106 protein-coding genes (1 of these 106 running past the window's edge) are annotated in these 115,343 nt (G+C 55.5%); 42 read left to right on the forward strand and 64 right to left on the reverse strand.

Annotated elements, in window-relative coordinates:
* Window position 1 precedes the first annotated feature (1 nt).
* Both PGR79_RS09970 and PGR79_RS09975 read right to left on the reverse strand, forming a co-directional pair.
* Entirely contained in the window at window positions 2-1,246 is a 1,245-nt protein-coding gene (locus PGR79_RS09970; protein ID WP_015367814.1) for a mechanosensitive ion channel family protein, read from the reverse strand.
* A 77-nt stretch (window positions 1,247-1,323) separates the two neighbouring features.
* A complete protein-coding gene (locus PGR79_RS09975) occupies window positions 1,324-2,751 on the reverse strand; it encodes an MFS transporter (protein ID WP_087860292.1) in 1,428 nt (475 codons plus the stop codon).
* Window positions 2,752-2,860: 109 nt separating this feature from the next.
* On the opposite strand from PGR79_RS09975, the gene PGR79_RS09980 reads away from it, so the two are divergent.
* Both PGR79_RS09980 and PGR79_RS09985 read left to right on the forward strand, forming a co-directional pair.
* Window positions 2,861-3,730: a helix-turn-helix transcriptional regulator gene (locus PGR79_RS09980; protein WP_162750177.1), complete on the forward strand. Its 870-nt coding sequence runs from the start codon at window positions 2,861-2,863 to the stop codon at window positions 3,728-3,730.
* A 24-nt stretch (window positions 3,731-3,754) separates the two neighbouring features.
* Window positions 3,755-4,792 (forward strand): DUF2157 domain-containing protein, encoded by a 1,038-nt coding sequence (locus PGR79_RS09985; protein WP_113373808.1) that lies wholly within the window; start codon window positions 3,755-3,757, stop codon window positions 4,790-4,792.
* 105 nt (window positions 4,793-4,897) lie between these two features.
* On the opposite strand, the gene nfsB is transcribed toward PGR79_RS09985, so the two are convergent.
* The 3 genes from nfsB to PGR79_RS10000 all read right to left on the reverse strand — a co-directional run bounded on the left by nfsB (window position 4,898) and on the right by PGR79_RS10000 (window position 6,621).
* Entirely contained in the window at window positions 4,898-5,551 is a 654-nt protein-coding gene (nfsB, locus tag PGR79_RS09990; protein ID WP_015367810.1) for an oxygen-insensitive NAD(P)H nitroreductase, read from the reverse strand.
* Between the two features lie 120 nt (window positions 5,552-5,671).
* The gene (locus tag PGR79_RS09995) at window positions 5,672-6,040 is read right to left on the reverse strand and encodes an MmcQ/YjbR family DNA-binding protein (RefSeq protein ID WP_113373809.1); all 369 of its coding nucleotides are present in this window, start codon (window positions 6,038-6,040) and stop codon (window positions 5,672-5,674) included.
* A complete protein-coding gene (locus tag PGR79_RS10000) occupies window positions 6,040-6,621 on the reverse strand; it encodes a TetR/AcrR family transcriptional regulator (protein ID WP_087860289.1) in 582 nt (193 codons plus the stop codon). Before PGR79_RS10000 ends, PGR79_RS09995 begins: the two co-directional genes overlap by 1 nt.
* 173 nt (window positions 6,622-6,794) lie before the next feature.
* Here PGR79_RS10000 and PGR79_RS10005 point away from each other — a divergent pair, with 173 nt between their 5' ends.
* Together PGR79_RS10005 and PGR79_RS10010 are read left to right on the forward strand one after the other, a co-directional pair.
* Window positions 6,795-7,910, forward strand: coding sequence for an MBL fold metallo-hydrolase (locus tag PGR79_RS10005; RefSeq protein WP_162750178.1), 1,116 nt, complete (start codon window positions 6,795-6,797; stop codon window positions 7,908-7,910).
* A 32-nt stretch (window positions 7,911-7,942) separates the two neighbouring features.
* A complete protein-coding gene (locus PGR79_RS10010) occupies window positions 7,943-8,284 on the forward strand; it encodes a RamA family antibiotic efflux transcriptional regulator (protein ID WP_015367806.1) in 342 nt (113 codons plus the stop codon).
* A gap of 57 nt (window positions 8,285-8,341) precedes the next feature.
* On the opposite strand, the gene PGR79_RS10015 is transcribed toward PGR79_RS10010, so the two are convergent.
* Window positions 8,342-8,590 carry a DUF1158 domain-containing protein gene (locus tag PGR79_RS10015; protein WP_015367805.1) on the reverse strand — a complete coding sequence of 83 codons (249 nt, stop codon included), beginning with the start codon at window positions 8,588-8,590 and terminating at the stop codon, window positions 8,342-8,344.
* Between the two features lie 499 nt (window positions 8,591-9,089).
* Between PGR79_RS10015 and PGR79_RS10020 the strand changes: the two genes are divergently transcribed.
* Window positions 9,090-11,813, forward strand: a complete 2,724-nt coding sequence (locus PGR79_RS10020; RefSeq protein ID WP_162750179.1) for a cation-transporting P-type ATPase — start codon at window positions 9,090-9,092, stop codon at window positions 11,811-11,813.
* A gap of 44 nt (window positions 11,814-11,857) precedes the next feature.
* Here PGR79_RS10020 and PGR79_RS10025 read toward each other — a convergent pair whose 3' ends face one another.
* The 5 genes from PGR79_RS10025 to betI all read right to left on the reverse strand — a co-directional run bounded on the left by PGR79_RS10025 (window position 11,858) and on the right by betI (window position 17,665).
* Window positions 11,858-12,586: a phosphodiester glycosidase family protein gene (locus tag PGR79_RS10025; protein WP_113373812.1), complete on the reverse strand. Its 729-nt coding sequence runs from the start codon at window positions 12,584-12,586 to the stop codon at window positions 11,858-11,860.
* Between the two features lie 48 nt (window positions 12,587-12,634).
* On the reverse strand, window positions 12,635-13,750 hold the full coding sequence (locus PGR79_RS10030; protein ID WP_271032048.1) for a YbdK family carboxylate-amine ligase: 1,116 nt from the start codon (window positions 13,748-13,750) through the stop codon (window positions 12,635-12,637).
* Window positions 13,751-13,908: 158 nt separating this feature from the next.
* On the reverse strand, window positions 13,909-15,573 hold the full coding sequence (gene betA, locus PGR79_RS10035; protein ID WP_032714033.1) for a choline dehydrogenase: 1,665 nt from the start codon (window positions 15,571-15,573) through the stop codon (window positions 13,909-13,911).
* A 14-nt stretch (window positions 15,574-15,587) separates the two neighbouring features.
* On the reverse strand, window positions 15,588-17,060 hold the full coding sequence (betB, locus tag PGR79_RS10040) for a betaine-aldehyde dehydrogenase (protein WP_087860284.1): 1,473 nt from the start codon (window positions 17,058-17,060) through the stop codon (window positions 15,588-15,590).
* An 11-nt stretch (window positions 17,061-17,071) separates the two neighbouring features.
* Window positions 17,072-17,665 carry a transcriptional regulator BetI gene (gene betI / locus PGR79_RS10045; RefSeq protein WP_045392822.1) on the reverse strand — a complete coding sequence of 198 codons (594 nt, stop codon included), beginning with the start codon at window positions 17,663-17,665 and terminating at the stop codon, window positions 17,072-17,074.
* 128 nt (window positions 17,666-17,793) lie between these two features.
* Here betI and betT point away from each other — a divergent pair, with 128 nt between their 5' ends.
* From betT to PGR79_RS10060, 3 genes are all read left to right on the forward strand, one after another.
* Complete coding sequence (gene betT / locus PGR79_RS10050; RefSeq protein ID WP_015704693.1) at window positions 17,794-19,827, forward strand: choline BCCT transporter BetT; 2,034 nt, start codon at window positions 17,794-17,796, stop codon at window positions 19,825-19,827.
* A gap of 212 nt (window positions 19,828-20,039) precedes the next feature.
* Window positions 20,040-22,331, forward strand: a complete 2,292-nt coding sequence (locus tag PGR79_RS10055; RefSeq protein WP_430921588.1) for a type VI secretion system Vgr family protein — start codon at window positions 20,040-20,042, stop codon at window positions 22,329-22,331.
* 8 nt (window positions 22,332-22,339) lie between these two features.
* On the forward strand, window positions 22,340-22,705 hold the full coding sequence (locus PGR79_RS10060; protein ID WP_087860283.1) for a hypothetical protein: 366 nt from the start codon (window positions 22,340-22,342) through the stop codon (window positions 22,703-22,705).
* A gap of 78 nt (window positions 22,706-22,783) precedes the next feature.
* Here PGR79_RS10060 and PGR79_RS10065 read toward each other — a convergent pair whose 3' ends face one another.
* The 10 genes from PGR79_RS10065 to PGR79_RS10110 all read right to left on the reverse strand — a co-directional run bounded on the left by PGR79_RS10065 (window position 22,784) and on the right by PGR79_RS10110 (window position 34,052).
* Entirely contained in the window at window positions 22,784-23,815 is a 1,032-nt protein-coding gene (locus PGR79_RS10065; RefSeq protein WP_087860282.1) for a methionine synthase, read from the reverse strand.
* A 26-nt stretch (window positions 23,816-23,841) separates the two neighbouring features.
* Window positions 23,842-24,822 (reverse strand): DUF1852 domain-containing protein, encoded by a 981-nt coding sequence (locus PGR79_RS10070; RefSeq protein WP_015367792.1) that lies wholly within the window; start codon window positions 24,820-24,822, stop codon window positions 23,842-23,844.
* A gap of 275 nt (window positions 24,823-25,097) precedes the next feature.
* A complete protein-coding gene (locus PGR79_RS10075; protein WP_015704697.1) occupies window positions 25,098-25,883 on the reverse strand; it encodes an SDR family oxidoreductase in 786 nt (261 codons plus the stop codon).
* Between the two features lie 88 nt (window positions 25,884-25,971).
* A complete protein-coding gene (locus PGR79_RS10080) occupies window positions 25,972-26,769 on the reverse strand; it encodes an SDR family oxidoreductase (protein ID WP_087860280.1) in 798 nt (265 codons plus the stop codon).
* A gap of 62 nt (window positions 26,770-26,831) precedes the next feature.
* Entirely contained in the window at window positions 26,832-27,899 is a 1,068-nt protein-coding gene (locus PGR79_RS10085; RefSeq protein ID WP_015367789.1) for an ABC transporter permease, read from the reverse strand.
* Window positions 27,900-27,916: 17 nt separating this feature from the next.
* Window positions 27,917-29,461, reverse strand: a complete 1,545-nt coding sequence (locus tag PGR79_RS10090; RefSeq protein WP_430921591.1) for a sugar ABC transporter ATP-binding protein — start codon at window positions 29,459-29,461, stop codon at window positions 27,917-27,919.
* A 1-nt stretch (window position 29,462) separates the two neighbouring features.
* Entirely contained in the window at window positions 29,463-30,083 is a 621-nt protein-coding gene (locus tag PGR79_RS10095) for a DUF2291 family protein (protein WP_430921593.1), read from the reverse strand.
* A 43-nt stretch (window positions 30,084-30,126) separates the two neighbouring features.
* Window positions 30,127-31,062 (reverse strand): D-ribose ABC transporter substrate-binding protein, encoded by a 936-nt coding sequence (locus PGR79_RS10100; RefSeq protein WP_430921595.1) that lies wholly within the window; start codon window positions 31,060-31,062, stop codon window positions 30,127-30,129.
* Window positions 31,063-31,231: 169 nt separating this feature from the next.
* Complete coding sequence (locus tag PGR79_RS10105) at window positions 31,232-32,752, reverse strand: FGGY family carbohydrate kinase (RefSeq protein ID WP_430921597.1); 1,521 nt, start codon at window positions 32,750-32,752, stop codon at window positions 31,232-31,234.
* A 349-nt stretch (window positions 32,753-33,101) separates the two neighbouring features.
* Entirely contained in the window at window positions 33,102-34,052 is a 951-nt protein-coding gene (locus PGR79_RS10110) for a sugar-binding transcriptional regulator (RefSeq protein WP_087860276.1), read from the reverse strand.
* 373 nt (window positions 34,053-34,425) lie between these two features.
* Here PGR79_RS10110 and PGR79_RS10115 point away from each other — a divergent pair, with 373 nt between their 5' ends.
* Complete coding sequence (locus PGR79_RS10115) at window positions 34,426-35,256, forward strand: transketolase (RefSeq protein WP_087860274.1); 831 nt, start codon at window positions 34,426-34,428, stop codon at window positions 35,254-35,256.
* On the forward strand, window positions 35,249-36,178 hold the full coding sequence (locus PGR79_RS10120; protein ID WP_430921599.1) for a transketolase family protein: 930 nt from the start codon (window positions 35,249-35,251) through the stop codon (window positions 36,176-36,178). The genes PGR79_RS10115 and PGR79_RS10120 overlap by 8 nt, the downstream gene beginning before the upstream one ends.
* 55 nt (window positions 36,179-36,233) lie before the next feature.
* Here PGR79_RS10120 and fepA read toward each other — a convergent pair whose 3' ends face one another.
* On the reverse strand, window positions 36,234-38,462 hold the full coding sequence (gene fepA / locus PGR79_RS10125) for a siderophore enterobactin receptor FepA (protein ID WP_411325843.1): 2,229 nt from the start codon (window positions 38,460-38,462) through the stop codon (window positions 36,234-36,236).
* A gap of 236 nt (window positions 38,463-38,698) precedes the next feature.
* Between fepA and fes the strand changes: the two genes are divergently transcribed.
* Genes fes through entF form a run of 3 tightly spaced genes read left to right on the forward strand, consistent with a single transcriptional unit; the run spans window position 38,699 to window position 44,066 of the window.
* A complete protein-coding gene (gene fes, locus PGR79_RS10130; protein ID WP_430921730.1) occupies window positions 38,699-39,967 on the forward strand; it encodes an enterochelin esterase in 1,269 nt (422 codons plus the stop codon).
* A gap of 3 nt (window positions 39,968-39,970) precedes the next feature.
* Complete coding sequence (locus PGR79_RS10135; RefSeq protein ID WP_087860270.1) at window positions 39,971-40,174, forward strand: MbtH family protein; 204 nt, start codon at window positions 39,971-39,973, stop codon at window positions 40,172-40,174.
* Between the two features lie 10 nt (window positions 40,175-40,184).
* Window positions 40,185-44,066, forward strand: coding sequence for an enterobactin non-ribosomal peptide synthetase EntF (entF, locus tag PGR79_RS10140; protein WP_430921602.1), 3,882 nt, complete (start codon window positions 40,185-40,187; stop codon window positions 44,064-44,066).
* A gap of 99 nt (window positions 44,067-44,165) precedes the next feature.
* Here entF and PGR79_RS10145 read toward each other — a convergent pair whose 3' ends face one another.
* Window positions 44,166-44,876 (reverse strand): response regulator, encoded by a 711-nt coding sequence (locus tag PGR79_RS10145; RefSeq protein ID WP_113373821.1) that lies wholly within the window; start codon window positions 44,874-44,876, stop codon window positions 44,166-44,168.
* On the reverse strand, window positions 44,857-46,494 hold the full coding sequence (locus PGR79_RS10150; protein ID WP_113373822.1) for a sensor histidine kinase: 1,638 nt from the start codon (window positions 46,492-46,494) through the stop codon (window positions 44,857-44,859). Before PGR79_RS10150 ends, PGR79_RS10145 begins: the two co-directional genes overlap by 20 nt.
* A gap of 305 nt (window positions 46,495-46,799) precedes the next feature.
* Between PGR79_RS10150 and PGR79_RS10155 the strand changes: the two genes are divergently transcribed.
* Genes PGR79_RS10155 through citG form a run of 8 tightly spaced genes read left to right on the forward strand, consistent with a single transcriptional unit; the run spans window position 46,800 to window position 53,869 of the window.
* Complete coding sequence (locus PGR79_RS10155; protein WP_113373823.1) at window positions 46,800-48,146, forward strand: 2-hydroxycarboxylate transporter family protein; 1,347 nt, start codon at window positions 46,800-46,802, stop codon at window positions 48,144-48,146.
* Window positions 48,147-48,167: 21 nt separating this feature from the next.
* On the forward strand, window positions 48,168-49,049 hold the full coding sequence (locus tag PGR79_RS10160; RefSeq protein ID WP_113373824.1) for a fumarylacetoacetate hydrolase family protein: 882 nt from the start codon (window positions 48,168-48,170) through the stop codon (window positions 49,047-49,049).
* 11 nt (window positions 49,050-49,060) lie between these two features.
* Window positions 49,061-50,101 carry a [citrate (pro-3S)-lyase] ligase gene (citC, locus tag PGR79_RS10165; RefSeq protein WP_113373825.1) on the forward strand — a complete coding sequence of 347 codons (1,041 nt, stop codon included), beginning with the start codon at window positions 49,061-49,063 and terminating at the stop codon, window positions 50,099-50,101.
* Window positions 50,102-50,129: 28 nt separating this feature from the next.
* Window positions 50,130-50,420 carry a citrate lyase acyl carrier protein gene (gene citD, locus PGR79_RS10170; protein WP_113373826.1) on the forward strand — a complete coding sequence of 97 codons (291 nt, stop codon included), beginning with the start codon at window positions 50,130-50,132 and terminating at the stop codon, window positions 50,418-50,420.
* The gene (citE, locus tag PGR79_RS10175) at window positions 50,420-51,292 is read left to right on the forward strand and encodes a citrate (pro-3S)-lyase subunit beta (protein ID WP_113373827.1); all 873 of its coding nucleotides are present in this window, start codon (window positions 50,420-50,422) and stop codon (window positions 51,290-51,292) included. The genes citD and citE overlap by 1 nt, the downstream gene beginning before the upstream one ends.
* 22 nt (window positions 51,293-51,314) lie before the next feature.
* Window positions 51,315-52,832 (forward strand): citrate lyase subunit alpha, encoded by a 1,518-nt coding sequence (gene citF, locus PGR79_RS10180; protein WP_430921604.1) that lies wholly within the window; start codon window positions 51,315-51,317, stop codon window positions 52,830-52,832.
* Between the two features lie 13 nt (window positions 52,833-52,845).
* The gene (locus PGR79_RS10185; protein ID WP_113373829.1) at window positions 52,846-53,040 is read left to right on the forward strand and encodes a hypothetical protein; all 195 of its coding nucleotides are present in this window, start codon (window positions 52,846-52,848) and stop codon (window positions 53,038-53,040) included.
* On the forward strand, window positions 53,018-53,869 hold the full coding sequence (gene citG, locus PGR79_RS10190) for a triphosphoribosyl-dephospho-CoA synthase CitG (RefSeq protein WP_430921732.1): 852 nt from the start codon (window positions 53,018-53,020) through the stop codon (window positions 53,867-53,869). The genes PGR79_RS10185 and citG overlap by 23 nt, the downstream gene beginning before the upstream one ends.
* On the opposite strand, the gene fepC is transcribed toward citG, so the two are convergent.
* The 3 genes from fepC to fepD are packed head-to-tail and all read right to left on the reverse strand — an operon-like array spanning window position 53,866 to window position 56,653.
* Entirely contained in the window at window positions 53,866-54,660 is a 795-nt protein-coding gene (gene fepC / locus PGR79_RS10195; protein ID WP_045381376.1) for an iron-enterobactin ABC transporter ATP-binding protein, read from the reverse strand. The two genes, citG and fepC, sit on opposite strands and share 4 nt — an antisense overlap.
* Window positions 54,657-55,646 (reverse strand): iron-enterobactin ABC transporter permease, encoded by a 990-nt coding sequence (gene fepG, locus PGR79_RS10200; RefSeq protein ID WP_015704707.1) that lies wholly within the window; start codon window positions 55,644-55,646, stop codon window positions 54,657-54,659. Before fepG ends, fepC begins: the two co-directional genes overlap by 4 nt.
* Complete coding sequence (gene fepD, locus PGR79_RS10205) at window positions 55,646-56,653, reverse strand: Fe(3+)-siderophore ABC transporter permease (protein WP_113373830.1); 1,008 nt, start codon at window positions 56,651-56,653, stop codon at window positions 55,646-55,648. The genes fepG and fepD overlap by 1 nt, the downstream gene beginning before the upstream one ends.
* 112 nt (window positions 56,654-56,765) lie before the next feature.
* Here fepD and entS point away from each other — a divergent pair, with 112 nt between their 5' ends.
* Window positions 56,766-58,007 carry an enterobactin transporter EntS gene (gene entS / locus PGR79_RS10210; RefSeq protein WP_113373831.1) on the forward strand — a complete coding sequence of 414 codons (1,242 nt, stop codon included), beginning with the start codon at window positions 56,766-56,768 and terminating at the stop codon, window positions 58,005-58,007.
* Between the two features lie 68 nt (window positions 58,008-58,075).
* Here the strand turns inward: entS and PGR79_RS10215 are convergent, their stop codons facing one another.
* Both PGR79_RS10215 and fepB read right to left on the reverse strand, forming a co-directional pair.
* The gene (locus PGR79_RS10215; RefSeq protein WP_337071943.1) at window positions 58,076-60,199 is read right to left on the reverse strand and encodes a glycosyl hydrolase family 18 protein; all 2,124 of its coding nucleotides are present in this window, start codon (window positions 60,197-60,199) and stop codon (window positions 58,076-58,078) included.
* 229 nt (window positions 60,200-60,428) lie between these two features.
* Window positions 60,429-61,388 (reverse strand): Fe2+-enterobactin ABC transporter substrate-binding protein, encoded by a 960-nt coding sequence (gene fepB, locus PGR79_RS10220; RefSeq protein WP_113373833.1) that lies wholly within the window; start codon window positions 61,386-61,388, stop codon window positions 60,429-60,431.
* Between the two features lie 187 nt (window positions 61,389-61,575).
* On the opposite strand from fepB, the gene entC reads away from it, so the two are divergent.
* The 7 genes from entC to PGR79_RS10255 all read left to right on the forward strand — a co-directional run bounded on the left by entC (window position 61,576) and on the right by PGR79_RS10255 (window position 69,082).
* On the forward strand, window positions 61,576-62,751 hold the full coding sequence (gene entC / locus PGR79_RS10225) for an isochorismate synthase EntC (protein WP_045361975.1): 1,176 nt from the start codon (window positions 61,576-61,578) through the stop codon (window positions 62,749-62,751).
* A gap of 9 nt (window positions 62,752-62,760) precedes the next feature.
* Window positions 62,761-64,368: a (2,3-dihydroxybenzoyl)adenylate synthase EntE gene (gene entE / locus PGR79_RS10230; protein ID WP_430921608.1), complete on the forward strand. Its 1,608-nt coding sequence runs from the start codon at window positions 62,761-62,763 to the stop codon at window positions 64,366-64,368.
* 13 nt (window positions 64,369-64,381) lie between these two features.
* Entirely contained in the window at window positions 64,382-65,233 is an 852-nt protein-coding gene (entB, locus tag PGR79_RS10235; protein WP_015367768.1) for an enterobactin biosynthesis bifunctional isochorismatase/aryl carrier protein EntB, read from the forward strand.
* On the forward strand, window positions 65,233-65,988 hold the full coding sequence (gene entA / locus PGR79_RS10240; RefSeq protein WP_087860262.1) for a 2,3-dihydro-2,3-dihydroxybenzoate dehydrogenase EntA: 756 nt from the start codon (window positions 65,233-65,235) through the stop codon (window positions 65,986-65,988). The genes entB and entA overlap by 1 nt, the downstream gene beginning before the upstream one ends.
* On the forward strand, window positions 65,989-66,402 hold the full coding sequence (entH, locus tag PGR79_RS10245; protein WP_087860261.1) for a proofreading thioesterase EntH: 414 nt from the start codon (window positions 65,989-65,991) through the stop codon (window positions 66,400-66,402). It begins immediately after the preceding gene.
* Window positions 66,403-66,699: 297 nt separating this feature from the next.
* The gene (cstA, locus tag PGR79_RS10250) at window positions 66,700-68,805 is read left to right on the forward strand and encodes a pyruvate/proton symporter CstA (protein ID WP_430921610.1); all 2,106 of its coding nucleotides are present in this window, start codon (window positions 66,700-66,702) and stop codon (window positions 68,803-68,805) included.
* Between the two features lie 79 nt (window positions 68,806-68,884).
* Complete coding sequence (locus PGR79_RS10255) at window positions 68,885-69,082, forward strand: YbdD/YjiX family protein (protein ID WP_002893903.1); 198 nt, start codon at window positions 68,885-68,887, stop codon at window positions 69,080-69,082.
* Here the strand turns inward: PGR79_RS10255 and PGR79_RS10260 are convergent.
* From PGR79_RS10260 to PGR79_RS10270, 3 genes are all read right to left on the reverse strand, one after another.
* Window positions 69,079-69,483 carry a helix-turn-helix domain-containing protein gene (locus tag PGR79_RS10260; protein WP_015704715.1) on the reverse strand — a complete coding sequence of 135 codons (405 nt, stop codon included), beginning with the start codon at window positions 69,481-69,483 and terminating at the stop codon, window positions 69,079-69,081. The genes PGR79_RS10255 and PGR79_RS10260 overlap by 4 nt on opposite strands.
* Window positions 69,458-69,760 carry a type II toxin-antitoxin system RelE family toxin gene (locus PGR79_RS10265; protein ID WP_015367763.1) on the reverse strand — a complete coding sequence of 101 codons (303 nt, stop codon included), beginning with the start codon at window positions 69,758-69,760 and terminating at the stop codon, window positions 69,458-69,460. The genes PGR79_RS10260 and PGR79_RS10265 overlap by 26 nt, the downstream gene beginning before the upstream one ends.
* A 183-nt stretch (window positions 69,761-69,943) precedes the next feature.
* Window positions 69,944-70,687 (reverse strand): SDR family NAD(P)-dependent oxidoreductase, encoded by a 744-nt coding sequence (locus tag PGR79_RS10270; protein WP_430921613.1) that lies wholly within the window; start codon window positions 70,685-70,687, stop codon window positions 69,944-69,946.
* Window positions 70,688-70,994: 307 nt separating this feature from the next.
* On the opposite strand from PGR79_RS10270, the gene PGR79_RS10275 reads away from it, so the two are divergent.
* The 3 genes from PGR79_RS10275 to PGR79_RS10285 are packed head-to-tail and all read left to right on the forward strand — an operon-like array spanning window position 70,995 to window position 74,577.
* Window positions 70,995-72,497, forward strand: a complete 1,503-nt coding sequence (locus tag PGR79_RS10275) for a sugar ABC transporter ATP-binding protein (protein WP_430921615.1) — start codon at window positions 70,995-70,997, stop codon at window positions 72,495-72,497.
* A complete protein-coding gene (locus PGR79_RS10280) occupies window positions 72,494-73,492 on the forward strand; it encodes an ABC transporter permease (RefSeq protein ID WP_271032753.1) in 999 nt (332 codons plus the stop codon). Before PGR79_RS10275 ends, PGR79_RS10280 begins: the two co-directional genes overlap by 4 nt.
* Window positions 73,493-73,512: 20 nt before the next feature.
* Window positions 73,513-74,577, forward strand: a complete 1,065-nt coding sequence (locus PGR79_RS10285) for a sugar ABC transporter substrate-binding protein (RefSeq protein WP_430921617.1) — start codon at window positions 73,513-73,515, stop codon at window positions 74,575-74,577.
* A gap of 8 nt (window positions 74,578-74,585) precedes the next feature.
* Here PGR79_RS10285 and mtnK read toward each other — a convergent pair whose 3' ends face one another.
* Window positions 74,586-75,785: an S-methyl-5-thioribose kinase gene (gene mtnK, locus PGR79_RS10290; RefSeq protein ID WP_213317381.1), complete on the reverse strand. Its 1,200-nt coding sequence runs from the start codon at window positions 75,783-75,785 to the stop codon at window positions 74,586-74,588.
* Window positions 75,786-75,889: 104 nt separating this feature from the next.
* On the opposite strand from mtnK, the gene mtnA reads away from it, so the two are divergent.
* A complete protein-coding gene (gene mtnA / locus PGR79_RS10295) occupies window positions 75,890-76,915 on the forward strand; it encodes an S-methyl-5-thioribose-1-phosphate isomerase (RefSeq protein WP_430921620.1) in 1,026 nt (341 codons plus the stop codon).
* A gap of 25 nt (window positions 76,916-76,940) precedes the next feature.
* Window positions 76,941-77,546 carry a methylthioribulose 1-phosphate dehydratase gene (locus PGR79_RS10300; protein ID WP_430921622.1) on the forward strand — a complete coding sequence of 202 codons (606 nt, stop codon included), beginning with the start codon at window positions 76,941-76,943 and terminating at the stop codon, window positions 77,544-77,546.
* 3 nt (window positions 77,547-77,549) lie between these two features.
* Here the strand turns inward: PGR79_RS10300 and PGR79_RS10305 are convergent, their stop codons facing one another.
* A complete protein-coding gene (locus PGR79_RS10305; RefSeq protein ID WP_015367755.1) occupies window positions 77,550-78,092 on the reverse strand; it encodes a 1,2-dihydroxy-3-keto-5-methylthiopentene dioxygenase in 543 nt (180 codons plus the stop codon).
* Entirely contained in the window at window positions 78,089-78,778 is a 690-nt protein-coding gene (mtnC, locus tag PGR79_RS10310; RefSeq protein WP_430921734.1) for an acireductone synthase, read from the reverse strand. Before mtnC ends, PGR79_RS10305 begins: the two co-directional genes overlap by 4 nt.
* Window positions 78,779-78,962: 184 nt before the next feature.
* On the opposite strand from mtnC, the gene PGR79_RS10315 reads away from it, so the two are divergent.
* Complete coding sequence (locus PGR79_RS10315) at window positions 78,963-80,108, forward strand: pyridoxal phosphate-dependent aminotransferase (protein ID WP_183269012.1); 1,146 nt, start codon at window positions 78,963-78,965, stop codon at window positions 80,106-80,108.
* On the opposite strand, the gene PGR79_RS10320 is transcribed toward PGR79_RS10315, so the two are convergent.
* The 4 genes from PGR79_RS10320 to dsbG form a co-directional block, all read right to left on the reverse strand.
* Window positions 80,109-80,735, reverse strand: coding sequence for an IbrB-like domain-containing protein (locus PGR79_RS10320; protein ID WP_087860251.1), 627 nt, complete (start codon window positions 80,733-80,735; stop codon window positions 80,109-80,111). It abuts the gene before it with no gap.
* The gene (locus PGR79_RS10325; RefSeq protein WP_411325850.1) at window positions 80,720-81,943 is read right to left on the reverse strand and encodes a phosphoadenosine phosphosulfate reductase; all 1,224 of its coding nucleotides are present in this window, start codon (window positions 81,941-81,943) and stop codon (window positions 80,720-80,722) included. Before PGR79_RS10325 ends, PGR79_RS10320 begins: the two co-directional genes overlap by 16 nt.
* A 149-nt stretch (window positions 81,944-82,092) precedes the next feature.
* Complete coding sequence (gene citR, locus PGR79_RS10330; protein ID WP_087860249.1) at window positions 82,093-82,995, reverse strand: DNA-binding transcriptional repressor CitR; 903 nt, start codon at window positions 82,993-82,995, stop codon at window positions 82,093-82,095.
* Window positions 82,996-83,188: 193 nt separating this feature from the next.
* On the reverse strand, window positions 83,189-83,941 hold the full coding sequence (dsbG, locus tag PGR79_RS10335; protein WP_087860248.1) for a thiol:disulfide interchange protein DsbG: 753 nt from the start codon (window positions 83,939-83,941) through the stop codon (window positions 83,189-83,191).
* A gap of 402 nt (window positions 83,942-84,343) precedes the next feature.
* Between dsbG and ahpC the strand changes: the two genes are divergently transcribed.
* Window positions 84,344-84,907: an alkyl hydroperoxide reductase subunit C gene (gene ahpC / locus PGR79_RS10340; protein WP_004859485.1), complete on the forward strand. Its 564-nt coding sequence runs from the start codon at window positions 84,344-84,346 to the stop codon at window positions 84,905-84,907.
* A 128-nt stretch (window positions 84,908-85,035) separates the two neighbouring features.
* Window positions 85,036-86,601, forward strand: coding sequence for an alkyl hydroperoxide reductase subunit F (ahpF, locus tag PGR79_RS10345; protein ID WP_015367747.1), 1,566 nt, complete (start codon window positions 85,036-85,038; stop codon window positions 86,599-86,601).
* A gap of 85 nt (window positions 86,602-86,686) precedes the next feature.
* Here ahpF and uspG read toward each other — a convergent pair whose 3' ends face one another.
* From uspG to dcuC, 4 genes are all read right to left on the reverse strand, one after another.
* Complete coding sequence (gene uspG, locus PGR79_RS10350) at window positions 86,687-87,115, reverse strand: universal stress protein UspG (RefSeq protein WP_015367746.1); 429 nt, start codon at window positions 87,113-87,115, stop codon at window positions 86,687-86,689.
* A 189-nt stretch (window positions 87,116-87,304) separates the two neighbouring features.
* Window positions 87,305-87,715, reverse strand: a complete 411-nt coding sequence (rnk, locus tag PGR79_RS10355) for a nucleoside diphosphate kinase regulator (RefSeq protein WP_015367745.1) — start codon at window positions 87,713-87,715, stop codon at window positions 87,305-87,307.
* A 172-nt stretch (window positions 87,716-87,887) separates the two neighbouring features.
* Window positions 87,888-88,685, reverse strand: coding sequence for a ribonuclease I (gene rna / locus PGR79_RS10360; RefSeq protein ID WP_087860247.1), 798 nt, complete (start codon window positions 88,683-88,685; stop codon window positions 87,888-87,890).
* Between the two features lie 93 nt (window positions 88,686-88,778).
* Window positions 88,779-90,152, reverse strand: a complete 1,374-nt coding sequence (gene dcuC, locus PGR79_RS10365; protein WP_087860246.1) for an anaerobic C4-dicarboxylate transporter DcuC — start codon at window positions 90,150-90,152, stop codon at window positions 88,779-88,781.
* 291 nt (window positions 90,153-90,443) lie between these two features.
* Here dcuC and pagP point away from each other — a divergent pair, with 291 nt between their 5' ends.
* A complete protein-coding gene (gene pagP, locus PGR79_RS10370; RefSeq protein WP_162750180.1) occupies window positions 90,444-91,019 on the forward strand; it encodes a lipid IV(A) palmitoyltransferase PagP in 576 nt (191 codons plus the stop codon).
* A 193-nt stretch (window positions 91,020-91,212) separates the two neighbouring features.
* Window positions 91,213-91,422 (forward strand): transcription antiterminator/RNA stability regulator CspE, encoded by a 210-nt coding sequence (gene cspE, locus PGR79_RS10375; RefSeq protein WP_012542460.1) that lies wholly within the window; start codon window positions 91,213-91,215, stop codon window positions 91,420-91,422.
* A 57-nt stretch (window positions 91,423-91,479) separates the two neighbouring features.
* Here the strand turns inward: cspE and crcB are convergent, their stop codons facing one another.
* On the reverse strand, window positions 91,480-91,863 hold the full coding sequence (gene crcB / locus PGR79_RS10380; RefSeq protein ID WP_087860424.1) for a fluoride efflux transporter CrcB: 384 nt from the start codon (window positions 91,861-91,863) through the stop codon (window positions 91,480-91,482).
* An 89-nt stretch (window positions 91,864-91,952) separates the two neighbouring features.
* Between crcB and PGR79_RS10385 the strand changes: the two genes are divergently transcribed.
* Window positions 91,953-92,741, forward strand: a complete 789-nt coding sequence (locus PGR79_RS10385; RefSeq protein WP_113373844.1) for a deaminated glutathione amidase — start codon at window positions 91,953-91,955, stop codon at window positions 92,739-92,741.
* A 138-nt stretch (window positions 92,742-92,879) separates the two neighbouring features.
* Window positions 92,880-93,086, forward strand: a complete 207-nt coding sequence (gene tatE, locus PGR79_RS10390; RefSeq protein ID WP_045381457.1) for a twin-arginine translocase subunit TatE — start codon at window positions 92,880-92,882, stop codon at window positions 93,084-93,086.
* A gap of 203 nt (window positions 93,087-93,289) precedes the next feature.
* On the opposite strand, the gene lipA is transcribed toward tatE, so the two are convergent.
* From lipA to leuS, 15 genes are all read right to left on the reverse strand, one after another.
* Window positions 93,290-94,255: a lipoyl synthase gene (lipA, locus tag PGR79_RS10395; protein ID WP_015367739.1), complete on the reverse strand. Its 966-nt coding sequence runs from the start codon at window positions 94,253-94,255 to the stop codon at window positions 93,290-93,292.
* Between the two features lie 181 nt (window positions 94,256-94,436).
* On the reverse strand, window positions 94,437-95,387 hold the full coding sequence (locus PGR79_RS10400; protein WP_087860244.1) for a YbeF family transcriptional regulator: 951 nt from the start codon (window positions 95,385-95,387) through the stop codon (window positions 94,437-94,439).
* Between the two features lie 143 nt (window positions 95,388-95,530).
* The gene (lipB, locus tag PGR79_RS10405; protein WP_113373845.1) at window positions 95,531-96,172 is read right to left on the reverse strand and encodes a lipoyl(octanoyl) transferase LipB; all 642 of its coding nucleotides are present in this window, start codon (window positions 96,170-96,172) and stop codon (window positions 95,531-95,533) included.
* A gap of 100 nt (window positions 96,173-96,272) precedes the next feature.
* A complete protein-coding gene (gene ybeD / locus PGR79_RS10410; protein WP_015367736.1) occupies window positions 96,273-96,536 on the reverse strand; it encodes a DUF493 family protein YbeD in 264 nt (87 codons plus the stop codon).
* A 113-nt stretch (window positions 96,537-96,649) separates the two neighbouring features.
* Window positions 96,650-97,849 carry a D-alanyl-D-alanine carboxypeptidase DacA gene (dacA, locus tag PGR79_RS10415; protein WP_015367735.1) on the reverse strand — a complete coding sequence of 400 codons (1,200 nt, stop codon included), beginning with the start codon at window positions 97,847-97,849 and terminating at the stop codon, window positions 96,650-96,652.
* A gap of 142 nt (window positions 97,850-97,991) precedes the next feature.
* Window positions 97,992-99,128 (reverse strand): endolytic peptidoglycan transglycosylase RlpA, encoded by a 1,137-nt coding sequence (gene rlpA, locus PGR79_RS10420; RefSeq protein WP_430921626.1) that lies wholly within the window; start codon window positions 99,126-99,128, stop codon window positions 97,992-97,994.
* A gap of 10 nt (window positions 99,129-99,138) precedes the next feature.
* The gene (gene mrdB / locus PGR79_RS10425; protein ID WP_008805635.1) at window positions 99,139-100,251 is read right to left on the reverse strand and encodes a peptidoglycan glycosyltransferase MrdB; all 1,113 of its coding nucleotides are present in this window, start codon (window positions 100,249-100,251) and stop codon (window positions 99,139-99,141) included.
* Window positions 100,251-102,152, reverse strand: a complete 1,902-nt coding sequence (mrdA, locus tag PGR79_RS10430) for a peptidoglycan DD-transpeptidase MrdA (RefSeq protein ID WP_015367733.1) — start codon at window positions 102,150-102,152, stop codon at window positions 100,251-100,253. The genes mrdB and mrdA overlap by 1 nt, the downstream gene beginning before the upstream one ends.
* Before the next feature lie 27 nt (window positions 102,153-102,179).
* Window positions 102,180-102,647: a 23S rRNA (pseudouridine(1915)-N(3))-methyltransferase RlmH gene (rlmH, locus tag PGR79_RS10435; RefSeq protein WP_015367732.1), complete on the reverse strand. Its 468-nt coding sequence runs from the start codon at window positions 102,645-102,647 to the stop codon at window positions 102,180-102,182.
* Between the two features lie 3 nt (window positions 102,648-102,650).
* Window positions 102,651-102,968, reverse strand: coding sequence for a ribosome silencing factor (rsfS, locus tag PGR79_RS10440; RefSeq protein WP_002894623.1), 318 nt, complete (start codon window positions 102,966-102,968; stop codon window positions 102,651-102,653).
* Between the two features lie 243 nt (window positions 102,969-103,211).
* Window positions 103,212-103,820, reverse strand: a complete 609-nt coding sequence (locus PGR79_RS10445) for an adenosylcobalamin/alpha-ribazole phosphatase (protein ID WP_113373847.1) — start codon at window positions 103,818-103,820, stop codon at window positions 103,212-103,214.
* 51 nt (window positions 103,821-103,871) lie between these two features.
* Window positions 103,872-104,522: a nicotinate-nucleotide adenylyltransferase gene (nadD, locus tag PGR79_RS10450; RefSeq protein WP_430921628.1), complete on the reverse strand. Its 651-nt coding sequence runs from the start codon at window positions 104,520-104,522 to the stop codon at window positions 103,872-103,874.
* Window positions 104,515-105,546: a DNA polymerase III subunit delta gene (holA, locus tag PGR79_RS10455; protein ID WP_113373848.1), complete on the reverse strand. Its 1,032-nt coding sequence runs from the start codon at window positions 105,544-105,546 to the stop codon at window positions 104,515-104,517. Before holA ends, nadD begins: the two co-directional genes overlap by 8 nt.
* Entirely contained in the window at window positions 105,546-106,136 is a 591-nt protein-coding gene (gene lptE, locus PGR79_RS10460) for an LPS assembly lipoprotein LptE (protein WP_087860239.1), read from the reverse strand. Before lptE ends, holA begins: the two co-directional genes overlap by 1 nt.
* Window positions 106,137-106,150: 14 nt before the next feature.
* Entirely contained in the window at window positions 106,151-108,733 is a 2,583-nt protein-coding gene (gene leuS / locus PGR79_RS10465) for a leucine--tRNA ligase (protein WP_113373849.1), read from the reverse strand.
* 226 nt (window positions 108,734-108,959) lie between these two features.
* Between leuS and PGR79_RS10470 the strand changes: the two genes are divergently transcribed.
* A complete protein-coding gene (locus PGR79_RS10470) occupies window positions 108,960-109,442 on the forward strand; it encodes a zinc ribbon-containing protein (RefSeq protein WP_087860422.1) in 483 nt (160 codons plus the stop codon).
* Window positions 109,443-109,486: 44 nt separating this feature from the next.
* Here the strand turns inward: PGR79_RS10470 and PGR79_RS10475 are convergent, their stop codons facing one another.
* From PGR79_RS10475 to PGR79_RS10495, 5 genes are all read right to left on the reverse strand, one after another.
* Window positions 109,487-111,280, reverse strand: coding sequence for a filamentous hemagglutinin N-terminal domain-containing protein (locus PGR79_RS10475; protein ID WP_113373850.1), 1,794 nt, complete (start codon window positions 111,278-111,280; stop codon window positions 109,487-109,489).
* A 39-nt stretch (window positions 111,281-111,319) separates the two neighbouring features.
* Window positions 111,320-112,993 (reverse strand): ShlB/FhaC/HecB family hemolysin secretion/activation protein, encoded by a 1,674-nt coding sequence (locus PGR79_RS10480; RefSeq protein WP_113373851.1) that lies wholly within the window; start codon window positions 112,991-112,993, stop codon window positions 111,320-111,322.
* Window positions 112,994-113,356: 363 nt separating this feature from the next.
* A complete protein-coding gene (locus PGR79_RS10485; protein WP_015367722.1) occupies window positions 113,357-114,082 on the reverse strand; it encodes an amino acid ABC transporter ATP-binding protein in 726 nt (241 codons plus the stop codon).
* Complete coding sequence (gltK, locus tag PGR79_RS10490; protein ID WP_045381494.1) at window positions 114,082-114,756, reverse strand: glutamate/aspartate ABC transporter permease GltK; 675 nt, start codon at window positions 114,754-114,756, stop codon at window positions 114,082-114,084. Before gltK ends, PGR79_RS10485 begins: the two co-directional genes overlap by 1 nt.
* Window positions 114,756-115,343, reverse strand: partial view of an amino acid ABC transporter permease gene (locus PGR79_RS10495; RefSeq protein WP_087860236.1) — the 3' portion only. The gene runs 153 nt beyond the window's last position; the window shows 588 of its 741 coding nt (coding positions 154-741); its start codon lies off the right edge, out of view; the stop codon is at window positions 114,756-114,758. The genes gltK and PGR79_RS10495 overlap by 1 nt, the downstream gene beginning before the upstream one ends.

Here is a 115,343-nt window from a genome sequence, read left to right on the forward strand (position 1 = left end):
ATCAGGACGACAGCGCGCCCGACAGTGAACGAATGTCGTTGCCGGTTGGCGTCTGGTGAATACGCAGGCCGAACTCGTCAACCACCGCAAAGATATGGTCGAAGATATCCGCCTGAATGCCTTCATACTCCGCCCACACCACGGTATTGGTGAAGCAGTAGATCTCAATCGGCAGGCCGTTAGCGTCCGGCGCTAGCTGGCGCACCATCATGGTCATATCCTTACGTAGCCGAGGGTGGTTGCGCAGATACTCCTGCAGATAGGCGCGGAAGGTGCCGATATTGGTCATTTTGCGCAGGTTAAGCACCGAGGGTTCATTAGCGTGCTGTTGGTTCCACTCGTTAATTTCCTGATGGCGCGAGTCCATATACGGCTTCAGCAATTTGGCCTGAATCAGCCGCTGCTGCTCCTGCTCGTCAAGAAAATGGATGCTGGTGGTATCGATGTTCAGGCTGCGCTTAATGCGACGACCGCCGGAGGCCGACATCCCGCTCCAGTTTTTAAACGAATCCGAGACCAGCGACCAGGTGGGGATTGTGGTGATAGTGTTATCCCAGTTGCGCACTTTTACCGTGGTCAGGCCGATATCAATAACCGCGCCATCGGCGCCATATTTCGGCATCTCCAGCCAGTCGCCGAGTTTGAGCATGTCGTTGGCGGAAAGCTGGATGCCGGCCACCAGGCCAAGAATCGGGTCTTTAAATACTAACATCAGTACGGCGGCCATCGCGCCAAGACCGCTAATGAGAATCGCCGGCGACTGGCCAATCAGCAGCGATATGATCAGAATGCCGATAATAATCGCCGTAACCAGTTTAATACCCTGGAAGATGCCTTTAAGCGGCAGCTGCGAGGCAGTTGGGAATTTTTGCGCCAGATTGAAAATCACGTCCAGCAGCGAGAAGAAGGAGAGCATGGCGTAAACCATGACCCACAGTTGCGCGCAGGTGGATAAAATTTCCGCCGCTTCGCTGCCTTTCTGCAGCCAGAGCACGGCCTGAACGTTGACGATAATCCCCTGTAGGGTGAACGCCAGGCGGTGGAAAAGTTTATTTTGCGTGATGATCTGCAGCCATAAATGGCTGCTGGCCTGCGCCCGCTTTTCGAAGGTGCGTAGTACCACTTTATGTAGAATGAGATGAACGACAATCGCCGTCAGAAAAATAATGCCAAAAGTAATGATGAGCGAGGTGGTTGGGGTGATTTTGATGCCTAATGCGGCGATTTGCGATATTAATTCCTGCATAACGTCTCCTGTACATCCAGCGGTTATGATGACCGCTGGATGACTATTATGCAAATCAGAGGTTACACAGTTGTGAATCAGGACGCTGTCGCCGCCGGCTGCAGATTCAGGTGATGGCGCAGCCAGAGGGCTATAGCGCCCAGCAGCAGCATCATCGCCACCTCGACCAGCAGGAAGACGATCAGCGCCTGCGCATAGTCACCACCGCCGCGCTGGGCCAGGGTTAAGAACAGCGAGCCGAGAATGGCCGGCCCCAGCCCCAGCGTCGCCTGCTGCAGGGTACTGAGAATGGCGCTACCGGCCCCGGCGTCGCAGGCGCGAATGTCCCGCATCCCGATACGATAGAAACTGTTGACGATTAACGCCTGGCCATAGCCGACCAGCGCGGTGGAGGGCACCAGCGCCAGCGTCGTGGTCCGCAGGCTAAATTGATAAAAGGTGACACTCAGCATCAGCAGGCCGCTAATCTGCACCGCCAGGCCAATCAGCAAAATCCGCCCCATACTATAGCGAGCGATAAGCTTCGGCGCGTACAGCGCGGAGATAAAATAGGCCACCCCGAGAGCGATAAAACTGTTGCCGGACTGCCACGGCGCCATCCCAAGCCCGGCCTGCATGGTCAGCGCCATACAAAACATAAAGCCGGACCAGGCGCTGAAGAACAGCAGCGCGATAGCCATACCAAAACGGATGCTGGTGAGCTTCAACAGCCGCGGCGGCAGCAGCGGTTGCTCGCCGCGCTGCTGCTTACGCAGCGCGCTCAGGCGCATCCAGCCGAGCAGGGGGAGTACGGCCAGCAAAAGCAGCTGTAGCTCCCATGGCCAGTGCAGTTCCGGCCCCAGCGCCATCGGGAACAGCAGGCAGCAGAGGATTAACGCCAGGCTGAACGTTCCCTGCCAATCGATGCTGGAATGGCTTTCGCGGCGGGTTTCCGGCACATAGCGGCGGCTAAAAGCTAACACCAGCAGGCAGATAGGGACGTTGATAAAGAAGGCGTTACGCCAGCCGAGCCCGGCGATATCGGCGGAGACCAGCCAACCGCCGCCCATCTGGCCGACGATAAACGCGATGCCGCCGATACCGCCGTAGAGGCTTATCGCCCGGGCGTGGGCGGTACCTTTCAGGGTGACGTGCAGGGTGGCGAGTATTTGCGGCACGATCAGCGCGGCGCCCGCGCCTTGCAGCGTTCTCGCGGCCAGCAGGGTAGTGATTGAGTTAGCCATCCCGCATAGCAGCGAGGCGATGCCGAATACCGCCACGCCCCACAGGAACAGGCGGCGGCGTCCATAGTTATCGCCCAGTTTGCTGCCCATCGCCAGGCAGACGGCAAAGGCCACGCCGTACAGCGCGACGATAAGCTCCAGTTGGGTGGCGCTGGCATCGAGGGAGTGGGTGATCGAGTCCAGCGCCACGTTGGTTATCGAGGTATCGATTAACGGCAGCATCTGGCCGGTCAGTAACAGCAGTAAACCGGCGCGGCCGGGTGAAACAGCAGACGAATTCATCGGATCTCTCCATTGCGTCATTCAGCGTATGGCCGTAGCATCACCGATTAATTAAACGGGTACCAGTTCCTGTCTATACTGGTATTGGTACTACCATGCTGGAGGAACGATGTCGCTAATACTGCAACGTGAGGCCCCGAACCTCGCGCCCGATGATAGCCGTAAACAGCTGGGGGCATTTCTGCGCGCCCGCCGCGAAAGTCTTGACCCGCAGCGCCTCGGCCTGCCGCGCGTCGGGCGGCGAAGGACGCCGGGCCTGCGCCGGGAAGAGGTGGCGATGTTGGCGGACGTCGGCGTGACCTGGTATACCTGGCTTGAGCAGGGGCGGGAAGTGAATCCGTCGGCGGCGGTATTAAGCGGCGTGGCCAGCGCGCTTCAGTGCAGCCCGCTGGAAACCCGTCATCTGTTCGTTCTGGCAGGCTTAACGCCGCCGGAGAACACGCAGGCCACGGTCTGCGAGGGGATCAGTCCCGGAACCCGACGCATGCTTGATAGCCTGATGCCGCAGCCCGCCAGCATTCAGAAACCAAACTTTGATATCGTCGCTTGGAACGACAGCTTTTGCCGCCTGATGGGCGTTGATTTCGCGACGATTGCCGAAGAAGACCGCAATTGCATTTATCTCTATCTCACCTGCGAAACCTGGCGTAGCCGCATTGAAAATCGCGATGTGTTGCCCACTTTTGTTTCCTATTTTCGCGCGGCGATGGCTGAGCATCGCGGCTCGCCAGAGTGGGAAGATAAGCTGGCGCGTTTTTTCGCCGCCTCGGCGGAGTTTGAAGCGCTATGGCACCAGCGCTACGAGGTACGCGGCGTCGAAAACCAGGTGAAAAATTTTAACCATCCGCAGCTCGGGCGCTTTAGTCTGCAGCAAATGTACTGGTATTCCGCGCCGCGCAACGGTTCGCGTCTGCTGGTCTATTTACCGCTGGATGAAACCGGAGAACAGGCGCTGGCCTGGCTGGATCAACAGGGCTAAGCCCGCAATGGACAAGGAACGCTTATGAACGTCACCCGCAAGCAGCAGCGGATTATTCAACGTGCTATCGAGCAATGGCAGCAGGAGGGGATCCTGAACAGCAGCGACGGCCAACGGCTGTCAGCGTCGCTATCTGTTCGCGCTTTCGACTGGCAGCGCCTGAGCCGCTATGCCTTCTGGACCGCGATGGCCTGCGTACTGATTGCGCTGGGGAGTCTGTTCGCCGACGCCGAATTGATTACGGCGATTATCAATCTGTTCAGCGACTCCGCTGTCGCGCGCATTATCCTGCCGACGCTGCTGGCCATCGCATTTTATTATTGGGGGTTCCGCCGTCAGCGTCGCGAAGCGCAGTGGCACTATAGCACCGAGGCGATTTTGTTCCTCGGCGTGATTTGCACCGCCATTGCCTTGTGGCAGCTAGGCGATCGGCTGGACGACGGCAGCGGCCACGTGGCGCCGCTGATACTGCTCGGCTGCGCGATTTACGGCCTGATAGGGTATTTCGCCCGTTCCGGGCTGGTGTGGCTGTTCTTTCTGCTGGCGCTGGGGAACTGGTTTGGCGCGGAAACCGGCTATGTATCAGGTTGGGGCGCCTACTGGCTGGGGATGAGCTTCCCGATTCGTTTCGTGCTGTTCGGCGGCGTGCTGCTGGCGCTGTGCTACTTGATGCAAAATGTATTACGCCAGCGGCAGTTGTTTACCGTCAGTAAGGCGATGGGGCTGACCTGGCTGTTTGTCGCGCTGTGGATCCTGTCGATTTTCGGCAACTACGATTCCGAGAGCTGGTATGGGGTCAGTCAGGCGCAACTGCTGCCGTGGGGACTGCTGTTTGCGCTGGCGGCGGTGCTGTGTATTTATATCAGCCTGAAAACCGACGATGGCATGCTGCGTGGATTTGGCCTGACGTTTCTCGCCATCAACCTCTACACTCGCTTTTTCGAATTCTTCTGGTACAGCCTGCACAAGGTGGTGTTCTTCCTGATCCTGGCGGTATCGCTGGCGATGATTGGCCGCTACGCCGAGCGGATCTGGCACGCCGGAGAGGGGGAGAAAAAGTAACCTTCCCCGGTGGCGCTACGCTTACCGGGGCTACCAACTGAGTACTGGACCGTAGCCCGGATAAGGCGCAAAGCGCCGCCATCCGGGGAGGGCAGCGCGCGGAGATTAGATCTCTGTGATGGTGGTAGACTGCGGCAGGCGGGATTTCGGCAGTGCGGCGTTGAAGTCCTCCACGCTGTGATGACCGACCGGCACCACGACTACGCTGGTATAACCTTGCGCTTTCAGGCCAAACTCTTCGTCGAGGATGGCGAAATCGACGCCTTCGATCGGCACCGCATCCAGACCCATTGCCGCCACGCCGAGCAGGAAGTTGCCCACGTTAAGATAAACCTGCTTCGCCATCCACTGATCGTCATCTTTCAGCTCTTTGCGGTGCATATCGGCAAAGAAGGTGCGGCCTTTGTGGTTACCGGCTTTGGCTTCAGGAGTGGCAAAACGGCCATCGGCATCTTCCTGATCAACGACTTTTTCCAGCCACGCATCGTCCATCGCGGTTTTCGCACAGAACACGACAACGTGGGAAGCGTCGAGGATTTTACGTTCGTTGAACACGTAGGTGCCGCTGGCCGCTTTCGCGACGCGGGCTTTCCCCTCATCGCTGCTGGCGACGATAAAGTGCCACGGCTGGGAGTTGGTGCTCGACGGGCTATATTGCAGCAGCGTTTTCAGGTTTTCCGCCTGTTCGGCCGTCAGTTTTTTCGCCGGATCGAAAGCCTTAGTAGAGTAACGTTTTAAGGCAACTGAGATAATATCCATGACTCTTCCTCACAATTTTCAGCCCCTTACGGGCACATTTCGTGGGAGGAAGAGTACAGCGATGCGCGGGAAATGATAAGAGTGAAAAATGCGATAACACTTATCGCATTTATTTGAAAATCAGCCGGGACGTAGCCGATGTTGGTCTTTTTTCGCCAGCTTATCCACCACCAGATTCCACGAGTCATCAATAAGCTCGGCAAGTAAATCCTCGCTGATATCCTCGCCCGGCACCACGGTGATCCAGTGCTTTTTGTTCATGTGATAGCCCGGCTCGATACTGCGGTAAATTTGCTGATTGAGCAGCGATTTTTGCGGTTCGGCCTTCAGGTTAACGATCGCCCGCCCGCGAAGGGTCATGGTCAGCATGAAAATCCGCCCGCCGACTTTAAACACGTCATACTCTGGGCCAAACGGCCAGCAGTGTTCGGTAAAAGGGTAGGTCAGCGCGATACGCTGCGCGTGATGGTGTAGCGCTTCGTTATCCATTAATGCTCATTCTCATGCAGCGCATTCCACATAGCCTCAAAACCGAGGGCGATGATTTCTCGAGCGCGCTGCGGGTCGTGGCTGGCGAACTCGATGGTGGTTTCGGCCAGCGACAGGAACAGGGCATCGCCGAAGGCGCGATAGGCGTCGCTAAGGAAAACCGCTTTCACCGACAGCTGACACATCTCGTTCAGCTCGGGAAAACTCTCTTTAACCTGGCTGCGGGTTTCATCGGTGATGCGTTCGCTCAATGCCATGCGGCGAATGGCGCGGTATTCCATAGGGTTACGCATCCCCCAGTCGATATAGCTGTTCCAGATGTTGCGCGCGTTCTCTTTCGGGCGCTTTTCGTCAGGATTGAGCCCGTCGATCATCGTCTGTACTAAGCGCATCTTAATGGCGAGGTATAACTCGTTGAGCAACTCATCTTTAGTGGCGAAATAGCGAAACAGCGTTCCTTCAGCAACCCCCGCGCTGCGGGCTATCGCCGATGTTGAAGCGGCAATGCCGGACTGGGCGAAAGCGGCCGTGGCGGCTTCCAGTAACGCTTGTTTTTTATCTTCACTCTTAGGACGAGCCACTACATTTTACCTCGCTGAAAGTTAAACCTCGATCTAATCACGGCGGACCGCACAACTGCAACGCCAGATGTCAAAAATTGAAAATAGTCTTGACGATTTTCTACTCCTTCCTAATAATGAGTGCTTACTCACTCATAATCAAGTTATATCATAAAGTCCCCTGGATGGGGCTTTTGTCTGGTCAGGATATGAACCGTGTCACCTTTAGCGTGGTCGCCATTATGTTATTAGCAGCAGCAACGACATTGCCGTTTGTTCTCAATGCCGGTTTTGGCAAAGCGCCGCAGGGTGCGCAGCTCAGTCTTGTCGAACAGTCGCCGAACTACCGTGACGGCCAGTTCCATAACCAACTGCCGACGCCGGGATTCACCGGGCAGAAAAACATGCTGGCCGCGTGGTGGGATTTTCTGGTCACGAAGCGAGAGAACGCGCGCCCGCAGCAGCCGTTGCCGCTGGTGAATACCGATCTTGCCGGTCTACCTTCTGGTGAAGACGTGATGGTCTGGCTCGGTCACTCATCGTGGTATCTGCAGCTGGCGGGTAAACGTATCCTGATCGACCCGGTATTTAGCGATTACGCCGCGCCGTTTTCTTTCATCAATAAGGCTTTCCCCGGTGATTATCCGTGGAACGCGCAGCGGATGCCGGAGATCGATCTGCTGATTATCTCCCACGATCACTACGACCATCTCGACTACGCCACCATCAAAGCGCTGATGCCGAAAGTTAAACGCGTGGTGACGCCGCTCGGCGTCGGCTCGCATCTGCGCTACTGGGGAATGGATGCGGCGATCATTGATGAAATGGACTGGAACCAGGCGGTAAAAATCAGCGATGAACTGACCGTACACGCGCTGCCGGCTCGCCATTTTTCCGGCCGCGGGTTGAAACGCAACCAAACCTTGTGGGCCAGCTTCCTGTTCGTCACCCCGCAGCAAAAGATTTATTACAGCGGCGATAGCGGCTATGGCCCGCATTTTAAGGCCATTGGCGAGCAGTTTGGTCCCATCGACCTGGCAATCATGGAAAACGGTCAATATGACCAGGACTGGAAATACATCCACATGATGCCGGAAGAAACGGCGCAGGCCGCCGATGATTTACGCGCCCGGTCGGTATTACCGGGGCATGCCGGACGCTTTGTGCTGGCAAAACACAGCTGGGACGATCCGTACCAGCGGCTGGCGGCAGCCAGTGAAGGACGTGAGTGGCGTTTAGTCACGCCAATGCTGGGCGAACCGGTGTGGGTCGCTGATAAGACACAATCATTTAACGCCTGGTGGCGCTAACCGCCAGAGTGGTTCAGGAGGAGAGAAGAGATATGAATATATCCGCTCAGGTGATTGACACTATCGTGGAATGGATTGATGACAATCTGCATCAACCGCTGCGAATTGATGATATTGCGCGCCATGCCGGATACTCAAAATGGCATCTGCAACGGCTGTTTTTACAGTACAAAGGGGAAAGTCTCGGGCGCTACATTCGCGAGCGTAAACTGCTGCTGGCGGCGCGCGACCTGCGAGATACCGACCAGCGGGTTTATGATATCTGCCTGAAATACGGCTTTGATTCTCAGCAAACCTTTACCCGCATCTTTACCCGTACTTTCAATCAGCCGCCGGGCGCGTATCGCAAAGAGAACCACAGTCGCGCGCATTGAGCGCCGGTCGCATACCAGTCCGCCTCTTCGGCGGGCTTTTTTTTGCTCGCTTGCGGCTTAATCTGCCAGCGAGAACCAGCGGCGCCATATCCAGCGCAATACCAGATACTCAACTACCCCCAGCGCTAAGAACCACAGGCAGAAGATCAAAGTATAGAGCTGGTTGAGATCCATCAGGTGGAAGGATGTGACTAGCTTTTGCGCCAGCGTCAGGCCGAGCGAGGGCGCCGGCAACAGCAAGCACGAGATCAGGGCTAACAGCAAAATGCCGGCGGCGGATAATAACGTTTCCAGCGGGTGTTTCATTATGATGTTAATCGTCAGTTAAAAACATATTGTCCGGTAAAAAGTCCGTTAACGCAATATGCTTTATCTGCTGATTAATTTACGTCATTCATATTATTTCTAATATTATTAATAAAAACCCTCTGTTAATTTATTGGGTAATATTTGTGATTAAGTTAATTTCACCTGGATGTAAATTAACGTCATTTATTACCCCAGCATTTTTACAAAAGTATAGGTACTATATCCCACTATTGTGGCAATAATGATTGCCAACGCGACATACAGCGCCAGCCGGCGTCCGTGGTAGATTCCAAACATGTTTCACCTCGTTTATAAATGGTTTAGAAATACCCTGTAATATTTGTTTTTCAGAACCAACTTACCATGTATTTTTTAATTTGCGAGCAAATAAATGTTGTGGCTGGATAATTTGATCTTGCTCGCAAAACGCATTAATTCATTGGCCAGAAATGATTTCAGGCTTTCCGATTCACGGAATTTAAAAGGAAACTTTATTTTGACCAGGATGATTAATCCCCACAACATCACGCCTTCGGGCGACAGCGCGCCGCAGCAGGCTTATCAGCAAACAGTCGAGGCGGTACTGGCGCAAAAAAAGAGCCATGCCGACGGTCTTAGCAGCGCTGAAGCCGCCGGTCGCCTGAAATCATACGGCCCTAACGCACTGCCGGAAAAGAAAGGCAAACCCGCATGGCTGCGTTTTCTCGCCCACTTCAACGATGTCCTGATTTACGTCCTGCTGGCCGCTGCCGCGCTCACCGCGGTGATGGGCCACTGGGTCGATACTCTGGTTATTCTCGGCGTTACCGTCATTAATGCGTTGATCGGTCATATTCAGGAGAGCAATGCCGAAAAATCGCTGCAGGGGATCCGCAACATGCTCTCCAGCGATGCCCGCGTACAGCGAAACGGCAAGCATGAAACGATTCCCACCCGTGACCTGGTGCCGGGCGATATTGTTATTCTGCGCGCCGGCGATCGCGTTCCGGCGGATCTGCGCCTGATTGAAAGCCACAATCTACGGGTAGAAGAGGCTATCCTCACCGGTGAGTCGACGGTGGTGGATAAAACCACCGTGACGCTACAGGGGGAATTGCCGCTGGGCGACCGCACCAATATGGTCTTCTCCGGCACCACTATCAGCGCCGGCAGCGGCGTCGGTGTGGTTACCGCTACCGGTCAAGAGACCGAGCTAGGCCACATCAATCAGATGATGGCGGCTATTGAAAAGCACCGTACTCCGCTGCTGGTGCAGATGGATAAACTGGGGAAAGCGATTTTTGTCATCATTCTCGCGATGATGGTGGCGCTGTTCTTCTTCAGCCTCGCGTTGCGCGATATTCCGCTGGGCGAGCTGCTGCTGTCGCTGATTAGCCTCGCGGTGGCGGCGGTGCCGGAAGGCCTGCCGGCGATTATCTCGATTATCCTGTCGCTCGGCGTACAGGCGATGGCGCGCAAGCGGGCGATTATCCGTAAGCTGCCGACGGTTGAAACGCTTGGCGCAATGACCGTGGTGTGCTCGGACAAAACCGGCACCCTGACCATGAACGAAATGACGGTGAAAGCAGTCATCACCGCTGACTGCTGCTACCGCGTAGAAGGCGATAGCTATGAGCCGCAGGGGCGCATTTTCCAGGAAGGCAGCGACGAGCCGGTGGTGGTCCAGCCGGGTAGCGTTCTGGAAACCTACCTGCGCACCATCGATCTGTGCAACGACAGCCAGATCGTTCAGGACGAGCGTGGCCTGTGGGGTATCACCGGCGGTCCGACCGAAGGGGCGCTGAAGGTGCTGGCGGCAAAAGCCCGGTTGGCGCCCCTCGTTACCCGGCTGGTGGCGAAGATTCCGTTTGATTCGCAGTATAAATATATGGCCACCCATCAGCAGATTGGCGATGAAGAGCGGGTGCTGATTACCGGCGCGCCGGATGTCATCTTCGCCCTGTGCGGCCAGCAGATGAGCAAGCAGGGGCCAATGCCGTTTGACCGTCAGTACTGGGAAGACGAAATGGCGCGCTTTGCCCGCCAGGGGTTACGGATGGTTGCCGCCGCCTGCAAACCGGCAGCAGTCGGTAGCACTACGCTGAGCCACGACGATCTGCGTGAAGGGCTGGTGTTCCTCGGCATCGCCGGAATGATGGATCCGCCGCGTCCGGAGGCGATTGACGCGATCCACGCCTGCCAGACCGCCGGGATCCGCGTGAAGATGATCACCGGCGACCACCCGCAGACGGCGATGAGCATCGGCCAGATGCTGGGGATCGCCAATAGCCGCCAGGCGATAACCGGCTATCAGCTTGAGCATATGGATGATGCCGAGCTGGCGAAGGCTGCAGTGGAGTTTGATATTTTCGCCCGTACCAGTCCGGAGCATAAGCTGCGCCTGGTCAAGGCGCTACAGGATAGCGGCGAAGTGGTCGGCATGACCGGTGACGGCGTTAACGACGCCCCGGCGCTGCGCCAGGCCGACGTGGGCATCGCCATGGGCATTAAAGGGACCGAGGTGACCAAAGAGGCCGCCGATATGGTGCTCACCGACGACAACTTCGCCACCATCGCCAGCTCGGTGAAGGAGGGGCGTCGCGTCTATGACAACTTGAAAAAGACCATCCTGTTCATCATGCCGACCAACCTCGCGCAGGGGCTGTTGATCATCATCGCGCTGCTGGCGGGCAATATTATTCCGCTGACGCCGGTGCTGATTTTGTGGATGAACATGGCGACCTCGGCCACGCTCTCCTTCGGCCTGGCCTTTGAAGCCGCCGAGCGCAACGTGATGAATCGCCCGCCGCGTAGGACCGGCCAGCACGTGATGGATGGGTTTGCCGTCTGGCGCGTCGCCTTTGTCGGTTCGATGATTGCCGTCGCCGCTTTTATTCTCGAAGCCTGGCTGGCGCCGCGCGGCCACAGCGCCGAGTTCATCCGCACCGTGCTGCTGCAGATGTTGGTGACCGCGCAGTGGGTCTATATGATCAACTGCCGCAGCAGCGACAGCTTCTCCCTGAACAAAGGGTTGCTGCGCAACAAAGGTATCTGGCTGGTGACCGGCGTCCTGTTGCTGATGCAGCTGGTCATCATCTATGTACCGCTAATGCAGAACATGTTCGGCACCGAAGCACTACCGCTGCGCTACTGGTTCGTGACCCTGGCGATTGGCGTGGCCATGTTCCTGGTGGTCGAAGTCGAGAAGCGACTAACCCGCCGTTTGCGTAAACCTACCTGATACCGAATGGCGCCCCTTCAGGATAGAGCGGGCGCCATTTTCGTTTAGCCAGGTTTTTGGGTTTCCACCGCGATCATGGTGACGAACGGATGGTATTGCCACGGTATGCTGCCGCCCTTTTGATACATTTTTGAAATCGTACCGTCGAGGTAGAGCATCTGGCGCACGTGGAGTTTGGACTGTGCGTAACAGGCGAAATCGTAGAAATTGGTTTCGCGCTCGCTAAGCATAAATACCACCCGTCCCTGCTTATCAATGCCGACGCCGTTGCGCAGTTTGCGCGAGCTGGCGGAGGGCTTTAGCCGCCAGTTGATGGCGCCGTTTTCAATCAGCATTGGCCCGGACTGCACGGCGTAGGTTATCTCTGGCGATGGCTTAAAGTTGTTGATAGGCGTTATTCCCGCCCGCTGGCCCTTCAGCCAGAATACGCCGCCGGGGCGGATGAAAAAGTTGCCGCCGCCGGAGGCGCGGTTGAGCGGCTTTAGCAGCTCGCCGTTTTCGATATACAAGCCCAGCGGTTCGTAGGCCTTATCGTATATCCCGCCGTTCATCGCCATCTGGACGCGGTCGTCTTTATTGATATCCGCAAGCAGCGAGCGTAGCGATCCCCAGGCTTTGCCATTTTGCTTTTGCCAGTACATTACGATGCGCTCTTGCTGCGGATTAACCGTATAGCTTTGCAAGGTCAGCGTGGGGTCGGTGAGCGTACAGGCAGCATGGGTAAAGGCAGTGAAGGGAAGAAGCGCAAGAGGGAGCAGGCGGCGTAATAACATGAACAATCCTTTTGAATATCCTGCGCCGAGTATACCCGTTTCGCTTCCTTATGCCGCCCAAATCTCGCAATGCTTTTGTACCAAGCCGATCAGCGAACCGCCGTTGGCGATGAATTCGCGCATCTGCTGCGCTTCGCTGATGGTGGACCTGGCCTGGCGCACAACCGATTCCAGCGCCGCGCTGGCGTGCACCTTATGGGCAAAGGGCGCCAGTCTGTCGGCTAACTGTAGAATGTTCGCGCGGATGCTTTGTTGTTCTCCGGACCAGACATCGGTTATCACCCCGTCGAGGCCGTAGCGACAGGCCTGATAGCGGTTGAAAGGGTAGAGGAGGTAATCCTCCGGCTGATGTTTAAACGGCCGTTCGCTTAACAGCCAACAGGCCAGCGTCTGGATAAATCCGGCGATATTCACCGCCTGGCCTATCGTCAGCGGCGTATCCATCACCCGCACCTCGACGGTACCGAAAACCGGACTCGGGCGAATATCCCAGTGCAGATCCTTCATGCTGTCGATCATGCTGGTGTAGCTCAGGCGGCGAAATAAACGTTGAAAGGCCTGCCAGTTCTCTACCCACGGCATCGGCCCGTTATCGGGATAGGAAGAGAAACGGTTCAGGCGCGAGCAGGCGAAGCGGCTGTCGGTGCTGTCGAACCACGGCGAGGCGGCGTTGAGGGCGATAAAGTGCGGTACAAAGCGAGACAGCCCGTGTAGTAAATAGATGGCGTCATCGCCGTTTTGACAGCCGACGTGGACGTGCTGGCCAAACACCGTCGCCTGCTTTGCCAGATAGCCGAAGTGCTCGACGGTTTTCACATAGCGCGGGTTATCGCTGATTTGTTGACGCTGCCAGGCGTGGAAAGGGTGCGAACCGCCGCCGCAGATTTGCAGGTGGTGACGGAGTGCGGCGCGCTGTACCGCCTGATGGATGGCGCCGAGCTGTGTTGTGGCGTGGCTGATATCGCGACAGATGCCGGTCGCTATCTCCAGCATGCTTTCGGTGATGTCGTGTTTGGCCTCTCCCGCCGTCAGTTCATCCTGCACATCGGCAATCAGCGTGGAGGCATCCTGGCTGAGGTCGTATCCCGGCGGGTTGACGACCTGCAACTCCAGCTCAATACCAAGCGTAAAAGGCGCTGAGACGTGAAAATCGGGTAGCGTCATCGTCGTTCTCCTGTCCCGCTTAAACTGCAAGTATAGGTGAAGCACAGAGAGTGCGGGCGGGATGAGAAAACCCCGGTGGCGCTGTCGCTTACCGGGGCTACAGAGTTGTGCGATTTGGTAGCCCGGATGAGCGCAGCGCAATCCGGGGACCTGCTCGTTTAGCGGCGAACCGGCGCGTCGCCGGCGACATAGTACGCTGCGGTGCTGCGCGGTAACGGCTGACGCCCGCGAATGGCATCGGCCATCTTCTCGCCAATCATGATTGTGGTGGCGTTCAGGTTGCCGGTAATAATCTGCGGCATAATCGACGCGTCGACCACACGTAATCCTTCCATGCCGTGGACGCGGCCTTCGCCGTCAACCACCGCCATGTCGTCGTATCCCATTTTACAGGTGCCGCACGGGTGGAACGCGGTCTCGGCGTGATTACGCACAAACTCATCTAACTCCGCATCGCTTTGGCACTCAACGCCAGGGCTGATTTCGCGTCCGCGATACTTATCCAGCGCCGGCTGGTTCATGATTTCGCGGGTAATACGGATGGCGTCGCGGAACTCCTGCCAGTCCTGTTCGCTCGACATATAGTTAAACAGGATTGCCGGATGAGCATGCGGGTCGCGCGATTTCAGACGCACATGGCCGCGGCTTGGTGAACGCATCGAGCCAACGTGGCACTGGAAACCATGCTCTTTAACCGCATTGGATCCATTGTAGTTAATCGCCACCGGCAGGAAGTGGTACTGAATATTCGGCCAGGCGAATTCCTCGCGGCTGCGGATAAATCCGCCCGCTTCAAACTGGTTGCTGGCGCCGATCCCGGTGCCGCCGAACAGCCATTCCGCGCCGATTTTCGGCTGATTCCACCACTGTAGCGCCGGATACAGCGACACCGGCTCTTTGCACTCGTACTGCAGATACATCTCAAGATGGTCCTGCAGATTTTCACCGACGCCGGGCAGGGCGTGGACCAGCGGAATATCAAACTGGCGCAGGAGTTCTGGGTTACCGACTCCGGAACGCTGCAGAATTTGCGGCGAGGCGATGGCGCCGGCGCACAGCAGCACTTCTTTATTGGCCATTGCTTTCGACGGCGCGCTGCTGTCGCCTTCCAGCCACTCGACGCCGACGGCGCGTTTGCCGTCAAAAATAATGTGATCGGTCATGGCGTGGGTGCGGATGGTCAGGTTCGCGCGGCTGCGGGCCTGATCGAGATAGCCGCGGGCGGTGCTGGCGCGGCGTCCCTGCGGCGTCACGGTGCGATCCATCGGGCCAAACCCTTCCTGCTGATAACCGTTGAGATCGTCAGTACGCGGATAGCCCGCCTGCACGCCGGCTTCCACCATCGCATGGAACAGTGGATTATTATTCTGTTTCGGCGTAGCGACGCTCACCGGGCCGTCGCCGCCGTGATAGTCGTTAGGGCCGATGTCGCGGGTTTCCGCTTTCCGGTAATAGGGCAGGCAGTCGAGGTAGCTCCAGTGTTCCAGCCCCGGGGCGGCGGCCCAGTTATCAAGATCCATGGCGTTGCCGCGGATGTAACACATGCCGTTAATCAGCGAGGATCCGCCGAGCCCTTTACCGCGTCCGCACTCCATGCGGCGGTTGTTCATATACGGTTCGGGTTCGGTTTCATAAGCCCAGTTGTAGCGTTTGCCCTGCAGCGGGAAAGCCAGCGCGGCAGGCATCTGGGTGCGGAAATCAAAGCGGTAATCCGGACCGCCCGCTTCCAGCAGCAGGACGGTGGTGTTGGGATCTTCCGTTAAACGCGTCGCGAGGACGTTGCCAGCGGAGCCGGCGCCAATAATGATGTAGTCAAACTGCAAAAATGACCTCCTGGTTAAAATATGGATTGAAACTGACCCATCTCAACCTGGATGGATTTCACTTGGGTATAGCTCTGTAGCGTCATCACGCCGTTTTCTCGGCCAATGCCGGAGTGCTTATAGCCGCCGACCGGCATTTCCGCCGGCGATTCGCCCCAGCTGTTGATCCAGCAAATACCGGCTTCCAACTGGTGGATGATGCGGTGAGCGCGGTTCAGATCCGGCGTGACGACGCCAGCGGCAAGGCCGTACTCGGTGGCGTTGGCGCGACGAATCACTTCCGCTTCGTCGTCATAGCCGAGAATCGACATCACCGGTCCGAAGATCTCTTCGCGTACGATAGTCATGTCATCGGTGCAGTCGGTGAAGACCGTCGGGGCGACCCATGCGCCATTATCGAAGCCTTCGCCTTTCAGCACATCGCCGCCGCACAGCAGGCGAGCGCCTTCGCTTTTGCCGCTCTCGATATAGCGCAGGACATTCTGCCGATGCGGGAAGCTGACCAGCGGGCCGAAGTTGGTATCGTCGGCAAACAGGTCGCCGGCGCGGATACGGCCCACGCGCTGCAGGATCTTGTGTTCAAATTCGGCTTTAAACTTCGCGGGCACAAACACGCGGGTGCCGTTGGTGCAGACCTGTCCGGAGCTGTAGAAATTGGCCATCATGGCGATATCGGCGGCGAGGTCGAGGTTGGCATCTTCCGCGATAATCAGCGGTGATTTACCGCCCAGCTCCATGGTCACCTCTTTTAAAGAAGAGGCGGCGGAGTTGGCCATGACTTTTTTGCCGCTGGCGACGCCGCCGGTGAAGGAGATTTTGGCGATATCCGGATGCTCGGTCAGGTACTGGCCGGTTTCGGCGCCGATCCCCGGTAGGACGTTGAAGACCCCTTCCGGCAGACCCGCTTCGCGGTAGATTTCCGCCAGCTTCAGCGCGGTGAGCGGAGTGACTTCGCTCGGTTTAAAGATCATCGCGTTACCGGCTGCCAGCGCCGGGGCCGATTTCCACAGGGCTATCTGGATCGGGTAGTTCCAGGCGCCAATACCGGCGACCACGCCAAGCGGCTCGCGGCGGGTGTAAACAAATGAACTGTCGCGCAGCGGGATCTGGCTGCCTTCCAGCGCCGGGATTAATCCGGCGTAGTATTCCAGCACATCGGCGCCGGTCACGATATCAACGGCGGCGGTTTCGCTCAGCGGTTTGCCGGTATCGAGCGTCTCCAGACGCGCCAGCTCATCGTTACGTTCGCGCAGGATATCAACCGCTTTACGCAGGATCCGCGAGCGCGCCATCGCGCTCATCGCCGCCCATACTTTTTGCCCCTGTTGGGCGCTTTTTACCGCACGGTCGACGTCTTCACGCCCGGCGGCCTGGACGGTTGCCAGCACTTCCCCAGTGGCAGGGTTGATGGTCTCGAAAGTTTTACCGCTGGTGGCGGCGACAAACTTGCCGTGAATATAAAGCTGCTGTTCGGCCATTCGGGACATGGTTTCCTCCATTATTGCGAAGTCGGTGGCAGATACTGCCTGATGAAATGATCCGCGAGCGCCTCAGCGCGGGCTTTGTCGAGCGGTTTACCGCTTAACGCCGCACGCAGCCACAGGCCATCGATTAGCGCCGCCAGGCCATAGCCCGCTTCCTGCGCCTGCTCGCGCGGCAGCTGGCGCTGAAACTCATAGACGATATTCGATAACAAACGCTTGCTGCTGACCTGCTGCAGGCGGTAGAGCATCGGCTGGTGCATACTGCTGGCCCAGAAGGCGAGCCAGGCCTTCATCGCCGCGCCGCTTATCTGGCTGTCATCGAAATTGCCGGCGACGATAGCCCGCAGACGCCGTTCAGCGCTGGCGCCGGGTAGCGCCCGCAGCCGCTGTAACACCGCATGGCGTAGCTGGCCGGTGATGTCGCGCATCGTCGCTTCCAGCAGTCCGTTTTTATCCTTGAAATAGTGGCTGATGATGCCCGTCGATACGCCCGCCCGGCGGGCGATCTGCGCGATGGTGGCGTCATGCATGCCGACCTCATTAATCGCCGCCAGCGTGGCGTCGATCAGCTGCCGCTGACGTATCGATTGCATCCCCAGTTTTGGCATTTCCCGGACTCCATTCATCAGATTTGTTTATCTATTAAAACGGTTTTTGATTGGACGTTCAATATAAAATGTGTCTTAATTGTTGCCGATTTGCTTTTTAATAGTTGCAATAAATGTAAGGAGAATGGATGACAGACCTTTCGCCGAGCAGAGAAAAGGACAAAATCAATCCGGTGGTTTTTTACACTTCCGCAGGACTGATTTTGTTGTTTTCCCTGATGACTATCTTCTTCAGCGATTTTTCCGCGGCCTGGATTGGCCGTACCCTGAACTGGGTTTCTAAAACCTTCGGCTGGTATTATTTACTCGCCGCCACGCTGTATATCGTGTTCGTCGTCTGTATTGCCTGTTCGCGATTCGGTTCGGTGAAGCTGGGGCCGGAACACTCGAAGCCGGAGTTCAGCGTGCTGAGCTGGGCGGCGATGCTGTTTGCCGCCGGTATCGGCATCGACCTGATGTTTTTCTCGGTCGCCGAACCGGTCACGCAGTATATGCAGCCGCCGGAAGGGGCGGGACAGACCATGGAGGCGGCGCGCCAGGCGATGGTGTGGACGCTATTCCACTACGGCCTCACCGGCTGGTCGATGTACGCCCTGATGGGAATGGCGCTGGGATACTTTAGCTATCGTTATAATTTGCCGCTCACCATCCGCTCCGCGCTCTATCCAATCTTCGGTAAAAAAATTAATGGCCCTATCGGCCACAGCGTCGATATCGCCGCGGTGATCGGTACGATTTTCGGCATCGCCACTACCCTCGGTATCGGCGTGGTGCAGCTCAATTACGGCCTGAGCGTGCTGTTCCATATTCCTGATTCATTGGGCGCAAAGGCGGCGCTGATTGTATTGTCGGTGATTATCGCCACCATTTCGGTAACCTCTGGCGTGGATAAGGGCATTCGTATCCTTTCCGAGCTCAACGTGGTACTGGCGCTGGGGCTGATCTTATTCATTCTGTTTATGGGCGATACCGAGTTCCTGCTCAATGCGCTGGTGTTGAACGTCGGGGATTACGTCAATCGCTTTATGGGAATGACGCTGAACAGCTTCGCCTTCGACCGCCCGGTTGAATGGATGAATAACTGGACGTTATTCTTCTGGGCCTGGTGGGTGGCGTGGTCGCCGTTTGTCGGCTTGTTCCTGGCGCGTATTTCGCGCGGGCGCACCATTCGCCAGTTTGTGGTCGGTACCTTAATTATTCCGTTCACCTTCACCCTGCTGTGGCTGTCGGTATTCGGCAATAGCGCGCTGTATGAAATTATTCACGGCAATGCGGATTTTGCCGCCGAGGCCATCGCTCACCCGGAGCGCGGTTTCTATAACCTGCTGGCGCAGTACCCGGCGTTTACCTTTAGTGCTTCGGTCGCCACCATTACCGGCCTGCTGTTTTACGTCACCTCAGCGGACTCCGGCGCGCTGGTGCTCGGCAACTTCACTTCGAAGCTGAAGGATATTAATAGCGATGCGCCGAACTGGCTGCGCATTTTCTGGTCGGTGGTGATTGGCCTGTTGACCCTCGGTATGTTGATGACTAACGGCATCTCCGCGCTACAGAACGCGACGGTGATCATGGGGCTACCGTTCAGCTTTGTGATTTTCTTCGTGATGGCGGGATTATATAAGTCATTGAAGGTGGAAGATTATCGCCGCGAAAGCGCCAATCGCGACACTGCGCCGCGCCCGCTTGGCGTGCAGGATCGTCTGAGCTGGAAAAAGCGCTTGTCACGCTTAATGAACTATCCCGGCACGCGCTATACCCGCCAGATGATGGAGACGGTATGCTTCCCGGCGATGGAAGAGGTGGCGCAGGAGCTGAAGCTGCGCGGCGCTTACGTTGAGCTGAAAAGCCTGCCGCCGGAAGAGGGCGATAACCTTGGTCACCTCGATCTGCTGGTGCATATGGGCGACGAACAAAACTTCGTCTACCAGATTTGGCCGCAGCAGTACTCGATTCCCGGTTTTACCTACCGGGCGCGCAGCGGCAAATCGACCTACTACCGTCTTGAGACTTTCCTGCTGGAAGGAAGCCAGGGTAACGACCTGATGGATTACAGCAAAGAGCAGGTTATCACCGATATTCTCGACCAGTACGAGCGACACCTGAACTTTATTCATCTACACAGGGAAGCGCCGGGGAATAGCGTTACCTTCCCTGGAATGTAAAACTTTCTTTTACCAGGGCGTCATGTAATAAATGACGCCCTTTTTTGCAATCTAATACATTGTCAATTTACAGCTTTAATTATTAAATAGCCATTTAATGTACTATTTGTGCTTAATTAAATTTTTATCTTTGTGTTATTACTGGTTGTCATATAGTCATGGGTGGATATCTACGCTTAAATATCGTTATTTGCAAATAATGGAATGAAATAATGAGTCCTGTAGGATTGTTTCCTGGGGCGACAACGATATTTAGCCGTATATCTGTTGAGGTGCCGCTTGAGGGGTTTTCATTCTGGAAATTATCCGGAGATGAGGCAATCTCCACGCCATTTTCTTTTGAAGCCGTGTTACTGGCGACGGAAGCGCGTATCGACCGTAGCGCCTTGCTGGGCGAATCAGTTACGGTTGCCGTTCCTGTAAAAAACGCATTCGAGCCGCGATATTTTAATGGCAAAGTCACCGGGATTGGCGTGGGCGCGATAGAGTTATCAGGAAACCGATATGCGGCTTATTCTCTGACGCTTGAATCGGATTTATGGCCGATGCAGCGCGATCGTAATTCGCGTATCTTTCAGGAAAAAACAGTTCCGCAGATTGTGGTCATGCTATTGGCTGAATACCAGGTAAATGTTGAAGATGCGCTGCTGGAACAATATCGTGTCTGGGATTACTGTGTTCAATATCAGGAAAGTAGTTTTGATTTTATCAGCCGCTTAATGGAGCACGAAGGTATTGCTTATTATTTTCGCCACGATCGCAATAAGCATACGCTGGTTCTGGTTGATGCCGCTGAAAGTTATCATTCGATTACTGGTTATGAAGACATTCCCTACCAATACACATCATTGCGTGGAAGTACGCCGACCGAGGGCATCTCACGCTGGGCGATGCAGGATAACGTCACACCGGGGCTATATAGCCTTGATGATTATGATTTTCGTAAACCGAATGCCTGGTTGCTGCAGGCGCGACAAAATCCGCTCTCCCCACGGCCGGGAAATATTGATGTTTATGACTGGCCAGGCCGCTTTGTGGAGCATGAACAGGGAGCAAACTACGCTCGTCTTCGTCAACAGCGCTGGCAGGTGGAACAGCATAAAATTAACGCTACCTCGACGGCGCCGGGCATTGCGCCTGGCGCGCGATTTCAATTAAGCAACGCGCCGTTTTTTGGCGACAATGGCGAATATCTTACCATCCAGGCGCATTATGAATTCGAGGAAAACCGTTACGCCAGCGGGGCTGATAATCAGGCCATTCAGCGCATTGATTTTGTCGTGATCCCGTCGTCTACCGTCTTCCGTCCGCCACAGGCGACACCCTGGCCGCGTACCTATGGTCCGCAGACAGCAAAAGTGGTTGGCCCGCGTGCAGAGAGTATCTGGACCGATAAATATGGACGCGTCAAAGTTAAATTCCACTGGGATCGTGAAGGAAAGAACGACGATAGCAGTTCCTGTTGGGTGCGCGTATCGAGTGTCTGGGCAGGACAGGGGTTTGGCGGGATACAGATCCCGCGGGTCAATGATGAAGTGATCGTTGACTTTATTAACGGCGATCCCGACCGCCCAATAATTATCGGGCGCGTTTATAACGAATCTAGTTTACCGCCGTGGGCGCTTCCGAACGAGGCCACGCGGATGGGTTTTATGACCCGTAGCAAAGATGGGCATAAAGATAATGCGAGCTATCTTTTCTTCGAAGATCGGGCGGGCAGCGAATCGGTTGATTTACACGCTGAAAGAGATATGAATATTTCAGTAGAGAACGATAAAACTGTGGCTATTGATGGCCACTATCTCACAAAAATAGGCAAAACGCAGACCCATGAAGTGATGGATGACGCCGCTTTTACTTATCAGGCCAGGCGTACCACCCGGGTTGAAAAAGCAGAAGAGTCCATTTTTAACCAGGGTGAAACCAAGACAATCGCGAAGGGGAGAAAACTGGCCATCACCGATGGCGGCGATTTTTCACAGATTAACGGTGACGTGACGACAATCATTAATGGTACGGTTTGCACGACAATAAACGCCGGCGATCGGTACCTGACCCTGGAAGATGGCAGCATGTGGCTGAAGGTTTCCGCGGGAGGACGGCATGTTGAAATCCACAACGGCGATGAATTAATCGTCCGTAGCGGCGGGCGTAAAAATACCATCATCGGCGGATTAACAACAACCGTAGCAGGAGGTTGGGCCCAAAAAGTGACTACAGGTGATATCGAGATATCTACTCCTGATACCATGATATTGCGAGGAGAAAAGAAAATTGACCTCCAGTGCCCGGATTATTTTGAATATAAAGCGGTGGCGATGTCGGTCAAACTTAATGATACCGCGCTGGCCCTAACAGAAATTAGCGTCACAGGATTAAAATACGAGACTATTCCTGTGGTATTTAAATTTCGCGGCGGCGGGGCGCATTTTGAGATCAACGGTAATAGGCTGGAGTATAATTTATTGTCTTTGCAGACCGCACTATTAACAATCATTACATGAGAAATATAATGGAAAAATATTCAGGGATCATTATTCGTGGGCCCTTCTATGCGATGATGGCCGCGGTTGTCTTCTGTTTTTCCAGAGGTTTTTTCCTCTACTGGATGATCAAAAGGGATCCTGTAGCGACCCGCGCCAGTATCGTGACTTACTACCCTAAAACGCCAAACGATCGTGGTGAGGTGAGTATTGTATTAACGTATAGCTTTAGTGCCGAAGGTAAAATTTATAGCAAGGCCAATCAGTTTATGACTATTAATACGGTGGATCTCGATAAGGTTTACGTGGGAAAAGAGGTACCTGTGATCTATTATCGAGCAAATCCGAAATTCAGTAAGTTAGATTATTATCATCATGAGTTAAGGCATAGATGATCATCTTTGGGGGAAAAAATCAGAAACCAGGTAGACCCGGTTTCTGTTGTAGTATTATAGACAATACACTGCCGATGATTATTTCGCCGCCAGCTCCCGGCGAATGATTTCCGCCCCGGCGCTTAGCGCATGAAGCTTACCGCTGGCGACCTGACGCGATAACGGCGCCATGCCGCAGTTGGTTGATGGATAGAGCTTGTCGGCGTCGACGAACTGCAGGGCTTTGCGTAGCGTGCTGGCCACCTCCTCTGGCGTCTCAATGGCGTTGGTCGCCACATCGATTGCTCCGACCATCACTTTCTTGCCGCGGATGAGCTCCAGCAGGTCCATCGGTACGCGCGAGTTATGACACTCCAACGAAATAATATCGATAGAGGAGGTTTGGAGTTTCGGGAACGCCTCTTCATACTGGCGCCATTCGGAGCCGAGCGTTTTTTTCCAGTCGGTATTGGCCTTAATACCGTAGCCATAGCAGATATGCACGGCGGTTTCGCATTTCAGACCTTCAACGGCTCTTTCCAGCGCGGCGATTCCCCATTCATTGACTTCATCAAAAAAGACGTTAAATGCGGGTTCATCAAACTGAATAATATCTACCCCGGCGGCTTCTAATTCCCGGGCTTCCTGGTTGAGAATTTTGGCAAATTCCCACGCCAGTTTTTCACGGCTTTTATAGTGGTTGTCATACAGGGTATCGATCATCGTCATTGGCCCAGGCAGGGCCCATTTAATCGGTTTGTTGGTGAGTTGACGCAGGTATTTTGCATCTTCCACAAACACCGGCTGCTGGCGTTCGACGGCGCTGACTACGGTCGGCACGCTGGCGTCATAGCGGTTGCGAATTCTCACCGTTTGCCGTTTCTCAAAATCGACGCCGCTGAGATGTTCAATAAAGGTGGTGACAAAGTGCTGACGCGTCTGCTCGCCATCGCTCACGATATCAATGCCTGCGCGCAGCTGATCGTCCAGGGATAAACGCAGCGCATCGCGTTTGCCTAGTACTAACTCTTCATTCTGTAATTTCCACGGTGACCACAGCGTCTCGGGCTGCGCCAGCCAGGTCGGTTTCGGTAAACTGCCTGCGGTGGATGTCGGGAGCAATGTTTTCATACAGGTGACCTTTATTTTTTTATGATTTAGAGAGCGTAATGAGCTGACCATTGCTCAAGAATATGCTGGTACGGCTTAATAAACTGTTGTTCGGTAAATTTGCCCTGTTCAATCGCCAGGCGGCTGCGCTCTTCGCGGTCATAAACAATCCGGGTCAACGAATGATCCTGATTATTCAGGTTCGGCTGATAGCACTGCCCGGCCGCGGAGTTAGCGTTATAAATTTCCGGGCGATAAATCTTCTGGAAGGTTTCCATGGTGCTAATGGTACTAGCAAGCTCAAGGTTGCTGTAATCGCTGAGCAGATCGCCCGCGCAGAAGAAGGCCAGCGGCGCTACGCTATTGGCCGGCATAAAGTAACGCACCTGCAGGCCCATCTTATTGAAATAGGCCTCGGTCAGCGCCACGCCATCCTGCTGGTACTCGACGCCGAGAATAGGGTGCTGATTGCCGGTCCGGCGGTAGGTATGCTTATTGGATACGCTCAGGCAGATGACCGGCGACTTTTTAAAACATTCATGGTATTCGGCAGAGCGTATGAAATGTTTGAAAATATTGCCATGCAGAACGCCATAATTTTCCGGCACGCTGAATGTTGCTTTATCTTTATTATATTCCGGCAGTAATACGCTAAAATCATAATCGCGCACATAAGAGGAGAAGTTATTCCCAACAATACCTTCGATTCGCGCGTTGGTGGCTTTATCAATAATATTGGTTTGCAGAATCTCAATCACCGGGAATGCCGCATTCTGGCCGTTATCGCTAATATTCATTTCGACCGAGATGATATCGAGCTCGACGGAGTAGCGGTCGCCGTTCGGGTTGTCCCACTGCACCAGGTTATTAAAGCGATTATCAATCATTGCCAGCGCATTGCGCAGGTTCTGCTGACGGTTTTCGCCCCGCGCCAGGTTGGCAAAATTGGTGGTAATACGCGTATTTTCCGCCGGGTTATAGTGTTCATCAAAACGACTACGTTTAATCGTAAAGGTAAAGTCTGTCATCGTCTCTTTCCACCCTGGGTTCTGATATAAAAATGCAGGTATTTCACATTCCCAGAATGACCTTGCGATTTATCTGGATTTATTATTCAGTAGCATTCATATTGTCTGCAGTTGCTGAAGACTATTTTTGCCAGAGTCATTGAGTGAGTGAAAGAGAGTTAATTTCAATACTGCATGAGCCATCTTCATGATCCATCATGTGCTCTGCATAGATGTGCAAGACGGCTGAAGAAAACGCCCCGGCTTGTGCATCGTTAGCCGGGGTAAGACCGGTTTTACCAGCAGACAAACCCGCCATCGACCACCAGGTCAACACCGGTGCAGAATGAGGCGGCGTCGCTGGCGAGGAACAGCGCTGGGCCGGCCATCTCTTCTACCTTCGCCATGCGCTGCATCGGGGTCTGGCTTTCAAACTCGCGGGTCTGATGCACCATCTCCGGGCGGGTATTCATCGGCGTGGCGGTATAGCCTGGGCTGATGGCGTTGACGCGGATCCCTTTATCAACCCACTCCATGGCCAGGCTTTTCGACAGATGAATAACGCCGGCTTTCGAACAGTTGTAATGCGCCTGATCGAGGCCGCGGTTCACGATAATCCCCGACATCGAAGCAATATTGATAATCGACCCGCCGCCAGACTCCTGCATCAATTCCGCTTCTGCTTTGCAGGAGTTCCATACGCCGGTGAGGTTGATGTCGATAACCCGCTGCCACTGCTCGCTTTCCATCTCCAGGGCCGGATTGGCGTTGGCGATCCCGGCGGCGTTAACGGCGATATCGAGGCGGCCATAGCGGCTTTTGGCCAGAGCAACGGCGGCGCGCAGGTCGGCAAGCTGGCGGACATCGCCGGTATAAGAACAGGCCTGGCCGCCGATGGATTCAATATGGCTGACCGTTTCCGCCAGCCCGCCGTCGTCGCGAAGATCAAAACAGACCACCCGCGCGCCGGCGCTGGCGAGCGCGCAGGCGATGGTTTGGCCGATACCGCTGCCGGCGCCGGTCACGAAAGCGACGCGCTCCTGCAGGTTAAATAGCTGCTGTGCAAAGTCTTTGCCGATCATAGTGATTACTCTCTTCAAAATAGTGTCGAACGTCGGGAGCCCGGTTTCCCGGATGGCGGCGCGTAGCGCCTTATCCGGGCTACCGCGTTCAGGACATAATCAAACCGCCATCGATATTGATGGTCTGCCCGGTGAGGTAGCGTGCATCGTCGGAGGCGAGGAAGGCCACCAGCCCGGCCACGTCTTCCGGCTTACCGGCACGCTTCATCGGGATCCCTTCGACCCATTCCGCCATCAGTTCGCCCTTGCCGTAGCGCTTCTGCTCGGTGCTGAGAATTTCTCCCCACACGCGATCGTTGTAATCCCACATTTCGCTTTCGATGATGCCGGGGCAGAAGGCGTTGACGGTGATGTTCCACGGCGCCAGCTCGTGCGCCAGGCTTTGGGTAATACCGATCACGCCCATTTTGCTGGCGGCGTAGTGCGGCGTGTAGATAAAGCCCTGACGCCCCTGGCCGGAAGAGGTGTTAATCAGGCTGCCGTGGTTCTGTTTCACCATATATTTAGCGGCCTCGCGGCAGCACAGCCACACGCCGGTAGTATTAACCGCGAGCACTTTTTCAAAATCGGCTTTTGGCATCCGATCGTAGTAATCAATGGTGATCACCCCGGCGTTCTGAATGGAGACGTCAATGGTGCCGAAGCGCGCGGCGGCCTGCTCATACAGGGCCTGCACCTGCGCTTCGTCGGTCACATCGACCTGCAGCGATAAAATATCCGCCTGATAACGCTGACGCAGCGTTTCGGCGGTTTCGTGAACGCGCTCGGCGTTGGAGACCATCACCAGATTAGCGCCGTCGCGGGCAAAGCGCTCCGCAATACCAGCGCCGATGCCGCGGCATGCGCCGGTGATAACCACCGTTTTATTATGGAAATCTCGTTGCATATTTTTTCCCTTTCGATAAGCCGGGCGCCAGGCCCGGCGGAATACGTGTATACGGTTGCCGATTAGCTGGAGGTAGCGCCGTTCGGCGGGATCGCGGCCAGCTTCTCTTCGTGGCGGCGCATCAGGATGACTTTGTTCTGCAGCTTCTGCTGGAACTGGTCGACGACAACGGCGGTGACGATCACCAGACCCTTAATGACCATCTGCCAGAAGTCGCTAACGCCCATCATCACCATGCCGTCGGCGAGGAAGACGATCACGAAGGCGCCGATAATCGAGCCGGTCACCCGACCGCGGCCTCCTGCCAGCGCGGTTCCGCCGAGCACGGTGGCCCCGATGGCGTCCATCTCAAACATGTTGCCGGTCATCGGGTGGGCGGTTTGTAGCTGAGAGGCGACGATCAAGCCGACGAAGGCAGCGCACAGACCAGAGAAGGCATAGACGAAAATTTTGGCTTTGACGATCGGTACGCCGGCGAGGCGAGCGGCGGATTCGTTGCCGCCGATAGCGTAGATGTAGCGACCAAGCGGCGTTTTGGTCGTCAGCCAGTAGCCCAGTACCAGGAAGCCGATCATCAACCAGATCGGCAGATAAACTCCAAGCAGGGTACCGGAGCCCAGCGTGGCGAAACCGGTGTTGCCCAGCGCCTCCATACCGTTGAGGTTCGGGTAGGTGCTGCCGTTGTTAAACAGCAGGGCGGAGCCGCGGGCGACGTACATCATCCCTAAGGTACAGATAAACGGCGCGACGCCGAAGCGGGTAATCACCGCGCCGTTAACCAGCCCTACCAGCACGCCGAAGACCGCGACGCAAAGGATCACTTCAGGGACGTTAAAGAAGATGATGTCGCCGTTCCATAGCGGTAGCCCGTTGGTCAGCAGCGCGCCCGCGACCATCCCGCAGATACCCGCCACCGCGCCGACGGACAGGTCAATGCCGCCGGTAAGGATCACAAGCGTCATACCGATGGCCAACAGGCCGGTAATCGCCACGTGCTGGGTCATGATCAGCAGGTTAGAGGCGGTCAGGAAGTTCGGTACCATCACGCTGAAGAATGCGATCACCAGCAGCAGGGCGATGAAGGTTCTGGCCTTCAGCAGGTACATATAAATCATATATTTCTGGTTCATGATGGATTCCAGCCTGATTAATCTTGAGGTGTTGAAGCCGCGATTAACTTTTCGCGGGTCACCGCATGGCGCGGTAAATCGGCGGTAATGCGGCCATCGGCCATCACCAGGATGCGGTCGGCCAGCGCCATCACTTCATCCAGCTCCGAAGAGGAGAACATGACCGCCAGCCCCTGCTGGGCCATTTTGCCGATCAGGTGATAGACGTCGGTTTTCGCGCCGACGTCGATACCGCGCGTCGGTTCATCAAGGAACACCACCTGCGGCTGGGTCATCAGCGCCTTACCCAACACCACTTTTTGTTGGTTGCCGCCGCTCAACGAGGTGATGGGCAAATTGGCGTCGCTCACTTTGATCGCCAGTTGCTGAATCATCTCTTTTACGCAGGACTCTTCTTTCTGCGGATTCAGCCACCGCCAGGCGCGGCGAAACCCCTGCAGACTAAAATCAGAGAGCGTCATGTTGGATTGAATCGACATCATCTGTACCACGCCTTCGCCCTGACGGTCTTCCGGCACCAGCGCCAGCCCCTTTTTCAGGCGGTGTTGAAAGCGCGATTTGCCGATGTTTTCGCCGTTAAGATGTACCTCGCCGCTCTGACAGGGCATCAGGCCGACCAGCCCTTTAAACAGCTCGGTGCGCCCGGCGCCAAGCAGGCCGTAAATGCCGATCACTTCGCCTTTGCTGAGGGTTAAGGTGACATCATTGAGTTTGTAGCCGCCGCTCGGATGCAGCGCGGTCAGCCCCTTGACGTCAAGCACCGCGTTGCCTTTTGGCGCGGGCTGATAATCAAAGTGCTTTTTCTTATCGCCGACCATCTGTTCGATGATCCACGGCACGCTGGCGTCGCTGACGTTGCGCTCGCTGATAAAGCGACCGTCGCGGAAAATGGTGATATTGTCGCCAATCTCCATCAGCTCTTCGAGGCGATGCGAAATATAGATAATGGTGACGCCGCGGCGCTTAAGCTGCTCGATGACCTTAAACAGCACTTTGACCTCGGACTGGCTCAGCGCCGAGGTGGGTTCATCCATAATCAGTACGCGGGTGTCTTTCGATAGCGCACGGGCGATTTCAACCAGCTGTTGATGGCCAATCCCCAGTTCGCCCAGCTGCGTGTAGGGATCGACGTCGAGCTCCAGCCGCTCCAGCAGCGATTTGGCTAACGCATATTGATATTTTTCGTTGATGCGTCCTTTCTGAAAGAATTCATTAGCCATGAATATGTTGTCCATCACATTCATATTGGGGAATAAATTCAGTTCCTGGAAAATAATGCTGATGCCGACTTTCTCTGCCTGATGGGTAGAGTTTAAAGTCACCGCCTCGCCATCGAGAATAATTTGACCGGAGGAGGGCGTTTCAACGCCGGCAAGCATTTTCATCATGGTGGATTTACCCGCACCATTTTCTCCGATCAGAACGTTAACCTTATTTCGATAGACCCGGTAGTTCACGTTATCCAGCGCGGTCACGCCGGGATAAATGCGCGAAAGGCCGCGGGTTTCGATAATCACTTCAGATTCGACTGGTTGGGGAGCGACGATATCTTGCGGCGTCATATTATTGACCTCCCGGATGAACGATTTTCGCCGGCGTGATTTCTGGAAAAGTTTGTGGAATATCCCAGGCCGAGAAGACGCCATACACTTCTATGTTGTCGCCGGTTTTCAGGTTGGCCGCCTGAATCATCTTGACCGCCTGACTGTTAATATTTTTGCTGTATTCGCCAAACAGCACCTGGTCGTTAAAGTCCTGGTAGCTGGCGCCGCGGTAACCGTCGCGCAGCAAGGTGCCGCGCAGGGTTGGGCCAATCTGCACCATCACATTACCGATACTGCCATCGGCGAGGGTCATCTTGCCGCTGCGCGAGGCGCTATCCAGCTTGCTGACGGCGCCCGCCACCTTAACGTAAAAGATGCACGGGTTTTCGACCTGGGCGCGGTAGCCCAGCGCTTTGCAGGCGCTATCGATATCTTTTTGCGCCTTCAGCGCGCTCATCAACTCCGCCGCCGGGCGGGCGTTGGCGACCACCTGCGGCACGATGCTCTGCTGCCAGGTTTTATCGATGTTCGCCATATGCGGATTGGGCGGGGATTTCAGGTCTGCCAGCTCCTGCTGCGAGACGATGCGGCAGCCGCCCAGCGCCAGAACGGCCAGCGCGAGACAGGTTTTCTTGTACATAATGCTCTCCTCTGCGCCCCCGCAGGGGCGCAACCACCCGAACTCAGGACTTGATGTTGAAGTCCTGAACTTTATCTGCGTTATCCTGGGTAATCAGAATGCCGCGGAACATCACGCGCTGCTTCGCCGGCTTCTCTCCTTTTTGCAGGTAGTTATCCAGATCGGTCACGCCCTGGGCGGCGATGGACTGCGCCTGGAGCATCACGGTCGCCTGCAGTGTGCCCGCCTTCACCGCATCGCGTTCGTCGTTGCTACCGTCGATACCGACGACGATCACATCGTTACGATTGGCCGCTTTTAGCGCCGCGATGGCGCCAAGTGCCACCGGGCCGTTGCCGCAGATCACCCCTTTGACATCCGGGTGAGCCTGGAGAATGCTATCCATAATGCGTTTGCCGTCGATCAGGGTGCCTTTGGCATCCTGTTTTGCCACGCTGACCATATCCGGGTACTGGTCAATCACCTGGTGGAAGGATTTAGAACGGGTGACGCAGTTATTATCGGCGAGGTTGCAGGTCAGTTCGGCGTATTTGCCTTTTTCCGCCATTTTCTCAACAAATACGTTGGCGACTTCTGAACCCGCCTGGAAGTTATTGTGGGTAATCTGTTCCAGCGCGACATCATCAACCGGAATTTCACGGTTAATTAATACCACCGGAATACCCGCTTTTTTGGCTTTTTCAATGGCGGCGACGCTGGCGGTGGAGTCGGCGTTATCGAGAATAATCCCCTGCACCTTTTTACCAATGGCGGTATCAATCAGCTCATTTTGCTTTTTCACATCTTCGCCATGCGAGAGCACGGTTGTTTTATAGCCGAGGGCCTGCGCTTTTTCGCTGGCGCCTTTGGCTTCCGAGGCGTAATAAGGGTTATCCAGCGAGTTAACCATTATCATAATGGTGCCTTTTTCGGCGCTATGCGCGGCAAAGGAAAAGGCGGTCAGGGTCGCAGCGGTTAAAAGAGTTAAACGTAATTTCATGACTCTGTTCCTGTATTTTTATATTCGAACAAATGATCCCTGAGCGGGCAGGGTTTACGGTCTGAAATTTCCCCAGAATAAATTCGGGGGTTGCGATACATCGTTATGGGCCGGGGTTCTCCTGTAGTGGGTTAATAAGGTTCGTCGCCCAATCCGACGCCGATGGGCATCAGGCCGGCGAATCCGGTTTCCATAATGTTCTGTTTACCGCATAGCGCCACTCCTGCCAGCGCTGCTGTAGGCGCTGGTGGCGGGCCATGTCGGGTTGAAAAGCGCTGTGTTCGGTTAAGAAGGCTTGCAGGTCGGCGGTTTCACCCGGAGTGAGGGCTTTTCGCGCCAGCAACGCCGCGCCGATGGCGGACAGTTCCGGGATATCGCTGCGCATCACCGGGCAGCCGAGCAGGTCGGCCTGGTATTGCATCAGCCAGTCGTTGTTGGTTGGGCCGCCGTCGACCATTAACGCCGTCAGGGTGAATTCAGCGTGCTGGCGCATCGCTGCCACCACGTCGGCGATTTGATAGGTAATGGATTCCAGCGCCGCGCGGATCAGGTGCGCGCGCTTGACGCCGCGGCTCAGACCGCAGATCACCCCGCGGGCGCTGTCGTCCCACCAGGGGGCGCCGAGCCCGGTCAGCGCCGGTACGAAGTAGACCCCTAAAGTCGAATCGACAGAGGTGGGCAGGGTATTCAGCTCATGGGCCAGATCGGCGGCGGAGAGTTCGCTCAGTCCGGTGCTGTCCGCCATCCATGCTACCGCATCGCCGGTATGGGGAATGTTGCCTTCCAGCCCCCACACCAGCTGGTCGCCATCGTGCCAGGCGACGGTGGTCGCCAGAGCGGCAATATCGCACTGGGCCGATTTGACCGGCGCCATCACCGAGGAGCCGGTGCCGTAGGTGGCTTTCACACAGCCAGCTTCGCCAAGCGCGTGGCCGAAGAGCGCGGCGTGTGAGTCGCCGATCATCGCCATCACCGGGATACCGTCGGGGATCGCCGTTAGCCCTTTGGTGTAGCCAAACAGACCGCTCGACGGTTTAATCTCCGGCAGCGCCGCGCGCGGAATACCAAACAGCGTCAGCATCTCGTCATCCCACTCGCCGCGGTGCAGATTCAGCAATTGGGTGCGGGCGGCGTTGGAGTAATCGCAGAAGAAGGATTGTCCGCCGGTCAAATTCCACAGTAGCCAGCTGTCGATAGTGCCGAGGCAAATCTCGCCGCGTTCGGCAAGCTGATAGCCGTCGGGAGTGGCGTCCAGCAGCCAGCGCATTTTAGAGGCGGAAAACAGCGGCGCAATCGGCAGGCCGGTGGCGTGCTTAATGCGCTGTTCCTGACGATCGCGACGCAGGGTGTCGCAGAACGCGGCGCTGCGGGTGCATTGCCAGGTGATGGCGGCGTTAATCGGTTCACCGCTGGCGCGATACCAGCCGATGGCGGTTTCACGTTGATTGCTGATAGCCAGCGCCGCGACGTTTTCCGCGCCGACGTGAGCCACCGCTTTGGCGATCACCGCCAGCGAGGCCGCCACCAGCGCCTCGCCGGATTGTTCCACCCAACCTTCGCGAGGGGTTTGGATCGCCAGCGGCTGCGAGAACTTGACGCTAACTTTGCCTTTGCCGTCCAGCACCACGGCTTTCGCGTTGGTGGTGCCTTCATCCAGCGCAATGATGAACTCTTTGGCTGTCGCCTGCATATGATGCTCTCCTCGGTCACACATTGTCCTGGAACGGCGGAGAATGGTTTATCTCCGGCCATTGCATGCGTCTACGCAGGCCATGATGTGACATATCGTTATCACTTTTTCATCACTGAATATATATTCGATAGTGATTATTTATTTGATACCTTAAGCCACAAACCCGGTGATGGGCTACCTGAAAAATCATCAATTGTGCTGGCAATCACATTTCACAGATTGGGAATATGCCGCGAAGACGGGGAGGGGGATGGCTTAATTTATTGAATTATAATTATTTATTTTTGCAATCCCTGTGGCTGAAAAAACAGCCTCAGGGATTGTCGAGGCGGGAAACTGCGGTGGGTTAGTCGCTAACCAGTAGTCTGGCGGTGGGGTAATCGGTGATTAAAACGTCGATATAGCCGCCGGTAAGCGCGCCTTTAATTGCCGCGACTTTGTCGGTGCCGCCGGCCAGCGCGACCACGTTCGGGCATTTTTTGACTTTCTCCAGCGCCATGCCGATCACTGGATCTTCATCATCACGCAACACCGGCTGGCCGTATTTGTCGTAGTAGTGCAGGCAGATATCGCCAACCGCGCCGCGCGCCGCCAGCACCTGCAGCATATCTTCGTGATAATAGTTACCCGACGTTTTCAGCAACTGGGAAGGTTCGAGAATTCCAATGCCGACAATGGCGATATCGACCTCGTCAAAGCGGGAAACCACGTCGGCGACATCTTTACTGGCCAGCAGGCGGTTGCGCTCTTCCATGGAACCTTCGATGCTCTGCGACGGCAGCAGCCAGGCATCGCAGTTAAGACGCTGGGCCAGCGTCTGGGTGAGGATCGTCGCCTGCACGTTGCCGTTGGGCCCGACGCCGCCAAGCAGCTGGATGACGCCGCTGGCCTTCAGATTTTGCGCGTGGACCTCATCAACCATCGCGCGGATGGTCGAGCTCCATGAAGAGACGCCAATTAGATCTTTTGGCCGCAGGCGGGTTTCCAGGTAGTGCGCGGCGGCCGAACCTATCGCCCGCTTGATGGTATGGTCGCTGGCCTCTTCTTCGGTATCGACCACCACCGCCTGTTTAAGCCCGTAGCGATCCTCAAGCCCCTTTTCAAGATTGAGGAAAATATTCGATGGCTGCACGACGCTGATTTTCACGACGCCCTCTTTTTGGCAGCGGGTAATCGCGCGAGAGACAAATGACTGAGACAGCGAGAGAAGTTGGGCGATATCAGACTGCTTTCGTCCTTCCAGATAGTAAAGCGTGGCAATCTTCACCAATAGCCGTTGTTCATCCTGCTTAGCCATATTTATCCTCGAAAATCATTTATCGCCTTTCTTCAGGCGTTTAGCTGCAGCCATTATCGTAGTGACTTTTATCATACGCGAAAAAAAATCACACTTAAGTGTGATGGTGGTCAAATTTTTGCCACTCATCAAAATCGACTATGGACAAAAACAAAACAGCCAGGTCATAATCGAATAAAGAATCATCATTGAATATATATTCAAGGTGGCTTTGAGTCAACGAGTTTATCCGGGCTTCGCCTGGAGCGGGAGGCAGAATGTTCCTGAGTACGGCGCTGTGGTGGAAGGCTAACCACCGGCATGGGGATATCTGGTTTTTTTAGTCCCTGACGGAATAAATATTCCATATTGAAAATAAATTCAGAGGTATTAAATGAATCCCTACAGATTTGATGTCCAGACGCTTGAGCGCAAAGCGCGCGCCGTGCGCCGCCACATTGTCCGCTTAAACGCCAATAGTCCGGCGGGCGGGCACACCGGGGCCGACCTGTCGCAGGTCGAGCTGTTAACCGCGCTCTACTTCCGTGTGCTCAATGCGGCGCCCGATCGTCTTGACGACCCGCAGCGCGATATCTATATCCAGTCGAAAGGCCATGCGGTGGGCTGCTACTACTGCGTACTGGCGGAAGCGGGTTTCTTCCCGATCGAATGGCTGGAAACCTACCAGCACGCGAACTCGCACCTTCCCGGCCATCCGGTGCGGCAGAAAACGCCGGGCATTGAGCTAAACACCGGCGCGCTGGGCCACGGTTTGCCCGTTGCGGTGGGGCTGGCGCTGGCCGCAAAGAAAAGCAATAGCTCCCGCCGCATCTTTTTAATCACCGGCGACGGCGAACTGGCGGAAGGCAGTAACTGGGAGGCGGCGCTGGCGGCGGCCCATTATGGCCTCGATAACCTGGTCATTATTAATGATAAGAACAATCTTCAGCTGGCTGGGCCAACCCGCGAAATTATGAATACCGATCCGCTGGCCGATAAATGGCGCGCCTTCGGCATGGAGGTCAGCGAATGCGAGGGTAACGATATGGCCTCGGTGGTCGCGGCTATCGAAGGGCTGCAGCAGAACGGTAAACCTAACGTCATTATTGCTAACACCACGAAGGGCGCGGGCATCTCCTTTATCCAGGGGCGCCCGGAGTGGCATCACCGGGTGCCGAAAGGCGAGGAAATCGCACTGGCGCTGGAGGAACTGAAAGATGAGTAATGCAGAACACCTGGCGAACGTGATGGTCGAGGCGTTTATCGCCGCGGTGGAAAAGGGCGTCGATCTGGTGCCGGTGGTCGCGGACTCCACCTCAACGGCCAAGATCGCTCCTTTTATTAAGCAGTTCCCCGGACGGCTGGTTAACGTCGGTATCGCCGAGCAGAGCATGGTCGGCACCGCCGCGGGGCTGGCGCTCGGCGGTAAAGTGGCGGTGACCTGTAACGCCGCGCCGTTCCTTGTCTCCCGCGCTAACGAGCAGATTAAAGTCGATGTCTGTTACAACAACACCAACGTCAAGCTCTTTGGCCTTAACGCCGGGGCCAGCTATGGCCCGCTGGCCAGTACCCACCATGCTATTGACGACCTGGCGGTAATGCGCGGTTTCGGCAATATCCAGATTTTCGCCCCCTCCACGCCGCGCGAATGTCGGCAGATTATCGACTACGCCCTGGCGTATCAGGGGCCGGTTTATATCCGCCTTGACGGCAAGGCGCTACCGGAGTTGCATGACGAAGCGTACCGTTTTGTGCCCGGCGCGGTACTGACCCTGCGCGAAGGCGAAGCGGTGGCGCTGGTAGCGACCGGTTCAACGGTGCACGAAGCGGTGGAGGCGGCGCAGCAGCTTGCCGACCTCGGCATTGAGGCGAAAGTGGTCAGCGTGCCGTCGATTCGTCCCTGCGATACCACGGCGCTGCTGGCGGCGCTGCAGTCATGCCGTTCAGTTATTACCGTCGAAGAACATAACGTCAACGGCGGGCTGGGGAGCCTGGTCGCCGAAGTGCTGGCGGAAGCGGGGACAGGGATTGCCTTGCAGCGTCTGGGGATCCCGGATGGCGAGTATGCGGCGGCCGCCGATCGCGGCTGGTTGCGTCAGTATCACGGTTTTGATGCGGCGTCGATTGTCGCGCGGGTACAGAAATAGCGCAGTGTTGAAAAAAACGCCCTCCCGGCGGGGAGGGCGTCAGACACTAATATTATCAGAAGTGGGTGTTGACGCTCATATACCAGGTACGGCCGGATTCGTTATAGGTCTCCGCGCCAGCGCCGTACATACTCCCTTTGTCGCCGCCGGTCGTTTGGGCGTTACCCGCGCGCCAGTGGCGCTTGTCGAAGACGTTATCCACGCCGCCGGTCAGGCTGACGTTTTTGGTCACGTCCCAGGTCGCGCTCAGGCCGAGGATGCTATACGGGCTGACCTCGTTCTTCTCGCTGCCGGTGACCGGCTGACCTTTGTAGTTGTACTTCTTCGGTTCCTGCTTGCCGTACCAGGTGAAGGTCGATTGCACAGAAACGTCCTGATAAACCTGCCAGCTCAGCGTCGAGTTCAGCGTGTATTCCGGAATAATCGACAGGCGATCGCCGGTCTCTTTGTTCTTACTCTGCAGCATGTAGGTGATGTTGTTGGTCCAGTTCACCGTCTCGCTGACCGGCACGTTCAACGTGCCTTCCAGCCCTTCAACTACCGCTTTCGGCACGTTTTCCCATTGGTACAGGTCGGTCCCTTTAGTATTGCGATAAACTGGGGCATATCCCGCTTCAATCTTGTTGCGGTAATCGTTACGGAACCAGGTAACCCCCGCCAGCCAGCCGTCGCGTTTGAACTCGAGGCCGATCTCTTTGTTGATGCTGGTCTCTGCTTTTAAATCGTCATTCCCTTGCAGGTAGCAGCCTGCTTGGCTGGCGTAGCAGCCCTGACCTTTACTGTAGAGAATATAGTTGGGGTTGGTCTGATACAGGCTCGGCGCTTTATAGGCGCGGGCGATACCCATTTTCAGGGTAAAGTCGTCGCCCAGACCCTGCGACAGGTTCAACGACGGGCTCCAGTTATTACCGACAATACTGTGGTGATCGAAACGCAGCGCCGGCGTCAGCATGGTGGTATCGGTCACTTCCATGTTGTTCTCGGCGAACAGGGAGAAGATTTCCGCTTTCGAATACGGGCTGCGGCCGGTGCTGTCATAGCCCGGAATTTCACCGCCGGAGAGTTCCTGGGTATTAGAGGCGTTGTCCTTCATGCGCTGCTGGTTCCATTCGGTACCAAGCGTCAGGTTCTGGTTAACCCACAGATCGAACGGAATATTGACTTCGCTGTGCAGCATCACGTCGGAGAGATCGATATCCGAGAACTGGTTGCTGCTGAAGATCCCCTCGGTGCCGCCCGCCAGACCTTCGCCTTTACGGGAGTTGCGGGTGTGTTCGTACTGCGCCCAGTTGCTGGTGGTCACGCCGTTATCCCAGCCGCCGTTCCAGGTCACGGAGTAAGTATTGCGATAGAGTCGGTTGGTCTCTTTACCGTAGTTCTCTTTCACCAGATCGTTGCTGTTGGTGTTTTGCGTATCACCGGCATACAGGTTGCCCTGGCGGCTATAGCCGGCTTCAAACTCCAGCGACTGCATCGGCGCGAAATCCCAGCGGACCACGCCGTTGATGTTTTTGTTTTCTACCCCTTCACGCCCGGCGGGCAGGGTATCGGCGTAAATGCCGGTACGTTCAGACTGATGGCCCTGGTTGATATCCCAGGCATCAGCCTGGGTTTTATCGAGGTTACCGTACATGCGGAAGCTGAAATCGCCGCCCAGCGGGCCGCTGAGGCTAAAGTCGGTACGCTTGGTCGCGCCTTCGTCTTTATGCTCCGGCATGTTCATGTAGGCGTTCCACGAACCATGCCACTGGTTGTCGAATTTTTTAGTAATGATGTTGACCACGCCGCCCGCCGCGCCGTTGCCGTAGCGCGCCGCCGCCGGGCCGCGGATAACGTCAATACGTTCGATCATCTCCGGCGGTACCCAGCTGGTATCGCCGCGGGTGTCGCGCTCGCCGCGCCAGCCGAGACGAACAGAGTTACGGCTGGTCACGGGCTTACCGTCAATCAGGATTAAGGTGTTTTCCGGGCCCATACCGCGAATATCAATCTGGCGATTGTTGCCGCGCTGGCCGCTGGTGGAGTTGCCGGTCAGGTTGACGCCCGGCATGGTACGGATGATTTCAGAGACGTCGCGCGCCGGCGGACGTTTGCGAATTTCATCGGCGGTAATGGTAGAAACGCCCGGCGCCTGCAGGTTTTGCACCTCGGCGGTGACTACCATCGTTTCTTCACCGGCGGTTTGTTTACTGTCGGTGGTTTCTTCTGCCGCGCATAGCGGGAATGCCACCCCGTAGATACCCAGATTGACCATTAAGGCCAGGGACTTAATCCTGTTATTCATTGTAAGTCAGTTCCGCTTTTCTTTGCCGCTTTCCCCAGAAGCCCCTTCCCACCGGGAGGGGAGACGGCATAAATGTAGCCAGTAGAAGGTGAACGCTTTCCGTAGCCGACCGAGCCAAACGCTCTGAAAAGACCCTCTCTGACCTTGATTTAATGTAATGAGAAGACGCGCTACCCATAGGCGCGTTAATACGCTATTGCAAATGCAAATAGTTATCAATAATATTATCAATAAATATTGCCTTTGTTGATAAAAATCACGGTAAACATAGGGTTACTGACGGAATGCAAATAACGGGAAGTGACGACTGGTGGCGGGGGATCGCCGGCCCGCAGACAGAAGCGCTGGGCGACGCATATCGGGTGACCTTCTGGTGGCGCGATCCGGCGGGCAGCGAAACCACGTCGCCGATTCGGCGGGTGTGGATTTACATTACCGGCGTCACCGATCATCACCACAATGCGGCGCCGCAAACCCTGCAGCGCATCCCCGGTACCGATGCCTGGTGCTGGCAAACCACGCTCCCCGCCAGCTGGCGCGGCAGCTACTGTTTTATTCCTTCCGAACGCGACGACGATTTTTCCCCGCAGCTTTTTAACGGTGAAGCGCCGGACCGCGCGCTGCTGCGCGAAGGCTGGCGCAAACTGCTGCCGCGGGCGGTTGCCGATCCCCGCAATCCGCAAAGCTGGAAGGGGGGACGCGGCCACGCGGTCTCGGCGCTGGAACTGCCGCAGGCGCCGGAACAGCCGGGTTGGCATTATCGCGAGCCGGTTTCGCCAGCGCCGCGCTGTATTGAATGGCGCAGTCAGCGATTAGGAAACCAGCGACGAGTGTGGATTTACACCACCGGCAGTGGGGCGGATCGCCCGCTGGCGGTCCTGCTTGACGGCCAGTTCTGGGCCGAAAGCATGCCTGTCTTTGCGCCGCTGGCGGGGCTGACGCGGGAAGGCCGCCTGCCGCCGGCGGTCTATGTGCTGATCGACGTTATCGACAATCAACACCGCAGCGTCGAGCTGCCCTGCAACCGTGATTTCTGGCTGGCGGTACAGGAAGAACTGCTGCCGCAGGTGCAGGCCGCGGCGCCGTTCAGCGATCGTGCCGACCGGACGGTGGTGGCGGGACAGAGCTTCGGCGGTCTGGCGGCGATGTATGCCGCGCTCCACTGGCCGCAGCGTTTTGGCTGCGTTCTGAGCCAGTCGGGGTCGTACTGGTGGCCGCAGCGCGGCAGTAGCCAGCCGGGGGTGATACTTGAACAACTGCAGCGCGGCGAGCTTCGACCGCAGGGGCTGCGCATCTGGCTGGAAGCCGGCGTGCGCGAGCCGATTATTTTTCGCGCTAACCAGGCGCTTTTCGCGCAACTACGGCAGACCACGCCGTCCGTTTTCTGGCGCCAGGTTGACGGCGGGCATGACGCGCTATGCTGGCGCGGCGGGCTGACGTCCGGGCTTATCCAGCTGTGGCAGCCTTTGCGCGGTGGACAACAACACGCGCTTAATGAGGAGTGAGAGATGCAATTCAGCAACCCCTTCGACAATCCGCAAGGGCAGTTTTACATTCTGCGCAACGCTCAGGGGCAATATAGCCTGTGGCCGCATCACTGCGCGCTGCCAGCAGGCTGGACGGTGGAGTGTCCGCCGCAGTCATTAGAGGCCTGTAACGCCTGGCTTGCCGCCAACTGGTCAACCCTTATTCCAGCGCACTACGCCTCCTGAGGAGCTTTCGATGAGTACACGTTTACCGCTGGTTGCGGCGCAGCCGGGAATTTGGATGGCTGAACGCCTCTCCACGCTACCTGGCGCCTGGAGCGTTGCCCACTATGTTGAACTGCGCGGCAATCTTGATCCGGCGCTGCTGAGTAAGGCGATCGTCGCCGGGCTTAAGCAGGCCGATACCCTAAGTATGCGTTTTTGTGAAGATAACGGCGAAGCGTGGCAGTGGGTTGATGACGCGCGCGAGTTTGCCGAGCCGCAAAGCGTTGACCTGCGCCAGCAGGCCGATCCGCATATGTCCGCGCTGACGCTGATGCAAAGCGATCTCGGGCAGAATCTGCGCGTCGATAGCGGTAATCCGCTGGTCTGCCATCAGCTCATGCGCGTTGGCGACGACTGCTGGTACTGGTATCAGCGCTATCACCATTTGCTGGTCGATGGCTTTAGCTTCCCGGCCATTACCCGCCAGATCGCCGCTATTTATCGTGCCTGGCAACGCGGGGAAGAGACGCCGGATTCACCGTTTACGCCGTTCGCCGAGGTGGTGGAAGAGTATCAGCGCTACTACGGCAGCGAGGCGTGGCAGCGCGATAAAGCCTTCTGGCAGGCGCAGCGTCAGGCGTTGCCGTCTCCGGCTTCGCTATCTGACGCGCCGCTGGCCGGGCGGGCGACCAGCAGTGATATCTGGCGCCTGAAACTGGAGGCCGATCCGGCTGTCTTCAGCCAGCTCGCGGCCAGCGCGCCGCAGTGCCAGCGCGCCGATCTGGCGCTGGCGCTGACGACGTTGTGGCTGGGGCGGCTGTGTGGCCGAATGGATTACGCGGCTGGCTTTATCTTTATGCGCCGCATGGGATCGGCGGCGCTGACCGCCACCGGCCCGGTACTCAACGTACTGCCGCTGGCGGTGAATATCGACGCGCAGGAGACGCTGGCGCAACTGGCGACGCGTCTCTCCGGGCAACTAAAAAAAATGCGCCGCCATCAGCGCTACGATGCCGAGCAAATTGTCCGCGATAGCGGCAAAGCGGCGGGCGACGAACCGCTGTTTGGCCCGGTGCTGAACATCAAAGTCTTTGATTACCAGTTGGATATCGACGACGTGCAGGCGCAGACGCATACCCTCGCCACCGGCCCGGTGAATGACCTCGAACTGGCATTATTCCCGGACGAACACGGCGGCCTGTCGCTGGAGATCCTCGCCAATAAAGCGCGTTATGATGACGTCACGCTGAACCGCCACGTATCGCGTCTGACATCGTTACTGGCGCAGTTTGCCGCTAATCCGGCGCTGCGCTGCGGCGAAGCGGAGATGCTGTCGGCGGAAGAAGGCGCGCAGCTGGCGTTGATCAACAATACCGCGATGCCGCTGCCGACCACTACCCTCAGCGCGCTGGTGGCGGAACAGGCGCGGAAAACGCCGGATGCCCCGGCGCTGGCGGATGCCAACTGGCGCTTTAGCTACCGCGAAATGCGCCAACAGGTGGTGGCGCTGGCCAACCTGCTGCGGCAACGCGGTGTGCAGCCGGGGGATAGCGTGGCGGTTGCCTTACCGCGTTCGGTCTTCCTGACGCTGGCGCTGCACGGTATCGTCGAAGCCGGCGCCGCCTGGCTGCCGCTGGATACCGGCTACCCGGATGACCGTCTGCGGATGATGCTGGAAGATGCGCAGCCATCGCTGCTGATTACCTCTGACGATCAACTGGCCCGGTTTAGCGATATTCCGGGACTGACCAGCTTGTGTTATCAGCAGCCGCTGGCTGCTGAAGATGATACGCCGCTGGCGCTGTCAAAACCGGAACATACCGCTTATATCATCTTTACTTCCGGTTCCACCGGACGGCCGAAAGGGGTGATGGTCGGCCAGACCGCCATCGTGAACCGCCTGTTGTGGATGCAAAATCACTATCCGTTAACCGCCGCCGATGTGGTGGCGCAGAAGACGCCGTGCAGCTTTGATGTCTCGGTATGGGAATTCTGGTGGCCATTTATGACCGGCGCCCAGCTGGTGATGGCGGCGCCGGAGGCGCATCGCGATCCGCTGGCGATGCAGCGGTTCTTCGCGCAGTACGGCGTGACCACCACCCACTTTGTTCCGTCGATGCTGGCGGCGTTTGTCGCCTCGCTGGATAGCGATAATGTGTCATCCTGCCGGACGCTAAAACGCGTTTTCTGTAGCGGCGAAGCGCTGCCGACGGAACTGTGTCGCGAATGGGAGCGCTTAACCGGCGCGCCATTGCATAACCTGTACGGGCCGACGGAAGCGGCGGTGGACGTCAGCTGGTATCCCGCCTGCGGGCCAGAGCTGGCGGCGGTAACCGGCAACAGCGTGCCCATCGGCTGGCCGGTATGGAACACCGGATTACGTATTCTTGATGCCGCCATGCGCCCGGTGCCGCCGGGCGTGGCGGGTGATTTGTACCTCACGGGCATTCAGCTGGCGCAGGGGTATATGGGCCGCCCGGATCTCACCGCCAGCCGCTTTATTGCCGACCCGTTTGCCCCCGGCGAGCGCATGTACCGCACCGGCGATGTGGCGCGCTGGCTGGATAACGGCGCGGTGGAATATCTTGGCCGCAGCGACGATCAGTTGAAAATTCGCGGCCAGCGCATCGAGCTTGGCGAGATCGACCGGGTGATGGCGGCGCTGCCGGACGTCGCGCAGGCGGTGTGCCACGCCTGCGTCTTCAACCAGGCCGCGGCCACCGGCGGCGATGCCCGCCAGCTCGTCGGTTATCTGGTAAGCGAGTCCGGCCAGCCGCTGGACGTGGCGGCGCTGAAGGCGCGTCTTAGCGAACAGCTGCCGCCGCACATGGTGCCGGTGGTGTTGATCCAACTGGAATCTTTCCCGCTCAGCGCCAACGGTAAGCTGGATCGTAAAGCGCTACCGCTCCCCTCCTTAAGCAGCGAGCGCAGCGGTCGCCCGCCGCAATCGGCTACCGAAATGGCCGTTGCCGCGGCGTTCAGCCAACTGCTGGGCTGCGAGGTAAATGATATCGAGGCCGATTTCTTCGCCCTCGGCGGCCATTCGCTGCTGGCGATGCGTCTGGCGGCGCAGCTTAGCCGCGAGCTGGCGCGGCAGGTGACGCCGGGGCAGGTGATGGTTGCTTCGACGGTCGGCAAGCTGAGCGCGCTGCTGGCTTCCGACCTGAGCGACGAGCAGGCGCAGCGCCTGGGCTTCGATGCGCTGTTGCCGCTGCGCGAGAGCGACGGTCCGACGCTGTTCTGCTTCCATCCAGCTTCCGGTTTTGCCTGGCAGTTCAGCGTGCTGGCGCGTTATCTTAGCCCGCGCTGGTCGATTACCGGTATTCAGTCGCCGCGTCCGACGGGGCCGATGGCCTCCGCCGCCAACCTCGACGAAGTCTGCGAGCACCATCTGCGCACGCTTTTAGCGCAGCAGCCGCATGGGCCTTACTATCTGTTTGGTTATTCGCTCGGCGGAACGCTGGCGCAGGGGATTGCCGCCCGTTTACGTCAGCGCGGCGAAGAGGTGGCGTTCCTCGGCCTGCTTGATACCTGGCCGCCGGAGACGCAAAACTGGGCGGAGAAAGAGGCGAACGGTCTGGATCCCGAAGTACTGGCGGAAATCGCCCGCGAGCGCGAAGCGTTTCTCGCCGCTCAGCAGGGGCAGGCTTCCGGCGAGCTGTTCAGCGCGATCGAAGGTAACTACGCCGATGCGGTGCGCCTGTTGACGACCGCGCACAGCGCAAAGTTTGACGGTAAAGCAACGCTATTTGTGGCGGAGAAAACGCGCCAGAAAGGGATGGATCCGCAGGTCGCATGGGGGCCGTGGGTTGGCGAGCTGGAGGTGTTCAGCCAGAACTGCGCTCACGTCGAGATTATCTCGCCGCAGGCCTTTGAAGCGATAGGCCCGGTAGTGCGGGAAATTCTGGGGTAACTATAGAGCTCGGGCTACCCGTTTTTGGTAGCCCGGCTCAGCGCAGCGCAAGCCGGGTAACAAACTGGCTGCGCTCAATACGCCTGGTGGGATAGGTTCTTAATGGGATTGTAGGTTATCGTTGTCAATAAATCGGTAAAGTCGGCGGGGTTGTCCCGGCTGGCCATAGGATCTCTCAACGCTCAGTATGTTGCTGCTAACAGAATGTTCAAGATAACGCCGTAGTGTGGTTTTGCTGAGTCCGGTAGCGGTGACAATATCGTCAATGGTTAACGCTTTTCTTTTATCGTCATTAAATACTGATAAAATTTTCTGCCATGTTGCTTCTTCAATACCCTTATTACTGGATGGTAATGTGGTGTTGACCGCCTGTAGGGACAGCAGCTCATCAATTCCTTGCTGATCGACAACTTTCCAGATTCGTTGCTGTTCATAAAATTTAATATATCGTACTAAGGACTGCTCCAGTCTTTTTAATGATACTGGCTTAAGCAGATAATCAAATGCGCCGTTACGGATGGCCATACTACAGGTCTCCATATCGCTGGCGGCAGTGATAAAGATAACCGCACACTGAAGTGATTTTAGTTCTGGATCGTTGAGTAAGGAAATACCTTTACCGTCTGGTAGATAATTATCGAGTAGAATGAGTCGTGGCGATGATGCACGTAAAAACTTACGTGCATCTTTCAGGTTGGCAGCGATACCCGCAAGCCGTAATAAAGGGTGTCGGGTGAGTATTTCCGCATGGAAGTGAGCCAGTTGGGGCTCATCTTCAATAATTAATACATCAATAATCTCGGGTTGCATAATCAGGTTCTTCTTTATCTGTAGGATAAGGTAGTGGCGAAGGAATGAATAATGAGAAAATGGTTCCGTGCGGAGCGTTGTCTGAAACCTCAATGAGTCCGTTGGCACGCAGGACATAGCTGGAGATCAAATGTAACCCCAGTCCGTGATCGTCATCTTGCTTGGTGGTCACGCCAGGCTGGAACATTCTTGATTTCAATTCCGAGGAAATACCAATGCCGTAATCTGCTACTTCAATAAGTAACTCCCGTTCATTTTGCTGAACTAGCACATCGATCGGCCGGTGAGGAAGAGGCACTTTTTGGGTCGCTTCAATGGCATTGTCCAGTAGATTCCCGACGATGGAGATAAGCTCAGATTCGGAGAAAACGGTACTCTGTTGCGGCATAAAACACCCAGGGTCGAAATTTAATGTGATGCCTTTCTCTTGCGCCCGGGAATATTTTCCGAGTAATAGACCGCAAAGTAGAGGTGACTGGAAGCGTTGCGTCAGAAAATCCAAAACTAATTGGATATGCGAAGACTGTGTTTGGATGTAATGCAGCGCTTCATCATAATGGCCCATGGTCAGTAAGCCAGAGATAGTTGAGATACGGTTCAGTTGCTCATGGCGCATAACCCGGAGGTCGTTGACATAATGTTTCACCTGACTTAACTGCTCACTGAGCCGGTCTATTGTATTTTGATCGCGAAAAGTGATCACCCATCCCTGCAATTTCCCTTCCACATACACGCGGACCCGACTGGCGACGATGGTTACGCGATTGAAAATAACAATTTCATCAAACGCATCATCGCTTTCCATTATCTGAGGATCGAGGAACGCACTGTCCTGTATGATATCGGTCATGAGGTTTTTTTGGATGTTCGCTTTCGCTTGCTGAATATTCAGTAATTTTTTGGCCGCTTGATTGAGTATTTTAACCCTTTTGTGGGTATCAATAACAATGACCCCTTCATAGATTGATTCAAGAATGGCTTTTTGTTGGCGGACCAACATGCCAATTTCACAGGGTTCAAGTGAAAACATCTGACGTTTGATGCTACGGGTGAAAAGCCAGGAAAAAATAAAGAGAATAGCAATAATGAATAATACAGCGAAAGTAATATGGACTATATGACCAAGGGTAATTTCATCCAGATAACTCTGTAGGTAACCGACAGAGATGATGCCTATTACTTTTCCTTTTGCATTAAATACGGGAACTTTACTTCTGAGTGACAACCCCAGAGTCCCTTTTCTTTTGGTGATCGTACTTTTGCCTGCTAAAACTGATGCGTTATCACCGCCAATCATTTGTTTCCCGACAATAGCAGGGGTCACAGAGTGATAAAGATGTATTTCTCTGGTGTCGCCCACAACAATAAAACTGGCATCGCTGAATTTCACTATGGTATCCATAATGCTGGCGATTTTTTTTATGTTATGAGATTCAATGGCTTGTTGTAAATCAGGAATGGAGGCTATTTGTTCAGCCTCGTGTTCTGCTCGGTAAGATATCCGATTATATAGTTGATGAGTCAGGCCAATGTACAACCAGACGCCTAAAATAATAAAGAGTGATGCGATAAGAAGTGCCAGATTAATAAATAATCTAATCTGAAAGTTAAATTTCATAACCTGATTTATGTTTTGTAAGGTAATTTTAACATACTACCATGGGGATAGAAGAAGTCCACCTAAAGGTTAGCTTTTGGCGATAGCTATGATTGATAAAAGTAAATAATTGTTGCCTCAAACATAATTGGATACGTTTGTTTTTATTGTTTATATTTTGAGTTGATTTTTTGTTGCGTAATAAATAAAAAAACATTAAACGCCATACTCACCTTTAAAACTCTAGTTCTAATATGCTAGCTGTCACATATTTCTATGCTTAACGTTGAATAATCTAGCCCAGCTAACAAAATTGGGGGGCTTTTATGAGCGTTGAAGATATTGTGGCTGTTCCACAAACAGCACAAAAATCATTGAAGGATAAGTGGTGGCGAATACTCGATACCTGGAAAATTGGTATTGTGCCGTTGCCATTGTTTGTTCTGGCTGGCGCACTCATTGCGGTCGACTGCCTGAACGGTAAATTACCGGCCGATATCGTGGTCATGGTGGCAACGCTGGCGTTTTTTGGTTTTGCCTGCGGTGAATTTGGTAAAAGATTGCCATGGTTAGGAAAAATTGGCGCAGCGGCGATTTGTGCAACCTTTATTCCTTCTGCATTGGTGTACTACGGTTGGTTACCGGAGATCGTGGTGAAATCCACCACCGAGTTCTATAAATCCACCAACATTCTTTATCTCTACATTTGCTGCATCATCGTCGGCAGCATCATGAGTATGAACCGCACTACGCTAATTCGCGGCTTCTTCCGTATCGTCTTTCCTATGGTTTGCGGCGAAGCGGTTGGAATGGTGGTGGGCGTGGCGATGGGTTATCTGCTCGGGATGTCGCCGTTCCACACGTTCTTCTTCCTGGTTCTGCCTATTATGGCGGGCGGCGTCGGGGAAGGCGCGATTCCGCTGTCGATCGGCTATGCCACCATTTTGCATATGGATCAGGGCGTGGCGCTGGGTAAGGTCTTGCCAATCGTCATGCTGGGCGGTCTGTCGGCGGTGGTGATGGCTGGTTGTCTGAACCAACTTGGCAAGCGCTTCCCACACCTGACCGGTAATGGCGAACTGATGCCGGATCACCAGAGCGATGTGGGCAACAGCCTGACCAACGCCATGAGCGGTAAGGTTGACGTCACGACGCTGGCTTCCGGCGCGCTGCTGGCCGTACTGCTCTATATGCTGGGGATGCTTATCCAGAAATACACCGGTTTACCCGCGCCGGTTGGCATGCTGTTTGTCGCCGTACTGTTGAAGATAGCCAATGCTGTCTCTCCACGGATGCTGGAAGGCTCGCAGGTTGTATATAAATTCTTCCAGACCGCCGTCACCTATCCGGTGCTGTTCGCTGTGGGCGTCGCGATTACGCCGTGGCAGGACCTGATGAGCGCGTTCACCATCTCTAACCTGGTGGTCATTATTGCGACCGTTGGCGCGCTAGTGCTGACCGGTTCTTTCGTAGGCAAAAAGTTGGGCATGTATCCGATTGATGTGGCGGTGATCTCTTGCTGCCAGAGCGGTCAGGGCGGTACCGGCGCAGTGGCGATTCTCTCCGCAGCTGAGCGCATGTCTCTGATGCCTTTCGCTCAAATTGCGATTCGTATCGGTGGGGCACTCAACGTCGCTTTGTCGTTGCTGGTGCTAAGTAAATTTATTCTGTAATGCTAAAGAAGAAGTCTGGTTATGAAACTTGCTAGTTATTTACTCAACGGTGTCCGCAGCTACGGCATCGTTACCGACGATGGAATTGTCGATCTCGGAAGCCGTTTGGGACAACGCTACGGTGATTTAAAGGCGTTACTGGCAGGGAATGCTGTGACAGAAGCTCGTGCGTTTGCGCATGAAAAAGCGGATGTCGCCATGGAACAGGTTGAATTTTTACCGGTGATCGAGACCCCGGGTAAGATCCTTTGCGTCGGCATGAACTATGCCGAAAAACGCAAAGAGTTTAACGAACTTAACCCAGCACCGACGCTGTTTGTGCGTTTTGCGGATTCGCAAACCGGGCACCGCCAGCCGGTACTGAAGCCGCATTATTCTTCTGAGTTCGACTATGAAGGCGAACTGGCCGTTGTCATCGGACATAGCGGCGAAAACATTCCGTTAGAACAGGCGCTGAATTTTGTTGCGGGCTACAGCTGCTATATGGATGGCTCGGCGCGCGACTGGCAGCACACCTGGTATACCGCGGGTAAAAATGGTCGCCAGACTGGCGCATTTGGCCCGTGGATGACCACCAGCGATATTATCCCCGATCCGCACCAGCTGGGCATCCGTACCTGGCTGAACGGCAAGCTGATGCAGGACGATAATACTGGCAGCATGATCCACCGCGTGGCGGAGCTAATTGCTTATATCAGCACATTTACCGCATTAAGCGCAGGTGATGTGATCATCACCGGTTCCCCTGGCGGCGTGGGTAAAAAACGTAACCCTCCGGTCTTTATGCAGGCGGGCGATCGCATCGAAGTGGAGATCGAGCATATCGGTCGCCTGAGCAACGTGATTGCCGATGCGCCAGTGAGCGTGGCGAATACCGAAGCAGTTTGCCATCAGGTGGCATAAGGACGCGGGTAATGTTTGATAGCCAATGTATTGACCTGCGGACCGTTGATGTCTCCCGCCAGCCGGCCAGGCTGGCGGCGATTCAGGCGCTGCTGGCGGCAAATGACTTGGTTATGGACAGCGGAGTGACGCTTTTTGTCACCGCCTGGGCAGGGGATGCGTTGGTAGGTTGCGCAGGTCTGGCAGCTAACGTCATCAAATGCGTGGCGATTGATGACCGCTGGCGCGGTCTGAACCTCAGCGCGCGTCTGCTCAGCGAGGTACAAAATCTGGCCCTGGAGAAGGGCCATTTTCACCTGTTCCTCTACACCCGCCCCTGTAACGGCGAACGTTTCCGTCAGTGTGGTTTCTGGCCGGTGTCGCAAACGAAAAACGTGCTGCTGATGGAAAATACCCCGCGCGGTATCTCTCAGTACTGTGCCGGGCTGACCAAACGGCGTAAGCCTGGCGCCACCCTCGGCGCCGTGGTGATGAACGCCAATCCGTTCACCCTTGGACACCGCTACCTGGCCGAACAGGCGGCGAAACGCTGCGACTGGCTGCATCTCTTTGTGGTACGCGAAGAAGCGTCATTCTTCCCGTTTCGCGAACGGCTGGCGATGGTTCGCGAAGGCGTGTCGCATCTGCAGAACGTCACCGTCCACGAAGGCGGCGAGTATGTGATTTCGCGTGCGACCTTTCCCTCTTACTTCCTGAAGGCCAGCGGGCTGGTGGAGACCGCGTGGTGTGAGCTGGATTTGCAAATTTTCCGCCAGCATATCGCGCCGGCGTTGGGGATCACCCATCGCTTCGTCGGCAGCGAGCCATTTTGCCCGATCACCCGCCAGTATAACGAGGCGATGCGTCGTTGCCTGAGTGCGCCGTCGAACCCGCGGCTGCCGCCGGTTCAGGTGGAAGAGTTGCCGCGTAAAGCCCGCCGTAATGGTCCGCCAATCTCTGCTTCTGAAGTGCGTCGTCTGGTGGATAAGCACCAGTTCGCGATGATTCGTGAGATGGTGCCGGAAACCACTTACCACCATTTAGCAGATAATTATTTTGCCGCAACGGCATGATTTTAATGAATTTACCAGGAAATAAATTATGAAAATCGTTAAGGAAGCGTTATCCGGAACGGTCGAATCAAGCGACCTGATGGTGAAAATCGCCCCTGCTGACGGCGAGCTGGATATTGTTATCCGTAGCGAAGTGTTTAAGCAGTTTGGCGAACGTATTCGTGAAGTCGTCGAGGAGACGCTGGCGAAGCTGGACGTTCGCGAAGGTTTGATCGTGATTGAAGATAAAGGGGCGCTGGACTGCGTGATCCGCGCCCGGCTGCAAAGCGCGGTGATGCGTGCGGCCGATGTCACCGCCATTGACTGGGAGAAAATGTAATGAGCAAACTTCGCCGCAGTATGTTGTTCCTCCCGGGCGCTAACGCTGCCATGCTGTCAAACGCCTTTATCTACCGCCCGGACTCGATCATGTTCGATCTGGAAGATGCGGTCTCGCTGCGTGAAAAAGATTCTGCGCGGGTTCTGGTATTTCATGCCCTCCAGCACCCGATGTACCAGGATATCGAAACCGTCGTTCGTATTAATCCGCTGAATACACCCTTTGGCCTGCAGGATCTTGAGGCGGTGGTGCGCGCAGGCGTGGATGTTGTCCGTTTACCGAAAACGGATTCCCCGGAAGATATCTACGAGCTGGAAGCGCACATCGAACGCATCGAAAAAGCCTGTGGTCGTGAAGTGGGCTCTACCCGCGTGATGGCGGCGATTGAGTCGGCGCTGGGCGTGGTTAACGCCGTTGCCATTGCCCGCTGCTCGAAGCGCCTGATCGGTATTGCGCTGGCGGCCTTCGACTATGTGATGGATATGCAAACCGAGCGCGGTGATGGCAGCGAGCTGTTCTACGCCCGTTGTGCCGTGCTGCATGCCGCGCGCGTCGCGGGCATCGACGCCTTCGACGTGGTGTGGTCTGACATTAACGACGAAGAAGGTTTCCTGAAAGAAGTCGATCACATCCGCAAGCTGGGTTTCAACGGCAAATCGCTGATTAACCCGCGCCAGATCGATCTGTTGCACAACGCCTATGCCCCGACGCAGAAAGAAGTCGACCACGCGCTGCGCGTGGTGGAAGCAGCGGAAGAGGGCGAACGTAATGGCCTCGGCGTGGTATCGCTGAACGGCAAAATGATTGACGGCCCGATTATTGACCATGCGCGTCGCGTTCTGGAACGCGCGAAATCCGGCATTCGCCGTTAATTGTGCGCAGCGAGGAAAAGTAATGAGTAAGTTAACTGAAGAATTGCACCAGAAATACGCGCACCTGCGTCATCTACAACCTTTTACCACCGCGCATACCATGACGCCTTGGCTGTCGGATAACGACGCTAAACACCACCGCAAGCTATGCGCCAATCTTGAAGAGGCCGTAAAACGCAGCGGCCTGAAAGACGGTATGACCATCTCTTTCCACCACGCGTTCCGCGAAGGCGACAGGGTGATCAATGACGTGGTCGCTTTGCTGGCGCGAATGGGGTTCAAAAACCTGACCCTGGCATCCAGCTCGCTGATGACCTGCAACGACGCGCTGATTGAACATATTCAGTCCGGGGTGATTACCCGCATCTGGACCTCCGGTATGCGCGGCAAGCTGGCGGAGGCGATTTCCCATGGCCTGATGGAAGAGCCGGTGCAGATCCACTCGCACGGGGGGCGTGTGAAGCTATTGCAGGATGGTGAGATTAAAATCGACGTGGCGTTCCTCGGCGTACCTTGCAGCGATGAATACGGCAATGCTAACGGGACTCAGGGTAAGGCTTGCTGTGGCGCTCTCGGCTACGCGATGGTCGATGCGCAGTTCGCGCGTAATGTGGTGCTGTTGACGGAAGAACTCGTGCCGTTCCCGAACATGCCGGCGAGCCTGGTACAGGATCAGGTTGATTACATTGTTAAAGTGGACAGCGTTGGCGACCCGGCGAAAATCAGCGTCGGCGCGGCGCGCGTCACCAGTAATCCGCGAGAGCTGCTGATCGCCCGTCGCGCGGCGGAAGTGATCGAGCACTCCGGCTATTTCTATAACGGTTTCTCAATGCAGACCGGTTCCGGCGCGGCATCCACCGCCTGCACCCGCTTTATGGAAGAGAAGATGGAGCGCAACAATATTGTTGCCCGCTTCGCGCTGGGAGGCATTACCGGCAGCCTGGTCGATCTGCATGAAAAAGGGTTAATTGAGAAATTGCTCGACACCCAGTGCTTCGACAGCCAGGCGGCGGCGTCGCTGGCGCGTAACCCGAATCATATCGAAATCTCCACTAATGTGTATGCCAATCCGGGGGCGAAAGCGGCCAGCTGCGACCAGCTGGATATTGTGATCCTCAGCGCGCTGGAAATCGACACCGACTTTAACGTCAACGTCATCACCGGTTCCGACGGGGTGATGCGCGGCGCATCCGGCGGCCACTGCGATGTGGCGGCGGCAGCGAACCTGACGATTGTCGTGGCGCCGCTGATTCGTAGCCGAATCCCGACGGTGGTGAAGCGGGTAACTACCATGGTGACGCCGGGCGAAAGCATTGATGTGCTGGTGACCGACCACGGCATCGCAGTGAACCCGGCGCGCCCGGAAGTTCGCGAGCGTCTGCTTGCGGCAGGTCTGCCGGTACTGGAGATGGCGGAGCTGTATGCCCGCGCGCTCACCCTGACTGGCGAGCCGAAGCCTATCGAATTTACCGACCGCGTGGTGGGGATAATTCGCTATCGCGATGGTAGCGTCATTGATGTGGTGCACCAGGTGAAATAGGGTAAAACAATCCATGCTACCAACGCCTGAAATGGCGGGCGTGAGTCTCAATCTCCTGCTGGCGGTGAAAGCGCTTTGTGTTCCACGCCAGCAGGAGTGGCTGACGCGTTGGCAATTTCCGTTTATTTTCTTACTGCTGGTGAGGCCGCTGTCGGATGCGGCTAACCAGATAGAACAACGTATTGATGGTTGGTTTAGTCGTGATTAACGTGCGTATCGCCAGTCAATTAACCATGCCTGATATTGTCATGGCTGCCAGACAGGCATTGCTTGATGAAGTTTACTTAACACCTAAGCCAGGTTTGGTGGATGCGGCTAATAATGGCGCGCACCGGGATATGGATTTATCGCTATTCTTACGCAGCATCGATGCGATTACTCCGTGGCTATCTCATTTCTGGTTTAAGGCTGAGCAATACTGCCATGTGGATGAAACCGCGCTATTGCCGCTGATTCGCCCAATTGGGTTGGCTTGTGAACAAGCGATGTTTACCGCCACTCATGGTATTAATACCCATAAAGGCGGCATCTTTTCTCTTGGGTTACTTTGTGCTGCGGCAGGATGGTTGAGCGGACGTAGCGAAGCGCTAACGTTGTCATCCCTTTGCGAAACGGTCAGGCGCATTACTCGTGGCATTGTGGCAAAAGAACTACAGGGTGGCAGCTCTGGAAAGACCGCGGGAGAGCGATTATATCAACAATACGGGTTAACCGGGGCGCGAGGGGAGGCCGAAAGCGGGTTTCAGATCATTCGCCAGCATATACTGCCCTGGTGGTTTACTGAGCATTGTCCTCAGAAACGTTTGCATCAGGCGCTCTTAAGTTTAATGGCCGTTAATCCCGATACTAATCTCGTCTCAAGAGGGGGGCTGGAAGGATTACATTTTGTCCAATTGTATGCCAGCCAATTACTTGCAAATGGCTGGACTACTGCGGATTTAGCGATCATGGACAAAGCGCTAACCAACCGAAACCTTAGTCCCGGAGGGAGTGCGGACCTTTTAGCCGTTGCCCAGGTGCTTATGCTATATGCTTAACGACGTCCCAGCGGCACCACCAGTGGCGTATGCGCCACCGGATCCTCGATTATCGTGCAGCGCAGGCCGTAGATACGCTCAATCAGATCCGCCGTGACGATCTCTTTCGGCGCGCCTTCGGCAACGATCTTACCGTCGCGCAGGGCGATCAGATGGGTGGCGTAACGACAGGCCTGATTGAGATCGTGCAGTACCGCCGCCAGCGTATATCCCTTCTCGCGATTCAGCTCGCTTAACAGTTCCAGCAGGTCGATCTGATGGCTGATATCCAGCCAGGTCGTCGGCTCATCAAGCAGCATAATCGCCGTCTCCTGCGCCAGTACCATCGCAATCCACGCCCGCTGGCGCTGGCCGCCGGAGAGGGTATCCACGCTCTGCAGCGCGAGGTCGACAATACCCGTCGCCCGCATCGCGTTATTTACCGCTGCTTCGTCTTCTTTACGCCAACGGGTAAACATCGGCTGGTGCGGATAGCGCCCGCGCGCCACCAGTTCCTGTACGGTGATATCGCCGGGCGTGGTGGCATTCTGCGCCAGCAGGCCAATCCGCTTTGCCACCTCTTTGCTGGCGTAGCGCTGGATCTGCTCGCCATCGAGATAAACGTGGCCGCTGGACGGGGTCATCAGGCGGCTGAGGGTGCGCAGCAGGGTTGATTTACCACAGCCGTTGGGGCCGATAATCGCCGTGAAATGGCCGTCAGGAATCGTGACGTTCAGCGATTCGGCGATGGTCTTTTTGCCGTAGGCCAGGGTCAACTGGTCGCCGCGCAAACGGGAAGTTACAGCGGTCATTTTTTGCGGGACTCCTGAATTAATAACGCGATGAGGTAGATACCGCCAAGACTGACGGTGACCACCCCTACCGGTAACTGATAAGGCATGAACAGGCGCTGGGCGCAGTAATCGGCCAGCGCCAGCAGCAGCGCGCCGCACAGCGCCGACTGGGTTAACCCCCAGCGTGCGGTGCCGCTTATCCGTCGGGCGATATGCGGGGCTACCAGCGCGACGAAAGAAATAGGCCCGGCCAGCGCGGTGGCGGAAGCGGTCAGCAGCACCGCCACCAGCATCAGCAGCAGGCGTGAACGTTCGACTCGAACCCCAAGCGCGCAGGCGGTATCGTCGCCCATCTCCAGCAACCGCATCCGCCTCGCCAGCAGCGCGCCGCACGCTAACATCAGCAGGATCAGCGGCGCCGATGGCCAGGTTTTGCCCCACGTCAGGCCGTTGAGCGAACCGGCATTCCACAACCCGGCGGAAAGGGCAGTCTCAAGCGACGCGCGCAGCAGCAGCCAGGTATTGAATGCCACCAGCATGGCGCGCACGCCGATGCCGATAATGATCAGGCGGAAGGTTTCAATGCCGTTGCGCCACGCCAGCAGCCACACCACCAGCGAGGTCAGCACGCCGCCAAGCATTGCCGCCAGCGCGATGGCGGTCAGGTTCTGGCCGAACATCACCATCGCCACCAGCACGCCGCTCCAGGCGCCGGTGTTGAAGCCCATCACGTCCGGGCTACCCAGCGGGTTACGCATCAATGACTGAAAAATGGCGCCGCTGACGCCAAGCCCGGCGCCGATCAGCAGCGCCATCAGCACGCGCGGCAAGCGCCATTCGGTGACCACCATGCTGACGTTGCGCGGTGCGTCGCCGAGCAGCGCGGAAACCACCTGTTCAATGCTGAGCGGCACCAGGCCATTACCCAGACCGAGCAGGGACACCAGCAGACTGGCGGCGATCAGCAGCAGGCAGCAGAACATCAGGCGGCGGGAGGGAGCCATCACAGCGTACCTCCTCGCGGCTGACGGCGAACCAGCCAGATCAACACCGGCGCGCCGATAAAGGCGCTGACCACCGAAACGCGCAATTCACCAGGCACCAACAGGCGGCCAAGCACGTCGGCAAACAGCAACAGGGCGGGGGTGGCGAGCAGCGTAACCGGCAATGACCAGCGGTGATCCGCCCCCACCAGCCAGCGGGCCATATGCGGCATCATCAGGCCGATAAAGGCGATAGGGCCGACCAGCGCCGTCGCGCTGCCGCACAGAACGGTGATCGCCAGCAGTCCGATAAGCTGGGTGCGCGCGACCCGGCTACCGAGCGCGGTGGCGGTGTCGGCGCCGAGACTCAGGCTGTTTAGCGCCCGGCTGAGAAACAGCGTTACCACGGCGGCAATCAGTACCGGCAGCAGGACGATTTTCAGCGTTTGCAGGGTGCGAATATCCAGCGAGCCGGCCTGCCAGAAGCGCAGCTGGTCATATACGTCCGGGTTGAGCAGGGCGATGCCGTTAGATAAGCCTTCCAGTACCGCCGCCAGCGCCACGCCCGCCAGGGTCAGGCGCACCGGGCTAAGCTGGCCGCCGCCCTGGCTGCCGGTAAACGCGACCAGTAACGACGCGGCGAAGGCGCCGCAGAAGGCCATCAGCAGCTGCTCCTGCGGCGAAGTGATACCCAACAGCGCCGCGCCTAACACGATGGCGAAGCTGGCGCCGGAGTTGACGCCGAGCAGGCCCGGGTCGGCCAACGGGTTACGGGTGAGGGTTTGCATCAGCGCGCCGGCGAGACCGAGCGCGCAGCCGGCGAGCAATCCAGCCAGCGTACGCGGCAGGCGGGCATCCAGTACGATGGTACAGTCGGCGCTTTGACAACTGCCGGAAAAGGCATCGACAATCACGGAAGGCGGCAGAGGTTTGGCGCCGATAAGCAGGCTGAGCGCAATCGCGAGAGCTAAAAGTAACAAGAGACCAGGCACGGCGACGGCGCGCACCGTGGTCGTAGAAAACGACATAGTTCAAATCCCTGATATGATAATGATAGTAATTATCGTTATCGATTTTATTCAGGTATGTTACCATGAGAAACCATAAAAATGGTATGAAAAATAACGACAAGGCCCTTGCATGAACCGACCTTCCCGGCTGCTTGATGTCAGCCTCCTGCGCACCCATCCGGCGTTCCGCGCCGTCTTTATCGCTCGCTTTATCTCGATCCTGTCGCTTGGCCTGCTAGGCGTGGCGATCCCGGTACAAATCCAGATGATGACCCATTCGACCTGGCAGGTGGGGCTCTCGGTGATGTTGACCGGCTGTTCAATGTTCATTGGGCTGATGGTCGGCGGCGTGTTGGCCGACCGTTATGAACGCAAACGCCTGATCCTGCTGGCGCGTGGCACCTGCGGCGTTGGCTTCGTCGGCCTGTGCCTGAACGCCATGCTGCCGGAACCCTCGCTGGCGGCAATTTACCTGCTGGGGATCTGGGATGGCTTCTTCGCCTCTTTAGGCGTAACCGCGCTATTGGCGGCAACGCCGGCGTTAGTCGGCCGCGAAAATCTGATGCAGGCAGGGGCGATCACCATGTTGACCGTGCGTCTCGGTTCGGTGATCTCGCCGATGATTGGCGGGCTATTGCTGGCGACCGGCGGTGTTGCCTGGAACTATGGCCTGGCGGCGGCAGGGACGTTCATTACCACCCTGACGCTGCTACGCCTGCCGCTGCTGCCGCCACCGCCGCAGCCGCGCGAGCATCCGCTGAAATCGTTACTGGCGGGGCTAAAATTTCTCTTTAATAGCCCGCTTATTGGCGGTATTGCGCTGCTCGGCGGCCTGTTGACGATGGCCAGCGCGGTGCGGGTGCTTTATCCGGCGCTGGCGGAAGGCTGGCAGATGTCAAATTCGCAAATTGGCCTGTTGTACGCCGCCATCCCGCTTGGCGCGGCGCTGGGAGCGTTAACCAGCGGGCAACTGGCGCATACCGCCAGGCCGGGAGCGTTGATGCTGATGACAACGGTAGGGTCATTTGTGGCGATTGCTTTATTCAGCGTGATGCCGTTCTGGGCGCTGGGCGCGCTCTGTCTGGCGCTGTTTGGTTGGCTGAGCGCGATAAGCTCGCTGCTACAGTACACGCTTATCCAGACGCAAACGCCGGAGAATATGCTGGGGCGCATTAATGGCCTGTGGACCGCGCAGAACGTCACCGGCGATGCCATTGGCGCGGCGTTGCTTGGCGGATTAGGGGCGGTGATGACCCCGGTGGCTTCAGCCAGCGCCAGCGGCTGGGCGCTGGTAATTGTTGGCGTATTACTGGTTGGCTTATTACGCGAGCTACGTCGTTTTCAGCGTCCGGAAATGGTCAGCGAAAGTTAAGCGCAACAATAGCGAAAGGCCCCGGATTGCTCCGGGGCCTGGTGACATTTATCGGTACATATTAATGCTTAGTACGCGCCGAGATCTTTCCAGACGTCGAACTGGCCGCAGTACAGGTCAGGCTGGTTGCCCTGAGACCACCATTTCACCTGATAGTTATGGCCTTTCCAGCTCACGGTTTCAAAGGTACCCCAGCTGCCGCCATAAACGGTTTTGGCATCCCACAGCGGGTAAGGCGTAGCGTCGTCGGACGGTGCGACTTCATCATCCTTTGCCGGCGCGTCATCGGTATCTTTTCCTTCATCAGCGGGTTGATCCGCAGGCTCATCGGCCGGCTCATCAGCGCTTGGTTCACCCTGGGAAGCGACGACCACCGACAGAATAAAGCGCTGCTGGGTTGACGGTTCGCCCCAGGTGTCGCGAACGAACAGGGTAAAGGTAAACTCGGTATCCGCGGTGACGACCGGGACATCGAACTCAATAACCGCGGCGGTTTTATCCACAACATCAATCGCTGCCGGCACGCCCCAGCTGTAGCTCAGCTCGTCGCTATCTTCATCAGACGACTTTTCCCCGGACAGACGAACGCGGGAGCCGCCTACGACCATCATCTCAATTGCCGCTTCTGGCGCATGGTTTACCGTCGGTTCAGTCTGGTCTGTATCTTCTTCCTCTTGTTCATCAGCTGGCGCAACGTTGATGCCTTCGAAATAGAACGGGTCCATATCGATAACTTCAGAAGCGATTTCATATCCCAGACCTTCACGGGCGGCGTTAACCAGCACGCCGTTGTCCTGGTCGATAGTCCAGGTGAACATGCCGCCGAGGCCCAGCTTCGCCGCGTATTCGCCTTTGGCTTTCACGGTGCGCGGCGTATCCAGCGACATAAACAGTTTGGATTCCGGGTTGTAGAGGTAGTCAGCGTCAGCTACCTGGTCGGTATAAACGTTAAAGCCGTTACGCCCTTTCTGGTTTTCCAGGTCCAGGTAGTTATAAATGACGTCATACCATTCGGTGGTACCCGATTCAAAGGTACCGACGGTGGTGCCGTTACCCGGGTTATAGGTACCTTTCAGCGGAGACAGCGACTCCAGCTCGGCGTTGCGGCCGTTACGGGTATAACCGGCGTAACCGATGTTGATACGTTCAGCGGGGAAACCTTCCGCCAGCAGATGTTCAACGATGGTGTTAACCGCCCAGCCGCCTTGTTCAATGGCGTTCAGGTTGCTGTGGTGAGCAATGCTTTCGGCCCACGGGGTGCCGAAGAAGTCATAGGTCATCAGGTTGATGCCGTACAGACCGGCGCTGAGCAGCGCTTTGACGTTAGAATAATCGAAAGTCTTCACCACCGCCGAACTGGCGATAGAGATTTTGACATCGCTCAGGCCGGCGGAATCCAGCTGCTTACGCAGTTCGGCAATCAGCAGGGCGTAGTTATCGCCATCTTCCGGGCCATAAGGGTTACCGGCGCCTTCAGCGTTCGGGTATTCCCAGTCGATATCCACTTCGCTGAACATCGGGAACTGTTTGAACAGCTTCACCACGCCTTTAGAGAAGGTTTTACGTGCGGAATCAGACGCTGCGGTTTCATGGAAGCCGTTACTCATGGTCCAGCCGCCGATGCTCATGGACAGCACCAGGTTGTGGCCCTGCTGTTTGGCTTTTGCCTGCAGGTCGCGCAGGCCGCCGAGCAGGCCTTTGGTGTTCGTCTGGGTTACGGTTTTCGGATCGACATCCCAGCCGCTGACGCTGTGGCCAACGTTAATGTAGGACTGGAAGTCGCCCCACGGGTCGAGGAAGGTCGGTTCATATTTGACTTTGCCGCACTTCTCAGCCCCGTCGGCCACCACATCGTGATACAGACCATCCACTTTATGGAAGCCGGTCACGCCGACGAAGCCAACGATAATTTTATCGTAAGCGGTAGGGGAGACGTTGGTCAGATCATAGCCGCGGCCGCGGTTATCTTTCGCATCGCCGCCCTGCAGGCGACCATCATACTGAGACCAGTCGGTGTAGTAACCGAATACCTTTGGTTTGGTGGTTGCGCTTTTGTATTTGTTATAGACCGGTTTGGCGACGCGGTCTGACGTGTAGCTGTAGTTGCTGACTTCAGTTGCCGGGTTAAAACCATCTGCGGCGTTGCTGGTTTCGGTCAGGGTATCGCCCTTGATCAATTTGCTAGTGGTCACGGTAAGTTCCTTCTGAGTTGAATGTCCACCTCAAGTGGTGTGGGGCAGATATTCGGGGAAGGCGGCGACGATGGCTAATCACAAAACAACACCTCAAATGATGATGTTTCGCATGAGGAATGGATGAGATATCAAAGGGGGAAAGGAAGAAAAAGTCTTTTGTAACAGATAGATGATGTGTTTGATGATATGAAATGAGATCCCGGCGCCAGGCGCCGGGAAGGGAGACTCAGGCAAAGAGCGCGGATAAACGCTGCAGGACCAGCATGGCGCTGTAGTAGTCAAGACGGAAGGTTTCGGTACCCAGCGGATAAACGCGCTTCGCGGCAACCGACGGCAGGTGCGCCAGCAGCGGGTTAGCGTAAATGGCCTCAGCGTCTTTCTGGTCGCCGGCGAACAGGAACAGGCTTTCGCCGTTGATACCCGCCGCCAGATTCTCGCCGCCCAACTGCACAATGTCGTGACGCTTACCCTGGCTCTGGCTGGCGTGAAGACCGCCCGGCAGCGCCGCCAGCTTAAAGCCTAACTGTTCCAGCATCTGACCCTGCGCTGATTCCGGCGTCCAGATATTGGCGCTATGCGCCGCGGCGGTATAAACCAGCGCGGTGACCGGCTGGGGCGGCAACTTCAGTTTCTCTTTTAACGAAACGAGCTGTTTATTGAACTCGGCAATGCGCGCGTCCGCCTGCTTTTCGTGACCGGTGATATGCCCTAATTGGGTAAGCAGCGTCTGCCAGCTTTTATCGTCGTAGTTGATGACAAGCGTCGGCGCGATAGTCGAAAGCTGGTCGTACAGGGCGAGAGCGGAATCGCCGCCGGTGGCGCTAATCAGGATCAGATCCGGCATCTGCGCCGCCACCGCTTCGGCGCTGGGTTCGCCAATATACAGTCGCGCCAGTTTGCGCTTTTTCGCGACATCGCCCCACTGGCGCAGAAAGCCCTGCGCGTCGGCCACGCGGTTATTCGGCGTGGTTGCGCCGCTGGCCACCACCGGCGCATCAATAGCCAGCAGCGAGCCGGTGAGGGTAACGCTGGTTGAGACTATGCGCAGCGGCTGGCTTTCCAGCGTATGGGTGCCGCGGCTATCGGCGATCTGACGCGGCCAGTCCGCCGCCAGCGCTGAGGTAATTCCTAAAAGGCACAGCCCGCTGGCGAGTAAAGTACGACGGCAAAAAGTGGCAAAATTCACGAATTCGCATCCTGAGTCAGTTGTAGTAAATACGTCTCATTTTCAACATTGTGTTGCCTGGATGCAAGTTTAAGTCGCATAACCTGCTGTTTGTGCGGTTGACAAGGAGAGCAATACCTTTTAGGTTAGCCAACAAAAATATAAATGATAATTATTCTTAATATCTTTATCGTTTTTGGAGGATGATATGGAAACGTCACTGGCTGAGGATGTACAGGAAAAAACGCAGACCCTGTCGCCGCAAAGCTTCTTCTTTATGTCGCCGTACCGCAGCTTCAGCACCACCGGCTGTTTTAGCCGCTTTTCCCAACCTGCCGTCGGCGGTGATTCGCTGAACGGCGAGTTCCAGCAGAAAATGGCGGCCGCTTTTGCCGAAGCCCGCGCGGCGGGGATCCGCAAGCCGGTAATGGTCGGGGCGATTCCGTTCGACACCAATCAGCCTTCCGAGCTCTATATCCCCGAACGCTGGGAAACCTTCTCCCGTACCGACAAACAGCAGTCCGCGCGTTACGCGGCGCCGCTCAAGGCGATGGATGTTGTCGATCGTCAGGAGATCCCGGAACAGGACGAGTTTTTGGCGATGGTGGAACGTGCCGCCGCGCTGACGGCGACTCCGGAAGTCGACAAAGTGGTGCTCTCAAGGCTGATTGATATCACTACCCGCGACCGAGTCGATAGCGGCGCGCTGCTGGAACGGCTGATTGCCCAGAACCCGGCGAGCTTTAATTTCCATGTCCCGCTGTCAGACGGCGGGGTACTGCTGGGCGCCAGCCCGGAACTCCTGCTGCGTAAAGAAGGGCTGCATTTCAGTTCGCTGCCGCTGGCCGGCTCTGCCCGCCGCCAGCCTGACGACGTGCTGGACCGCGAAGCAGGCAATAAATTGCTGGCCTCCGGCAAAGATCGCCATGAGCACGAGCTGGTGACCCAGGCGATGAAGAGCGTGCTTGGCCCGCGCAGTAGCCAGCTGTCGCTGCCGGAATCACCGCAGTTGATTACCACGCCAACCTTATGGCACCTGGCGACGCCGATCGAAGGTACGGCGCTGGCGGAAGAAAACGCCATGTCGCTGGCCTGCCTGCTGCACCCGACCCCGGCGCTGAGCGGTTTCCCGCACCAGGTGGCGAAGCGCCTGATTGCCGAGCTCGAACCGTTCGATCGCCAGCTGTTTGGCGGCATTGTCGGCTGGTGCGATGACGAAGGCAACGGCGAATGGGTAGTGACCATCCGCTGCGCGCGCCTACATCAACGCTCGCTGCGCCTGTTTGCCGGCGCGGGGATCGTCCCGGCCTCCTCGCCGCTGGGCGAATGGCGCGAAACCGGCGTCAAACTCACCACCATGCTTAACGTATTTGGCTTGAATTAAGAGGCAAGGATGATTGCATTTACCCGTTGGCCGGAAGAGTTTGCGGCCCGCTATCGTCAAAAAGGCTACTGGCAGGATCTGCCGTTAACCAATCTGATTACTCGTCATGCGGAAAATGACGCCGTGGCGATTATCGACGGCGAGCGGCAAATTAGCTTCCGCCAGTTTAACCTGCTGGTGGATAACCTCGCGTCTTCCCTGCAGCATCAGGGACTTAAGCGCGGAGAAACCGCGCTGGTGCAGCTTGGCAACGTCGCCGAGTTCTACATTACCTTCTTTGCGCTGCTGCGCATCGGCGTCGCTCCGGTTAACGCCTTGTTTAGCCACCAGCGTAGCGAACTCAACGCCTACGCCGCGCAGATTAAACCCTCGCTGCTGATTGCCGATCGCGAGCACGCGCTATTTGCTGACGATAGCTTCCTCAATGGTTTTATCGCTGAGCATCCTTCACTGCGCGTCGCGCTGCTGCGTAACGATGGCGGCGAGCGTGACCTGGCGACGGAAATTAACCGTACGGCGGATAACTTCGTCGCCAATCCGACCCCGGCTGACGAAGTGGCTTTTTTCCAGCTCTCCGGCGGCAGCACCGGGACGCCGAAGCTTATCCCGCGTACCCATAACGATTACGATTACAGTATCCGCCGCAGCAACGAGATCTGCGGTATTAACGCCGATACGCGCTATCTCAACGCGCTGCCGGCGGCGCACAACTATGCGATGAGCTCGCCGGGCTCACTGGGCGTCTTTCTCGCCGGCGGCCGGGTGATCCTCGCCGCCGACCCGAGCGCCACGCTCTGTTTCCCGTTGATTGAAAAACATCAGATTAACGTCGCGTCGCTGGTGCCGCCGGCGGTCAGCCTGTGGCTGCAGGCTATTCATGAATGGGGCAGCAACGCGCAACTGCAATCGCTGAAGCTGCTGCAGGTTGGCGGAGCGCGCCTGTCCGCGACGCTCGCCGCGCGCATTCCGGCGGAAATCGGCTGCCAGCTGCAGCAGGTGTTCGGCATGGCGGAGGGGCTGGTTAACTACACCCGCCTAAACGATAGCCCGCAGCGGATTATCAATACCCAGGGTTGCCCGATGTGCCCTGACGACGAAGTGTGGGTGGCGGATGCCGACGGCAACCCGCTGCCGCGCGGCGAAGTTGGCCGTCTGATGACCCGCGGGCCTTATACCTTCCGCGGCTACTACAACAGTCCGCAACATAACGCGGAAGCCTTTGATGCCGATGGATTTTACTGCTCAGGCGATCTGATTTCGATCGATGAAGATGGCTATATCACCGTCCAGGGGCGGGAAAAAGATCAGATCAACCGCGGCGGCGAGAAGATCGCCGCTGAAGAGATAGAAAACCTGCTGCTGCGCCATGAGGCGGTGATCCACGCCGCGCTGGTCAGCATTGAGGACAATCTGCTGGGCGAGAAGAGCTGCGCTTATCTGGTGGTGACATCGCCGCTGCGCGCCGTCGCGGTGCGCCGCTTCCTGCGCGAGCAGGGCGTGGCTGAATTTAAATTGCCGGATCGCGTGGAGTGCGTTGCCGCGCTGCCGCTGACGCCGGTGGGCAAAGTCGATAAAAAACAATTACGTCAGTGGCTGGCCGAAGGCAAGCTGGGCTGAAGGAGAACAGAAAATGGCAATCCCTAAATTACAGGCTTATGCGCTGCCGGAAGCCAGCGATATTCCGGCGAACAAAGTTAACTGGGCCTTTGAGCCGTCGCGCGCCGCGCTGCTGATCCACGACATGCAGGAGTATTTCCTCAATTTCTGGGGCGAAAACAGCGCGATGATGGAAAAAGTGGTGGCCAATATCGCCGCCCTGCGCGACTTCTGCAAACAAAACGGTATTCCGGTGTACTACACCGCCCAGCCGAAAGAGCAGAGCGATGAAGACCGCGCCCTGCTGAATGATATGTGGGGGCCGGGGTTAACTCGCTCGCCGGAACAGCAACAGGTGATTGCCGCGCTGGCGCCGGATGAACAGGATACGGTGTTGGTGAAATGGCGCTACAGCGCGTTTCATCGCTCGCCGCTTGAAGAAATGCTGAAAGAGACCGGCCGCGACCAGCTGATCATCACCGGCGTTTACGCCCATATCGGCTGCATGACTACCGCCACCGACGCTTTTATGCGCGATATCAAACCGTTCTTTGTCGCCGATGCGCTGGCGGACTTCAGCCGCGAAGAGCATTTGATGGCGCTGAAATACGTCGCCGGCCGTTCCGGACGGGTAGTGATGACCGAAGAACTGCTGCCGCTGCCAGCCTCCAAAGCGGCCCTGCGCGCACTAATTCTGCCGCTGCTCGACGAATCCGACGAACCGCTGGATGATGAAAACCTGATCGACTACGGGCTGGATTCGGTGCGTATGATGGCGCTGGCCGCCCGCTGGCGCAAAGTGCACGGCGATATCGACTTCGTGATGCTGGCGAAAAACCCGACCATCGACGCCTGGTGGGCGCTGCTTTCCCGCGAGGTGAAATAATGGCGGCGCTGGATTTTCACGGCCAGACCGTGTGGGTGACCGGCGCAGGTAAAGGCATTGGCTATGCCACCGCGCTGGCTTTCGTCGAGGCCGGGGCCAACGTCACCGGTTTCGACCTTGCCTTTGACGGCGAAAGCTACCCGTTTGCCACCGAAATGCTGGACGTCGCCGATGCCGACCAGGTACGCGACGTTTGCGCGCGTCTACTCAACGATATCGAACGACTGGACGTGCTGGTGAATGCGGCCGGGATCCTGCGCATGGGGGCGACCGATCAATTGAGCGCGGAGGACTGGCAGCAGACCTTCGCGGTGAACGTCGGCGGCGCGTTTAATCTGTTTCAGCAGACGATGGCGCAGTTCCGCCGTCAGCAGGGCGGGGCGATCGTCACCGTCGCCTCCGATGCCGCGCATACGCCGCGTATCGGCATGAGCGCCTATGGCGCCTCGAAAGCGGCGCTGAAAAGCCTGGCGTTGACCGTCGGGCTTGAGCTGGCAGGCAGCGGCGTGCGCTGCAACCTGGTATCGCCGGGCTCCACCGACACCGATATGCAACGTACCCTGTGGGTCAATGAAGATGCTGAACAGCAGCGGATCCGCGGATTTGGTGAGCAGTTTAAGCTTGGCATCCCGCTGGGCAAAATCGCCCGACCGCAGGAGATCGCCAATACCATTTTGTTCCTCGCCTCTTCTCACGCCAGCCATATCACGCTGCAGGATATTGTGGTCGATGGCGGCTCGACGCTGGGGGCGTAGATGGCCTGGAAACGAGAGCTCACGCTTGCGGCGCTGAACGCCAGCAGCGAAAACACCATGGTGGCGCATCTTGGCATCGTCTACACCCGGCTGGAAGAGGGGCTACTGGAGGCGGAGATGCCGGTGGATGCGCGCACGCATCAGCCGTTTGGCCTGCTGCACGGCGGCGCTTCCGCGGCGCTGGCGGAGACGCTGGGCTCGATGGCCGGTTGGCTGATGACGGAGGATGGGCAGTGCGTGGTGGGCACCGAGCTTAACGCTACCCACCATCGTCCGGTCTCCAGCGGTAAAGTGCGCGGCGAATGCCGACCGCTGCATCTTGGCCGCCAGAGTCAGAGCTGGGAAATTGTGGTGTATGACGAAAAAGGGCGGCGCTGCTGCACCTGTCGTCTGGGTACCGCGGTGCTTGGCTAAGACGCCGCTATTTCCCCGGCTTGCGCTGCGCTGAGCCGGGCTACCAAATCGCACAGCGCTGTAGCCCCGGTAAGCGGTAGCGCCACCGGGGGTTTTGAGGCCGCCACCCGACAAAAAAACGGCACCGTTCACGGTAATCCTTTCATTAATTTCCCTGTCTTAAGTGATCCCGCTAGCAATGTGAGACAAATCTCCGCCGCGGCATGGCATCTGCGCTGTTTCGAAGTTGTTAAATTCTGCGTTGTGTTCTAGAAACAAACTGTAACATCCTGATTACCCTACCGGTGGACCACAACAATGAATAATTCAGGGAAATACCTTATCTGGACAATGCTCTCCGTAATCGGAGCCTTTGCCCTCGGCTATATCGCCCTAAACCGGGGTGAGCAGATAAACGCGCTGTGGATTGTCGTCGCGGCGGTCTGCGTTTATCTGATCGCGTATCGTTTCTACGGCCTGTATATCGCCAAAACGGTCCTCGGCGTTGACCCAACGCGGATGACGCCGGCGGTACGACATAACGACGGTCTCGATTATGTTCCGACCGACAAAAAAGTGCTGTTCGGTCACCATTTTGCCGCGATTGCCGGCGCAGGGCCGCTGGTTGGCCCGGTGCTTGCCGCGCAGATGGGCTACCTGCCGGGGATGATCTGGATCCTCGCCGGCGTGGTGCTGGCCGGCGCCGTGCAGGACTTTATGGTGCTGTTTGTTTCGACCCGCCGCGATGGCCGTTCGCTTGGCGAACTGGTTAAAGAGGAGATGGGGCCGACCGCTGGCGTACTGGCGCTGGTGGCCTGTTTTATGATCATGGTGATCATCCTCGCGGTACTGGCGATGATCGTGGTGAAAGCATTGACCCACAGTCCATGGGGGACATACACCGTCGCCTTTACCATCCCGCTGGCGATCTTTATGGGCATCTATATTCGCTACCTGCGCCCGGGGCGCATCGGCGAGGTGTCGGTGATAGGCCTGGTGATGCTGGTGTTCGCGATTATTTCCGGCGGCTGGGTGGCGGAAAGCCCGACCTGGGCGCCGTGGTTTGATTATACCGGCGTACAGCTGACGTGGATTCTGGTGGGTTACGGCTTTGTTGCCGCGGTACTGCCGGTCTGGCTACTGCTGGCGCCGCGCGACTATCTCTCCACGTTCCTGAAAATCGGCACCATCGTTGGGCTGGCGATTGGCATCCTGATTATGCGCCCGACGCTGACTATGCCGGCGCTGACGAAGTTCGTCGACGGTACCGGCCCGGTCTGGACCGGCAACCTGTTCCCGTTCCTGTTTATCACCATCGCCTGCGGCGCGGTTTCTGGTTTCCACGCGCTGATCTCCTCCGGCACCACGCCGAAGATGTTAGCCAACGAAGGCCAGGCCTGTTTTATCGGCTACGGCGGCATGTTGATGGAATCCTTCGTGGCGATTATGGCGCTGGTGGCGGCCTGTATTATCGACCCGGGCGTCTACTTCGCGATGAACAGCCCGATGGCGGTGCTGGCGCCGGCGGGGACGACTGACGTCGTGGCCTCGGCGGCGCAGGTAGTGAGCGGCTGGGGCTTTAGCATTACCCCGGATACGCTGAATCAAATAGCCCATGAGGTCGGCGAACAGTCGATTATTTCACGCGCCGGCGGCGCGCCGACGCTGGCGGTGGGGATGGCTTACATTCTGCACGGCTCGCTGGGCGGGCTGATGGATGTCTCTTTCTGGTACCACTTCGCCATTCTGTTTGAGGCGTTGTTTATCCTGACGGCGGTCGATGCCGGCACCCGCGCGGCGCGATTCATGCTGCAGGATCTGCTGGGCGTGATTAGCCCCGGGTTGAAAAAAACCAGCTCGCTTCCGGCTAACCTGCTGGCGACCGCGCTGTGCGTCCTGGCGTGGGGCTACTTCCTGCATCAGGGGGTGGTCGATCCGTTGGGCGGTATTAATACCCTGTGGCCGCTGTTCGGTATCGCCAACCAGATGCTGGCGGGGATGGCGCTGATGCTGTGCGCGGTGGTACTGTTCAAGATGAAACGCCAGCGCTATGCGTGGGTGGCGCTGCTGCCGACAAGCTGGCTGCTGATTTGTACGCTGACCGCCGGCTGGCAGAAATCGTTTAGTCCGGATACCAAAGTCGGCTTCCTGGCCATCGCCAATAAATTCCAGGCGATGATCGACAGCGGTACCATTCCGCCGCAGTATACGGAATCGCAGCTGGCGCAGCTGGTGTTTAATAACCGTCTCGATGCCGGGCTGACTATCTTCTTTATGATTGTGGTGGTGGTTCTGGCGCTGTTCTCGATCAAAACCGCGCTGGCGGCGCTGAAAGAGGATAAACCGACGGCGAAAGAGACGCCGTATGAAGCGATGCCCGCGGATGCGCAGACCTTAACGGCGCAGGCGAAGCGCGCGCATTAACCTGTTTGGCCTACCTTTCTTCTCCTCCCTCTCCCTGTGGGAGAGGGCTGGGGTGAGGGAAATAAGCGAGAAACTCATTATGTTCGACACCCTTTCAAAAGCAGGAAAATATTTAGGCCAGGCGGCGAAGATGATGATCGGCGTGCCGGATTACGACAACTACGTCGAACACATGCGGATCACGCATCCGGACCAGACGCCGATGACCTATGAAGAATTCTTCCGCGAGCGCCAGGACGCACGCTACGGCGGTAAGGGCGGGGCGAAGTGCTGCTAGCCTTCTTTCGGTAAATAAAGGCTGATTTGCTCCTGGGTACAGCCGTAAATCGCCGCCAGTTTTTCGCGGGTCCGCTTCTGCGGACGGGAGTCCAGCGCTTCCAGCTGTGACACCGCGGACTGGCTGATGCCGAGTTTAGCCGCGACCTCCCGCTGTGAGAGTCCGCGCAGGATACGCCACGCGGCCTGCAGGCTGACGTTTTCTTTATGCATCACGTCGCAGACATCCCCTGGCAGCATTACGTTATCATAGATATCTGATTCATAAGAAATATCTTCCCAATTGTTTTCATCCTCGTCGTCGTACTCCAGCAGAGCCAGGCGCATACGAAAGTAATCACTGTAAGGAATGACGACATACTGGTCTTTTCCTTCTTCATCCTTGATGTACTGAATAGTCATATTCGGTATGTTCCTCATGAAGGTAGGTGGTGGTGGTTCGGCGTTTAACCGCCACTACGTAGCAGGTATCGTCCGGCGGATCCCCAAAGGTGTAGATGACTCTGTAATCACCTAATCGCAGCCTGTAGTGGTTTTCGGGAAAGGACAATTTTTTGATATCCGAGATAGGTGAAGCTTTATCATTCATCTTCTCCAGCCTGGATTTAATGCGGTTCTTATATCGATTATCGATTTTAGAAAATTGCTTATTTGCCGTTTTTGACCAGACAATCTTCATCCGTACCTCCACTGTACGCCCACACAAAATATAAGGAAATAATAAGACTATTAGATAAATTCCGAATTTCTTATGGAGTACAGTAGAGCGGAGAAAAAACGCAGGTAAGAGGCAAAGCGTAACCGGTCGAGGCGGCGCGGGAAGGCCTCTGCCGGGCGACAGAGGCTTGCAGAAAATATGCGATCAGGCGTTCAGGCCGCCATCCACGTCGAGCCCCGTACCGGAGATCTGCCCGGCGGCCGGGCTGGCCAGGAAGGTGACCGCCGCGGCGATGTCTTGCGGCTGGCCGTAGTGACCGACCGCAATCATCTGGCGCTGGGCTTCCGCCTGTTCCCCATCCTCCGGGTTCATATCGCTGTTGGTCGGCCCTGGATGGACAAGGTTAACGGTGATCCCGCGAGGGCCTAAATCACGCGCCAGGCCACGGGTCAGGGAGTTGAGGGCGGACTTGGTCATGGCGTAAACCGCGATGCCCGGCATGGCTACGCGGTTGGCCAGACAGCTGCCGATGTTGATGATCCGTCCGCTATCGGACATATGCACCAGCGCTTCCTGGATAGCGATGACCACCCCACGAATATTGACGTTGATAAGGTCGTCAATGTCCGCCAGCGTCATGGATTCCAGTGGACCGCCGCGGGCGATGCCAGCGTTGTTGACCAGAATGTCCAGCCCGCCGAGGGCCCGTGCTGCATGGGTGACGGCATCCTGAATGGCCTGCGCGCTGGCGCTGTCTGCCTGCACCGCTTCGCTGTACCGACCCAGCGCCTTAATTTCATCAGCGACTGCCTGGGCTTTATCGGCCGATTTTTCATACGTAATAACCACATCGGCGCCGGCGCGCGCCAGCGACAGCGCAATAGCGCGACCCAACCCACGGCTGGCGCCGGTAACCAGCGCCTTCTTACCTGTTAAATCGATCTGCATGATGACCTCGTTACGAGAGTGGTGAGAATCATCATTAGGTATAGATGGTCTGGGTGATTAACGGCTGAAGTATTCCACCTTCTCAAACGTCGCGCGCAAAGCGTCAGGGGTTAACGTCGCCGGCAGGCTAAAGCGCTGCCAGGGCGGGAAGCGCTCCTTATGGGTGTTGGGCTAACCTGATGTTATGTCTGGACATCCAGATGGCTAATATTATTTGGTTTTATCTTATGCTTTTTACGCAGTTGTCAGGCATCGGCAGCTGTGAAAAATTCGTTAAATCAGAATATTAATTGCCCTGGGGAGGGTGATGAGCGTGAATCGCCTTGAGATGCATAACATTAGCCTGGCCTTTTCCGGCTTTCAGGCGCTGAGCAAGGTGAATTTTACCCTTAAGGGCGGAACGGTGCATGCGCTGACCGGCGCCAACGGCGCTGGCAAATCGACGCTGATGGCGGTGTTGTGCGGGACGCACGCCGATTACGAAGGCGAAGTCGCGATCAATAACCAGCCGGTTAGCATTCGTTCGCCGCGCGATGCAAAGCAACTGGGCATCCATCTGGTACAGCAGGAGGTGGATGTTGCGCTGGTTCCGGGGCTGAGCATTGCCGAAAACATCATGCTGGACAGGCTGGCTGAGCCGGGTGCGGTTTTTCGCTGGTCGCATGTGCGTCAGCAGGCGTGCGAAGCGCTGGCGCAGCTTGATATTGCGCTGGATGTTCGACGTTCAATCGATAGCTGTACCCTTGCCGAAAAACAGCAAATTCTGCTGGCTCGCGCACTGTCGCACCATTGCCGCTTTTTGATTCTTGATGAACCCACCGCGCCGTTGGATCAGCACGAAAGCGAACGCTTATTTGCGGTGGTTCGTCGTCTGCAGCAGCAGGGGATCGGCGTGGTCTTTATTTCGCATCGTATTCATGAACTAAAAGCGATTTGCGACACCCTGACGGTACTGCGCGATGGCCGTTTAATCGAAAGCGGCCCGATGGCGCAGCTCAGCGGCGAGCAGATCGTCGAAAAAATGCTCGGCCACGAGTTGAGCGATATTTTTCCGCCTGCGCGTCCGCCGCATGGCGAAGAGGTGCTGCTGCAGGTTGACGGTTTGCATGACGAAGCGCTGTTGCAGGATATCTCGCTACGTCTGCATAAGGGCGAAATTCTCGGTATCGCCGGCTTAGCGGGCGCGGGGAAAACTGAACTTTGCAAAGCCTTATTCGGCGCCAGTAAAAGCCGGGTGCGCTACGGCGAACTTAACGGCCAGCCGTGGCGGCCGCGCGATCCGGGCGATTCCGTCCTCCAGGGGCTGGCGCTGGTGCCGGAAGAGCGGCGCAAAGAGGGGATATTCATCGATGAGGCGATCGCCATGAATCTGGCGGTCAGCGCCGATAACAGCTTTTCGCGCTGGAGCCTGTTCGGCCATCGGCAGGCGTGGCGGTGGGCGCAGGAGGTTATTGCCCGTATCGGCGTGCGCGCCACCGGGCCGGGGCAGACGCTGCGCCGCCTCTCCGGCGGTAATCAGCAAAAAGTGGCCATCGGCAAATGGCTGCGCGGCGGTGCAAACGTGCTGATTTTCGACGAGCCGACGAAAGGGGTGGACGTGAAAGCGAAAACCGATCTGTTTCAGTTGATTGATGGCCTGGCGCGGGAAGGCCGGGGCGTGATTTACGCCTCCGGCGAATTTTCCGAGCTGGTAGGCCTGTGCGATCGCATCTGCGTGCTGTGGGATGGGCGCATTGTGGCGGAAATTCCCGGCGCCGAGGCGCGGGAGGAGACGATTCTTTATTACTCCACCGGAGGAGCGGCAGCGTGAGCAAGGCTCTGGCAGTCAACGCGACGGTATCGGGCCGTCAGCGGTTTTTCGATTTTCTCTATAAATGGGGCATGTTGCTGACCGTGGTGCTGCTGGTTGGCGTCTTTGGTTTGGCCTCGGATAACTTTCTTGACCCGTTTAACATCATCAACATTCTGCGCTCCATCGCTATCGTGACGGTGATTGCCATTGGGGTATCGATTTCTCTTACCATCGGCGGCTTTGATCTGTCGGTGGGGTCGACGGCGTCGCTGGCGAATGCGTTAGTGATTTCGTTGTTTGTCTGGCACGGCCTGAACACCACTGAAGCCATTCTGATCACCCTCGTGCTCTGTACGCTGGTTGGGCTATTCAACGCGTTTCTGATCGTGGTGCTGCGCATTCCTGACATGCTCGCCACGCTTGCCAGCCTGTTTGTGATTCAGGGCGTGGCGATGACCTACAGCTACGGCGGCTCGATCACCGAAAATATGGTGCTGCCGAGCGGCGAGATGGCCGAAGGTACGATCCCGGCGGCGTTTGGCGCGCTGGGGCAGGTACCGACCATCGTCATTATCATGCTGGTGGTAACGCTAATCGCGCAGCTGGCGCTGTCGTTCACCACTCACGGGCGGAGGATGTACGCCATCGGCGGCAACCCGGAGGCGGCGCGACTCTCCGGCCTGCGGATCACGCGCTATAAAGTGGCGGCCTACGTGATTGCCTCGCTGTTGGCCGGGCTGGGCGGCATTCTGCTGGCATCTAGGATTGGTTCTTCCCAGGTGAACGCCGGGGGCGGTTACCTGATGGATGCGGTCGCGGCGGCGTGGATCGGCTTTTCGCTGGCGGGCTCCGGCAAGCCGAATGCGCTGGGTACATTGGTGGGTGCGGTGATCCTCGGCGTGCTTTCCAATGGCCTGGTGATGCTGTCGGTGCCCTATTACGCGATGGACATTATTAAAGGGCTGGTGCTGGCTGGCGCGCTGGCACTGACCTATTTTCAGCGCCGGACCTAACACTTTACAGGGTAAACAAAATGAAAAAGATAGCACTTTCTCTTATAGCGCTGGGCCTGCTGCAGTCGATGGCAGCGCTGGCGCAGACCCCGACGCCGATTCCGGCGGCGATCGCTGAGCATAACGGCCCGATCCGCATCGCGGTGATTCGCAATCTCGGTTCTGACGATAACACTACCCAGTTTGTCGCCGGGGCGATTCAGGAAGGTAAAAAGCTCGGTTTTAAAGTCAGCGCCTTCCTGAGCAACGGTGATGACGCCAAATTCCAGGACTTCGTCAATCAGGCCATTAGCCAGAAATATGACGGTATTATTCTTTCCCAGGGGCGCGACCCGTACTCGACCGCGCTGGTGAAAAAGGCGGTCGATGCCGGGATCAAAGTCGCGGTGTTCGATACCGCGGTGCAGGGATCCATCCCCGGCGTGACGGTTAGCCAGCAGGATGACGCCTCGTTGACCGAGCTCTCTTTTGGCCAACTGGTGAAAGACTTCAACGGCAAGGCCAACATTATCAAGCTGTGGGTGGCCGGCTTCCCGCCAATGGAACGCCGGCAGGCGGCCTACCAGACGCTGCTTAAACAAAATCCGGGGATTAAAGAGCTGGAGTCTATCGGCGCCGTTTCATCCGACGTGCAGGGTGACACCGCTAACAAAGTCGGCGCGATTCTGGCCAAGTATCCGAAAGGGAAAATCGACGCCATCTGGGGCACCTGGGATGCCTTTAGCCAGGGGGCCTATAAGGCGCTAAAAGAAAACGGACGCAGCGAAATCAAACTCTACAGCATCGATATTTCCAATCAGGATTTACAGCTGATGCGGGAAGCCGGTAGTTCGTGGAAGGTTAGCGTGGCGGTCGACCCGAAACTCATCGGCGCCACCAACGTGCGCTTGATTGCCAATAAGATTGCCGGAGAAAGCACCCCGGCTACCTACGATTTCAAAGCGGCGGCGATCCCGCAGGCGCTGCTGGCGGCACAGCCTGGGGCGGTCAACGTGGCGTCGCTGGGGAAAATAATCCCGGGCTGGGGGCAGACCGAAGATTTTATTGCCCCGTGGTTTGCCACGCTGGAAGCTCAACATAAATAATCACGCGTTTAGCTGTACTGACGCACGCGGGCGATAAGTTCGTCCACGCTATCGATACGCTCGGCGATGACGATCAGCGCTTTGCCGAGCGTAATTGCGTGGCGCAGGCATTCGTGGCGCATGGCCGTGTCCTGAATAGAATCGATATCGGCGACGTGTGAAAGCCCGACGCTGCGGCGTATCAGTTCGGTTCCGCAGAATCCAATAGCATCACACCAAACCTTTTTGAGGAATACTGAGGCGTAACCGGGGCAGGCCAGCGCGGTATCGCGGGTTTTCTCCGTCGCTAACGCTTGGAAACGCTCGCTGAAGGTGTGCCACAAGGTCTGAATATCGTTGAGCCGTTGTTCGCGCGCGGCGGCGGCATCGCGAATGCCGAGATGACCGGGCAAACCGCAGTAGTTAAGCAGCAAGTTGCCAATGGCGGTGCCGACGTCAAAACCGATTGGGCCGAAATAGCCAAATTCGGCATCGATGGCTTTAAGGCTATTTTCAGCGACGAAGATGGAGCCGCTATGAATATCGCCGTGCAGCAGGGCTTCGGCCTGTGAGAAAAAGCGGTGCTTCAGCGCCGCGACAGCCAGTTTAAGCTGAGCGTCCTCACGCAGGGCGGCAACATCTTCTTCCAGCTCCGCCGGGTAGTTATTGCGCTCGTGGATCTGATACGGATCGTTAAAAAACAGATCCTCGGTGATCTCGCACATTTCCGGATTAATAAATTGCGCCACCTGCGCTTTTTTCTCATGCGGATGGAGATAGAAATCGCTGGTGTGGAACAGCGTCTGCGCCAGATATTCGCCCAACTGGCGCGCCGCCTGCGGATAGTAGACGTTGCCGATAAGCTCGCCGCGCCAGATACGGTGGTCGGAAAGGTCTTCCATTACCATCACCGCCAGAGCGGGATCGAAATGAAGAATCTGTACCGTATGCTGCGGGCTGTGCTGATAGTGGGCGACCAGGGTCTGCGCTTCGAGGCGCGCGCGGTCCAGTGTCAGCGGCCAGGATTCGCCGACGCAGCGCACGTAGGGCAGCGCCTGCTTAACAATAATTCGGCTCACGCCCTGAGCATCGAAAATTTTGAACACCAGATTGAGGTTGCCGTCGCCTACCTCCTGCGCCGACACCAGCTCAGACGGATCGTCGAGCCCGCCAAATTGTTGTGCGTAAGCCACCGCATCGCTGGCCGTGAAGGTATGGTATTGCGACATTGCTTCGATCCTCAAAAGTGCTGAATTAAGCCGTTCAGACGTCTATACATCTGGATTTCATCCTGACACAATGTGATACAACAACGCAACAGGGATTTAACGATATGCAGACACTACAGACCACCAGCCTGCGGGTAAGCGAAAATCAGCTTTTTATTCTCGATCAACAGGCATTGCCGCAGGAAAAACGCTGGCTGGCGGCGGATAACGTTGCGCTGCTGGTGGACCATATTCATGCTTTGCGGGTGCGCGGCGCGCCGTTGATTGGTCTCTCCGCCAGCCTGTTGCTGGCGCTGTTGGCGCAGCGCGGCTTATCCCGCGACGAGCTCGCTCAGGCGCTGGAAACCCTGCGCGCGGCGCGGCCGACGGCGGTCAATCTGATGAATAATCTCGATCGTATGAAGCAGGCGCTGGCGCAGGAAGACTATCCGCAGGCGCTGGAGACTGAAGCGCTGCGTCTGATTGCCGAAGACAAACAGCTGTGCGCCAGCATTGCCGAAGCTGGCAATGCGCTGGTCACGCCGGGTAGCCGTTTATTGACCCACTGTAATACCGGTGGCCTGGCGACGGCGGGGGTTGGCACCGCGCTGGGGGTTATCGCTTTGGCCCATGAACAGGGCAAGGTGGCTAACGTCTGGGTCGATGAGACGCGGCCGCTGCTGCAGGGCGGGCGCCTGACCGCCTGGGAATTGGGGGAGCTGGGCGTGCCGTATCAGCTTATTACCGACTCAATGGCCGCCAGCCTGATGGCGCAGGGGCAGGTTGATGCGGTATGGGTCGGTGCGGATCGTATCGCCGCCAACGGCGACGTGGCGAATAAAATTGGGACCTATTCGCTGGCGGTGCTGGCTCACTATCATCGCATTCCTTTCTACGTGGCGGCGCCGCAAACCACTCTCGATCGCCACTGCCCGAACGGCGCGGCGATCCCGATTGAACAGCGTGCGGCGCAAGAGGTGACCGGCGTAAAAGGCAGCTTTGGCGCCGTGCAGTGGGCGCCAGAAAACGCGCCGGTTTATAACCCGGCCTTTGACGTGACGCCAGCCGCGTTAATCAGCGGTTGGGTGCTGGATAGCGGCGTGGTCACGCCACAGCAGGTGGCGGACGGTATTTTTGCGCCGATGGCGTAACGGTTAACAGTGATAAGGAACGATTATGTGGCAAGAGCGACTCGCACAACTGGTGACCACCTGTCACTGGATTGGCGCGAAAGGGTGGGCGCCGGCAACCGGCGGCAATATGTCAGTACGCGAGGATGCGCGCTGGTGTTGGTTAAGTGAATCGGGGCGCGATAAGGGCAGACTGACCAGCGACGATTTTTTACAGGTGGACATCGCCAGCAATCGCGCGCCGTCGGGCCGTAAACCGTCGGCGGAGACCGGCTTGCATACGCTGGTTTATCGCCTGTTTCCTGAAGCGAACGTCGTGCTGCACGTGCATACCGTGCACGCTACGGTGCTCTCACGTCTTGAAACCAGCGATACCCTGCAGCTGCAGGGCTATGAAATGCAAAAAACGCTGAGCGGGCAGCATAGCCATCTCGATAGCGTACCGGTGGCGATTTTTGATAACGATCAGGATATTGAGGCGCTGGCGGAGCGGGTTGAAGCGTATGCCCGTAGCCATCCTTTGCGTTATGGATTTTTGATCCGCGGCCACGGCTTAACCTGCTGGGGCAGGGATGTTAGCGAGGCGCGGCGTCAGCTGGAAGGGCTCGAGTTTCTCTTCGAATGCGAGCTGCTGCGCCGCCGCTATGCATAAAGGTTAGGGTAAGCGCGGATAGGCATCGGCGATAGCATCGCCGGTGAACTGCGCTATCCAGCCTTCCGGATTGTCAAAAATACGAATGGCGGTGAAATTCGGCTCCGAACCCATATCGAACCAGTGCGGCGTATGCGCCGGGACGGAGATCAGATCGTTCTTTTCGCACAGCACCTGAAAGACTTCATCGCCGATATGCAGGCAAAACAGCCCGGCGCCTTCGACAAAGAAGCGCACTTCATCTTCTCCATGGGTATGCTCATTGAGGAATTTTGCCCGCAGCGCCTCTTTCTGCGGATTATCCGCCCGCAGGCTAATGACATCCCAGCTCTGGTATCCCTTTTCAGCCACCAGTTTATCAATCGCGTGCTGATAGGCCGCAATAACGGTTTCAGCGGTTGGCGCCGGGCCCAGGTAGCGATCGGCCTGCCAGCGCTCGAAGCGCACCCCTTTTGCGCGCAATTGCTGCTGGATTTCATCGGCGTTGCTGCTGTGCCAGCGTGGATGGCTGGCGTCGTTAACGGAAAAAATAGTTAATTCGCTCATGCGGGAAGTTGCTCCGGGTCGATGTCGTCAAAACGCTGAACCTGTGGATGATGGCTGGCCGGGTCGCGGTCGCCGCGTACCAGCTGCAGGGTGCGTAAACCTGCCGCTTCGGCGGCGTCCAGTTCCTGATGGATATCAGAGAGGAACAGAATGCTCGCCGGGCTATGCCCCAGTTGTTCGGCGATAGTGCGATAGGATTGAACTTCGCGTTTGGCGCCGACCAGGGTATCGAAATAGCCGCTAAAGAGATGAGTAATATCACCTTCGTCGCTGTAGCCAAATAACAATTTCTGCGCGGCGACCGAGCCTGAGGAATATACATATAAATCAATGCCCATTGCCTTCCATTTCTCCAGCGACGGCAGAACATCGGGGTAAAGATGGCCGGTAAAATCACCGTTCAGATAGCCTTCGCGCCAGATAATGCCCTGCAGCGCTTTCAGCGCCGTCGATTTACGATCCTCATCCATGAAGCGGAATAGCGTCTCGATAAGCGCTGCGGTGCTGGCTTCGGGGGCGGCGATTTCCGTACGCAGATTGTCGAGAATGGTACTGACCGGCTCGACATACTGCTGCGCGGTGACAAATGCGGCCAGCCGCTCGCGGGCGTAGGGGAATAAGACGTTATGGACGAAGCGAATGTCGCTGGTGGTGCCTTCAATATCGGTCACGATAGCGCGGATCATGGTATCTCCAGAGTGGATAGTGCGCCGTGCTGCCGGTGGCGTCGGTTTGCCGCCTGCCTGCGGCAAGCGAAATAACGTTAGCATTTAGACGTCTAAGCGTCTTGATTGCCAAATATTAACATCGTGTTATAGTGGCTTCAACAACAGCATTACAATCGGAACGAAGATAATGAGCAATAAGCCACTGATTCCTGAGAGTAAACTCCCTGCATTAGGCACCACCATTTTTACCCAGATGAGCGCGTTGGCGCAGCAGCATCAGGCCATCAATCTATCACAAGGTTTCCCGGATTTTGACGGCCCGCGCTATTTACAGGAACGCCTGGCGTGGCATGTCGCCCAGGGAGCCAACCAGTATGCTCCGATGACCGGCGTACCGGCGCTGCGCGAAGCCATTGCCGATAAAACCGCTGAACTTTATGGCTATCGCCCGGATGCTAATAGCGAAGTGACCGTGACCGCCGGCGCGACTGAAGCGCTGTATGCGGCGATTACTGCGCTGGTGAGGGCGGGCGATGAGGCGATCTGCTTTGACCCGAGCTATGACAGCTACGCGCCGGCGGTAGAGCTTTCGGGCGGCGTGCTGAAGCGGATTGCTTTACAGCCGCCGCATTTCCGCGTTGACTGGCAGCAGTTTGCCGCCACGTTAAGCGACCGCACCCGTTTGGTCATTCTTAATACGCCGCATAATCCATCAGCCACCGTCTGGCAGCGGGAAGATTTTGCCGCGCTGTGGCAGGCGATCGCCGGGCGGGAAATTTACGTTATCAGCGACGAAGTGTATGAGCATATCTGTTTTGCAGAGCAGGGGCACGCCAGCGTGCTGGCTCATCCGCAGTTGCGTGAACGGGCGGTAGCGGTCTCTTCTTTCGGTAAAACCTTTCATATGACCGGCTGGAAAGTGGGTTATTGCGTGGCGCCTGCCGCCATCAGCGCCGAGCTGCGTAAAGTGCACCAGTATTTAACCTTTGCCGTTAATACGCCGGCTCAGCTGGCGCTGGCGGATATGCTGCGCGCGCAGCCGGAGCACTACCGCGAGCTACCTGCGTTTTATCAGCAGCGCCGGGATCTGTTTATTGATGCGCTACGCGACAGCCGGCTGGAGATCCTGCCGTGTGAAGGCACCTACTTTCTGCTGGCGGACTATAGCGCCATTTCTGACCTTGATGATGTCAGCTTCTGTCGCTGGCTGACCACTGACGTCGGCGTGGCGGCGATCCCGCTGTCGGTATTCTGTGCCGATCCGTTCCCGCATAAGTTGATTCGCCTGTGCTTCGCTAAGCAGCCGGAAACCCTGCTGGCGGCGGCAGACCGTCTGCGTCGGCTGTAGCTATTTCACCGTCCACGCCTGGGAAAATTGACGGTCGCCGAACATCTCGGCCAGACCGTTAATTTGCTTCAGGCGCAACACTTCATCGGCATCCATCCCCAGCTCTTTACTGATTTTTGCGTTGCTCCAGCCGAGATTGGCCAGCTCGCGGACAATTTCCGACATCGCGTGAATCTGATGACGTCCGCGGGCCCGATTGTGGCGAATAGTGGCGGCCATCAGGGCATCGCGCGGGTGGCTATTCTCCGTCAAACAGGTTACCGGTAAATATCCCTTGAGCCGCTTTTTTAATGACACTTTGCTGCTAACCAGTTCGTGGCGGTGAAAACCGTCAATGATGGTATAACGCTTTGGCTGCTGATGCTGCACCACGATAGGTTGCGTAAAGCCGTTGGCCTCCAGCGAAGTTAACAACAGTCGCTTTTCCGGCGGTGCAAGATTGTTAGGGTTGTAGTCATTGGGTACCACTTCTTCCTCTTTAACCCATAGCACGCAGTCAACCGGCTGGTTGCGAAAAGGGCTATGGCGGTGCAGAGCCTGGCGAAAGCGGTTCAGCGCGTCGATTTTTTCCTCTTCCGGCAGCGCGGCCAGATACTCTTCTATCTGGGTTATTAGTCGTTGTTGCATAACAGTCCCCATTGTTGGCGTTTTTTACTTATGCGCTCGCAGTAGTTTTTATAGCGGGTGGCCTTAGTTGGGCTAAATGAAAGCTGGCGACACCAGTAATCATTGTTTAATAACACTTTGCAGACGCGTCGCCATGAAGGGATATCCCGGGTGCCGATGTCGCTCTCCTGGCTATCGGGGATATCGTCCATTCCCTGCTTTTGATACCAGTGCAGATAAACCGCGATTTTATTACGATAATGCTCGGCGGTTGGCCGCGGCATGCTATCCAGCAGAAACAGGGCATAACTCTTCCAGCTGTGGTGCCCGGGTTTATCGAGCTTACGGTGGCCATAGAATTTGTTGTCATATCCGGCATAAATACCGCCGCTGTGCACGCCGTTTACGCGCTGGCAGATGGCTGCCCAGCGCTCGGGTTCCAGCACGTGATACAGCCAGAGTCCCTGGCGCTGCTCCGGGCCAAAAGGTTCACAGATGCGCATATAGCGTAGCGGCACCCCGGCCTGATACATCAGATCGTAAAGGGGGTTATAGGTATGGCCGCTTTTGCTAAACCACGTCCAGATATCGGCGGTTTTCCAGTCATAGATCGGGTAGATGTACCAGGTATGACCGCCCGGCGCCGATGTTGTCCATGGCTTGTCATCGGCAAAGCGCAGCTTGCGCTGCGATGAGATGGTCATAAAACGATTAAGCGATTCATCTGCCCGGATACCCACCATCATTGCCGCCGGGCGGTTTTGCGAAAACCAGTCGGCGAAATCACGAACGAACTCTTCAAAGCTCATTCCGCATCTATAAAACGGAAAATAGCCGGGATCGGTAATAGCGTCAGCGGGCGGCTGGCGTACCCAGTTGACGCCAGGTTCCCAGCATTGCCACTCCGGCGAAAACTGCGTCAGTGAGTTTTGCGTGGTGAGCGGCAGGGCCACCCAATAAAATTTTTCAATAACATCCTGGTATTCGGTGCGAATATTTTCGCAATGCTGAATGGTGCAGGAAAATTGCGCTTCCCAATCAATAAACAGCACGCTGAATTTCTTGCCCATTTGCCGGGCGCAAAGCGCCGCCAGGTGCAGCATAGTGGTGGAGTCTTTTCCGCCGGAGAAAGAGATGCAGATGCGTGAAAAATTTTCTAATACCCACTGTATCCGCTGCTGGCTTGCTTGAAGAACGGACTCGGGTAATGGAATTTTTATTAATGACATTACCATTAATCCTTTAATGTGATAGGTACGATTTCACGGATAGTGTAGAACACATTAATGGTAAGGTTAATATATATTAGTAATGTTTCACCTGGTTCATAAATGGAGGTCCACAATATATTTGTTATGTGAATATATTGTGGGTTTAATTAATCGGTGTTTTTATGTCTGCTGATAAAAGCAGCAAATTTAGGATTGTTAAGTGATGAACGATTGTAAATCATATATGTCTTGATGGGCGGTACGGGGTGTGGCTGAATGATTTCATGAAAATCAAATGAACCTTTAAAGTATTCCAGTACGTGTCTGGCCATATAACCGATAAAATCACTTTGATGAATCATGGTTAAAATAGCTATCAACGAGTTGCTTTGGAACGCAATTCTACGATTGGTAAATATATTTTCATTTTGATTTTGAAATAATTTCACACCTGGATCATTAGAAATATAATAAGTGAATCCTTCCTTCTCAATCGCTTCCTGTGTATTAAGTAACGCCTTTCTTGGGTGATCTTTACGGCAAATCAGAACCACCTCAATTTCCTGAAATGGTTGGCATACGACACTATGATTTGAGATTGGCGTTAGACTATAAACCAGATCCGCTTTTCGATAGGCCATCAAATCATCAGCGCTCTCCGAAGATAAAAGAAGATCGCGGTGTTCAATTTGGAGGTTTGGATCCTGATATAAATCATTGATCAAATCCATTGTACCAGGGGCAACAAACAATTGTGGGCTATAAATAACAAATCTTTTACTTAATTCAGAATGATTGGCAATATTAATTGTTTTTTCTAATTGATTGAGGTTCTGTTCCAGGTGATGATGTAAATTCACCCCAACGATCGTTGGAGTTATCCCCTTGCCCGAACGGACAAATAGCGGATCGTTTAATTGATTGCGTAACCGCTGCAGCGACTGACTAACCGCAGAAGGAGTAATAAACAGCGTTTCTGCGGCTTTACTGATACTAAGATGTTGATAAATACACTCGAAGATAACCAACAGGTTTAGATCGAATTTTTTTAAGTCATAAAGGTTGGCCATGCTTAACGTCCTGTTTATGTTGCATCGAGGCGAACGGATTACTATTTCTTCCCGTTATAAATTTGGGGCGATGCCATGAATTATCATTATTATAGCTAAATCTACAATTAATCCCTACTAAATGTATACCAACCAATCGCTTTCCGCCAGATCCTTTTTTGTCCTTAAGACTCTGGCGGAAATACGTTATTTTTTACTGCTGTTTTTCACCCATCATCACCTGCAGTTTCTCTTTATCAGGTAACCCCACTACCTGCTGCAGCATGTTGTCTTTATTCATATAGTAAATAGCCGGGGTGGCATTAGCGCCGAGGTCATCCATCAGCTGCTGGTTGACATTCAGTGTCCTCATCAACGCTGCAGGGATATCTGCCGGTACGTTTAGCTTCATTTTGCCGTTGGACTGTTCGTAATCATGCCAGGTTTGCGCCGGGTCTTTGCTGGCCAGAATGGCTGCCGCGGTGGCCGGGCTCTCTGGTTTAATCACGCCGACCAATAAGGTGCGCAGCTGCACCTTACCGGATTCAACCCACGGTCGCGCCTGTTGCCAGAACTGTTTACAGTAAGGGCAGAAAGGGTCGGCAAACACATAAAGGACGATGGGCGCCTCTTTTTTGCCTTCCAGTAGCCAATCAGCGGATTCGAGTTTTTTCCACATCGCCTGTCCTGCCGGGGTATAGAGCTCTTTCTGGAAAAGCTGTTCGCTCAGATTGTTGCCTTTTTCGTCGTACATATAGCCGGAAATGGCGTGTTTACCGTCGGGGGTGAGATAGATAGCAACACCCATATCCTGATATTTTCCGAGCCAGCCTTTGACGCCACCGGGAGCTTCAAAGGGCTTAATGATAGTAATACCCTGTTTTTCTATCGCTTTTACGGGGGCAGGGAGGTCTTCGGCATAGCTGCACAACGGCAACAGGCTCAGGAAAAGCAGTCGTTTTAACATGAGTATTCCTTTTAAATCAGAAGCTAATGCGAAGTGGTGGTGAAACCTATCGCAGTCATAGATAAGACCTGCCGGGCGTTTGGTTGCCCTTTAGTTCGGCGAATGATGTAATCCTTCATGCTGTTACATTAAGGTGTAGAGCGCAACATATTGCCAGCCATTCTGGCGCTGAAGCTACCTGCGGGTATTTCAGGTAACGGGGCCGCCTGAGAGGGCGGCCTTTTTACTTTTAGCGAAATGAGGCGAAACACGGGTAAAAACCGCGATCTCGACGGCAGGTTCACAAAGTTGTCTTGTGGCGGTTGTTAGATAACGCTTATTGATTTGATAATGCAAACGCATTGGTCGAGTCAGGAAAAATTCGTTAACTTAGACCTCAACAAAAACACGGAGGAAGTATCGATGTCTTTAATTAATACCAAAATCAAACCTTTCAAAAACCAGGCATTCAAAAACGGTGAATTCATCGAAGTTACCGAAAAAGATACTGAAGGCCGCTGGAGCGTCTTCTTCTTCTACCCGGCTGACTTCACTTTCGTTTGCCCGACTGAACTGGGCGACGTGGCTGACCATTACGAAGAGCTGCAGAAACTGGGCGTAGACGTGTACTCTGTATCTACCGACACCCACTTCACCCACAAAGCGTGGCACAGCAGCTCTGACACCATCGCTAAAATCAAATACGCGATGATCGGCGACCCGACTGGCGCCCTGACCCGTAACTTCGACAACATGCGTGAAGATGAAGGTCTGGCTGACCGCGCGACCTTCGTTGTTGACCCGCAGGGTATCATCCAGGCAATCGAAGTTACCGCTGAAGGTATCGGCCGTGATGCGTCTGACCTGCTGCGTAAAATCAAAGCCGCTCAGTACGTTGCTTCCCACCCAGGCGAAGTGTGCCCGGCTAAGTGGAAAGAAGGTGAAGCGACGCTGGCTCCTTCTTTAGATCTGGTTGGTAAGATCTAATTCGTTTTATTCCCGCTAATCAACGGGCGTACCCGCGCCCGTTTTATTCCAACACCATGATGCAAGCGCATTCAGGCTGCCTGATAAAGGCCGCTTGCATGATGATGTTTTAAGCCCAGGAGATAAAAATGCTCGACACCAACATGAAAACCCAGCTCAAGGCCTATCTTGAGAAGCTGACTAAACCTGTTGAGCTGATTGCCACGCTGGATGACAGCGCTAAATCGGCAGAGATCAAGGAACTGTTGGCTGAAATCGCTGAACTGTCAGACAAAGTTACCTTTAAAGAAGACAATACGTTGGCGGTACGTAAGCCATCGTTCCTGATTACTAACCCAGGTTCCAACCAGGGCCCGCGTTTTGCTGGTTCTCCACTGGGACATGAATTCACCTCATTAGTGCTGGCGCTGCTGTGGACCGGCGGCCATCCGTCGAAAGAAGCGCAGTCGCTGCTGGAACAGATCCGCAATCTTGACGGTGATTTTGAGTTTGAGACCTACTACTCGCTCTCTTGCCACAACTGCCCTGACGTGGTGCAGGCGCTGAACCTGATGGCGGTGCTTAACCCGCGTATCAAACACACGGCGATTGATGGCGGGACCTTCCAGAATGAAATCACCGATCGCAACGTGATGGGCGTACCGGCGGTGTTTGTGAATGGTCAGGAATTTGGTCAAGGTCGTATGACGCTGACTGAAATCGTTGCCAAAGTGGATACCGGCGCGGAAAAACGTGCGGCGGAAGAGCTTAACAAACGCGATGCTTATGACGTTCTGATTGTGGGTTCCGGCCCGTCTGGCGCCGCGGCGGCGGTATACTCCGCGCGTAAAGGCATTCGTACCGGCCTGATGGGCGAACGCTTCGGCGGCCAGGTACTGGATACCGTAGATATCGAAAACTATATTTCCGTACCGAAAACCGAAGGTCAGAAGTTGGCGGGGGCGCTGAAAGCGCACGTCAGTGAGTATGATGTTGATGTGATTGATTCACAAAGCGCGGCAAAACTGATCCCGGCAGCCGTCGAAGGCGGCCTGCATCAGATTGAAACCGCCTCCGGCGCGGTGCTGAAAGCGCGCAGCGTGATCATCGCGACCGGCGCCAAATGGCGTAACATGAACGTACCGGGTGAAGACCAATACCGGACTAAAGGCGTAACCTACTGCCCGCACTGCGACGGCCCGCTGTTTAAAGGTAAACGCGTGGCGGTGATTGGCGGCGGTAACTCCGGCGTTGAAGCGGCGATTGATCTGGCGGGCGTCGTTGAGCACGTGACGCTACTGGAATTCGCACCAGAAATGAAAGCCGACCAGGTGCTGCAGGACAAAGTACGCAGCCTGAAAAATGTCGATATTATTCTCAACGCCCAGACTACCGAAGTGGTTGGCGACGGTAGCAAGGTGACGGGGCTGCAGTACCGTGACCGCGTCAGCGGCGATGAGCATCATGTCGCGTTAGCCGGTATTTTTGTCCAGATCGGCCTGCTGCCGAACACCAACTGGCTGGAAGGTACGGTTGAGCGTAACCGCATGGGTGAAATCATCATCGATGCCAAATGTGAAACCAACGTGAAGGGCGTGTTTGCGGCCGGTGACTGCACCACCGTACCGTACAAGCAAATTATTATCGCCACTGGCGAAGGCGCGAAAGCTTCTCTGAGCTCATTCGATTATCTGATTCGCACCAAAAGCGCATAAACATAAAAAGTCGTAAGACAATACCTGCATACAGCAAAGAGGCGACCATAGGGTCGCCTCTTTTTTTGCTTATTTCACCGTTTCGTTATCTCACGACCATCACCGGAATATGCGCATGACGGATGACGCTTGAGGCGTTTGAACCCAGCAAATGGGTGCTGATCGACGGATTGCGGGAACCAATTACTACTACGTCAGCTTTTATTTCATTGGCCAGTTCATTAACCATATCGCGTACATTGCCGAAACGTACATGGCTCTTGATGCGTGAAGGGTCGATGCTGAAGTGGCCGACCATGGTCTGCAAGCGGGTTTCCGCTTCATGCTGCAAATGCTCTTCAAAGCGGCGTAGATCGGCGGTAAAACGGCTCATGGTGAAGCTGGATGAGCCGGGTAAGACGTGAAGTAAATGAATAATGCCGTCCTGTTGGGCAAGAAACTCTGCATGGCGGACAGCCTTGTCGCTCAGCTCCATTTCAAAGACATCAACCGGCATAATGATAGTTTTATACATATGCATTTCTCCTTGTTTGTCTGTTTCTATATCAACATATTATACAAGGATATTGTGGCATTCAGGTCGCAAAACTGTATACGCCGTCACGAGATGAGGTAAAACTTTGTCAGACAGGAAGGGAAAACAGAAAGAGGATGGCGAAGCATCCTCTGAATAAAGCGTCAAACGCCTCAGGCAGCGGGGAACTTAGCGGTGGAATTCGCCTGCGGCTTCCGGCTGGTACAGCAGCTCCAGCACTTCCAGATGCGCCGATGCGCCGCCAGGCAACTCCCAGTGAATGGAGGTGCCGACTTTCAGCCCAAGCAGCGCTGCGCCAACCGGCGCCAGAACCGAAAGCTGAGTGGCGCTATCGGTTGCCTGAGCCGGGAAGACCAGAGTCCGCACGCGTTCTTCGCCGCTGGTTAAATCGCGAAAGCGGACTTTGCTGTTCATGCTCACGACGTCGTGCGGCATTGCTTCCGGCGCGAGCATTTGCGCACGATCCAGTTCGTCGTTCAGGGCATCGGCGACCGGCGAATTAGCGTAAGCCGGTTGCTCAAGCAGTCTGTCGATACGTTCAGCATCGAATTCGTTAATAATGATTGCGGGTCTGGTCATTGCATACTCCATGTTATCCAGGAACCTTTTCCGTAAAAGAAAACCCTCGCCGAAAGGGGCAAGGGTTAATGTCCCTTCATCATACTGAGACTTGCCTGATGTTTGAAGTGATTAAGCGCACATTCAGCGCATCATGAGCAAAAGCAGATGAAGTGGGCGCATCGCCCTGTTATCAAGAACCGACTTTGTCCAGAACAAATTGCTTAGCGCAGTTGCCCGGATGCGGCTGCGGCAGGAACGAATCTGCGCCCAACGGGGAATTGATAGCGCCAGCTTTGATGGAAATTTGCATTTCCGTTAAATAAGCCGGGTTGCCGTCGCAGGTTAATTTAAAGGCTTTGACGTTTTGCGCGCCATACGCTTTGGCGACGGCGGCATCAAAATCGCTACGGCTAACGGTTTGTCCGTAGTGTTTTGCCAGAAAATCACCGATTGCGCTTTGCTTCACTTCGCCATTCAGGCGCACCATCGTACCGAAGTAGCTATCCGGATCGAAGCCGAAACAGACGCCATGCTTGGCATACTCATAACGTTCCAGACAAGAGTTCCCGCCAGAACCCGGCATCACGCTATTCAGCTTATTAGCCATTTCCAGCGACAGCCCGGTTTCCGCGGCCTGGCATTTACGTCCGGCTTTGACTTCCGGCATATTGGGGATCGGGCGCGTCGCGCAGCCGTAGCGCATCCAGCGGCGCTCGTCGACGCCGCGTGAGGCGATCGACTTCGGCAGGCCCGGCCATAGGCCGTGTACCGTCAGAAAATCGGCTTTGTTGCGTTCGTCCTGCTGTAGCCGGCACTCCTCGGGCTCATTACGGTTACTATCCAGCATGCTCTGACAAAAACCGGTTTGCCAGGACAGTGCCAGCACGTAACGATCGAAATCACCGTATTTCGTCGCGGTAAGCGGCTCTGCGCCAACCTGCGTTGCGCCGAGTAAAAGGGCAATGGCGACGACATCCTTCCTGAACATTTTTATTCCTGATAGTGGGAGATGATTAATTGCTGGGATTTATTAAAGCATAAAAAAGGCGCCTGCTGGCGCCTTTTCACTGTGGTTTGTGGTTTATTGAACCGCGGCGCCGGGGACCAGAATCTCGGTGGCGACGATCACCACCAACAGGCCGACGATAACGGGGACCGAGGTGCGCTTAACGACTTCAAATGGCGAAATCTTCGCCATTCCCGCCACCGCCACCACCACGCCGGAAACCGGTGAAATAGTGCGTCCCAAATTCGACGCCTGCAACATAGGGATCGACAGGTAAGCCGGATTGATGCCGGAAGAGTGGGCAAGCTTCGGGATCATCTCTACGAAGGCATAAAATGGCGCGTTGCCGGAGCCGGTGGTCATCGCCGCCAGCATGGTCAGAATCACCAGCACCAGCATCAGAATGATACTGGCGGAACCGAACGAGGTGGCTATGGAGATAAGTCCGTCGATAAAACCGATTGTGCTCAGACCCTGGGCAAATACGCCGGCCGCGACCAATAGCATGACGACGCTGGCGAAGGCGTCAGCCATACCGCGATAGGCGGCTTCCAGCCCGGCGAAGACCTTTTTAGTGTCAAAACTGCGCAGGAATTCCAGTACCGAAGCCAGCACCATACAGAGCACCAGAATAGTGATGATGTGTAATTCAGGACCCCATTTGCCGTCGAAAATCAGCACCCCGATAATCGGCGTGAAAGGTAGAATAGCGTACAGCGCCGGCGCGGTGGTGGTTATCTCGTTGACGTCGAGCATTTCGTGCGAGGCGTTCTCTTTTTTATCGAGGTAGCGCTGCCAGAAGAAGTGAGCGATGGCCATACAGACGATAGCGGCAATCGAGATAGGCAAGGTGGTTTTGAACGCGAAATCGATTAGCGGCATTTCGGCAGCTTTGGCCGCCAGTACTACGTCACCGGAGGTCGGAGACAGGATCAACGCGGCAGGGGAGGCGCAAATCGCCGCCGCGGCGCCGCGGCTGATGCCGACGTTGACCATTACCGGGAACAGCGTCGCCATCAGCAGCACACCCAGGCCGGTCGCTGAGGAGACCGCCAGCGACATCAGACAGGCGAGGAAGTAGGCGGCAATCATCAACAGATAAGGTGAGTTAATATATCGCAGCGGTTTAGAGGCCAGTTTAACCACCATATCGTTGGCGCCGATATGCGTCATATAGGTGGCGAAGCCGCAGAGCATCATAATCATCATGCCGAGGTCGCCGCCGCGGCTCATGAGCAGTATTTTAATATACTCGAAGATGTCGGTCGCGGTGTAACCCGTACTGGCGGCGCTGGCCGGGAGAACCTTATGCCCCATGATGGCGCTGGCGATAAGTAAGACTAAACCGCCGACAAACAGCACCCCTGTCGCGGAATAGCCTTTTATAATGTAGCGGGCGACGCCCACAATAACCACGACCCCGATTAGGATCTCAACAAGCGTAAGCATACTTTACCCCTAAGCCATTAACCCAAAGAATCTGCTGATATCTAAAGCACTACAAAAATTAAGTGAGGGAATGTGCCCAAAAAACGGACAGAACTTGCTGACCCAAATCAATAAACTACTGAGAATTGACTAATCGGAACCTGCGGCGCGGCTAACATCACAAAAGTCGTCTCCCAGGATGCGGTTTTTGCTATGGCGCAATTCAGGATTTTGCCTTATTCCGTTAACAGTCTATTAAGATTACATTTGTTACTTTACTTCGTTTTTAAAATTGAAATCGGTAATAGAGAAGTGTTGAAACTACGTCAATTTACATTGTTTATTCTTGCGCTGTCCGGCCTGCTGCTGTCGTCCGGTTATGCTAACGCCTCGTTCTCGTCAACGCTCCGCGATGGCTACAATACGCTGACGGACAATGTCTCGCAAACCTGGAACGAGCCTGAGCACTACGATCTGTACGTTCCGGCGATCACCTGGCATGCGCGTTTTGCCTATGACAAAGAGAAAACCGATAAGTACAACGAACGCCCGTGGGGCGCGGGATTCGGCGTGTCGCGTTGGGACGATAAAGGAAACTGGCACGGCCTGTATCTGATGGCGTTTAAAGATTCCTTTAATAAGTGGGAGCCGATTGGCGGCTATGGCTGGGAAAAAACCTGGCGTCCGCTGGCCGATGACAACTTCCACCTTGGCCTTGGTTACACCCTTGGCGTAACGGCGCGCGATAACTGGAACTATATCCCGATCCCGGTAGTGCTGCCGCTGGCCTCGATTGGCTACGGCCCGGCGACGTTCCAGATGACCTACATCCCCGGCACTTATAACAACGGCAACGTTTATTTTGCCTGGGCGCGCATTCAGTTTTAATCGTTATAACGTAGTGACAAAAGTGATAAGTTCTTTGTCTTGTTGAAAAACAACGACTAACGTAACTGCCGGCTATAAAGATAGAGACTTTTATCACTTTTTAAGAAAGTTACGCTGGACAAAAGGCATCACAATTGATGTACTGGTATCCGACACAGCATTAGTGTCGTTTTTTAATTTAAAGGTAATTTTGATGTCTAAGATTAAAGGTAACGTTAAGTGGTTTAATGAGTCCAAAGGATTCGGTTTCATTACTCCGGAAGATGGCAGCAAAGATGTATTCGTACACTTCTCTGCAATCCAGTCCAACGGTTTCAAAACTCTGGCTGAAGGTCAGCGCGTAGAGTTCGAAATCACTAACGGTGCCAAAGGCCCTTCTGCTGCAAACGTAATGGCTATCTAACCAACACGTCAGTAGAATATAAAAACCCGCTTATAGCGGGTTTTTTTTTGCCTGTCGTTAACGGGCGGCTGACTGTGAAAATAGCCAGAATGCCGTCGCGGTCATGGTGAAAGAACCAAGCAGGTTGACGAGAACGTTTAGCAACGCCCAGCTGAAACGCCCCTGCTGGAGCAGGAAGACGACTTCTGCGGAAAAGGTGGAGAAGGTCGTCAGGCCGCCGCAGAAACCGGTAGTGATGAGCAACTTCCACATAGGATCGACATGCGTCAGACGATTAAACCACGCCAGCCCGGCACCGATAATAAAGGCGCCCAGCAGGTTAGCGACTAGCGTGCCAATGGGAATCGCATGATGCATGGGGTTAAATTTCATGCCCAGCCACCAGCGCAACACGCTGCCGGTTCCGCCGCCAACAAAAACGGCTAAAAGGAGTTGTAACACGGTCATTTCCTGCTAATACGTTAGATAGAGGGTTGAGTGTAGCGCGATAAACGCGTTTTTGGCTATGGATTCGCAAGTGGGAGAAAGAGATGCGGGTAGCTGCGGGACAATTCGCCGTCACGGCGCAGTGGCAAAAAAATGCGCAGACCTGCGTTGAGCTGATGCATCAGGCGGCAGAATGCGGCGCTTCGTTACTGGTCTTGCCCGAGGCGTTACTGGCGCGAGCCGATAACGACCCGGATATGTCGGTAAAATCCGCGCAGGCGCTGGATGGCGGCTTTATGCAGCAGTTGCTGGCGGAAAGCCGGCGGAATGACTTAACCACGATATTAACGCTACACGTGCCCTCTGCTGAAGGGCGCGCGAGCAATACGCTGGTGGCGATATGCCGAGGGGCGATTTGCGCACAATACCAGAAACTCCATTTGTACGATGCGTTTAATATGCAGGAGTCACGGCTGGTGGATGCCGGCGAGCAAATCCCGCCGTTAATAGATGTAAATGGGATGCGAATCGGCTTAATGACCTGCTACGATTTACGCTTTCCCGAATTAGCGCTATCGTTAGCGTTAAAGGGGGCTGAAGTGTTGGTGCTTCCGACAGCCTGGGTGCGTGGGCCATTGAAAGAACATCACTGGGCGACGCTGCTGGCGGCAAGGGCGCTGGATACTACCTGCTACATTATTGCGGCAGGCGAGTGTGGAACGCGTAATATCGGCCAGAGCCGGATTATCGATCCGCTCGGTACCACCATTGCTGGCGCCGCAGCCCAGCCGCAGCTGATTTTTGCTGAGATATCCGCAGATTATATTCATCAGGTGCGTGAGAGTTTGCCGGTGCTGCGTAATCGCAGATTTGCGCCACCGCAATTATTGTGACGTTTTTTTAAACAAGGCTTGATTCACCTTGTTACAGATTGCTATTGTGTCGGCGCGTCAAATAGCCGTTAATTGTATGCGTATATGTGTATGATGGCGTATTCGCAGCTTGAGCTTGTATAGAGAAGAAGGTTAGCTATGGGTGAGATTAGTATTACCAAACTGCTGGTAGTCGCAGCGCTGATTATTTTAGTGTTTGGTACCAAAAAATTACGCACGCTGGGTGGAGACCTGGGTTCGGCTATCAAAGGCTTCAAGAAAGCCATGAATGATGACGATGACAGTGCCAAAAAGACCAGCGCTGAGGAAGAAGCGCCGGCACAGAAACTCTCTCATAAAGAGTAATTAATCACGGGCTCCCGATAAGCGGGGGCGCGTCGCGGCCGGGTGTGAAGCTCTGGCGGCAAAGAGGCGGCAGCGTATTCGTTGTCGCCTTTTTTATGGTCGTTATTTGGGATGCGAAAAAGTTGCAACCAGGTGTGACGATAGAAAGGGGCGTTAGCAGGTAAATCTGGCCGCCGCGAACGGCGGCCAAAGAAAGGCAGAGGTTATTTTACTTCCATACCTTTTGCCTGCAGATCGGCATGATAGGAAGAGCGGACGAACGGGCCGCAGGCGGCATGGGTAAAGCCCATCGCCATGGCTTCAGCTTTCATCTCTTCAAACTCTTCCGGGCTGACGTAGCGCTGTACCGGAAGGTGGTGACGGCTCGGCTGCAGATACTGACCCAGCGTCAGCATAGTGACGCCATGGCGGCGCAGATCGCGCATCACTTCGATGATCTCTTCATTGGTTTCGCCAAGACCGACCATCAGACCCGATTTGGTCGGGATTTCCGGATGCGCTTCTTTAAAGCGCTCAAGCAGCTTCAGCGACCAGTTGTAATCTGCGCCCGGACGTACCTGGCGATACAGGCGCGGTACGTTTTCCAGGTTGTGGTTAAACACATCCGGCGGCGTCACTTTCAGGATATCCAGCGCGCGATCCATACGACCGCGGAAATCCGGCACCAGCGTTTCAATCTTGATGTTCGGGCTCTTTTCGCGGATAGCGCTGATACAGTCGGCGAAATGCTGCGCGCCGCCGTCACGAAGATCGTCGCGGTCAACGGAAGTCACCACCACGTAGCGCAGACCCATGTCGGCGATGGTTTGCGCCAGTTTTTGCGGCTCATTGGCATCAGGCGTCACCGGACGACCGTGGGCAACATCGCAGAACGGACAACGGCGAGTACAGATAGCGCCGAGGATCATAAAGGTCGCGGTGCCGTGGTTGAAGCACTCGGCAAGGTTCGGGCAAGAGGCTTCTTCGCACACGGAGTGCAGGCCATTCTTACGCATCGCTGCCTTGATCCCCTGAATACGGGACGAGTCAGCCGGAAGTTTGATTTTCATCCATTCCGGTTTTCTGAGCAGAGCTTCACGCTCAGTTGCCACGTTTTTCACCGGGATAAGGGCCATTTTATCGGCGTCGCGGTACTTAACACCGCGTTCCATCACAATGGGTTTACTCATAGCGTGCGTGTTCCAGTTGCGAGTCACGAAGGAAAGCGAATTAATTCAATCAAATGTTGTATTTATCAACTATTTTTGAACTAAGGACAGGCAGTATATCATTGATACGGGGTTGAAAGCAGCCTGGTTACCCGGCAAATTGTAAAATAGTTGTTGTTTTATCCTTTTCCCTCGCGTGCGGTTAGCAGGAATAAGTTTGCACAATAGTGTCGATAATCTCTTTCAGTAACGGCTCCTGGGCGCTTTGTCGGTTGTAATGGAGCGAAATATCAATACGCTGGTCCTGCAGCGGTGGAAAAGGAATCGCTTGTAAATCCCAGATCTTCGCCACCAGCGCGAACATGCTCTCAGGCGTCAGCCCCAGCAAATCGCTATTATTCATCATCGCCGCCTGGGTCAACAGGTTATAGCTGCTAAAACCGCAGCGGCGTTCGCCGATAAATTCATCAAGTTGCCGATGCAGGGTAGGGTAGCGCTGTCCTTCCGGCAGCAGCAGCGCAAACTCAAACTGCTGTAGATTTTCCCGCGTCAGCGGAAGAGGCAAAATGGGATGATCTTTCCGGCAGAACATAACGACCGGTTCGGAAAACAGTACCTGGTGTGCAATGGCCAGCCCGCTATGGTTATAGCTGTCGATCAGCAAATCAACCTGCCGCTGGTTGAGCTGGCTGGCGGCATCGGTAATCGCAATATTGTGCAGTAATACCTGAGGAAACCTCGGTTTCAATGCATTGGCGATCGTTGGCATCACCAGGGCGCCGATGGTTGGAGTGGTAGCGATGGTGAGCACGCGCTGTTGCTGCGAGCTGCTGCCCAAATCCAGCGCATTGAGAAAGGCTTCCATCCCCTGACTAATATACTGATGCAAGTGAGTGGCAAAAGCCGTCGGCGTCACCCCCTGTCCTTTACGAATAAAGAGCGGGTCAGGGAACAGAGCCCGTAATTTATTGATGGACTGGCTGATGGCCGAAGGGGTGATATTTAGCACCCTCGCCGCGTTGACGATGCCTTTATGCACGTACACCGCTTCGAAGATGGTCAGCAGATTAAGATCGATATTACGCAGAATACGAAAAATCTGCCGATCTTCAGGTTGTTCATTGAGTTCCGATGGGGGATGGTTTTCTGCCACTCAGCGTATCCGGTTGTCGGGTGTATAGCGCTATTATAGCGGGCCGTGGCATTGCGGAACGTGATAATTGATTGCAAATATAAAGTATTAATAATGACTTGCGCAATTTACAGGCGCTCTGAGATTTCAGAGCGCGAAGCTTCTTAAGCGGCTACATACTCATGCGGTGGGTTATTCAGCAGCGCCAGCAGGTTGGCGACCAGCCGCGGCGCGACGTTTTCCGTGGTGGCCTGCGGCTGCCACTGGCGCATTTGCGTCATCTCCATACCGGCATAGCCGCACGGGTTAATGCGCAGGAATGGCGTCAAATCCATTGCCACATTCAGCGCCAGGCCGTGGAAAGAACAGCCTTTACGAATACGCAGCCCCAGCGAACAAATTTTCTGTGCACCAACGTAAACCCCAGGCGCATCGGCGCGTGGGTGGGATTCAATCTGATACTCCGCGAGAGTATTGACCACGGTCTGCTCCAGCAGCGTCACTAATTCACGCACGCCGAGTTTACGCCGTTTAAGATTCAGCAATACATACATCACCTGTTGGCCTGGCCCGTGATAGGTCACCTGGCCGCCGCGATCGCTCTGAATAACCGGGATATCGCCTGGCACCAGCACGTGTTCGGCTTTACCGGCCTGACCCTGAGTAAAGACCGGGTGATGTTCTACCAGCCAGATTTCATCCAGCGTCGTGTCGTCACGACTGTCGGTAAATTCGTGCATTGCCTGCGAGATGGGTTCGTAAGGTTGCAGGCCGAGTTGTCGAATAAGAATGGTATTGTGCTGCAAAACAACGTCTCCGCCGAGAGGGATGACTTAAGTGGGGGAGAGTATATCACAGCGAAAGAAAGAGGATTACCCGGCGCTTGAGGCCGGGTAAGGCGAGGGATTACAGCACCATCCGCACGATTTCGATATTGCCCAGCTCTTCGTACAGGGCTTCGACCTGCTCAATGTGGGTAGCGTTAATGGTGATGGAGACCGAGTGGTAGTTACCTTTGCTGCTCGGTTTTACTGACGGAGAGTAATCACCAGGCGCATGGCGCTGTACCACTTCCACCACCTGATCAACCAGCTCAGGCAACGCCTGCCCCATTACTTTGTAAGTAAATGGAGTAGGGAATTCAAGCAGTTCGTTAAGTTTGGTTTTCATGTCAGCTCCGGTGTGACGACTAAAATAATAACTCCCACGTAATGTGGGAGTTATCAGGTTTCTTTGATGAATAGTATATGGGGATAGAAATCACACTTTCAAGTGTTCAATTTTTAACCAAACCAGTGATGGAACATTAACTTAATGTAATCAATGATTTTGCCGAAGAAATTACCTTCCGGAATTTCCTGCAGCACCACTAACGGACGCTGATCGATAGTTTTGCCATCTAACTGGAAGTTGATGGTACCGACCACCTGGTTTTTCTGCAGCGGCGCGTGCAGCTCGGTGTTATTCAACACATAGCTGGCTTTCAGATCTTTCATACGGCCGCGCGGGATAGTCAGATAGACGTCTTTATCTACGCCCAGAGAGGCGCGATCGCTATCGCCGAACCAGGCCGGTTCAGAGGCGAACTCTTTACCTGCTTTAATAGGGTTGACGGTTTCAAAGAAGCGGAAGCCCCAGGTCAGCAGTTTCTTGCTCTCGGACTCACGCCCTTTGTAGGTACGCCCGCCCATGACCGCGGAGATCAGGCGCATCTGGCCTTCGGTAGCAGAGGCAACCAGGTTGTAGCCGGCTTTATCGGTATGGCCGGTTTTAATGCCATCGACGTTGAGGCTGTTATCCCACAGCAGACCGTTACGGTTCAGCTGGCGAATACCGTTAAAGGTGAACTCTTTCTCACGGTAGATGGAATACTCATTCGGTACGTCGCGGATCAACGCCTGGCCGATCAGCGCCATGTCACGCGCGGAGCTGTACTGACCATCGGCATCCAGGCCGTGAACGGTCTGGAAGTGGGTGTTTTTCAGGCCCAACGCGTTAACGTAATTGTTCATCAGGCTGACAAACGCGTCCTGGCTGCCGGCAACGTAGTCGGCCATCGCCACGCAGGCATCGTTACCGGATTGCAGGTTGATGCCGCGGATCAGCTGAGAAACCGGTACCTGCATGCCCGGTTTCAGGAACATCAGGGAAGAACCTTTAAACACCGGGTTACCGGTTGCCCACGCGTCGTTACCTACGGTGACCAGATCGGATTCTTTGAATTTGCCCGCTTTCATGGCCTGGCCAATGACATAGCTGGTCATCATTTTGGTCAGGCTCGCCGGATCGCGACGGGCGTCGGCGTTGTTTTCCGCCAGTACTTTACCTGAGTTGTAATCGATAAGAACCCAGGATTCAGCATCGATCTGCGGAGCGCCTGGGATCATGGTTTTCATATTCAGGTCATCGGCGCGGGCAGCGGTAGACAGTGCCGCAACGGAGAGGGCCGTAACGAGTAAACGAGCGGTGAAAGAGGTCTTCATGGTTAGAACAACGGCATCCGTGATGAAATTAAAAAAAGTGCCTTACTATAACAAATGCATTTCGCAGCGGCACCCGACATTACATATGACTTTGTTAACGACTTTTACATATGCGGTGGCGGGAGATACCGCGGCGTTACGTTTAGTTGGCGCGAGTAATAAATGATTGCAGCTGCGCTTCGTTTTGCAGGCGCTGCTGTACCGTCGACGCTTGCGACTTACTGGTAAATGGACCCAATTGGATTCGCCACACGGCGCCATTTTGCATCACTCGGCCCGGAACGGCGAACTGCTGGCTCAAGCGCTGCTGATATTGCTGGGCGCGAGCCTGGTCGCTAACGGCGCCGACCTGCACGACGAACTCGCCGCTGGTGCTGGCGCTTGGCGCGGCAACAGTCGCGGTTGCTGCTGCGGCCGCGGCAGGCGCAACGCTCCCCTGAATCGAGCCCGGCGCGGTGACTGGAGCGCTGGGTGTTGTCGGCGTCGCGGCGACGGCGGCAGGCGCAGCAGCAGGTTCGCTGCTTTCCAGCACGCCATTATTCAGCGGCGTCGGCGCGCCAAGGAATCCACTATTGCTGACCGGCGCGCCCATGTTATCCTCAGGCTTAAGCGTTGAGTTGCTAATGGCGTGAATGTTTGATTGGTCGGCCGGGGCGATGGCCGCGGAACCATCGCCATCAAGGTTTGGCCGTGAAGGCAGGGCATAGGTTTGTTTGGCGACGGTGGTACATGCCATACCCGGGCCCGACAAAGCGCCGTCCTGAGAGACGATAATAGGATCGATACGAACTTTAGTATTGTTCGAGGTATTCAGGCGGTCGGCGGACGCGCGGGACAGGGAAATGACCCGATCATTGCCGTACGGGCCGCGATCGTTAATGCGCACCACGATCATCCGGCCGTTGGCCAGGTTCGTGATACGCGCGTAGCTCGGGATGGGCAAGGTTGGATGCGCGGCGGTGAGCTGAGTTGGATCGAACGCTTCGCCAGAGGCGGTCAGATTGCTGTTCGGTTCGGCATCATAAATTGCCGCCAGACCGGTCTGGGTGAAGTTAGCCGGATCCTGAACGATTTTATAGCTTTTGCCGTCGCGCTCATAATCCTGATTGGCCGTGGCGTTCAGCGTTTCGAAACGCGGATCGGCGCCGCTAATTTCTACCGTCGGACCATTACAGACGGCCGGCTGCGGGACGCTAACCGTCTTCTGCTGAACGTCTTCACCCGAACATGCCGCCAGCAGCCCTGCTGCTATGCAGATCCCCAGCCATTGCTTACGCATTGCGAACCCCTTAAACGCTTTTCGACAACATTTTTCTGTGGGTATGGATCGACATCACGATACCAAACCCGGCCATCAATACGATCAGGGCTGAGCCCCCGTAGCTGACCAGCGGCAAAGGTACCCCCACCACCGGCAAAATACCACTTACCATACCAATATTTACGAAGACATAAACGAATAAAATCAACATTAAACCGCCCGCCATGACGCGGCCAAAGGTGGTTTGCGCCTGGGCGGCGATCCACAGTCCGCGCATGATAAGCAAAATGTACAATGCCAGCAGGATCAACACCCCGATAAGACCCAGCTCTTCCGCCAACACGGCGAAGATAAAGTCAGTATGGCGCTCCGGCAGGAATTCGAGCTGCGACTGAGTACCATGCAACCATCCTTTACCGCGTAATCCGCCGGAACCAATAGCGATTTTCGACTGAATAATATGATAGCCCGCGCCCAGCGGATCGGTCTCCGGGTCGAGCAGCATCATCACGCGCTGACGCTGGTAGTCGTGCATCAGGAAGAACCATAAAATCGGAATAAAGGCGGCGACCAGCACGACCGCGATACCGATCAAGCGCCAGCTGAGGCCGGAGAGGAACAGAACAAACAGGCCGGAGAGGGCGATCAGAATCGAGGTGCCGAGGTCTGGCTGCGCTGCAACCAGCAGGGTCGGCAGGAAGATCAGGACCAGTGCGATGGCGGTATTCTTCAATGACGGCGGACAGACATCGCGGTTAATAAACCGCGCCACCATCAGCGGCACCGCTATTTTGGCAATCTCCGAGGGCTGAAAGCGTACAATACCGAGATCCAACCAGCGCTGTGCGCCTTTGGATATTGCGCCGAAGGCGTCTACGGCAACCAGCAAAATAATACAGAAAATATAGAGGTAGGGCGCCCAGCCCTCATATACCCGCGGCGGGATCTGCGCCATCACGATCATAATCACCACGCCCATGGCGATTTGGCCGATTTTGCGCTCCATCATTCCCACATCCTGGCCGCTGGCGCTCCAGATAACCAGCGCGCTGTAGGTGAGCAGCGCCAGCAGGATGAGCAGCATCGTGGGGTCCAGATGGATTTTATCCCATAGTGATTTTTTGTTCGGATTATCGGTCATTATTGATCCTCCCCCGCCGTCACCGCCGGGCTTTCACTCGGCAGATTGGTGTTGTTATCACCCAGCATGATGTGATCGAGGATCTGGCGCATAATGGTACCGACCGCCGGGCCGGCGCCGCCATTCTCCAGGATCATCGCCACCGCGACCTGGGGGTTGTTGTAAGGCGCAAACGCCGTCATGAGTTTGTGGTCACGCAGACGTTCGGAAATTCGGTGCGCGTTATAGGTTTCGTTGGCTTTCAGGCCGAATACCTGCGCGGTACCGGACTTCGCCGCAATCTTATACGGCGCGCTGGCAAAGTATTTGTGCGCGGTACCGTTGCCGCGGTTAGCAACGCCGTACATCCCGTCTTTGGCGATTTCCCAATAGCCGGAATGAATATCGCCGACCGGCGGTTCATGCGGCTGTACCCACGGTACCTGTTTACCGTCTTCGAGAGTGCTTTGCAGAAGATGGGGCACTTTGACCACGCCGTCGTTTATCAGGATCATCAGCGCTTTGTTCATCTGAATCGGCGTAGCGGTCCAGTAGCCCTGGCCGATACCGACCGGGATGGTATCACCCTGATACCAGGGTTTCTTAAAGCGCTTGAGCTTCCATTCGCGAGTGGGCATGTTGCCGGAGCGTTCTTCCGCCAGGTCAACGCCAGTGTAGTCGCCGTAGCCAAACTTACTCATCCATTCGGAAAGGCGATCGATGCCCATATCATAGGCGACTTGATAGAAATAGGTATCCGCGGACTCTTCCAGCGCTTTGGTGACGTTCAGGTGTCCGTGGCCCCATTTTTTCCAGTCGCGATAGCGTTTTTCCGAACCAGGCAACTGCCACCAGCCGGGGTCGAACAGACTGGTATTGCGGGTAATGACGCCGGCGCTTAAGGCCGAGACGGCGACGTAGGGTTTTACCGTCGAGGCGGGTGGATAGACCCCCTGTGTGGCGCGGTTAACCAGCGGGGTATTCGGATCGTTGAGGAGTCCGGAATAATCTTTGCTGGAGATACCATCGACAAACAGGTTGGGATCGTAGCTCGGGGTTGAAACCAGCGCCAGAATCGCGCCGCTGCGCGGGTCGGTGACCACTACCGCCGCGCGGCTGCCCGCCAGCAGCGTTTCGATATACTGCTGCAGCTTCAAATCAAGGGTTAAGTAGATATCGCGTCCGGCCTGCGGCGGCACTTCTTTTAACTGGCGAATAACGCGGCCGCGGTTGTTGACTTCAACCTCTTCATAACCGGTTTGCCCGTGCAGCACGTCTTCATAATAGCGCTCGATTCCCAGCTTACCGATGTCGTGGGTCGACGCGTAGTTAGCCAGCTTGCCCTCTTTATCCAGGCGATCGACGTCTTTATCGTTGATTTTAGAAACGTAGCCGATAACGTGGGTCAGGGCGGAGTTATAGGGATAGTAGCGGCGCTTGTAGCCTTTGACTTCGACGCCGGGGAAGCGGTACTGGTTTACGGCGAAGCGCGCCACCTGGACTTCATTAAGATTGACCTTCACCGGAATCGAGGTGAAGCGGTGAGAGCGCGCGCGCTCTTTTTTAAAGCCGGCAATGTCGTCGTCGGTCAGGTCGACGACGTCGCGCAGCGCATCCAGCGTCTGCTGCACGTTATCGACTTTTTCCGGCATCATCTCTAGCTGATAGATGGTGCGGTTCAGCGCCAGCGGCGTGCCGTTGCGATCGTAGATAATGCCGCGGCTGGGCGGAATAGGGACCAGCTTAATGCGGTTTTCATTGGAACGCGTTTGATAGTCGTTGAAACGGACAATCTGTACGTTGTAGAGGTTGGCAATCAGCACGCCGGTAAGCAACAAAATGCCCGTAAAAGCGACCAGCGCCCGGCGTACAAACAGCGAGGATTCAGCCGTATAGTCGCGGAAAGAATTCTGTAATTTCATTCGCTGCTTAGTCTACCCAGGTCATCATTACTCACGGTGGTAAGGGTGGTTAGTCGTAATGCTCCACGCACGATACAGGCTCTCAGCGACCAGCACGCGAACTAACGGGTGAGGCAACGTGAGCGTGGAAAGCGACCAACTCTGTTCCGCTGCCGCTTTGCAGGCCGGAGAGAGACCTTCCGGGCCGCCAATGAGTAAACTGACGTCCCGGCCATCCTGCTTCCAGCGTTCCAGTTCTCGCGCCAGCTGCGGCGTATCCCACGGCTTACCGGGAATATCCAGGGTCACGATACGGTTCTTGCCTGCGGCCGCCAGCATCATTTCGCCCTCTTTTTCGAGGATGCGTTTGATATCGGCATTTTTTCCGCGCTTACCGGCAGGGATCTCTACCAGTTCGAACGGCATATCTTTTGGAAAACGGCGCAGATATTCGCTAAAGCCGGTCTGAACCCAGTCCGGCATTTTGGTGCCAACGGCCACCAATTGTAGCTTCACGCATTAACTCCAGAGTTTTTCCAGCTCGTACAGACGACGGCTCTCTTCCTGCATGACGTGAACCATCACGTCGCCCAGATCGACCACGATCCAGTCGGCGGCGGCTTCACCTTCAACGCCCAGCGGCAGCATCCCGGCGGCGCGGGATTCCTGCACCACATGGTCGGCGATGGACATCACGTGGCGCGTAGACGTGCCGGTGCAAATAATCATGCAATCGGTGATGCTGGATTTGCCATGTACATCAATGGCGACGATGTCCTGACCTTTCAGGTCATCAATTTTGTCGATAACAAAATCCTGGAGTGCTTTACCCTGCAAGTGTTCCCCCTGGGTGCGTGAAGAGTGATAACAATAACGAGCCTGACAGTATACCCGAAGTCATGGCAATGTCGGGAGAAAAGTCAGCTTTCAGCCCTTGAAAGCGGGCTATCATCCCATCCCTTGCCGACGAATGCATCGCCATTTTTGTAAAACAATTTCTGCAAGATGCGTATAGCGGGTGTAGCCTGGCTGCGGAGAATAACAGCCTGCATTTGGCTGTCAATGGGCGACGATTAATTCTTATTCCGCGCGCCACCGCGCCTGGCTATTTAATACCCGCAGGGTAGTAAAATCGTGGCGCCGTTCGATAAGGCTCCAGCTACCGTGGGCGAGGGGAAAATGCCACATTGCTGCCGCAGGCATCTGCAATAAAAGTGCGATTAACAGGCTTAAAGCGCCCTGGTGGCCGACGATCAATAGATTATCCCGCTGCTGATATTGCCCGAGGGTGGCGACAAAAGCCGCGATACGCTGCGCGAAGGCCTGGAAGCTTTCGCCGTTGGTCGGCGCGGCGTTCTGCCAGTCTTTGCACCATGCGGCGTAGTTCTGCGGATCTTCTTTTTGCAGATCGCGATGGTGGCGCATTTCCCAATCGCCAAAAAACATCTCATTCAACGAAGGAATCACTTGCCGTGGGATTAGCCGACCAGCGAGCAATAAGTCGGCGGTATGCTGGGTTCTCTCCAGCTCGCTGCACAATACCAGCTCGAAAGGCACCGCCCGCAGATAGTCACCCAGCGAGCGGGCCTGCTGGATCCCGCGTTCGGTCAGGGGGGTTGGGGCATGACCGCTATACAGTCCGTCGACATTAGCCTGCGTTTCGCCGTGGCGAACCAGCCATAATTTCATGATGCACTCCGTGGAACTCGCGTAGCGTAACGATATCCCCGTAGCGGGTTCTCAGCAATAGAGCTTCTGCTGGTGAATGTAGTCCAGCACGGCTGCAGGCAGCATATCGGCGCAGGAGACGCCCTGCTGCAGACGCTGGCGAATCAGCGTAGCGGAAATATCGAACCACGGGGTTTCCGCCAGATAGATAGCTCCGGCGGGGCGGTTATGTAACTGCTCGACGTCGTGGGTGAGATGTTTATCGAGCCATTGCTGATCTTCTTCACGCTTCATCGCCAGTGGATATCCCGGGCGGCGGCAGACGATCAGATGGGCGTTATCGAGGATCGTGGCGTAGTTATGCCAGGTGGGGAAGGTCAGCAGCGAATCCTGGCCGATGATAAACGCCAGCGGCCGCTCGGGACCCTGTTCCTGCCGCCACTCCTGCAACGTTTGCGCCGTCCATGAGAGGGTATCGCGTCGCAGCTCGCGCTCGTCGAGGACAAACAGCGGTTTATCCGCAATCGCCAGCTCGAGCATATGTACGCGCTGGGCGCTGGCGGCCTCCGGCTGCGGACGATGCGGCGGGACATTATTGGGGACGATAATCACCCGGTTAAGACCGATCTGGTTAGCCAGAATTTCTACCGGCTTCAGGTGGCCATAATGCACCGGATCGAAGGTGCCGCCGTACATCGCCTGCAACTGAGTCATATCAACCATCAATGAAAACGTCTGCCAGCGCTTTATGGCAGAGCAGTAACGAAAGACTTTCCAGCTCGGGCCATATTGACTGGCCATAATCTTGTTTGAAGGTGAGCTCGGCGCGGGTTAATAACGTGACGGCCTGGCGCAGTTGCTCGGCGCTGAGGCGCGTGAGCGCGTCGCCAACCAGTTGACGGCGGTTCTGCCAGACCCGGTGTTTATCAAACAACGTGCGTAGCGGCGTATGCGCCGACTGGCGCTTCAGGTTCACCAGCAGCAGCAGTTCGCGCTGCAACGTACGCAACAAAATGGCGGGTTCGCAGCCCTCAAGCCTCAACTGCTGCAGGACGTGCAGTACGCGCTTGCTTTTGCCGGCCAGCAGGGCATCGACCCAGTGATACGGCGTGAAGTGGGCGGCATCATTCACCGCCTGTTCAACGCGAGGCAACGTCAGCTTGCCGTCAGGCCACAGCAGCGAGAGCCGCTCCAGCGCCTGCGCTAACGCCAGCAGGTTACCTTCATAGCAGTAGCACAGCAGCTGGCTGGCGGCGTCATCTAATTGCAGCTTGTTCTGTTTAGCGCGGGCGGCCAGCCAGCGCGGTAGCTGCGCATATTCCGGCGTCTGGCAGCTGACCTGTACGGCGCGACTGGCAAGCGCGGTCACCCATGCTGCATTTTCCTGGGCTTTGGTAAGCTTGTTGCCGCGGACAATCAGCAGCAAATCTTCATGCAGCATACCGACCAGCGTGGCAAGCTGTTCGTTAATCGCCGCATTCGGGCCGTTTTCCGGCAGAATAAGCAGAAGCGTCTGGCGACTGGAAAAGAGGCTCAGCGCCTGACTTAAAGAGAAAAGGGCGGGCCAGTCGGTGCTGGCATCGATGGTCGCGGTGTGATGTTCGGTAAAGCCCTGAGCGGCCGCGGCTTCGCGGATCGCATCCTGGCTTTCCTGTAACAGCAATGGATCGCTACCAAGCAATAAATACGCCGCGCGCAGCCCTTCAGTGAGCTGCGCGCGGAGTTGTTCCGGGTACAACCGAATCATCAGTTACCCAGCGTAGTGGAGACGCGGTTGCCAGAGGTCGAGGTGGCCGGGGTTCCAGATACCGGCTGCTCAGCCTCTTTGGTGGCTTCGACATCCGCAACATGCACGCTCGGCAATTTGCGGATCAGTTGTTCCGCGGCCTTGTCGTACATCTCTCGAACAATCATGTCCTGCTCGGCATCTTTCGCCAGTGCCGCCTGCGGGTTATCGAAGAACGAACGATAAACCTTGGTATTGATTGGGTAAATGTCATGACCCGGTATCAATACGGTGGCGTTAACGGTCAGCACCATCTGGTATTCAGCAGTACGACCATCCTGGAAAATGGATGCCGTATCTTTCTGAATGGATGAGTTACCCAGACGCAGGGACGGAACGTCCTTACGCAGCGTATCGGCATCGATCAGCTCGACGCCATTCAGACGCAGCTGATTGCGTACCGCACGGCTTAACGGACCATTCGGATCGCTTGACTGGAAAATCATAGTTTTCATTGTGGTTGGAACCTGCGTATTGCTACGCAGATGCCAGCCGCAACCGGCGGTGATTAACACCGCCAGAGATAACAGCATTGTTGCCAGATATCGCACGCTTCCTCCCGCGCTTAGCCAACGACCAGATTGAGCAGTTTGCCCGGAACGTAAATCACTTTACGTACGGTCACGCCTTCAAGGTATTTTGCGACCAGATGTTCCTGGCCTGCACGTTCACGAACCTGCTCTTCGGTTGCATCTACCGCAACGGTAATTTTACCACGAACTTTACCGTTTACCTGGACGACGACCAGAGTCGTGTTTTCAACCATTGCACTTTCGTCCGCTACCGGCCACGGCGCATTATCGATATCGCCTTCGCCGCCCAGTTCTTGCCACAAGGTGAAGCAGGCATGCGGGGTGAACGGGTTGAGCATACGTACCACGGCCAGCAGAGCCTCACGCATCAGCGCGCGATCCTGTTCGCCTTCCTGCGGCGCTTTCGACAGTTTGTTCATCAGCTCCATCACCGCGGCAATAGCGGTATTGAAGGTCTGACGACGGCCGATGTCATCGGTCACTTTGGCAATCGTTTTGTGCACGTCGCGACGCAGCGCTTGCTGATCTTCGCTGAGGCTTGCCACGTCCAGGGCGACAGCCGGGCCCTGAGAGGTATGCTCGTAAACCAGTTTCCAGACGCGTTTCAGGAAGCGGTTTGCACCCTCTACGCCGGATTCCTGCCACTCCAGGGTCATTTCAGCCGGAGACGCGAACATCATGAACAGACGTACGGTATCCGCGCCATAACGTTCAACCATAACCTGCGGGTCGATACCGTTGTTCTTCGACTTGGACATTTTGCTCATGCCGGTGTACACCAGCTCACGACCCTGCGGATCGAAGGCTTTGACGATGCGGCCTTTTTCATCACGCTCAACGGTGGCGTCAATCGGTGATACCCAGTTACGCTCGCCGTTTTCGCCGACGTAGTAGAACGCATCGGCCAGTACCATGCCCTGGCACAGCAGCTGTTTGGCTGGCTCATCGGAGTTCACCATACCGGCATCGCGCATCAGCTTGTGGAAGAAGCGGAAATAGAGCAGGTGCATAATGGCGTGTTCGATACCGCCGATATAGATATCCACCGGCAGCCAGTAGTTCGCGGCATTCGGATCCAGCATGCCTTTATCGTACTGCGGGCAGGTATAGCGAGCGTAGTACCAGGAAGACTCCATAAAGGTGTCAAAGGTGTCGGTTTCACGCAGCGCCGGCATGCCGTTAACGGTGGTTTTCGCCCACTCAGGATCGGCTTTGATCGGGCTGGTGATGCCGTCCATGACCACGTCTTCCGGCAGGATAACCGGCAGCTGATCTTCCGGCGTCGGCATCACGGTACCGTCTTCCAGGGTCACCATCGGAATTGGCGCGCCCCAGTAACGCTGGCGGGAAACCCCCCAGTCGCGCAGGCGGTAATTCACTTTGCGCTCGCCAACGCCCATCGCGGCCAGTTTGTCGGCGATGGCGTTGAAGCCCGCTTCGTAATCCAGGCCGCTAAATTCACCGGAGTTGAACAGCACGCCTTTCTCGGTCAGGGCCTGCTCTGAGAGATCCGGTTCAGAACCGTCGGCGGCGAGGATTACCGGCTTGATGTTCAGGCCGTATTTGCTGGCAAACTCGTAGTCACGCTGGTCGTGACCCGGAACGGCCATCACCGCGCCGGTGCCGTACTCCATCAGCACGAAGTTCGCCGCCCATACCGGGATGGCTTCGCCGGTCAGCGGGTGAATAGCTTTAAAGCCGGTGTCGACGCCTTTTTTCTCCATTGTCGCCATGTCAGCTTCGGCAACTTTGGTGTTACGGCATTCGTCGATAAAGGCGGCCAGCGCCGGATTATTAGCCGCAGCCTGCTGCGCCAGCGGGTGACCCGCAGCGACCGCCAGGTAGGTGCAGCCCATGAAGGTATCCGGGCGGGTGGTGTAGACGGTCAGCTTATCGGCGTAGTCGTTGACGTCAAAGGAGATTTCTACCCCTTCAGAGCGGCCGATCCAGTTGCGCTGCATGGTCTTAACGGTGTCAGGCCAGTGATCCAGATTATCCAGATCGTTGAGCAGTTCGTCGGCGTAGGCGGTGATTTTAATAAACCACTGCGGGATCTCTTTGCGCTCAACTTTGGTGTCGCAGCGCCAGCAGCAGCCGTCGATAACCTGTTCGTTAGCCAGCACGGTCTGATCGTTCGGGCACCAGTTGACCGCGGAGGTTTTCTTGTATACCAGGCCTTTTTTATACAGCTCGGTGAAGAATTTTTGTTCCCAGCGGTAGTATTCCGGGGTGCAGGTCGCAATTTCACGGCTCCAGTCATAGCCGAAGCCCAGCTTTTTCAGCTGGTTTTTCATGTAAGCGATGTTGTCGTAAGTCCACGGAGCCGGCGCGGTGTTGTTTTTCACCGCTGCGCCTTCCGCAGGCAGACCAAACGCATCCCATCCGATCGGCTGCAGGACGTTTTTGCCCAGCATGCGCTGATAGCGCGCGATGACGTCGCCGATGGTGTAGTTACGCACGTGACCCATGTGTAGTCGACCAGAAGGATAAGGAAGCATCGACAGGCAGTAATACTTCTCTTTGCTCTCGTCTTCAGTTACTTCAAATGTACGATTTTCGTCCCAGTGAAGCTGGACTTTCGATTCTATCTCTTCCGGGCGGTATTGCTCTTGCATGGCAGCCAGTGGTCCTGTTTTCAATACAGCTACAAAATGTAGCCAATGGATGTGTTGTTTCAGATCGGCATAGCATAGCCCAAACGTCCACGTCAAAACAGCCTTTCGCACATTAACATCGGCAAAAGCGACGTAGAATTTTTCGCGACTCTGTGGCGCGGCTGGCAATGCAAACCGCTGATAACGTCTATTATTAGAAGCAGTTAATCACACCGGAGGCGAAATGATGAACAAGGTTGCTCAATATTACCGGGAACTGGTCTCCTCGCTCAGTGAACGGCTGCGCAATGGAGAGCGTGACATTGACGCGCTGGTGAAGCAGGCGAGGGAGAAGATAGTCCAGGCCGGCGATCTGACGCAGAGCGAGGTTGAGTCACTTATCGCGGCGGTGAAGCGCGATCTGGAAGAATTTGCCCGCAGCTATGAAGAGAGCCATGAAGACGATAGCGACAGCGTCTTTATGCGGGTGATCAAAGAGAGCCTGTGGCAGGAGCTTGCCGATATCACCGACAAAACCCAGCTTGAGTGGCGTGAGGTATTCCAGGATTTGAACCACCATGGCGTCTATCACAGCGGGGAAGTGGTGGGCCTTGGCAACCTGGTGTGCGAAAAGTGCCACTACCATCTGGCGGTATACACCCCGGATGTGCTACCGCGCTGCCCGAAATGCGGGCATGACCAGTTCCAGCGGCGGCCATTTGAACCGTAAACGCTAAAGCAGCGATGCGCATTGCGCTGCGCATCGCTGAGTCATTACAGAACGGTATTGATTTCCGCAATCTTAAAGTATTGATATCCGCCCATCTCGCTGGCGTATTTGTATGAGGAGTTGAGGATCATCTTGTCGGCATAGATAGTGCCGACGTCGCAGGTACTCAATTTTAACCAGCCGCAGCCGCGACCGCCGTTAACTATCTTTTTAGCCGTCATGGTTAAGGTGCCGTTCGCCTGCAGTAAAGAATAGTTGTAAATATTCGCTTTATTCTGCGTATCCAGCAGCAGATCGCCGGTGCTGAAGATGGTGCCTTCATTTACGATATCAAATCTGGATGTGATTGAAATGGTGTCACCTTTTATGGATCCCGTATTGTTGACCGGACCATGATCGGTAGTGATAGTCGCCGCCTTTATCGCGCCATTATTATTCAACCAATAGCTATGGGCGGTAAAAGCGTCTGTCGCTGTCATTTTGCCGTCAGTGCTCTGCGCCAACGTGCCGTCGGTTTGCATATCGATATTTGCGCCGCTAATACTGCCTAAGTTGTAAATCTCGCCGGTGTTGAGGGTGCTGTCCTGATTTAACGATTTCACGGCGACATTACTGGTCGCGGCGATGGTTCCGGTATTTTTAAAATTAGTACCAATAAAATTCAGCGCGACGTTTTTACCGTTAATCGTACCGGCATTGGTGAAATTACCTAGCGAGGTAGCGGTAATCTGCGCATCCGAGGTGATTTTCGCGCCGGCGTTGTTGGTTATCGCCCCGTTGCTGGCGGCCACCAGACTGGACGTCGCGCTAATCGTTCCGCTGTTCTGGATATTGCCGCTGGCATTGAGCACCAGCTGCTTTGTCGAACTAATCGTGCCCTTGCTGCCGTTGTTGAGAGCGCCATAGGTTGTAATCATGGTCATATTCTTGGTCGCCAGCGTACCGTTATTCGTGAAATTCCCGGAAGCGGCGATGCTGGTAAGGTAACCATTGCTGGCGATGGAGCCATCGTTGGTCAGTAATCCATTGTTGGTGATAGAAAGCGTCGAGTTGGCGGTGATTGACCCTTTGTTACGCACGCCAAAGCCCAAATTGTTGCCGACCATACTGATACTGTTGGCTTTAATGCCGCCCAGACTACTGATATCAATGCTGTATACCGGACTTATCATTTGCAGGACGGTAGCGCTTTTACCTGCGCTAGTCATGGCGCCCGTGCTGTTGTCGAAGGTGAAGTTACCGCCGCCGACCGTGGCGTTACCTGCGTTGACCATGCCATTGATGGCGACGGCATCAGCCAGCAATGCGGCATAGCTGGTGGTGGCATCCATGCCCTTTTCGCCAATAGTGATTTTGCCATCGGTGATGGTATAGCTGCCGATAGCGCCTTCATCGGTCATATTGACCTGGCCTGTGGTTAATACCGCCTTGTTGGTATTAACGAAACTACAACCAGAGCAGGTAATGCCATTGGGGTTGGCAATCACGACATCGGCTTTTAGTCCGGCGACCTCAATAAAACCATTCAGGGAACTGGCTTTATTTGAGGTGACTTCATTGAGGATCACCGATGCGCCGCCGTTGGTCAGATTATTGTTTTTAGCAATATTGCCAAAAGTCGCGTGATTGATATCGCTGTCGCTGTTGTTGAGTATTAATCCATTGCTACCTACGTTAAATTCGCGATACAGATTGTGCGAGACGCCGGAGGCGTTAGGGGCTTCAATATCTACAACCGTTGCTCCTGACAGATGGGTGTAAGTCGTTGGGTCGGCGTACGCTATCGTAGAACTTAACGCCGCTGCTAACGCAACATAGGTTAATTTAAACTTAAACATGAATTTATTCCTTTAAATATGATTGAAAATACGTGGGTTTTAATACTTCCATTTCAATGCGAAGCCCAGATTAAATGAGTCGCTCTGAAAGTTATCCGGTTTACTTAGCGGCGTGCCGATAAAAAGATCATATTGTGTGAACAATAGCTTGCCACGTAATCCGCTAACCGCACCTGAAATAACTTTTCCTTGCCGATATTGTTCACTGCCAATAATACGACCAATATCTAATCCTAAATAAAATTGCTGTTCCGGGCCGGCGATATCCCAGATGAAATCATTACTCCAGTACCAGCCCTGATTGCCGGAGAGCGTATATTCGCCATCAAATCCACGGACCGTCCAGCGGTTGCCAATATTAAATTGGTTGTCCGAAGAGAGGATGTCCGGGCTATATTGCGCATTAACATGCGGTGCGTAACTAAATTTATCGCCGGTTATATCGAATTTCATCAAAGCCTGTAAATCGGCATGTACGACACGTGAACGCTTACTGAACAGGCCCGCTTTTTCTTCGGGCGTGGCGACGGAGCTTAGCCATGGAAGGCGGCGTTGCAGCCCCAGGCTGGCGGCGACGACTTTTTTATCGAAGTAGCGTTGCTGGCGGAGCGTCAGCTCCCATGTCGGGTTCTGTTTACGCATCACCCCGAGCTCCTCTCCGCCAAAGTAGTAATGTGATGAGCTTTTGGCGATGCGTAAATCCAGCGACGTTTGCTGTTGACGAGTATGTGACAGGAGCCGCGACAGCGTCGCGCTGTAGTAGCGGTTTTTACTTTTATAGTCCGTTTGCGACCAGGCGCCTTTGAACAATTGCCTATATTGACTCTGCGAACCGTAAAGACTTAATGCCCAGTAGCCGAAAGGGATCGAATAATACAGACTCCCATTCTGGTTGCCGTCATTATGCTGATTAAATTCAATATCGCCGCCGCCGGAGACATAGAATATATCGTTGAGCGTGGTGATATCATAAAGATAGAGCGCGCCGCCGGCCTGATAGCGGCCGCTGGCGCGGCTGCCGGCATCATCCATCCAGGCGCCGACCTGCCACTTTTTATCCAGACGCCGCGTAAGCTGCAGATTGCTTTCCGCCTCTCGCTGTCCCGGCAATATTTGCATATTCGCTGAGCTTCCCGGCAGGCGACGCAGGTTTTCCATCCCCTGTTCGAGATCGGAGAGGCGCAGAATATCTCCCTTGCTGGCGGGGATATTGTTCCAGATGCTGGTGGTTTGCTCACTTGCGGTTGACCAGAGTATTTCACCGATTTTGCCATAAGCCAGCTCGAGCCTTAATGTCCCTTCCGCCAATGATTGTTCCGGGATGGTCACCAATGAAGTGATATAACCCCGGGCGATTAACTCATTTTGTAATGCCATGGCGAGATGCTGAATGCCGTTAATCCCCAGACAACGATGCAGAGCCTGAGCTGTAAGGTTGTCCAGAAGCTGATGAGTGAGCTTCGGCTCGGCAGAATCGATATAAATATTATTGATGAGCCTGCAGTTTTCTTCCTCCGGAAAGGTGAGCGTTTGCCGGTCGGTATTAATTTGTGAAGCCTGGGCGGCCTGATGCTGTGGCGTCAGCGCCGCCTGACGCGCTTTATCCTGCTCGTTTTGATTCGTTGTGGCCGAGGCAATGGTGCTGGCAATAGCCTGATGCTGGCATAATAATAAAATTAGTAGAGCGTGAAGCAGATTGTGTTTATTAAACATGAAGCAAGATCCATTTGTTTCATTGAGTGTGTATGCCGTTGTTTAAGCGCGCTCAAGGCGTGGCGTAATTAAGCCCATAGGGTCATCTATAAAAATATTATTTTTATTGTTGATAATGTTATGTAGAGACGTATTCCCTGAGGTCGTTTTTAAAGGGGGGTATGTTAGCGGTGGCGGTAACGCTTAGCCATGCGAAGGAAACTGAATTTTATATGAATTAAACTAATTTAGAATGTGAATTATTAGGCGAGGAGGTTGAATTATTTATTTGCCTGATAGAAGGAAGCTTAAAATAAACCACTAATATATGTATGCAAATACCGCAGGGGAAGAAAGCGCGCACATGACGTGCGCGCTGGGATTTTAGTGCAGGATTTTGGCAAGGAAATCTTTAGCGCGTTCTGATTGTGGGTTGGCAAAGAAGGCTTCTTTATCGACATCTTCGACAATTTTACCTTCATCCATAAAGATGACCCGGTTGGCTACTTTACGGGCAAAGCCCATTTCGTGCGTCACCACCATCATCGTCATACCTTCGTTAGCCAACTCAACCATGACATCCAGCACTTCGTTGATCATCTCCGGGTCAAGCGCTGAAGTCGGCTCATCGAACAGCATCGCAATCGGATCCATGCACAGCGCGCGGGCGATCGCGACACGCTGCTGCTGGCCGCCGGAGAGCTGCGCCGGATATTTTTCCGCATGCGCCGCCAGACCCACGCGTTCCAGCAGCTTAAGTCCCTTTTTACGCGAAGATTCTTTATCGCGATTGAGAACCTTAATCTGCGCCAGCGTCAGGTTGTCGATGATCGACAGGTGCGGGAACAGTTCAAAGTGCTGGAATACCATACCGACGCGGGAACGCAGTTTAGCAAGATTGGTTTTCTTGTCGTTAACCTGAGTGCCATCAACGATAATTTCGCCTTGCTGCACCGGCTCAAGGCCGTTAACGGTTTTAATCAGCGTCGATTTACCGGAGCCAGACGGCCCGCAAACTACCACCACTTCGCCTTTTTTCACTTCGGTGGAACAATCGGTCAGCACCTGAAAGTGACCATACCATTTCGAAATATTTTTCAGGGTAATCATTACACAGTCCTTTTCTTCAACCAGCTGACCAACAGCGATGCGCTGAGACTAAATACAAAATAAACGGCGCCTGCGAACAGGATCATTTCCACCTGGGTTCCGTCGCGTTCGCCGATAGTGGAAGCGGTACGGAAGAAATCGGCCAGGCTCAGGACATACACCAGCGAGGTATCCTGAAACAGGACGATACCCTGGGTTAACAGCAGCGGGACCATTGCGCGAAAGGCCTGCGGCAGAATCACCAGCTTCATCGATTGCCAGTGGGTCATCCCCAGCGCCAGCGCGGCGCTCGACTGACCACGGGAAATACTCTGGATCCCGGCGCGAATAATTTCCGAATAGTAGGCCGCTTCAAACATTGAAAATGCCACCATCGCCGAAATCAGGCGAATATCGGTTTTCGGCGACAGTCCCAGCACGTTTTGCAGGAAGCCGGGAACAATCAGATAGAACCACAGCAGCACCATCACCAGCGGAATCGAGCGGAAAACGTTAACGTAGGTCTTGGCGAACCACGCCAGCGGCAGGAAGCTCGACAGGCGCATCACCGCCAGAATCGTACCCCAGACGATACCGAATATAATCGCCGTGACGGTGATTTTCAGCGTAATGACCAATCCTGCCAGCAGGTAGGGCATGGAAGGGACAATTGAACTCCAGTCAAAATCGTACATTATTTGCCTCCCATATTGCCCGGCAGACGAACTTTACGTTCAACCACGTACATCACCAGCATAATGACGGCGTTGATGAAGACATAGGCGAGGGTGATCGCGGTAAAGGATTCCCAGGCGTGGGCAGAGTAATCCAGCAGCTTGCCGGCCTGCGCCGCCATATCCGCCAGGCCGATGGTAGAAGCGATGGCCGAGTTTTTTACCAGGTTCATCATTTCCGAGGTCATCGGCGGCACGATAACGCGATAGGCGTTCGGCAGCAGCACGTAGCGATAGGTTTGCGGCAGGGTCAGCCCCATCGCCAGGCCGGCATTTTTTTGCCCGCGCGGCAGAGACTGTATCGCGGCGCGAACCTGTTCGCAGACGCGGGCAGCGGTAAACAGCCCGAGGCACAGCATTGAGGAGACAAAGAACTGGATATTGGGATCCAGCTCTGACTTAAACCACATGCCGATGTTTTCCGGCAGAAATTCCGGAATAACAAGGTACCAGGTGAAAAACTGTACGATCAGTGGAACGTTGCGAAACAGCTCGACGTAGCAGGTGCCGATCCCGGCTAACCAGCGGTTAGGGACGGTACGCAGAAT

Origin of the sequence: Klebsiella sp. 141161 (genome assembly GCF_050600815.1) — a bacterium.
GTDB classification, from domain to species: domain Bacteria; phylum Pseudomonadota; class Gammaproteobacteria; order Enterobacterales; family Enterobacteriaceae; genus Klebsiella; species Klebsiella aerogenes.

Bases quoted from the DNA above. Each gene is read 5' to 3' on its own strand.
- PGR79_RS10010 (WP_015367806.1), top strand. From the start codon at position 7,943: ATGAATATATCCGCTCAGGTGATTGACACTATCGTGGAATGGATTGAT.
- dsbG (WP_087860248.1), bottom strand. From the start codon at position 83,941: ATGTTAAAACGACTGCTTTTCCTGAGCCTGTTGCCGTTGTGCAGCTAT.
- uspG (WP_015367746.1), bottom strand. From the start codon at position 87,115: ATGTATAAAACTATCATTATGCCGGTTGATGTCTTTGAAATGGAGCTG.
- PGR79_RS09980 (WP_162750177.1), top strand. From the start codon at position 2,861: ATGTCGCTAATACTGCAACGTGAGGCCCCGAACCTCGCGCCCGATGAT.
- PGR79_RS10445 (WP_113373847.1), bottom strand. From the start codon at position 103,820: ATGAAATTATGGCTGGTTCGCCACGGCGAAACGCAGGCTAATGTCGAC.
- rnk (WP_015367745.1), bottom strand. From the start codon at position 87,715: ATGACCAGACCCGCAATCATTATTAACGAATTCGATGCTGAACGTATC.
- holA (WP_113373848.1), bottom strand. From the start codon at position 105,546: ATGATTCGGTTGTACCCGGAACAACTCCGCGCGCAGCTCACTGAAGGG.
- cstA (WP_430921610.1), top strand. From the start codon at position 66,700: ATGAATAATTCAGGGAAATACCTTATCTGGACAATGCTCTCCGTAATC.
- entS (WP_113373831.1), top strand. From the start codon at position 56,766: ATGAACCGACCTTCCCGGCTGCTTGATGTCAGCCTCCTGCGCACCCAT.
- entH (WP_087860261.1), top strand. From the start codon at position 65,989: ATGGCCTGGAAACGAGAGCTCACGCTTGCGGCGCTGAACGCCAGCAGC.
- PGR79_RS10085 (WP_015367789.1), bottom strand. From the start codon at position 27,899: ATGAACCAGAAATATATGATTTATATGTACCTGCTGAAGGCCAGAACC.
- betT (WP_015704693.1), top strand. From the start codon at position 17,794: ATGACAGACCTTTCGCCGAGCAGAGAAAAGGACAAAATCAATCCGGTG.
- ahpC (WP_004859485.1), top strand. From the start codon at position 84,344: ATGTCTTTAATTAATACCAAAATCAAACCTTTCAAAAACCAGGCATTC.
- lipA (WP_015367739.1), bottom strand. From the start codon at position 94,255: ATGAGTAAACCCATTGTGATGGAACGCGGTGTTAAGTACCGCGACGCC.
- PGR79_RS10075 (WP_015704697.1), bottom strand. From the start codon at position 25,883: ATGATCGGCAAAGACTTTGCACAGCAGCTATTTAACCTGCAGGAGCGC.
- PGR79_RS09975 (WP_087860292.1), bottom strand. From the start codon at position 2,751: ATGAATTCGTCTGCTGTTTCACCCGGCCGCGCCGGTTTACTGCTGTTA.
- PGR79_RS10305 (WP_015367755.1), bottom strand. From the start codon at position 78,092: ATGAGCGAATTAACTATTTTTTCCGTTAACGACGCCAGCCATCCACGC.
- PGR79_RS10060 (WP_087860283.1), top strand. From the start codon at position 22,340: ATGGAAAAATATTCAGGGATCATTATTCGTGGGCCCTTCTATGCGATG.
- fepG (WP_015704707.1), bottom strand. From the start codon at position 55,646: ATGGCTCCCTCCCGCCGCCTGATGTTCTGCTGCCTGCTGCTGATCGCC.
- nadD (WP_430921628.1), bottom strand. From the start codon at position 104,522: ATGGTTGATATGACTCAGTTGCAGGCGATGTACGGCGGCACCTTCGAT.
- PGR79_RS10135 (WP_087860270.1), top strand. From the start codon at position 39,971: ATGCAATTCAGCAACCCCTTCGACAATCCGCAAGGGCAGTTTTACATT.
- entA (WP_087860262.1), top strand. From the start codon at position 65,233: ATGGCGGCGCTGGATTTTCACGGCCAGACCGTGTGGGTGACCGGCGCA.
- PGR79_RS10145 (WP_113373821.1), bottom strand. From the start codon at position 44,876: ATGCAACCCGAGATTATTGATGTATTAATTATTGAAGATGAGCCCCAA.
- PGR79_RS10065 (WP_087860282.1), bottom strand. From the start codon at position 23,815: ATGAAAACATTGCTCCCGACATCCACCGCAGGCAGTTTACCGAAACCG.
- citG (WP_430921732.1), top strand. From the start codon at position 53,018: ATGGTTGGTTTAGTCGTGATTAACGTGCGTATCGCCAGTCAATTAACC.
- PGR79_RS10285 (WP_430921617.1), top strand. From the start codon at position 73,513: ATGAAAAAGATAGCACTTTCTCTTATAGCGCTGGGCCTGCTGCAGTCG.
- dcuC (WP_087860246.1), bottom strand. From the start codon at position 90,152: ATGCTTACGCTTGTTGAGATCCTAATCGGGGTCGTGGTTATTGTGGGC.
- rlpA (WP_430921626.1), bottom strand. From the start codon at position 99,128: ATGCGTAAGCAATGGCTGGGGATCTGCATAGCAGCAGGGCTGCTGGCG.
- PGR79_RS09985 (WP_113373808.1), top strand. From the start codon at position 3,755: ATGAACGTCACCCGCAAGCAGCAGCGGATTATTCAACGTGCTATCGAG.
- PGR79_RS10095 (WP_430921593.1), bottom strand. From the start codon at position 30,083: ATGTACAAGAAAACCTGTCTCGCGCTGGCCGTTCTGGCGCTGGGCGGC.
- PGR79_RS10070 (WP_015367792.1), bottom strand. From the start codon at position 24,822: ATGACAGACTTTACCTTTACGATTAAACGTAGTCGTTTTGATGAACAC.
- PGR79_RS10080 (WP_087860280.1), bottom strand. From the start codon at position 26,769: ATGCAACGAGATTTCCATAATAAAACGGTGGTTATCACCGGCGCATGC.
- PGR79_RS10255 (WP_002893903.1), top strand. From the start codon at position 68,885: ATGTTCGACACCCTTTCAAAAGCAGGAAAATATTTAGGCCAGGCGGCG.
- PGR79_RS10275 (WP_430921615.1), top strand. From the start codon at position 70,995: ATGAGCGTGAATCGCCTTGAGATGCATAACATTAGCCTGGCCTTTTCC.
- PGR79_RS10030 (WP_271032048.1), bottom strand. From the start codon at position 13,750: ATGACGCTACCCGATTTTCACGTCTCAGCGCCTTTTACGCTTGGTATT.
- PGR79_RS10090 (WP_430921591.1), bottom strand. From the start codon at position 29,461: ATGACGCCGCAAGATATCGTCGCTCCCCAACCAGTCGAATCTGAAGTG.
- citR (WP_087860249.1), bottom strand. From the start codon at position 82,995: ATGGCCAACCTTTATGACTTAAAAAAATTCGATCTAAACCTGTTGGTT.
- cspE (WP_012542460.1), top strand. From the start codon at position 91,213: ATGTCTAAGATTAAAGGTAACGTTAAGTGGTTTAATGAGTCCAAAGGA.
- PGR79_RS09995 (WP_113373809.1), bottom strand. From the start codon at position 6,040: ATGGATAACGAAGCGCTACACCATCACGCGCAGCGTATCGCGCTGACC.
- PGR79_RS10265 (WP_015367763.1), bottom strand. From the start codon at position 69,760: ATGAAGATTGTCTGGTCAAAAACGGCAAATAAGCAATTTTCTAAAATC.
- PGR79_RS10025 (WP_113373812.1), bottom strand. From the start codon at position 12,586: ATGTTATTACGCCGCCTGCTCCCTCTTGCGCTTCTTCCCTTCACTGCC.
- rna (WP_087860247.1), bottom strand. From the start codon at position 88,685: ATGTTCAGGAAGGATGTCGTCGCCATTGCCCTTTTACTCGGCGCAACG.
- citD (WP_113373826.1), top strand. From the start codon at position 50,130: ATGAAAATCGTTAAGGAAGCGTTATCCGGAACGGTCGAATCAAGCGAC.
- betI (WP_045392822.1), bottom strand. From the start codon at position 17,665: ATGCCAAAACTGGGGATGCAATCGATACGTCAGCGGCAGCTGATCGAC.
- fepA (WP_411325843.1), bottom strand. From the start codon at position 38,462: ATGAATAACAGGATTAAGTCCCTGGCCTTAATGGTCAATCTGGGTATC.
- PGR79_RS10120 (WP_430921599.1), top strand. From the start codon at position 35,249: ATGAGTAATGCAGAACACCTGGCGAACGTGATGGTCGAGGCGTTTATC.
- PGR79_RS10475 (WP_113373850.1), bottom strand. From the start codon at position 111,280: ATGTTTAAGTTTAAATTAACCTATGTTGCGTTAGCAGCGGCGTTAAGT.
- PGR79_RS10325 (WP_411325850.1), bottom strand. From the start codon at position 81,943: ATGTCATTAATAAAAATTCCATTACCCGAGTCCGTTCTTCAAGCAAGC.
- ybeD (WP_015367736.1), bottom strand. From the start codon at position 96,536: ATGAAAACCAAACTTAACGAACTGCTTGAATTCCCTACTCCATTTACT.
- PGR79_RS10160 (WP_113373824.1), top strand. From the start codon at position 48,168: ATGAAACTTGCTAGTTATTTACTCAACGGTGTCCGCAGCTACGGCATC.
- mrdB (WP_008805635.1), bottom strand. From the start codon at position 100,251: ATGACCGATAATCCGAACAAAAAATCACTATGGGATAAAATCCATCTG.
- PGR79_RS10100 (WP_430921595.1), bottom strand. From the start codon at position 31,062: ATGAAATTACGTTTAACTCTTTTAACCGCTGCGACCCTGACCGCCTTT.
- PGR79_RS10320 (WP_087860251.1), bottom strand. From the start codon at position 80,735: ATGCAACAACGACTAATAACCCAGATAGAAGAGTATCTGGCCGCGCTG.
- entB (WP_015367768.1), top strand. From the start codon at position 64,382: ATGGCAATCCCTAAATTACAGGCTTATGCGCTGCCGGAAGCCAGCGAT.
- citC (WP_113373825.1), top strand. From the start codon at position 49,061: ATGTTTGATAGCCAATGTATTGACCTGCGGACCGTTGATGTCTCCCGC.
- leuS (WP_113373849.1), bottom strand. From the start codon at position 108,733: ATGCAAGAGCAATACCGCCCGGAAGAGATAGAATCGAAAGTCCAGCTT.
- dacA (WP_015367735.1), bottom strand. From the start codon at position 97,849: ATGAAGACCTCTTTCACCGCTCGTTTACTCGTTACGGCCCTCTCCGTT.
- fepD (WP_113373830.1), bottom strand. From the start codon at position 56,653: ATGTCGTTTTCTACGACCACGGTGCGCGCCGTCGCCGTGCCTGGTCTC.
- mtnA (WP_430921620.1), top strand. From the start codon at position 75,890: ATGCAGACACTACAGACCACCAGCCTGCGGGTAAGCGAAAATCAGCTT.
- mrdA (WP_015367733.1), bottom strand. From the start codon at position 102,152: ATGAAATTACAGAATTCTTTCCGCGACTATACGGCTGAATCCTCGCTG.
- PGR79_RS10270 (WP_430921613.1), bottom strand. From the start codon at position 70,687: ATGCAGATCGATTTAACAGGTAAGAAGGCGCTGGTTACCGGCGCCAGC.
- mtnC (WP_430921734.1), bottom strand. From the start codon at position 78,778: ATGATCCGCGCTATCGTGACCGATATTGAAGGCACCACCAGCGACATT.
- PGR79_RS10480 (WP_113373851.1), bottom strand. From the start codon at position 112,993: ATGTTTAATAAACACAATCTGCTTCACGCTCTACTAATTTTATTATTA.
- PGR79_RS10055 (WP_430921588.1), top strand. From the start codon at position 20,040: ATGAGTCCTGTAGGATTGTTTCCTGGGGCGACAACGATATTTAGCCGT.
- mtnK (WP_213317381.1), bottom strand. From the start codon at position 75,785: ATGTCGCAATACCATACCTTCACGGCCAGCGATGCGGTGGCTTACGCA.
- PGR79_RS10015 (WP_015367805.1), bottom strand. From the start codon at position 8,590: ATGAAACACCCGCTGGAAACGTTATTATCCGCCGCCGGCATTTTGCTG.
- gltK (WP_045381494.1), bottom strand. From the start codon at position 114,756: ATGTACGATTTTGACTGGAGTTCAATTGTCCCTTCCATGCCCTACCTG.
- PGR79_RS09970 (WP_015367814.1), bottom strand. From the start codon at position 1,246: ATGCAGGAATTAATATCGCAAATCGCCGCATTAGGCATCAAAATCACC.
- tatE (WP_045381457.1), top strand. From the start codon at position 92,880: ATGGGTGAGATTAGTATTACCAAACTGCTGGTAGTCGCAGCGCTGATT.
- PGR79_RS10155 (WP_113373823.1), top strand. From the start codon at position 46,800: ATGAGCGTTGAAGATATTGTGGCTGTTCCACAAACAGCACAAAAATCA.
- PGR79_RS10485 (WP_015367722.1), bottom strand. From the start codon at position 114,082: ATGATTACCCTGAAAAATATTTCGAAATGGTATGGTCACTTTCAGGTG.
- citE (WP_113373827.1), top strand. From the start codon at position 50,420: ATGAGCAAACTTCGCCGCAGTATGTTGTTCCTCCCGGGCGCTAACGCT.
- entC (WP_045361975.1), top strand. From the start codon at position 61,576: ATGGAAACGTCACTGGCTGAGGATGTACAGGAAAAAACGCAGACCCTG.
- PGR79_RS10110 (WP_087860276.1), bottom strand. From the start codon at position 34,052: ATGGCTAAGCAGGATGAACAACGGCTATTGGTGAAGATTGCCACGCTT.
- nfsB (WP_015367810.1), bottom strand. From the start codon at position 5,551: ATGGATATTATCTCAGTTGCCTTAAAACGTTACTCTACTAAGGCTTTC.
- betB (WP_087860284.1), bottom strand. From the start codon at position 17,060: ATGTCCCGAATGGCCGAACAGCAGCTTTATATTCACGGCAAGTTTGTC.
- PGR79_RS10115 (WP_087860274.1), top strand. From the start codon at position 34,426: ATGAATCCCTACAGATTTGATGTCCAGACGCTTGAGCGCAAAGCGCGC.
- ahpF (WP_015367747.1), top strand. From the start codon at position 85,036: ATGCTCGACACCAACATGAAAACCCAGCTCAAGGCCTATCTTGAGAAG.
- PGR79_RS10385 (WP_113373844.1), top strand. From the start codon at position 91,953: ATGCGGGTAGCTGCGGGACAATTCGCCGTCACGGCGCAGTGGCAAAAA.
- PGR79_RS10105 (WP_430921597.1), bottom strand. From the start codon at position 32,752: ATGCAGGCGACAGCCAAAGAGTTCATCATTGCGCTGGATGAAGGCACC.
- PGR79_RS10470 (WP_087860422.1), top strand. From the start codon at position 108,960: ATGAACAAGGTTGCTCAATATTACCGGGAACTGGTCTCCTCGCTCAGT.
- PGR79_RS10260 (WP_015704715.1), bottom strand. From the start codon at position 69,483: ATGACTATTCAGTACATCAAGGATGAAGAAGGAAAAGACCAGTATGTC.
- PGR79_RS10150 (WP_113373822.1), bottom strand. From the start codon at position 46,494: ATGAAATTTAACTTTCAGATTAGATTATTTATTAATCTGGCACTTCTT.
- entE (WP_430921608.1), top strand. From the start codon at position 62,761: ATGATTGCATTTACCCGTTGGCCGGAAGAGTTTGCGGCCCGCTATCGT.
- PGR79_RS10185 (WP_113373829.1), top strand. From the start codon at position 52,846: ATGCTACCAACGCCTGAAATGGCGGGCGTGAGTCTCAATCTCCTGCTG.
- fepC (WP_045381376.1), bottom strand. From the start codon at position 54,660: ATGACCGCTGTAACTTCCCGTTTGCGCGGCGACCAGTTGACCCTGGCC.
- PGR79_RS10300 (WP_430921622.1), top strand. From the start codon at position 76,941: ATGTGGCAAGAGCGACTCGCACAACTGGTGACCACCTGTCACTGGATT.
- citF (WP_430921604.1), top strand. From the start codon at position 51,315: ATGAGTAAGTTAACTGAAGAATTGCACCAGAAATACGCGCACCTGCGT.
- entF (WP_430921602.1), top strand. From the start codon at position 40,185: ATGAGTACACGTTTACCGCTGGTTGCGGCGCAGCCGGGAATTTGGATG.